Origin of the sequence: Inquilinus limosus (assembly GCF_002195995.1) — a bacterium.
Taxonomy (GTDB): Bacteria; Pseudomonadota; Alphaproteobacteria; order DSM-16000; family Inquilinaceae; genus Inquilinus; species Inquilinus limosus_C.
The window spans coordinates 1-94,568 of record NZ_NHON01000021.1 but is presented as its reverse complement, the minus strand read 5'-3'; the positions used below and the strand labels follow the sequence as shown (position 1 = coordinate 94,568).

Annotated in this window: 76 protein-coding genes, 1 tRNA gene and 1 pseudogene; 57 read left to right on the top strand and 21 right to left on the bottom strand. The window is 69.7% G+C overall.

Features of this window, described 5'->3' with window-relative positions:
- From BWR60_RS13645 to BWR60_RS13610, 9 genes are all read left to right on the top strand, one after another.
- The coding region (locus BWR60_RS13645; RefSeq protein ID WP_144445618.1) for a zinc-binding dehydrogenase at positions 1-751 on the top strand (751 nt) is incomplete at its 5' end.
- The gene (locus tag BWR60_RS13640) at positions 748-969 is read left to right on the top strand and encodes a zinc-binding dehydrogenase (protein WP_218823483.1); all 222 of its coding nucleotides are present in this window, start codon (positions 748-750) and stop codon (positions 967-969) included. The genes BWR60_RS13645 and BWR60_RS13640, both read left to right, overlap by 4 nt.
- A gap of 50 nt (positions 970-1,019) precedes the next feature.
- Positions 1,020-1,478 carry a nuclear transport factor 2 family protein gene (locus tag BWR60_RS13635; protein ID WP_179221757.1) on the top strand — a complete coding sequence of 153 codons (459 nt, stop codon included), beginning with the start codon at positions 1,020-1,022 and terminating at the stop codon, positions 1,476-1,478.
- A gap of 155 nt (positions 1,479-1,633) precedes the next feature.
- A complete protein-coding gene (locus tag BWR60_RS13630; protein WP_088151575.1) occupies positions 1,634-2,167 on the top strand; it encodes a cytochrome P460 family protein in 534 nt (177 codons plus the stop codon).
- 268 nt (positions 2,168-2,435) lie between these two features.
- Positions 2,436-3,710, top strand: coding sequence for an epoxide hydrolase family protein (locus BWR60_RS13625; protein WP_230983046.1), 1,275 nt, complete (start codon positions 2,436-2,438; stop codon positions 3,708-3,710).
- Between the two features lie 75 nt (positions 3,711-3,785).
- Entirely contained in the window at positions 3,786-4,568 is a 783-nt protein-coding gene (locus BWR60_RS13620; protein WP_088151573.1) for an alpha/beta fold hydrolase, read from the top strand.
- Positions 4,569-5,016: 448 nt separating this feature from the next.
- Positions 5,017-5,181, top strand: a complete 165-nt coding sequence (locus BWR60_RS37030; protein WP_179221756.1) for a hypothetical protein — start codon at positions 5,017-5,019, stop codon at positions 5,179-5,181.
- A gap of 108 nt (positions 5,182-5,289) precedes the next feature.
- Complete coding sequence (locus tag BWR60_RS13615; protein ID WP_088151572.1) at positions 5,290-8,208, top strand: ATP-binding protein; 2,919 nt, start codon at positions 5,290-5,292, stop codon at positions 8,206-8,208.
- A gap of 171 nt (positions 8,209-8,379) precedes the next feature.
- Positions 8,380-9,870, top strand: coding sequence for a catalase (locus BWR60_RS13610; RefSeq protein ID WP_088151579.1), 1,491 nt, complete (start codon positions 8,380-8,382; stop codon positions 9,868-9,870).
- 174 nt (positions 9,871-10,044) lie between these two features.
- Here the strand turns inward: BWR60_RS13610 and BWR60_RS13605 are convergent, their stop codons facing one another.
- Complete coding sequence (locus tag BWR60_RS13605; RefSeq protein ID WP_218823481.1) at positions 10,045-11,064, bottom strand: LacI family DNA-binding transcriptional regulator; 1,020 nt, start codon at positions 11,062-11,064, stop codon at positions 10,045-10,047.
- On the opposite strand from BWR60_RS13605, the gene BWR60_RS13600 reads away from it, so the two are divergent.
- From BWR60_RS13600 to BWR60_RS13580, 5 genes are read left to right on the top strand one after another with little or no spacing between them, the layout of a single operon-like run.
- On the top strand, positions 11,015-12,256 hold the full coding sequence (locus BWR60_RS13600) for a TRAP transporter substrate-binding protein (RefSeq protein WP_230983045.1): 1,242 nt from the start codon (positions 11,015-11,017) through the stop codon (positions 12,254-12,256). The genes BWR60_RS13605 and BWR60_RS13600 overlap by 50 nt on opposite strands.
- A gap of 43 nt (positions 12,257-12,299) precedes the next feature.
- Positions 12,300-14,192 carry a TRAP transporter large permease subunit gene (locus tag BWR60_RS13595; protein WP_088151569.1) on the top strand — a complete coding sequence of 631 codons (1,893 nt, stop codon included), beginning with the start codon at positions 12,300-12,302 and terminating at the stop codon, positions 14,190-14,192.
- 30 nt (positions 14,193-14,222) lie between these two features.
- Positions 14,223-14,762 carry a VOC family protein gene (locus BWR60_RS13590; RefSeq protein WP_088151568.1) on the top strand — a complete coding sequence of 180 codons (540 nt, stop codon included), beginning with the start codon at positions 14,223-14,225 and terminating at the stop codon, positions 14,760-14,762.
- Positions 14,763-14,771: 9 nt separating this feature from the next.
- On the top strand, positions 14,772-16,046 hold the full coding sequence (locus BWR60_RS13585; RefSeq protein WP_088151567.1) for a ribulose-bisphosphate carboxylase large subunit family protein: 1,275 nt from the start codon (positions 14,772-14,774) through the stop codon (positions 16,044-16,046).
- Positions 16,043-17,395 carry a four-carbon acid sugar kinase family protein gene (locus tag BWR60_RS13580; protein WP_088151566.1) on the top strand — a complete coding sequence of 451 codons (1,353 nt, stop codon included), beginning with the start codon at positions 16,043-16,045 and terminating at the stop codon, positions 17,393-17,395. The genes BWR60_RS13585 and BWR60_RS13580 overlap by 4 nt, the downstream gene beginning before the upstream one ends.
- Before the next feature lie 342 nt (positions 17,396-17,737).
- Here BWR60_RS13580 and acnA read toward each other — a convergent pair whose 3' ends face one another.
- The gene (acnA, locus tag BWR60_RS13575; RefSeq protein WP_088151565.1) at positions 17,738-20,347 is read right to left on the bottom strand and encodes an aconitate hydratase AcnA; all 2,610 of its coding nucleotides are present in this window, start codon (positions 20,345-20,347) and stop codon (positions 17,738-17,740) included.
- A 115-nt stretch (positions 20,348-20,462) separates the two neighbouring features.
- On the opposite strand from acnA, the gene BWR60_RS13570 reads away from it, so the two are divergent.
- The 13 genes from BWR60_RS13570 to BWR60_RS13510 all read left to right on the top strand — a co-directional run bounded on the left by BWR60_RS13570 (position 20,463) and on the right by BWR60_RS13510 (position 34,866).
- A complete protein-coding gene (locus BWR60_RS13570) occupies positions 20,463-21,350 on the top strand; it encodes a GntR family transcriptional regulator (protein ID WP_088151564.1) in 888 nt (295 codons plus the stop codon).
- 210 nt (positions 21,351-21,560) lie between these two features.
- The gene (locus BWR60_RS13565) at positions 21,561-22,634 is read left to right on the top strand and encodes an amidohydrolase family protein (RefSeq protein ID WP_088151563.1); all 1,074 of its coding nucleotides are present in this window, start codon (positions 21,561-21,563) and stop codon (positions 22,632-22,634) included.
- Positions 22,631-23,497, top strand: coding sequence for an alpha/beta hydrolase (locus BWR60_RS13560; RefSeq protein WP_088151562.1), 867 nt, complete (start codon positions 22,631-22,633; stop codon positions 23,495-23,497). The genes BWR60_RS13565 and BWR60_RS13560 overlap by 4 nt, the downstream gene beginning before the upstream one ends.
- A 61-nt stretch (positions 23,498-23,558) precedes the next feature.
- On the top strand, positions 23,559-25,097 hold the full coding sequence (locus tag BWR60_RS13555) for an ABC transporter substrate-binding protein (RefSeq protein WP_088151561.1): 1,539 nt from the start codon (positions 23,559-23,561) through the stop codon (positions 25,095-25,097).
- Positions 25,098-25,133: 36 nt separating this feature from the next.
- Entirely contained in the window at positions 25,134-26,078 is a 945-nt protein-coding gene (locus tag BWR60_RS13550; protein WP_088151560.1) for an ABC transporter permease, read from the top strand.
- Positions 26,075-26,893 (top strand): ABC transporter permease, encoded by an 819-nt coding sequence (locus BWR60_RS13545; RefSeq protein ID WP_088151559.1) that lies wholly within the window; start codon positions 26,075-26,077, stop codon positions 26,891-26,893. The genes BWR60_RS13550 and BWR60_RS13545 overlap by 4 nt, the downstream gene beginning before the upstream one ends.
- Entirely contained in the window at positions 26,893-28,584 is a 1,692-nt protein-coding gene (locus BWR60_RS13540; RefSeq protein WP_088151558.1) for an ABC transporter ATP-binding protein, read from the top strand. The genes BWR60_RS13545 and BWR60_RS13540 overlap by 1 nt, the downstream gene beginning before the upstream one ends.
- The gene (locus tag BWR60_RS13535; RefSeq protein ID WP_088151557.1) at positions 28,581-29,519 is read left to right on the top strand and encodes an ornithine cyclodeaminase family protein; all 939 of its coding nucleotides are present in this window, start codon (positions 28,581-28,583) and stop codon (positions 29,517-29,519) included. The genes BWR60_RS13540 and BWR60_RS13535 overlap by 4 nt, the downstream gene beginning before the upstream one ends.
- Before the next feature lie 14 nt (positions 29,520-29,533).
- On the top strand, positions 29,534-31,081 hold the full coding sequence (locus BWR60_RS13530) for an ABC transporter substrate-binding protein (RefSeq protein WP_088151556.1): 1,548 nt from the start codon (positions 29,534-29,536) through the stop codon (positions 31,079-31,081).
- A gap of 53 nt (positions 31,082-31,134) precedes the next feature.
- The gene (locus BWR60_RS13525) at positions 31,135-31,866 is read left to right on the top strand and encodes a helix-turn-helix transcriptional regulator (protein ID WP_088151555.1); all 732 of its coding nucleotides are present in this window, start codon (positions 31,135-31,137) and stop codon (positions 31,864-31,866) included.
- Between the two features lie 72 nt (positions 31,867-31,938).
- On the top strand, positions 31,939-32,901 hold the full coding sequence (locus BWR60_RS13520; RefSeq protein WP_088151554.1) for a threonine/serine dehydratase: 963 nt from the start codon (positions 31,939-31,941) through the stop codon (positions 32,899-32,901).
- Positions 32,902-32,941: 40 nt separating this feature from the next.
- Entirely contained in the window at positions 32,942-34,042 is a 1,101-nt protein-coding gene (locus BWR60_RS13515; protein WP_088151553.1) for a pyridoxal phosphate-dependent aminotransferase, read from the top strand.
- 185 nt (positions 34,043-34,227) lie between these two features.
- A complete protein-coding gene (locus tag BWR60_RS13510) occupies positions 34,228-34,866 on the top strand; it encodes a hypothetical protein (RefSeq protein ID WP_088151552.1) in 639 nt (212 codons plus the stop codon).
- A 100-nt stretch (positions 34,867-34,966) separates the two neighbouring features.
- Here BWR60_RS13510 and BWR60_RS13505 read toward each other — a convergent pair whose 3' ends face one another.
- Positions 34,967-35,383: a cupin domain-containing protein gene (locus tag BWR60_RS13505; protein WP_088151551.1), complete on the bottom strand. Its 417-nt coding sequence runs from the start codon at positions 35,381-35,383 to the stop codon at positions 34,967-34,969.
- 160 nt (positions 35,384-35,543) lie between these two features.
- Positions 35,544-36,605, bottom strand: coding sequence for an isocitrate/isopropylmalate dehydrogenase family protein (locus tag BWR60_RS13500; protein ID WP_088151550.1), 1,062 nt, complete (start codon positions 36,603-36,605; stop codon positions 35,544-35,546).
- 133 nt (positions 36,606-36,738) lie between these two features.
- Here BWR60_RS13500 and BWR60_RS13495 point away from each other — a divergent pair, with 133 nt between their 5' ends.
- Both BWR60_RS13495 and BWR60_RS13490 read left to right on the top strand, forming a co-directional pair.
- Positions 36,739-38,247, top strand: a complete 1,509-nt coding sequence (locus BWR60_RS13495; protein ID WP_218823480.1) for a serine hydrolase domain-containing protein — start codon at positions 36,739-36,741, stop codon at positions 38,245-38,247.
- 25 nt (positions 38,248-38,272) lie between these two features.
- A complete protein-coding gene (locus BWR60_RS13490) occupies positions 38,273-38,908 on the top strand; it encodes an SGNH/GDSL hydrolase family protein (RefSeq protein WP_088151578.1) in 636 nt (211 codons plus the stop codon).
- Between the two features lie 272 nt (positions 38,909-39,180).
- Here BWR60_RS13490 and BWR60_RS13485 read toward each other — a convergent pair whose 3' ends face one another.
- Genes BWR60_RS13485 through BWR60_RS13470 form a run of 4 tightly spaced genes read right to left on the bottom strand, consistent with a single transcriptional unit; the run spans position 39,181 to position 42,491 of the window.
- Complete coding sequence (locus BWR60_RS13485) at positions 39,181-40,227, bottom strand: agmatinase (protein WP_088151548.1); 1,047 nt, start codon at positions 40,225-40,227, stop codon at positions 39,181-39,183.
- Positions 40,228-40,283: 56 nt separating this feature from the next.
- Positions 40,284-41,012 (bottom strand): MBL fold metallo-hydrolase, encoded by a 729-nt coding sequence (locus tag BWR60_RS13480; RefSeq protein ID WP_088151547.1) that lies wholly within the window; start codon positions 41,010-41,012, stop codon positions 40,284-40,286.
- On the bottom strand, positions 41,009-41,692 hold the full coding sequence (locus tag BWR60_RS13475; protein WP_088151577.1) for an amino acid ABC transporter permease: 684 nt from the start codon (positions 41,690-41,692) through the stop codon (positions 41,009-41,011). Before BWR60_RS13475 ends, BWR60_RS13480 begins: the two co-directional genes overlap by 4 nt.
- 13 nt (positions 41,693-41,705) lie before the next feature.
- Positions 41,706-42,491, bottom strand: coding sequence for a transporter substrate-binding domain-containing protein (locus tag BWR60_RS13470; RefSeq protein WP_179221755.1), 786 nt, complete (start codon positions 42,489-42,491; stop codon positions 41,706-41,708).
- Between the two features lie 187 nt (positions 42,492-42,678).
- Here BWR60_RS13470 and BWR60_RS13465 point away from each other — a divergent pair, with 187 nt between their 5' ends.
- A complete protein-coding gene (locus tag BWR60_RS13465) occupies positions 42,679-43,620 on the top strand; it encodes a LysR substrate-binding domain-containing protein (protein ID WP_088151545.1) in 942 nt (313 codons plus the stop codon).
- 77 nt (positions 43,621-43,697) lie between these two features.
- On the opposite strand, the gene BWR60_RS13460 is transcribed toward BWR60_RS13465, so the two are convergent.
- The 4 genes from BWR60_RS13460 to BWR60_RS13445 all read right to left on the bottom strand — a co-directional run bounded on the left by BWR60_RS13460 (position 43,698) and on the right by BWR60_RS13445 (position 47,835).
- On the bottom strand, positions 43,698-44,096 hold the full coding sequence (locus BWR60_RS13460; protein ID WP_088151544.1) for a RidA family protein: 399 nt from the start codon (positions 44,094-44,096) through the stop codon (positions 43,698-43,700).
- 228 nt (positions 44,097-44,324) lie between these two features.
- Positions 44,325-44,885, bottom strand: a complete 561-nt coding sequence (locus tag BWR60_RS13455) for a cytochrome b (RefSeq protein ID WP_088151543.1) — start codon at positions 44,883-44,885, stop codon at positions 44,325-44,327.
- Positions 44,882-45,940 carry a catalase family peroxidase gene (locus BWR60_RS13450; protein WP_088151542.1) on the bottom strand — a complete coding sequence of 353 codons (1,059 nt, stop codon included), beginning with the start codon at positions 45,938-45,940 and terminating at the stop codon, positions 44,882-44,884. The genes BWR60_RS13455 and BWR60_RS13450 overlap by 4 nt, the downstream gene beginning before the upstream one ends.
- A gap of 263 nt (positions 45,941-46,203) precedes the next feature.
- A complete protein-coding gene (locus tag BWR60_RS13445; protein WP_088151541.1) occupies positions 46,204-47,835 on the bottom strand; it encodes a serine hydrolase domain-containing protein in 1,632 nt (543 codons plus the stop codon).
- 187 nt (positions 47,836-48,022) lie between these two features.
- Here BWR60_RS13445 and BWR60_RS13440 point away from each other — a divergent pair, with 187 nt between their 5' ends.
- On the top strand, positions 48,023-48,631 hold the full coding sequence (locus BWR60_RS13440) for a helix-turn-helix domain-containing protein (protein ID WP_088151540.1): 609 nt from the start codon (positions 48,023-48,025) through the stop codon (positions 48,629-48,631).
- 257 nt (positions 48,632-48,888) lie between these two features.
- On the top strand, positions 48,889-53,163 hold the full coding sequence (locus BWR60_RS13435) for an Ig-like domain-containing protein (protein ID WP_218823478.1): 4,275 nt from the start codon (positions 48,889-48,891) through the stop codon (positions 53,161-53,163).
- 206 nt (positions 53,164-53,369) lie between these two features.
- On the opposite strand, the gene BWR60_RS13430 is transcribed toward BWR60_RS13435, so the two are convergent.
- Entirely contained in the window at positions 53,370-54,257 is an 888-nt protein-coding gene (locus BWR60_RS13430) for a LysR family transcriptional regulator (RefSeq protein ID WP_088151538.1), read from the bottom strand.
- A gap of 93 nt (positions 54,258-54,350) precedes the next feature.
- Here BWR60_RS13430 and BWR60_RS13425 point away from each other — a divergent pair, with 93 nt between their 5' ends.
- Entirely contained in the window at positions 54,351-55,850 is a 1,500-nt protein-coding gene (locus tag BWR60_RS13425; RefSeq protein WP_088151537.1) for a CoA-acylating methylmalonate-semialdehyde dehydrogenase, read from the top strand.
- Between the two features lie 118 nt (positions 55,851-55,968).
- Here BWR60_RS13425 and BWR60_RS13420 read toward each other — a convergent pair whose 3' ends face one another.
- Positions 55,969-56,835, bottom strand: coding sequence for a hypothetical protein (locus BWR60_RS13420; protein ID WP_088151536.1), 867 nt, complete (start codon positions 56,833-56,835; stop codon positions 55,969-55,971).
- 447 nt (positions 56,836-57,282) lie between these two features.
- On the opposite strand from BWR60_RS13420, the gene BWR60_RS13415 reads away from it, so the two are divergent.
- The 8 genes from BWR60_RS13415 (at position 57,283) to BWR60_RS13380 (ending at position 67,183) form a co-directional block, all read left to right on the top strand.
- Positions 57,283-58,317, top strand: a complete 1,035-nt coding sequence (locus tag BWR60_RS13415; protein ID WP_218823477.1) for a substrate-binding domain-containing protein — start codon at positions 57,283-57,285, stop codon at positions 58,315-58,317.
- A gap of 66 nt (positions 58,318-58,383) precedes the next feature.
- A complete protein-coding gene (locus BWR60_RS13410; protein ID WP_088151534.1) occupies positions 58,384-59,943 on the top strand; it encodes a sugar ABC transporter ATP-binding protein in 1,560 nt (519 codons plus the stop codon).
- Positions 59,940-60,911: an ABC transporter permease gene (locus BWR60_RS13405; RefSeq protein WP_088151533.1), complete on the top strand. Its 972-nt coding sequence runs from the start codon at positions 59,940-59,942 to the stop codon at positions 60,909-60,911. Before BWR60_RS13410 ends, BWR60_RS13405 begins: the two co-directional genes overlap by 4 nt.
- 5 nt (positions 60,912-60,916) lie before the next feature.
- The gene (locus BWR60_RS13400; protein ID WP_088151532.1) at positions 60,917-61,897 is read left to right on the top strand and encodes a sugar-binding transcriptional regulator; all 981 of its coding nucleotides are present in this window, start codon (positions 60,917-60,919) and stop codon (positions 61,895-61,897) included.
- Positions 61,881-62,867: an aldo/keto reductase gene (locus tag BWR60_RS13395; protein ID WP_088151531.1), complete on the top strand. Its 987-nt coding sequence runs from the start codon at positions 61,881-61,883 to the stop codon at positions 62,865-62,867. Before BWR60_RS13400 ends, BWR60_RS13395 begins: the two co-directional genes overlap by 17 nt.
- Positions 62,868-63,135: 268 nt before the next feature.
- Positions 63,136-64,821, top strand: coding sequence for a glycerol-3-phosphate dehydrogenase/oxidase (locus tag BWR60_RS13390; protein WP_088151530.1), 1,686 nt, complete (start codon positions 63,136-63,138; stop codon positions 64,819-64,821).
- Positions 64,822-64,832: 11 nt separating this feature from the next.
- Positions 64,833-65,681, top strand: a complete 849-nt coding sequence (locus tag BWR60_RS13385) for a class I fructose-bisphosphate aldolase (protein WP_088151529.1) — start codon at positions 64,833-64,835, stop codon at positions 65,679-65,681.
- Positions 65,678-67,183: an FGGY-family carbohydrate kinase gene (locus tag BWR60_RS13380; protein ID WP_088151528.1), complete on the top strand. Its 1,506-nt coding sequence runs from the start codon at positions 65,678-65,680 to the stop codon at positions 67,181-67,183. Before BWR60_RS13385 ends, BWR60_RS13380 begins: the two co-directional genes overlap by 4 nt.
- 250 nt (positions 67,184-67,433) lie before the next feature.
- Here BWR60_RS13380 and BWR60_RS13375 read toward each other — a convergent pair whose 3' ends face one another.
- Positions 67,434-68,333 carry a helix-turn-helix domain-containing protein gene (locus BWR60_RS13375; RefSeq protein ID WP_088151527.1) on the bottom strand — a complete coding sequence of 300 codons (900 nt, stop codon included), beginning with the start codon at positions 68,331-68,333 and terminating at the stop codon, positions 67,434-67,436.
- Between the two features lie 265 nt (positions 68,334-68,598).
- Between BWR60_RS13375 and BWR60_RS13370 the strand changes: the two genes are divergently transcribed.
- From BWR60_RS13370 to BWR60_RS13345, 6 genes are all read left to right on the top strand, one after another.
- Positions 68,599-69,765, top strand: coding sequence for a porin (locus BWR60_RS13370; RefSeq protein ID WP_088151526.1), 1,167 nt, complete (start codon positions 68,599-68,601; stop codon positions 69,763-69,765).
- 123 nt (positions 69,766-69,888) lie between these two features.
- Entirely contained in the window at positions 69,889-71,160 is a 1,272-nt protein-coding gene (locus BWR60_RS13365; protein ID WP_179221754.1) for an ABC transporter substrate-binding protein, read from the top strand.
- A gap of 7 nt (positions 71,161-71,167) precedes the next feature.
- Positions 71,168-72,055 carry a carbohydrate ABC transporter permease gene (locus BWR60_RS13360; protein WP_179221753.1) on the top strand — a complete coding sequence of 296 codons (888 nt, stop codon included), beginning with the start codon at positions 71,168-71,170 and terminating at the stop codon, positions 72,053-72,055.
- Between the two features lie 11 nt (positions 72,056-72,066).
- Positions 72,067-72,921 (top strand): carbohydrate ABC transporter permease, encoded by an 855-nt coding sequence (locus BWR60_RS13355; protein ID WP_179221752.1) that lies wholly within the window; start codon positions 72,067-72,069, stop codon positions 72,919-72,921.
- A 27-nt stretch (positions 72,922-72,948) separates the two neighbouring features.
- Positions 72,949-74,268, top strand: coding sequence for an alpha-glucosidase/alpha-galactosidase (locus tag BWR60_RS13350; RefSeq protein ID WP_088151522.1), 1,320 nt, complete (start codon positions 72,949-72,951; stop codon positions 74,266-74,268).
- Between the two features lie 152 nt (positions 74,269-74,420).
- Positions 74,421-75,191, top strand: a complete 771-nt coding sequence (locus tag BWR60_RS13345; RefSeq protein ID WP_088151521.1) for an SDR family oxidoreductase — start codon at positions 74,421-74,423, stop codon at positions 75,189-75,191.
- A gap of 322 nt (positions 75,192-75,513) precedes the next feature.
- Here BWR60_RS13345 and BWR60_RS13340 read toward each other — a convergent pair whose 3' ends face one another.
- Positions 75,514-76,356, bottom strand: coding sequence for an endo alpha-1,4 polygalactosaminidase (locus BWR60_RS13340; protein ID WP_088151520.1), 843 nt, complete (start codon positions 76,354-76,356; stop codon positions 75,514-75,516).
- Between the two features lie 297 nt (positions 76,357-76,653).
- On the opposite strand from BWR60_RS13340, the gene pip reads away from it, so the two are divergent.
- From pip to BWR60_RS13290, 10 genes are all read left to right on the top strand, one after another.
- Positions 76,654-77,628: a prolyl aminopeptidase gene (pip, locus tag BWR60_RS13335; RefSeq protein WP_230983044.1), complete on the top strand. Its 975-nt coding sequence runs from the start codon at positions 76,654-76,656 to the stop codon at positions 77,626-77,628.
- An 11-nt stretch (positions 77,629-77,639) separates the two neighbouring features.
- Entirely contained in the window at positions 77,640-79,436 is a 1,797-nt protein-coding gene (locus BWR60_RS13330; protein ID WP_088151518.1) for a S9 family peptidase, read from the top strand.
- A gap of 15 nt (positions 79,437-79,451) precedes the next feature.
- Positions 79,452-80,879 (top strand): M20 family metallopeptidase, encoded by a 1,428-nt coding sequence (locus BWR60_RS13325; RefSeq protein ID WP_088151517.1) that lies wholly within the window; start codon positions 79,452-79,454, stop codon positions 80,877-80,879.
- Positions 80,880-81,612: 733 nt separating this feature from the next.
- Positions 81,613-83,115, top strand: coding sequence for an ABC transporter substrate-binding protein (locus BWR60_RS13320; RefSeq protein ID WP_230983043.1), 1,503 nt, complete (start codon positions 81,613-81,615; stop codon positions 83,113-83,115).
- Between the two features lie 12 nt (positions 83,116-83,127).
- Positions 83,128-84,201, top strand: coding sequence for an ABC transporter permease (locus tag BWR60_RS13315; RefSeq protein WP_088151515.1), 1,074 nt, complete (start codon positions 83,128-83,130; stop codon positions 84,199-84,201).
- 8 nt (positions 84,202-84,209) lie between these two features.
- Positions 84,210-85,130 (top strand): nickel transporter permease, encoded by a 921-nt coding sequence (gene nikC, locus BWR60_RS13310; protein WP_088151514.1) that lies wholly within the window; start codon positions 84,210-84,212, stop codon positions 85,128-85,130.
- A complete protein-coding gene (locus tag BWR60_RS13305) occupies positions 85,123-85,989 on the top strand; it encodes an ABC transporter ATP-binding protein (protein ID WP_088151513.1) in 867 nt (288 codons plus the stop codon). The genes nikC and BWR60_RS13305 overlap by 8 nt, the downstream gene beginning before the upstream one ends.
- On the top strand, positions 85,986-86,765 hold the full coding sequence (locus BWR60_RS13300) for an ABC transporter ATP-binding protein (protein WP_088151512.1): 780 nt from the start codon (positions 85,986-85,988) through the stop codon (positions 86,763-86,765). The genes BWR60_RS13305 and BWR60_RS13300 overlap by 4 nt, the downstream gene beginning before the upstream one ends.
- Positions 86,762-87,814 carry a serine hydrolase domain-containing protein gene (locus BWR60_RS13295; RefSeq protein WP_218823476.1) on the top strand — a complete coding sequence of 351 codons (1,053 nt, stop codon included), beginning with the start codon at positions 86,762-86,764 and terminating at the stop codon, positions 87,812-87,814. Before BWR60_RS13300 ends, BWR60_RS13295 begins: the two co-directional genes overlap by 4 nt.
- Positions 87,815-87,827: 13 nt before the next feature.
- Entirely contained in the window at positions 87,828-89,294 is a 1,467-nt protein-coding gene (locus BWR60_RS13290) for an MmgE/PrpD family protein (protein WP_088151510.1), read from the top strand.
- Here the strand turns inward: BWR60_RS13290 and BWR60_RS13285 are convergent.
- From BWR60_RS13285 to selA, 5 genes and pseudogenes are all read right to left on the bottom strand, one after another.
- The gene (locus tag BWR60_RS13285; RefSeq protein WP_088151509.1) at positions 89,189-90,124 is read right to left on the bottom strand and encodes a LysR family transcriptional regulator; all 936 of its coding nucleotides are present in this window, start codon (positions 90,122-90,124) and stop codon (positions 89,189-89,191) included. The two genes, BWR60_RS13290 and BWR60_RS13285, sit on opposite strands and share 106 nt — an antisense overlap.
- Positions 90,125-90,419: 295 nt before the next feature.
- Positions 90,420-90,515, bottom strand: a tRNA-Sec gene (locus BWR60_RS37025).
- A gap of 117 nt (positions 90,516-90,632) precedes the next feature.
- Positions 90,633-92,417, bottom strand: a pseudogene (selB, locus tag BWR60_RS13280) (selenocysteine-specific translation elongation factor); the annotation flags it as partial.
- A gap of 44 nt (positions 92,418-92,461) precedes the next feature.
- On the bottom strand, positions 92,462-93,202 hold the full coding sequence (locus tag BWR60_RS13275) for a tetratricopeptide repeat protein (protein ID WP_230983042.1): 741 nt from the start codon (positions 93,200-93,202) through the stop codon (positions 92,462-92,464).
- A 49-nt stretch (positions 93,203-93,251) separates the two neighbouring features.
- Positions 93,252-94,568: L-seryl-tRNA(Sec) selenium transferase (gene selA / locus BWR60_RS13270; protein ID WP_144445617.1), on the bottom strand; the 1,317-nt coding region annotated here is incomplete at its 5' end.

Genomic DNA, 94,568 nt, shown 5'->3' with positions numbered 1-94,568 from the left:
GCCCTGCATCATGACCGCGGCGGCGGTGCGGTCGTCGATCTCGTCCGGGATCGCGACGAGCGCCGGGGCCGGCCGGGTGCTGGCGCTGGGGGCGGGTGTCGATGGCGTCGAGGTCGGCCAACGGGTCGCCTGGGTCTATGTTCCCGGCAGCTACGCCGACCGCATCCTGGCGCCGGCCCCGGCGCTCGTCGCGATCCCGGACGAGATCGACGACCGCACCGCCGCCGCGGTCATGATGCAGGGCCTGACGGCCAGCCATTTCGCCACGGATTTCTACCCGGTCCAGCCGGGCGATGTGGCGCTGGTCCATGCCGCGGCAGGCGGCGTCGGCCAGATCCTGACCCAGATCATCAAGCTGCGCGGCGGCCATGTCATCGCGCGGGTGTCCAGCGCCGACAAGGTCGCCGCGGCCAGGGAAGCCGGCGCCGACCATGTCATCATCGACACGGAGGGGCAGTTCGCCGAGGAGGCGGTCCGCCTGACCGGGGGCGACGGCGTCCATGTCGTCTACGACGGCTCCGGTCCCAAGACCTTCCAGGCCTCCCTCGCATCGCTGCGGCGCTCGGGCACCTTCTGCTGGTACGGCCCGGTTCTCGGCGGACCCGAGCCGCTCGACATCATGAGCCTGCCGAAGAGCATCAAGATCGGCTACGCCACCTTCTCCGACCATATCTCGCATCGCTGCGGCGCTCGGGCACCTTCTGCTGGTACGGCCCGGTTCTCGGCGGACCCGAGCCGCTCGACATCATGAGCCTGCCGAAGAGCATCAAGATCGGCTACGCCACCTTCTCCGACCATATCCACACGCCGGAGCGGCTGCGGGCCCGGGCGCGGCAGCTGTTCGACTGGATCATCGGAGGCCAGCTGACGATCAGGATCGGCGGGACCTACGACCTGGCGGACGCCGCGAAGGCCCATTCCGACATGGAGAGCCGCGCCACCACCGGCAAGCTCCTGCTGATCCCATGATCCGTCCCGCCGTTTGGCCATCTCGCGCTTCTGGCGCTCGAGATCCGGCCATGGTCGACCTCGATCGCCTGGTCGCCATCGAGGCCATCCGCAGCCTCCAGTCGCGCTATGTCCGACTGGCCGACAGCAAGGACTGGGGCGCGCTCGCGCGCCTCTTCCTGCCGCATGGCACCTTCATGGTGCACGACCTGGAGGGGCGGCTGCAGTTGGTTCTGACTGGCCGCGAGCAGATCATCGAACGGCTGTCGCACACCATCGGCGGCGGCGCGACGATCCATCATCTCCTCTCTTACGAGATCGAGATCGAAGCTCCGGCACGGGCGCATGGCGTCTGGGCGATGGAGGACTGGGTCGACCTCTCCGGCGAGAACGGAAGCGGGGAAGGCGTGGCGCAGTTCAGGGCGCTGCATGGCTGCGGGCACTATCACGTCGACTATGAAATGATGGACGACGCCTGGCACATCGCGACCCAGAGGCTCTATCGCACTCGTCTCGATATCGTGCGTTGAGAATCGGCGACGATTTCGCCATGCCGGGTTACGACTCGATGTTGGTCCTGAGCTTGGATGGTTCTCCCTTGCCCCTCGGATCCAGGGAGGCTCTATGGCCAGACCCACTCTCAGGCCGCTCCAACAAATGCCGACCGGACATCCAGGAGAATGCGATGAAGAGAACGATCGCCTGTGCCATCGCAATCGTCACGATTTCGGTGGGCGTTGCGGCCCATGTCTCGGCCCAGGCTCCCGATGACCAGGGAGCGCCGATTTACGGTGTGACGCTTCCGGAAGGCTACCGGGACTGGAAGCTCATCAGCGTCGCCCAGGAGAACGGGCAGAACAATGATATCCGTGCCATTCTCGGCAACGAGATCGCCGTCAAGGCTTTTCGAGAGAATGTACGGCCCTTCCCGGATGGCACGATTATCGCCCGGCTGGCATGGCGGTACCAATCGTCGCCCCGCAACGACTCCGTCTTTCCGGCTCCGCAATCATTCGTGGCGGGTCCACCGACGAACGTGCAGATCAGCGTGAAGGATTCCAAGCGCTACGCCGAGACCGCCGGCTGGGGCTACGGCCAGTTTGAAAATGGCCTGCCGACGAAGAATCCTGCCGTCGTGCAGTCATGTTTCGCCTGCCATGTGAAGCTGCAGAAGCTGGAAGCCAACGCAGACTACGTCTTCACGGATTACTCCCATTGACCTCGGAAAGGGTGGCTTGAGGCCGCTCCCAGGGGAAGCCGCTGGACACTCCGGGCCAGGTCGCGAACCTCGTGGTCTGGCGTCACCGCCCGCCGGTTCGTGACAGTGCGAGCTGTCCGCCAGGCCGGTCATGAGTGCGCTTGCCGTGCCGGCCTCACCGGCTGCTTCGAGGCCGGCTAACGCTTCATCACAGAATCTAACGGGTGTCGCGCTGTCGCTTCCCTGTATCGAACCGATCGATTTGGGTTTCTAGTCGAGGAGACGACAAGTGCATGATGGTGTTCCGATATCGCGTCGCCAGTTCGTGGCGGGTGCCGCGCTTGCCGGGGCTGTGGCTGCCATGCCCGTGATCGCACGCGCCCAGGCTACCGCCGGCGCCCCGATCCGGCCATTCAAGGTCGCGGTTCCGGACACCGATATTGCGGCGATGAAGCGCCGCATCGCCGAGACCCGATGGGCCGATGCCGAGCCGGCGCCCGACGACGGCCAGGGCGTTCGTCGCCAGACCATCGAACCGCTGCTGCGGTATTGGGCAACCGACTACGACTGGCGCAAGGTCGAGGCGAAGCTCAATTCGCTGCCGATGTTCCTGACCGAGATCGACGGGCTCGACATCCACTTCATCCATGTGCGCTCGCGCCATGAGAATGCGTTGCCGATGATCCTGACGCATGGCTGGCCGGGGTCGGTGCTCGAATTCCTGAAGGCCGTCGACCCGCTCACCAATCCGACGGCGCATGGCGGCACCGCCGACGATGCATTCCACCTGGTCATCCCTTCGATCCCGGGCTTCGGCTTCTCGGCAAAGCCCACGGAACTGGGATGGGGATCGGACCATATCGGTCGCGCCTGGTCCACCCTGATGCGCCGGCTGGGCTACGACGCCTATGTCAGCCAGGGCGGCGACTGCGGTTCGGTGATCTCGCAGCGCATGGCACTGCAGCACGTGCCCGGACTGCTCGCCATTCATCTGAACATGCCCGCCGTGGTGCCCGCCGATATCGCCAGGACCCTGGCGGCGGGTGATCCGGCCCCTCCCAGCCTGTCAGCCAAGGAACGCGCGGCATTCGACCAGTTGGAGGCCTTCTACCGCGACAACTCCGCCTATGCCGCGATGATGAACACGCGGCCTCAGACGATCGGCTACTCGCTGGTCGACTCGCCTGTCGGCATGGCGGCCTGGATGTACGAGAAGATCGCCCAATGGACCTACAGCGGTGGCCAGCCTGAGCGCGTCCTGACCCGTGACGAGATCGTTGACGATCTCGCGCTCTATTGGCTGACGGGGACCGGGGCCTCCGCCGCCCGGATCTATTGGGAAGATCACACCAACAACTTCAATGCTCGCGGCCTCATCGATCTGCCGGTTGCGGTCAGCGTGTTCCCGGGCGAGATTTTCCGCGCCCCGAAGACCTGGGCTGAGCGCTGCTACAAGAACCTCTTCTACTTCAATGAGGCCAGCAACGGCGGCCATTTCGCTGCCTGGGAGCAGCCGCAGATCTTCGCGCAAGAGGTGCGTGCCGCGTTCCGTTCGTTCCGCTGATCATCGCGACCATCTGAAGGCAAAGGACGCTGTTCGCCCGCTGCGTTTGAGCGGCCCTTCCCAAAGGAAATCGATATGAACAAAGTCATCGTCGCCGGGCTGGCGCTCGCTGCCCAGCTTGGCGCCCTGATGGCGCCGGCGCAGGCGCAGCCGACCAGGCCGACGGTCGTGCTCGTCCACGGAGCTTTCGCGGACTCGTCGAGCTGGAGCGGCGTCATCGCCATCCTCGAGAAGGACGGTTACAAGGTCGTCGCGGCTGCGAACCCGCTTCGTGGTGTCCGTACCGATGCCGATGCCGTCGCGGACGTTGTGAAGAGCATCGAGGGCCCGGTCGTCCTCGTGGGCCACTCGTATGGCGGCTCGGTCATCAGCGAGGCGGCAGAGGGGCGTCCGAACGTGAAGGCGCTGGTCTACGTCGCCGCCTTCGCGCCCGAGGCCGGCGAGACCGCTCTTTCACTGACCGGAAAGTTCCCCGGGAGCACTCTCGGTGGGGCGCTCGCCCCGGCGGTCAAGCTGACGTCGGGCGGGAATGATCTCTATATCCAGCAACAGCGTTTTCCCGAGCAGTTCGCAGCGGACGTGCTGGAAGCGCAGGCACGTCTCATGGCCGCCGGCCAGCGACCGATCGCCGAGGCCGCGCTTTCGGAAGCGTCGACGGCGCCGGCCTGGAAAACCGTACCGTCCTGGTTCATCTACGGTTCCAAGGATAAGAACATTCCGCCCGCCGCATTGAGCTTCATGGCCGAGCGCGCCCGTTCGCGCCAGACGGTGGAGGTCAAGGGGGCGTCGCATGTGGTGATGGTATCGCATGCGCCCGCGGTGGCGACGCTGATCGAGCAGGCCGCGACCGCTCAGTGAGTTAGCCCTTCGCTGCGGCCCTCTCCCGGGAATAGCGAAAATCTGCGGCCGGCTACGCAGTCGTGCAGCCGGCCGCATATCCCGTCGCCAATCGACGAGTCCATCAGCCTGACCCGTTCCCTGCGGCAGGCCCGTCACGGTCCGCCACCTCTCAGCGTGTCTCGTCCACATCCCAGGGCTCTCGATGTCGGAGGTGCGCGGCCAGCTCCTGTTTTCATCCATCGGCCGCTCCGGACTCAAGCCGCTCCTATCCTGAGACAGGGGGAGCCGGCTTCCGGATTGCGAAGGGTGCCTTTGTCGACCAACTGCAGCTTAGTCAGCTGCGCTCGGTACAGCGCAATTTATATGCATTTTATCCATATTGACATGCATACTCAAATGTATGACGTTTAAAATCACATTGCCTCGTGGAATATGGGCATTCCAATTGCGCCGGATCGACCCGACGATGGCCGCAACGACCAGCATCCTGCCCATTTTCCCGATCGCCCGGGATCCGGAGAACGCGACGCGGAGCGACGCTACCGCCGCATTCGTGCTCGAGGGTGCTTCCGTCGGGACCCATGGCCGCGTGTCGGCCGCCAGCGGCAGGTTCTTCATCTTGCGGGAGTGAAGATTCCCGGGTCATGCTCGACATCCCAGTCTTCGCCGCCTCGCAGAGCATGGCCGGGCTGGGATCGCTCCAAAGCCGCGTGAGACATGCTGGTCCGAGAGAGACGTCATGGCGATTGAGGTGGGCAAAAATAGCGCGGTGCTTCTCTTCGGTCCGTTCAAGTTATCCGTTGGTGAAAGACTGCTGATTCGCGAGAGCCTGCCCGTTGAAATGGGAGGGCGAGCTCTGGACCTCCTGATCGCGCTCGTGACCCGGCCCAACCACACCATCAGCAAGAAGGAACTGATGGAGGAGGTCTGGCCGAATGTGCTTGTCGAGGATGTCACCTTGCGGTTTCACATGGCCAGCCTGCGAAAGGCGCTGGGGGATGGCCAGGATGGTGCGCGCTACATCAGCACTGTTGTAGGCCGCGGCTATTGCTTTGTCGCACCGGTGGCGAGAACTGTCGGCGATCATGGCAATGTGCCGGCTCGGACACTCCATTTCCCCGAGGCGAGCCTTCCTCCTCGCCTCGATCGCATGATCGGTCGGGACGAGGAAGTCCTGACGCTCTCGACGCAACTGACCGAATCCCGCTTCGTCACGATTGTCGGCCCGGGCGGTGTCGGGAAGACGACGATGGCGATCGCCGCCGCCCACCAGGTGGCCGAGGAATTCGCGGGACAGGTGCTGTTTGTTGATTTTGGCGTCATCAACGATCTGGGGCTGGCTGCGACGACGGTGGCATCTCTACTCGGCCTGTCGGTGCAGACGGAAGACGCCACGCCCGATCTTGCCCGATTTCTGAAGGATAAACGTCTTCTTCTGGTTCTCGATACCTGCGAGCACCTTATCGAAGCCATTGCCCGCATGGTGGCGGCCATTTTGAATGCAGCGCCACAGGTCCATGTTCTGGCAACCAGTCGAGAAGCACTTCGCATCGAGGGCGAGCACATCTACAGGCTGGAGCCTCTGGCGTGTCCGCCCGCAGCGCCTGCGGTCGCACTGAGTGCCATTCGGCAATTCCCCGCGACCCAGCTATTTATCGAACGAGCGGTCGCCGGCGGTGCTCGCCTCAACATCAGCGCTGCGGACGCTGCCATCGTCTGCGACATTTGCCGCAGGCTCGACGGCGTCGCACTCGCCATCGAACTTGCTGCCAGACGAGTCGAGACCTACGGTCTCGAGCAGACCGCCGCGCTGCTGGACCAGCGCCTGACGCTGTTGTGGCAGGGCCTGCGGACCGCTCCGCCTCGCCAACAGACATTGCAGGCGACGCTGGACTGGAGTTTCGGGCTGCTCACCGATCTCGAGCGCCTGGTGCTGCGCCGGCTGGCAATCTTTGTCGGCTACTTCACCTTGGATGCAGCATTGGAGGTGGTGACGAACGATAGGCTGGATACACCAGCGGTCTTCGCGGCGATCGACAGCCTCGTCGAGAAATCGATGGTCGCCGCGCGCCCCCTCGGCGCGATGATGCGCTACCGCCTGCTCGACACGACCCGTTCCTACGCAGTCGATCTCAGCTCGGATGAAGCGATGCGGACGGAACTGGCCACCCGCCATGCGCGCTATTTCCGGCGCTGGCTCGAGCAAAACGGCACCGAATGGTCTGCACTGACGACCGGCGCTGAGCGCGCGCCGCACTTCGCTGCCTTGAACAATGTACGCGCCGCTCTGGAGTGGTGCTTCGGCGCCACCGGGGATCCTCAGGTCGGGATCGGGCTTGCTGCCGCCGCTGCCCCGGTATTCCGCGCCATGGGGCTGGTTCCCGAATGCCACCGTTGGACCGAGCGAGCGCTGTGCACCCTCGACGCGACATCCCGTCGGGGAAAGGAGGAAATGCACCTTCAGGCTTCTCGTGGCGTCTCGCTGATGTTCACGCAAGGTCACTCCGAAGCGACATTTTCGGCGCTAAACAGAAGCCTGGAGATTGCCGAAGCTCGTGGCGACTATATCAATGCAGCACGCTTGCTTGGGCCGATATTCTTCTGCCACTTACGCAGCGGGCAATATCTGGAGTGCCTGCGTTGCGCTCAACGCTGCTCGGAGTTTGCTCAGACACTTGATGATCCGGTGGCCATCTCTCTTTCACATACCCTGCTTGGCGTTGCGTACCTCTCTCTGGGGCGGCTTTCTGACGCGCGATCGGAGCTGGAATCCGTGCTCGCTCCCGGCAATGCGGCGGCGAGCCGACAGGTTCACTTCGGATTTGACCATCACACCTGGGCTCGAATCAGTTGGATCACCACACTCTGGCTGCAAGGCTATCCGACGGAAGCACGGGCTGCGATTCAGACGGCATTCAGCGATGCAGAAGCGATTCGCCACCCCGTATCTCTCGCGGTCGTGCTGAGCTCGATCGCAACAATCCTTTGGATTGGCGATCTTGATTTCGCACAAGAACTTCTGGACTGGTTTATTTCGCGCGTGGAGAGGCAAGAATTCGCTCCATATCTGCACATGGGCAACGCCTTCAAGGCCGAGCTCGCAATCCGGCGAGGTGACGTCGAGGCGGGTGTGGCAGCACTGCGGCGGCATATCCAAGCTCTCCATATTGCCAGATTTGAGATTTATACCGTTCGTTTCCAAATGGTTCTCGCATCCGGTCTTGTTTCCGAGGGTCGATTTGCAGAAGCCTTTGATCTCATGAATGAAGCAGAGAGGGAGATTGAAGAGACAAGATTTCAGTACTACCTCCCCGAGCTTCTGCGCCTGAAAGGCAGCATTCTCGTTTCCGCGCCGGAACTGAACAGCGTGGACGCGGGGGCATACTTTGCCCAGTCTCTCGAGATAAGCCGATGCCAGGGCTCACGAGTGTGGGAGTTGCGGGCGGCAACCGACCTCGCTTCGCTTTGGGCCGGCCAAGGTCGTTCCGCCGAAGCCCATGCGCTCCTGCGACCGGTCGTCGAGCAATTTACGGAAGCCGGAGGCACTCCCGACCTCGAGGCGGCTTTGGATGTGCTCGCGAGAATCGGGGAGCCTGTCCAGCCCGGTGCGGCAGGACAAGGCGCGGATGTCCGCGCCAGGCGGGTGGGGGCCGAGTGACCATCCCCGGAGTGAGGGCCGGCATGCTCGCCGACAAGGATCCGCCTTTCTGCCGCGGCGACTTTTGCGGCGTCATCCGCCGCCCGCGTTGGCACGGCTGATCTGCCCGGCTATCAAGACCCTGTTCCATTTGCCGCGCCATGCGGGCGGCAGTATCCACGCAGTTGTATGGTGACCGACAAACCGAGATATCTGACCCAGGCGACGGGCGCGCCCGTCAGCGACAATCTCAACATTCTGACCGCCGGGCGGCGGGGACCGGCGTTGCTGCAGGACGTCTGGCTGATCGAGAAGCTCGCTCACTTCGATCGCGAGGTGATTCCGGAGCGACGGATGCACGCCAAGGGGTCCGGTGCGTTCGGCACCTTCACGGTCACGCACGACATCACGCGCTACACCAAGGCAAAGATCTTCTCCGAGGTGGGCAAGCAGACGCCGATGTTCGCTCGCTTCTCAACCGTGGCCGGTGAGCGCGGCGCGGCCGACGCCGAACGTGACATCCGCGGCTTCGCGTTGAAATTTTACACGGAGGAAGGCAATTGGGACATGGTGGGCAACAACACGCCCGTCTTCTTCTTCCGCGATCCGCTCCGCTTCCCTGATCTCAATCACGCCGTCAAGCGCGATCCGCGCACCGGCATGCGCAGCGCCGACAACAATTGGGACTTCTGGACGCTTCTGCCGGAGGCGTTGCACCAGGTCACGATCGTGATGAGCGAGCGTGGCATTCCGCGGAGCTATCGGCATATGCACGGCTTCGGCAGCCACACCTACAGCTTCATCAATGCTGCCAATGAGCGTGTCTGGGTCAAGTTCCACTTCCGCACCCAGCAGGGCATCGCGAACCTCAGCGACGAGGAAGCCGAAGTCCTGGTCGGCAAGGATCGTGAGACGCACCAGCGCGATCTCTTCCAGAGCATCGAGAACGGCGATTTCCCGCGCTGGACAATGTACTTGCAGGTCATGACGGACGACCAGGCAAAGGCCTTCCCGTTCAACCCGTTCGACCTCACCAAGGTCTGGCCGAAAGGCGACTTCCCGCTGATCGAGGTCGGTTGTTTCGAGCTCAACCGCAATCCGGAGAACGTGTTCGCCGAGGTGGAGCAGGCCTCGTTCTCGCCGGCCCATGTCGTGCCGGGGATCAGCTTCTCGCCCGACAAGATGCTGCAGGCCCGCCTGTTCTCTTATGGTGACGCCGCGCGCTACCGCCTGGGCGTCAACCATCACCTCATCCCGGTCAATGCGCCGAAATGCCCTTACCACAGCTATCATCGCGATGGCGCCATGCGCACCGACGGGAATCTTGGCCGGACGCCGACCTACTTTCCGAACAGCCTCGGCGAGTGGCCGGACCAGCCGGAGCTCAACGATCCACCGCTCATGATCGAGGGCGCGGCCGATCATTGGGATCACCGCGTCGACGACGATCACTACAAGCAGCCCGGCGATCTATTCCGCATGATGAACGCGGAGCAGCGCCAGCGCCTGTTCGACAACACAGCCCGTTCGGTGGGCGGTGCGGCCGTCCACATCCAGGAGCGCCACATTGCCAACTGCACCAAAGCCGACCCCGCCTACGGGGCGGGAGTTCGCGAGGCCTTGTCGCGGCTTGCGATCGTGCGGCCGCTCGAGCCGGAGGTCACCCCCGGGACGGCCGCGTAGGCGGGAAGCGGAAGAGGGCCCGGTGAATCCGGGCCCTCCGACAGGACAGCCCCTCGGCTGATCCGAAACCCGACCGGGAGGATCGGATCCATGGGGGAGCCTTCCAGCCGGGGCGGCTCTCGGGCTTCGCGATCGTCGAACGGCCCGTTCATCGCCCGGGAGAGCCGGACGAGGCTATCGCAGGTTCTCGCGGAAGACCACGTCGATCCGCGGCACCTCCACGCCTTCCCACGGATCCCGTCCGGCGCGCAGATTGGTGAAGATCGCGACGCAGCTCGTCAGCGCGGCTTGCGGATTCTGGGTGATCACCGCATCCATGGTGCCGTCGATCAGCAAGCCTCGGGTGTCGGGCGTCAGGCCGTGCCCGATGAAGACCACATCCGGCTCGCGGCGGGCCTCCTTCAGCGCCTTGCCGACGCCGCCCGCCCCACCGCCGATGTTGTAGATGCCGGCCAGGTCGGGGTGCTGGGCGAGCAGGGCGCGGGTCAGCCGGAAATTCCGGTCCTCCTCATCCTGACCTTCGCGCAGCCCGACCACCTCGATCGATGGGAACAACTCCTGAAAAATGTGGAGGAACCCCATCTCCCGTTCCTCATGGGCGCGGTAGCTGAGGCTGCCGGCGATCATCGCCACCTTTGCCGGACGCTGGCCGATGAAGCGGCCGATCAGATAGCCGGCGGTACGACCCGCTGACCGGTTGTCGAGCCCGACATAGGCGGCGCGTCGCGATCCGGCGATGTCGGAGATCAGGGTGACGGTCGGAATACCTCGCTCGGCCAGAGTGTTGACCGCCTCGCGGACGGCCGGGTGTTCCAGCGCCATGAACACGATGCCGTCGGCGTTGCGAGATTGCTGGATGAGGGCGCGGGCCAAGAGATCGGGATTGAAGCTCTTGATGTGCTCCACCCGACATCTGACATGAAGCGGCTCCAGTTGGGGGCCGGCGCCGGCGATCAACCGCCCCAGCATGTTCAGGAAGCGATTGGTCCCGGCTGGCAGCAGGAACGCCACGCGCATCGGCTTGGGCGCCAGGGCCGCCTGCAGGTCGGCTTCGGCGATGTAGTCCAGCTCGGCGGCCGCCTTCAGCACCCGTTGCACCGTGATCTCGCGCACCCCCGGCCGGCGATTGAGCACGCGGTCGACGGTGGCGGTCGAGACGCCGGCCAGCCGCGCTACATCGGCCAGCCTGGCCATCTTCCGTCTCGCCGGGCTGTCCTCGGACAACCGGCGATCGGGTACTGAAGCTCCATCGTTATGCATCAAATCGCATCATTTTCTGATGTTGACGCTTCATGAGAACGCTTTCTATGGTCTCGACGTCAAGGGGCTAAGACAGCAAAAAACATCAGCGACAGACGGGAGGAAGATCATGCAGCCGATCACGCGCCGTATCATGCTCGGGTCGATGATGGCGGCATCCGCAGCGAGCATCGCCGGGCTGCCGCGGCCGGCCCGGGCCGCCGAGTTCTCACTGAAATACGCCAACAACCTGCCGGTCACGCATCCCTTGAACCTGCGCGCCAAGGAGGCGGCCGACCGTGTCGCCGCCGAGACGGGCGGGCGGGTGGAGATCAGGATCTTCCCGAACAACCAGCTCGGCGGCGATACCGACATGCTCGCCCAGGTGCGCAGCGGCGGCATCACATTCTTCACGCCCTCGGCGCTGGTGATCGCGACGCTTGTCCCGGTCGCGGCGATCAACGCGGTCGGCTTCGCCTTCTCGGATTACGGGCAGGTCTGGGCGGCGATGGACGGCAAGCTGGGAGAGCATGTCCGTGCGGCCATCGCCCAGACCGGGCTCCATGCCTTCGAGAGGATGTGGGACAACGGCTTCCGGCAGATGACCAGCAGCGCGGGCCCGATCAACTCCGCCCAGGACATGGATGGCCTCAAGATCCGCGTTCCGGTCAGCCCGCTCAGCATCGCGATGTTCAAGGGGCTCTCGGCCTCTCCGGTCAGCCTGCAGTTCAGCGAGGTCTATTCCTCGCTCCAGACCAGGATCGTGGATGCGCAGGAGAATCCGCTGCCGATCATCCAGGTGGCGAAGCTGTATGAGGTGCAGAAATACTGCAGCCTCAGCAACCACGTCTGGGACGGCTTCTGGTTCATCGCCAACGGCCGTGCCTGGGACGCCCTGCCGGCCGACGTCCAGTCGGTCGTCGCGACCGCGATCAACGAGGCGGGCATGCGCCAGCGCGAGGATGTGAAGGCGCTCAACGAGACGGTCCAGGCCGATCTCCAGTCCAAGGGCCTGGCCTTCAATCACCCCGCGCCGGACAGCTTCCGAGAGAAGCTGCGTCAATCGGGCTTCTACGGCGAATGGAAGGAGCGGTTCGGGGACGAGGCCTGGGGCTTGCTCGAAGGGGCGGTCGGCAAGCTGGCCTGACGTGCGGCGCTCATCCGGAACCACGGCTCCAGCGGGGGAACGCATGGACATCTCCGGTATCTTGTCCGAGCCGCCGGCCGAGGCCCGCGGGCCGCGCTCGCCGGTCGCGCTGCTGGCGGCGGGCCTCGATCGCGGCCTGACGGCCGTCGTCGAGGCCGCGGCGGCGTTTCTCGTCCTGGCGGAAATCGCGATCCTGCTGTCCGGCGTGGTGGCGCGCTACCTGCTCCACGCCCCCCTGGTGTGGTCGGACGAGCTCGCCTCGATCCTGTTCCTCTGGTTGTCCATGCTCGGCGCCGTCGTCGCCTTGCGGCGCGGCGAGCACATGCGGATGACGGGGCTGGTCGGCCGTCTCGGGCCGCGGCCGCGTGCCGTGCTGGAGGTCCTGGCGGTGGTCGCGCCGCTGGCGTTCCTCGCACTGATCCTGCATCCGGCCGTGGACTATGCCGGGGAGGAGAGCTTCATCGTCACGCCGGCGCTGGAGCTCAGCAACGCCTGGCGGGCCGCCGCGATCCCCGTGGGCATGACGCTGATGATCGCGGCCGCGGGGATCCGGCTCCTGCGTATGAGGGCACCCGGACTGGTCGCCGCGGCCGCGGCGGGCACCGCGGCCGTGATCGGCCTCGCCTGGCTGGCGGCCCCGGTCCTGGAGCCGCTCGGCCAAGCCAATCTGCTGATCTTTTTCGTCGGCGTGGTGGCCGCGTGCGTCTTCGCGGGGATACCGATCGCCTTCTCCTTCGCCCTCGCCACCTTCGGCTATCTGTCGCTGACGACCTCGACGCCGCTGGTCGTCATGGTCGGGCGGCTGGACGAGGGAATGTCCCATCTCATCCTGCTGGCCGTGCCGCTGTTCATATTCCTCGGCGCGCTGATCGAGATGACCGGCATGGCGAAGGCCATGATCCAGTTCCTCGCCAGCCTCCTGGGCCATGTCCGCGGCGGCCTGTCCTATGTGCTGATCGGCGCGATGTATCTCGTCTCCGGCATCTCAGGCTCCAAGATCGCCGACATGGCGGCGATCGCCCCGGTGCTGTTCCCGGAGATGAAGAAGCGCGGGGCGAAGCCGGGCGATCTCGTCGCGCTGCTCTCCGCCACCGGGGCGCAGACCGAAACGATCCCGCCGAGCATCGTGCTGATCACCATCGGCTCGGTCACGGGGGTCTCGATCGCGGCATTGTTCGCCGGCGGGATGCTGCCCGCCGTGGTCCTGGGGGTGGGGTTGTGCGCCGTCGTCTGGTGGCGTTACCGACGGGAGGATCTCAGCCAGATGCCGCGCCCCGCGGCGCGCGAGATCCTCCGCCTCGCACTGGTGGCCCTGCCAGCGATCCTGCTGCCCTTCGTGATCCGGGCCGCGGTGGTCGAGGGTGTGGCCACGGCGACCGAGGTCTCGACGATCGGCATCGCCTATTCGGCCGTGATGGGGCTTCTGGTCTACCGCCGATTCGACTGGGCGCGCCTGCGGCCGATGCTGGTGGAAACGGCTTCCCTCACCGGTGCGATCATCTTCATCGTCGGCTGTGCCACGGCGATGGCCTGGGGGCTCACCCAGTCCGGCTTCTCGCAGGACCTGGCCGGCTGGATGGCCGGGATTCCCGGCGGCGCCTACGGCTTCCTCGCGATCTCCATCGTTGCCTTCATCCTGCTCGGCAGCGTGCTGGAAGGGATCCCCGCCATCGTGCTGTTCGGGCCGCTTCTGTTCCCGATCGCCCGTGATCTCGGCGTGCATGAGGTGCACTACGCGATGGTGGTCATCTTCGCCATGGGCATCGGCCTGTTCGCACCGCCCTTCGGGGTCGGCTACTACGGCGCTTGCGCCGTCGCCAAGGTCCCTCCGGACGAGGGGCTCCGGCACATCTGGGGCTATGTCGTGGCCCTGCTGGTCGGGCTCGCGGTCGTCGCCGCCGTGCCGTGGATCTCCACCGGCTTCCTCGCTTCCTGAAAATCCACTCCGACAAGACGGGAGTTCGTCATGAGCCGATTCTTCGGCGAGATCCGGCAGGCCGGCTACGTCGTGCGCGACATCGAGGCGGCGATGGACCATTGGAGCCGGGTCCTGGGCGTCGGCCCCTGGTTCTATAATCCGCGGGTTCCGGTCGAGAACTACAGCTATCGCGGGCACTCCTATGACGTGCACAACTCGGTCGCGCTGGCGAATGCCGGACCGCTGCAGATCGAGCTGATCCAGACCCGCGACGACACGCCGTCGATGTATCGAGACTTCCTGCAGGCGGGGCGCACCGGGCTGCAGCATGTCGCCTTCTGGACGGAGGCCTTCGACGAGGACCTGGCGCGGTTGCAGGCGCAGGGCTTCGTCGTGGCCATGGGCGGTGAGGTTGGGGCGCGCGGCCGCTTCGTCTATTTCGACACCGAATACCATCCCGGCACGGTGATCGAGCTCTCCGAGGTCGCGGGGCCGAAGGGCCGGATGTTCCAGCTGATCCGTGATGCCTCGGTGGGATGGGACGGTCGCGACGCCGTGCGGCCCTTTCCCGATCTCAGCCGGCTCTGAGGAACGGCGATGCGTCCCGAACCGATCCGTGCCACCTATCTGATCGAAACCCCGTTGGATCCGGCCGCGGTGGCGGAGGTCATCGCGGGCGAGCAGTCCTGCGGCACCTTCGCCCGCGTCCATGGCGAGACCGATGCCCTGCGCGCCCGGGCCCGGGCATTGGTGGAGCATATCGAGGAGCTTCCGCCAGCCGTGGAGCCCTCCCTGGCCAGCGCTTGGCTTGCCCGGCGAGGGCAGCAAGGGCCATGGCGGCGGGCACGCGTGACGGTGGCCTTCCCCGCCGAGAATGTCGGGCCCAACCTGCCGACCCTGGCTGCGACCGTGGCCGGCAATCTCTTCGATCTGGGTGAGGTCACCGGGCTGCGGCTGGAGAGGCTGGCTCTGCCGGCCGCCGAGCGGCAGCGCTTCGAGCTGCCCCGCCAGGGCATCGCGGGCACGAGACGAGCGACGGGCGTGGCGAACGGGCCGCTGATCGGCTCCATCATCAAGCCCAATGTCGGCCTGTCCGCCGAGGAGACGGCTGATCTGGCGGACCGCCTCTGCGCCGCGGGGCTGGACTTCATCAAGGACGACGAGGTCTGTGCGGATCCTGCCCACGCGCCGCTGGTCGAGCGGGTGACGGCGGTGATGCGGCGCGTGCGCCGGCACGAGGACCGCACCGGCCGGCGTGTGATGGTCGCTTTCAACATCACCGACGAGACCGACGCGATGCGCCGCCATGCCGAGTTGATCGAGCGCGAAGGCGGAAGCTGCGCCATGGTCAGCCTGAACTGGTGCGGCCTCTCCGCGGTGCAAAGCTTGCGGCGCAGCACCGGCTTGGCCCTGCATGGGCACCGCAACGGCTTCGGCGCGCTGTCGCGGCACCCCATGCTCGGGATCTCCTTCGCCGCCTATCAGTGCCTGTGGCGGCTGACCGGCATCGACCACCTGCATGTGCACGGGCTGCACGGCAAGTTCGCCCAGGCCGATGACGAGGTGGTCGACGCGGCGCGGGATTGCCTCGCGCCGCTGTCGGCGGGCATCGACGACCGGGTCATGCCCGCCTTCTCCTCGGGTCAATGGGCGGGGACCGTGCCGGCGACCCGGGATGCCGCCGGCAGCGACGACCTGCTGTTCATGGCGGGTGGGGGGATCCTCGCCCATCCGGACGGGCCGGCGGCCGGTGTCGCCAGCATCCGCCAGGCCTGGGAAGCCGTGGCGGTCGGCGAGACCCTGGAGGCGCACGCGCAGCGACGGCCGGAGCTCAACCGGGCTCTTGCCTTCTTCGGCGGCGTTTCCGGATGACCGGCACCGATCGCGGGTTGTCGGACGATCCTGGCGCCGCGTCCGCGCCGCGACTGGGCTGGTATGCCGACGATTTCACCGGCGCGACCGACACGCTGGCGACATTGTCCCGGGCCGGCCTGCGGACGCTGCTGTTCCTCGCGATTCCGACATCGGACCGGCTCGCTGCTGCCGGCAGGCTGGACGCCCTCGGGATTGCCGGCGCCTCGCGCACCCTGGCGCCCGGGGCGATGGCGGTCGAGCTCGATCCGGTCGGCCGCTTCTTCTCGGCGCTCGGCGTGCCCGTCCTGCACTACAAGTGCTGCTCCACCTTCGACAGCGCACCGGATATCGGCAGCATCGGCGCTGCCGTGCGGGCGCTGCGGCCGCATTTTTCGAATCCCTTCCTTCCCATCGTCGGCGGCCAGCCGAACATCGGGCGTTACTGCGTCTTCAGCACGCTGTTCGCCGCGGCCGGAACCGGTGGCGACGTCCATCGGCTGGACCGGCACCCGACGATGCCGGTGCACCCGGTGACGCCGATGCGCGAGGCGGATCTGCGCCGCCATCTCGAGGCGCAGGGAATGCCACTGGTCGCAGGGCTGCACGATCCTGCCTACGACCTCTCCCCGGCGGCCTTGGACCAGATCGTCGATCGGCTGATCGGGCAGGGATCATCGGCGGTTCTGCTGGATGTCGGTCATGAAGCGCATCTTGCTGCGGCCGGTCGGCTGATCTGGGCTCGGGCCCAGCGAGCGCCACTGATCGCGGTGGGCGCCAGCAGTGTTGCCCAGGCCCTGACGATGCATTGGTCGGCCGAGACCGGCTCGCCGGAACGAAGCCTCCCGGTCGAGCCGGTCGGGCACGCCGTCGGTCCCGTCTTCGTCATGGCCGGAAGCCTTTCTCCGGTGACTCGGCGGCAGATCGAGGCCTCGTCCTCGTTCGAGCGACTGCAGGTCGACGGCGGACGATTGGTCGGCGATCCAGCGTATATGCCGGCGCTCGTCGATACTGTGGCCGCGCGGTTGCGGGCGGGACGCCATGTGATGGCGTGGACCGCACCTCTCGACGCGAGCGCAGCTGAAATCGTCGGCCCCAGCAAGGTCGCCGGGGCCACGGCAGCCTTCGTCGCCTCGGTGCTGCGCGCGGTGGCGCTGCGCCGCCTGGGAATCGCCGGTGGCGATACGTCGAGCCGGGTGGTTCAGGCACTTGGCTTCTGGGGACTGTCTCACCGGGCGATCCTGGCGCCAGGTGTCGCTCTCTGCCGGGGGCATGCGAATGATCCGCGGCTCGATGGGATGCAGATCATGCTCAAGGGTGGCCAAATGGGGCAACCCGACATCTTTGAGCGATTGCTGCGAGGAATGTAGGGGCGTGATCGGTACCCGGCGGGAAGCGGCGGAGCTGCGCTCAGGGTCAATTGCAAGACTCATAGTTGCGCGTGCGAGGGCGAGCGCAGTTCCCTCGTTGGTCTCCTTGCTATACGGCGATAGCTAGCTTGTATGGGCATCGGTGGTATCCTGTCCCCGCAACCAACTTTGTTATAACTCCCTCGATATCGAGGTCTGATCCGAGGCCCGCCGGCAAAAAGCCGCAGGGCTTTCCGATTTTTCTTACAGCAAAGAAGCGGCTCTGTTTCCCCATTGTCGGGGGTGGTATTGCCCCGACAGTCCTGTCGATCGCTTCGAAAGCAGCGACTCAGCGGAAACCATTCAATGGTTTCCGTGCGCGCTTGCTTGCGCAACTATCAGCGGCATGATCCCCCCGGCGCGGAGGGTGTCGAGCTCGACCAAGGTCTCGATCGCGGCTACCGTCTCGAAAGTGTCGACCTGCCCCTGGGTGCGGCAGATCCTTACCGTCACAATGCTGTGCGGCCGCAGCGTTTCACCCAACGCGTCGATCTCGATCCAATCCTCCGGCGCCAGCGCCAGGGCGTCGGGATGGCGGTCCGCCGGCAGGCGCAGCGGCAGGACGCCCATGCCGGCCAGGTTGGCCCGGTGGATGCGCTCGAAGCTGGTGGCCAGCACCGCGCGCACGCCCAGCAAGGCGGCGCCCTTGGCCGCCCAGTCCCGCGACGATCCGGCGCCGTAGCGCTCGCCCGCCAGGATCACGGTCGGCACGTCCTCGGCGCCATAGCGCTCGGCCGCCCGCCACAGCGGCAGCGCCTCGCCGGAGGGCAGGTGGCGCGTGGTCCCGGGCGCCAGCGCCGGGTCCAGCAGGTTGCGCACGGTGCGGTTGGTATAGAGGCCGCGGCGCATCACCTCCCAATTGCCGCGCCGGGCGGCGAAGACGTTGAGGTCGCGCGGATCCTCGCCGCGGCCCGCCAGATGCAGGCCGGCGTCGCTGCCGGCGGGGATCGCGCCGGCCGGGGAGATGTGGTCGGTGGTGATGTCGTCGCCCAGCACCAGCAGCGGCCGGGCGCGATAGCGGCCCAGGCGGCTGTGCTGGCCGCCCGCGGCGAAGGGCGGCGGGCGCACATAGTTCGACGCCTCGTCCCAGGGGAACAGCGTCGTCGCCGGGGCGTCGAGGCCCTCCCAGGCGCCGTTGTCATGGGCGCTGGCGAAGGCGTCCGCGAAATCCCGCGGATCCGCGGCGCCGCGCAGGGCGGCGTCGATCTCGGCGCCGCCGGGCCACAGGTCGCGCAGCCGCACCGGCCGCCCGTCCGGGGCATGGCCCAGCGGGTCGGCCAGGATGTCGCGGGCCATGTCGCCGGCCAGGGCATAGGCGACCACCAGCGGCGGCGATGCCAGGAAGCCGGCCTCGACCAGCGGGTGGATCCGGCCCGGGAAGTTGCGGTTGCCGGACAGCACCGCGGCCGCGGCCGTGCCGCCGCGGATCGCCGCCTCCATCGCCGGCTCCAGCGGGCCGGACTGGCCGATGCAGGTGGTGCAGCCATAGCCGACGATGCCGAAGCCCAGCGCCTCCAGATCGGCGGCCAGCCCGGCGCGCTCGAGATAGCGCGCGGCGGCGGGCGATCCCGGCGCCAGCGAGGTCTTGACCCAGGGCGGCGGGCGCAGCCCCAGGCGCCGCGCCTTGCGGGCCAGCAGGCCGGCGGCCACCAGCAGCCGCGGGTCGGTGGTGTTGGTGCAGCTGGTGATCGCCGCGATCGCCACGGCGCCGTCGGGCGGCGCCGTGCCGCCGGCGGCGGGGCGCAGCAGGCGGCCCTGGGCCTGCGCCAGGGCCCGGGGCACCTCCGCCGGCGCCAGCCGGTCCTGCGGCCGCTTCGGGCCGGCCAGGCTGGTGGCGACGGCGTCGAGGTCGACCTCCACGACATCGGTGTAGAGCGGCGCGGCCGCGGGGTCGAACCACAGCCCCTGGCGCCGGGCCAGGGTGGCGACCCGGTCCAGCAGCGCCGGGGGGCGCCCGGTCTCGGCCAGGTAGCGCAGGGTGCGGTCGTCGATCGGGAAATAGCCGGTCGACGCGCCGTATTCCGGCGCCATGTTGGCGACGACCGCCCGGTCCCCGGCCGACAGGGCGGCGATGCCGGGACCGAAGAACTCGACGAACTCGCCGGACAGGCCGTGGCGGCGCAGCCGCTGCGTCACCGCCAGGGCGAGGTCGGTGGACAGCACGCCCTCGCGCAGCTTTCCGGTCAGCCTGACGCCGACGATGTCGGGCAGGCGCAGCATCAGCGGCATGCCGAACATCACGCTCTCGGCCTCGACGCCGCCGACGCCCCAGCCCAGCACGCCGATGCCGTTCACCATCGGCGTGTGGCTGTCGGTGCCGATCAGCGTGTCCGGCGCCGCCCAGGCCTCGCCCTGGTGCTGCGCCACCGCCACCACGGTCGCCAGCTGCTCCAGGTTCATGGTGTGCATGATGCCGGTGCCGGGCGGGTGCACGGTGACGCCGCGCAGCGCACCGGTGGCCCATTTCATCAGGCGGTAGCGCTCGGCGTTGCGCCCGATCTCCCGCGCCATGTTGTGGGCCAGCGCGTCGCCGGTGCCGGACCGGTCGACCGCGACGGAATGGTCGACCGAGACATCGACCGGCAGCACCGGGTTCAGCGCCGCCGGGTCGCCGCCCGCCGCGGCCACGGCGTCGCGCATCGCGGCGATGTCGACCAGCGCCGGCACGCAGGTGGTGTCGTGCATCATCAGCCGCGCCGGGCGGAAGGCGATCTCCGCCGTGCTGCGCCGGCTGGACAGCCAGGCCAGGAACGGCGCCAGGTCGCCGGCGGCCGGGGCCTCGGCGTGGCGGACCGCATTCTCGATCAGGATCCGCATCGACCACGGGAAGCGGGCGAGGTTCCCGCCCAGCAGCCGCGGCAGATCGACGAATCGAAGATGCTGACCACCCAGGTCGACAGTGCTAGACGTCATCGTGCAATCGCAGCGACCAGAACTGCAGGGCTTATTGCATGATGATGGTTCAAAGTGCAATCACCAACGTGCGGCCGGCCATTGTCGGGCCCGGCCGGCTTGCCGAGAGGGGCCGATGCCGCCATCGCCGCTGACGCCGCAGATCGCCGCGCGCATCATCGACTATGCCCGCGACCAGCCGCTGCGGCCGAACGACCACCTGCCGGCGCAGAAGCTGGCCGACCTGTTCCGGGTCTCGCGCTCGCCGGTCAATGACGCGCTGAAGCTGCTGGAGGCGCGAGGCATCGTCCGGCGCGAGGCGAATCGCGGCTTCTTCCTGGCGCAGGACCCGGCCGGGCTGGGGGCCGGCGCCACGGCGGGGGAAAGCCCGGAGGCGGGGGAGGAGGCCTATTTCCAGCTCGCCGACGACCGGCTGTCCGGCCGACTGCCGGACCGGGTCAGCGAGAACGAGATCATGCGGCGCTACGACCTGTCGCGCAGCGAGGCCATCCGCATCCTGACCCGGATGGCGCGCGAGGGCTGGGTCGAGCGGCTGCCCGGCAAGGGCTGGGGCTTCCTGCCGGTGCTGACCTCCGGCGAGGCCTACCGCATGGCCTATCAGTTCCGCATCGCGATCGAGCCCGCCGCCATCCTGCAGCCGGGCTACACCGTCGACGAGGAGGGGTTCCGCCGCGCCCGGGCGCAGCAGCAATCCCTGCTGGACGGCGACTACCGCACCCTGTCGCGCACCAAGCTGTTCGAGATCAACTCGCAGTTCCACGAGATGATCGTCGCCGGCTCCGGCAACATCTACTTCATCGAATCGATCAAGCGGGTGAACGCCAGCCGGCGCCTGGCGGAGTACCGCAAGACGGTCGACCGCAGCCGCCTGGTCGGCCAGTCGCTGGAGCATCTGCGGATCCTCGACCTGCTCGAGGCGGGGGACGTCACCAAGGCGTCCGAGTTTATGCGCTTCCACCTGGACTACGCGCTCAAGCTGAAATCCGACGGCACCCTGGGCTGAGCGAGGGCGTCATGGCCGGCGGAATCGCCGCCTGTGCAAAATTGGATTGACTTACGTCGCTATGTGATGCAATCCATCGGTCGGGCCGACGCCGGATCCACGGCGCGGCCGCCCCCAATGCAGCGATTCGGCGGGTCCGCAGCCGCGGCCGGCCGGTTCTCCCCTTGGCGACGACGCGGAGATGTCGGGGATGGCGGAGGAACTGTCGGCATGATCCCGGCCTACGACCCCCGGCGCAATGCGGTGCGGTCGCTTGCCGCGCTCGCGGCCTGGCAGGGCGGGGCCGCGGAGCCGGCGCTGGAGCCGGAGCTGCCGATCGTCGACAGCCACCACCATCTGTGGCGCCGCGACACCGGCGACTATCTGCCGGCGGATCTTGCGGCGGATGCCGGTGGCCACGCCGTGGTCGCGACGATCTGCATCGAATGCAATGCCAATTACCGCCCCGGCGGGCCGGAGGAATTGCGGTCCGTCGGCGAGACCGAGTTCATCGCGGCCGAGACGGCGGGCGCCCCCCGCGGCATCGGCGCCGCGATCGTCGGCCAGGCCGATCTGCGGCTCGGCGCGCGGGTGCGCGGGATCCTGGAAGCCCATATCGAGGCCGGGCGGGGCCGGTTCCGCGGCATCCGCCAGCAGCTGCGCTGGGACCCGGAGGGCATCGGCATGTTCGGCCGGCCGGGGCCGCGCGGCCTGGCGCTGGACCCGGCCTTCCGCGAGGGCTTCGCCGAGTTGGCGCCGCTGGGCCTGAGCTTCGACGCCTGGCTGTTCCACCATCAGCTGGACGAGCTGGTCGACCTGGCCCGCGCCTTCCCGGGCACGGCGATCATCCTGAACCATGTCGGCGGGCCGCTGGGCGTCGGCGCCCATGCCGGCCGCCGCGACGAGATGCTGGCGCTGTGGCGCCGCGGCATGGTCGAGCTGGCGCGCTGCCCGAATGTCCAGGTCAAGGTCGGCGGCCTGGGCATGCTCTATTACGGCTTCACCTTCCACGAACGCGCCGCGCCGCCGGAGTCGGCCGAGCTGGCGGCCGCGTGGCGCCCCTTCGCCGAGGAATGCTTCGACTGCTTCGGCGTCGAGCGCTGCCTGTTCGAGAGCAACTTCCCGGTCGACAAGCAGAGCTGCAGCTACAGCGCCCTGGCCAACGCCTTCAAGCGGCTGACCCGGGGCTTCTCGGAGGCCGAGCGGTCGGCCTTCTTCAGCCGCAACGCGGCGCGGACCTACCGCATCGAGATCGACCGGGCGCGGCACGACCCTGTGCCGGCCGGCGAGGAGGCAAGACCATGACCGAAGCCGCCACCGCCCGCAGCGCCGAGGAGGAGTTCGTCGAGCGCAACCGCGCCCAGTTCGACTTCGACCGCACCACGATCTTCGCCAGCCAGGCCGATCCGCGCTTCGCCTATTGCCTGTATGTGCCGCCGGCCCTGCCGGCCGGGCCGAAGCCCGAGCTGGTGGTGGTGATGCACGGCACCGGCCGCGACTTCGTCGGCTACCGCGACGCCTTCTCCGACTTCGGCCGCTGGAACAACTGCATCATCCTGGCGCCGCTGTTCCCGGTCGGCGTGCGGGGCGACGGCAACCGCGACGGCTTCAAATACATCCAGGAAGGCGACATCCGCTACGACCGGGCGCTGCTGGCCATCGTCGACGAGGCGGTGGCGCGCTATGCCCTGCCGTCCGGCCGCTTCGCCCTGTTCGGCTATTCCGGCGGCGGGCATTTCACCCATCGCTTCCTGATGCTGCACCCGGACCGGTTGTGGGCCGCCTGCATCGGCGCGCCGGGGTCGGTCACGCTGCTGGACCCGACGCGCGACTGGTGGGTCGGCACCCGCAACACCGAGGCGCTGTTCGGCATCGCCGTCGACCCCGCCGCCCTGGCCCGCGTGCCGGTGCAGATGGTGGTGGGCGCCGCCGACCTGGAGACCTGGGAGATCACCCACCAGCCCGGCAAGCGCCACTGGATGCCGGACGCCAACCATGCCGGCCACACCCGGCCGGAGCGGCTGGCCAGCCTGCGGCGGACCTTCGAGGCGGCGGGCGTCTCCGTGCGCTTCGACCTGGTGCCGAACATGGCCCATGACGGGATGGCGGCGGTGCCGGAGGTGCAGACCTTCCTCGCGGAGGTGCTGGGGCGGCGCCGCGCCGGCTGACCGGCGGCAACAATCAGGCGCCAGGCACAAGGCGCCGGTTCTGACAGACAGGAGGCACAGCATGAAACGATGGACGCTGATTTTCGCCGCTCTGGCGGCGATGGCCGGCCCGGCCGCCGCGCAGACCATCACCGCGGCGCTGAACCAGGACATCCGCAGCTCCGACCCCGGGGTGAACCGCGACGGCAACACCGACATGGTGATCCTGCACGTGGTCGAGGGGCTGGTCGGCAACTCCGAGGGCGGCGGGGTCGGGCCGCTGCTGGCGCAGAAGGTGGACGTCTCGCCGGACGGCAAGACCTACACCTTCACCCTGCGCCACGGAGTCAAGTTCCACAACGGCGCGCCGCTGACCTCGGCCGAGGTGCTGTGGAGCTGGAACCGCTACATGAATCCGAAGACGGAGTGGCGGTGCCTGCCGAATTTCGACGGCCGCAACGGCACCAAGGTGGTCTCGGCCACGGCGCCGGACCCCGCCACCTTCGTCATGGTGCTGGACAAGCCGAATGCGATGTTCCTGGACCAGCTGGCGCTGACCGATTGCGGCGGCACCGGCATCCTGCATCCGGATTCGGTCAAGGCCGATGGCAGCTGGGACAAGCCGATCGGCACCGGCCCGTTCAAGTTCGGCGAATGGAAGCGCGGCCAGTCGGTGTCGCTGATCGCCTTCGACGACTATGTCTCGCCGCCGGGCGACACGCGCGACGGCTTCCTGGGCCTGAAGAAGCCGCTGGTGAAGGAGGTGCGCTTCCTGGCCATCCCCGACGCCGCGACGGTCAAGGCGGGGCTGCAATCCGGCGCGATCGACGTCTCCTCGGTGCCGGAAAGCGAGGTGAAGGAGCTGCAGGCCGACCCGAACCTGACGGTCGAGCTGGGCACCAACCCGGTGCGCCACAGCATCATCCTGCAGACCCGCGACCCGGTGCTGAAGAACGTCAAGATCCGCCAGGCCATGGCCGCGGCGATCGACTACCAGGCGCTGGTCGACGCGGTGACCGAGGGCATCGGCAAGGTCAACAACTCGCCGGTCTACCGCACCTCGCAATATTACGGCCCGGTCGAGCAGCAGGGCTACACCTACGACCCCGAGCGGGCCAAGGCGCTGCTGGCGGAGGCCGGCTACAAGGGCGAGAAGATCGTCCTGATCGCCAACAAGCGGTCGACCGTGCCCAGCTTCAACACCGCGGTGATCGCGCAGCAGATGTGGCAGGCGGTCCGGCTGAACGTCGAGATCGAGGTGCTGGACTGGGCGACCCAGCTCGATAAGTACAACACCGGGGCCTACATGATGGAGGCCACGTCCTATTCGCCGCGCTTCGACGTCGCGCTCGGCTTCGAGCAGATCTCGGGCCCCAAGGACAAGCAGCCGCGCAAGGTCTGGGAGAACCCGGAGGCGCTGGCCCTGATCGACAAGGCGATGCAGACCACCGACCCGAAGGACCGGCAGCCGATCTTCGACCAGCTGCACAAGATGCTGCTGGAGGACGTGCCGGTGATCTTCACCCACAACGACAATGACTGCCTCGCCCACAACAAGCGCATCACCGGGCTGAAGCCGTGGGCGTCGAACCTGATCCTGTGGGGCGTCGCGAAAAGCTGACGCGGCCGCACCCCTAGCCCTGACACGAGAGAGGATATGCTGCGCTTCATCCTGACGCGCGTGGCCATGGCGATCCCGACGCTGCTGATCGTGGCAGTGTCGGTGTTCGCCCTGATCAGGCTGATTCCCGGCGACCCCGCCGCGCTGATGCTGGGCGACCTGGCCGACCCCGCCAGCCTCGCCGACCTGCGGCACCGGCTGGGGCTGGACCAGGGCCTGCTGGTCCAGTTCGGCATCTGGTTCGGGCATCTGCTGCAGGGGGATCTCGGCCAGTCGATCACCTCGCAGGAGGCGGTGCTGCCGCTGATCCTGGAGCGGTTCTGGGTCAGCGCCCAGGTGGTGCTGGCGGCGGTGCTGCTGGCCAGCCTGGCCGCGGTGCCGGCCGGGCTGATCGCCGCCTGGCGCCAGAACAGCCGCACCGACATGGCGCTGGTGGCGGTCGCCACGCTGTTCCTGTCGGTGCCGACCTTCTGGCTGGGCCTGCTGCTGCTGCTGTTCCTGGGCCTCAAGATGGAATGGCTGCCGGTCGTCGGCTACGTCTCGGTGGCCGAGGATCCGATGCGCGGCCTCCTGTACCTGGTCATGCCGATCCTGACGCTGTTCCTGCACGAGACCGGCGTGATCCTGCGCATGGCCCGCGCCTCGACGCTGGAGGTGCTGCGCCTCGACTACATCACCCATGCCCGCGCCAAGGGCCTGTCGGAGGCCGCGGTGCTGCGGCGGCACGCCTTCAAGAACGCCTTCGGCCCGACCTGGACCCTGATCGGCCTCGTGCTCGGCAACATGCTGGGCGGCATCGCCGTGACCGAGACGGTGTTCACCATTCCCGGCCTCGGGCGCCTGCTCGTCGACTCGATCTTCGCCCGCGACTACCCGGTCATCCAGGGATGCCTGCTGTTCGTCGCGATCACCTATGTCCTCGTCAACCTGATCGTCGATCTCTGCTACCCGATCTTCGATCCGCGGGTGGCCGTCCAATGAAGCGTCCTTCCCTCAACGCCGTCACCGGCGGGGTCATCATCGCGGTCCTGCTCGCCACCGCGGCCAGCGGGGCGCTGTGGACGCCCTACGACCCGCTGGCGATCAGCTTCCGCGCCAAGCTCGGCGCCCCCACCCCGGCCCATTGGCTCGGCACCGACGAATTCGGCCGCGACGTGCTCAGCCGCATCATGGCCGGGGCCGCGTCCAGCGTCTGGATCAGCATGCTCACCGTGTTCGTCGCGGTCACGCTGGGGACCGTGATCGGCGTCTTCTCCGGCTATGTCCGCGGCTGGGCCGACCGCATCATCATGGCCTTCAACGACGCCCTGCTCGCCTTTCCCGGCATCCTGCTCGCGCTCGGGCTGCTCGCGGTGCTGGGGGCCAACAAATACGGGATCATCGCCGCGCTCGGCCTCGCCTATGCGCCCTCGGTCGCCCGCATCGCCCGCGGCGCGGTGCTGTCGCTGCGGGAGCAGGAGTTCATCTCCGCCTCGCGCGTCATCGGCAATTCCGAGGCGTACACCATGGCGCGCCACATCCTGCCGAACTGCATCGCGCCCCTGACCGTGCTGGCGACCTCGATGTTCGGCTGGGCGCTGCTGGCCGAAAGCTCGCTGTCCTTCCTCGGCCTCGGCGTGCCGCCGCCGGCGCCGACCTGGGGCAACATGCTGGCCAGCAGCCGGCCCTATATCGGCCAGGCGATCTGGCTGGGCATCTTTCCCGGACTGTGCATCTCGATGACGCTGCTGGGCATCAACCTGCTGGGCGACGCGATCCGCGACCGGCTCGACCCGCGCATGAGGGGGGCGGCGTGATGGCGGGGCAGGATCCATTGCTCCAGGTCGGCGGCCTGACGCTGGAGATCGCGGGCTCGGGCACCGTCGTGGTCGACGGCATCGGCTTCTCGGTCAGCGCCGGCGAGATCGTCGGCATCGTCGGCGAATCCGGATCGGGCAAGACCCTGGCGGCGCGCGCCGTGCTGGGGCTGGTGCCGCCGGCGATCCGCCGCACCGCCGGGTCGGTCCGCTTCGAGGGCGAGGAGGTCACCACCATGCCGCCGAAGCGGCTGCGCCAGCTGCGCGGCGCCCGCATCGGCATGGTGTTCCAGGAGCCGATGACCTCGCTGAACCCGTCGATGCTGCTGGGCGAGCAGCTGGACGAGGGGCTGGCCCTGCACCGCAGGCTGAAGCCGGCGCAGCGGCGCGAGCTGATCGTCGACATGCTGCGGCGGGTCGGGCTCAGCGACCCGGAGCGGGCGCTGACCTCCTATCCGCACCAGTTCTCCGGCGGCATGCGCCAGCGCATCATGCTGGCCTCGGTGATGCTGCTGCGGCCGGCGCTGCTGGTGGCGGACGAGCCGACCACGGCGCTCGACGCCGTGGTCCAGCGCGACGTGCTGGAGCTGATGGTCGGGCTGACCCGCGAGCATCGCACCGCGGTGCTGATGATCAGCCACGACCTCGGCATGGTCGCGCGCTACTGCGACCGCATCATCGTCATGTGCAAGGGCGAGATCGTGGAGCAGGGGCGGGCGCAGGACCTGCTGGCCGGGCCGCGCCACCCCTATACCCGCAAGCTGCTGGCGGCGATGCCGCAGCGCGGGCCGTCGCGCAACTTCCCGGCCGGCGAGACGCCGGTGGTGGCGGTGCGCGACCTGGTGGTCGATTACCCCGGCCGCCGCGTGCTGTTCCGGCAGGAGGCGGGCAAGCGCGCGCTGCACGCCATCAGCCTGAAGGTGGCGCCGCGCCAGGTCGTGGCGGTGGTCGGCGGCTCGGGCTCGGGCAAGACCACTTTGGGCCAGGCTATCGCCGGGCTGGTGCGGCCGTCCGGCGGCGAGATCCTGTTCGGCGGCAAGCCGATCCACCGCAGCGAGGCCGGCTACTGGGACTACCGGTTGAACTGCCAGATGGTGTTCCAGGACCCGTACTCCTCGCTCGACCCGCGCATGACCATCGGCGGGCTGGTGGGCGAGCCGCTGCGCTTCGTCGAAGGCATGACCGGCGCGCAGCGGGCCGAGCGGGTGCGCGAGGTGTTGACTGAGGTCGGCCTGGGCGACAGCTTCGCCGGGCGCTATCCGCATGAGCTGTCGGGCGGCCAGCGCCAGCGCGTGGCGATCGCCCGGGCGCTGGTGCGCCGGCCGAAATTCGTCATCGCCGACGAGCCGGTCTCGGCGCTGGATGTCACCGTCCGCGCCCAGATACTGGAGCTGTTCGCCGAACTGCAGGCGCGGCACGGCTTCTCCTGCCTGTTCATCAGCCACGACCTCGGCGTGGTCGAGCAGGTGGCCGACCGTGTGGTGGTGATGAGCGAGGGCCGGATCGTCGAGCAGGGCACGCGCGACGAGATCTTTGACGCGCCGCAGCACGACTACACCCGCAAGCTGCTGTCGGCGGTGCCAGCGCTGGAGAGCGCGCCGAATGGCGGCGTGCGCCTGTTGTGGCGGCTGGACGGCGAGGCGGCGGAGCGGGGCCGTCGCGAGAGCATGACGGCGGGAGCTTCGGCATGAGGGTGGTGTCCTTGCCGGAGATCCTGGCGGCGCTGGACGAGGAAGCGGCCCTCGCCGCCGTGGCGTCGGGATTCCGGCGCTTCTCGGCCGGCCAGGTCCAGGTCGCCGCGGTCGGGCATCTCGCCTTCGCCGACGCGCCGGGCGACTGCCACATCAAGAGCGCTCATCTGGTGGGCGACGATGTGTTCGTGGTCAAGCTGGCCACCAGCTTCTACCGCAACCCCGAGCGCGGCCTGTCCTCCAGCAACGGCTTCATGGCCGTGATCAGCGCCGCGACCGGCGAGATCCTGGCCCTGCTGCACGACCAGGGGCAGCTGACCGACCGGCGCACGGCGATGGCCGGGGCGATCGCCGCCCGCGCCATCGCCCGGCCCGACTCCGCCACGCTCGGCGTGGTCGGGGCGGGAATCCAGGCGCGGCTGCAGGCCCGGCTGATCGCCCGGATCCTGGGGCTTTCCAGCATCCTGATCTGGGCGCGGACCAGCGATCGCGCCGCGGCGCTGGCCGCCGATCTCGGCGGCGAGGCCGTCGGCCTGCCGCAGCTGTGCGCCCGCGCGGACCTGATCGTCACGACCACCCCGTCGACGGCGCCGCTGCTGACCGCGGAGATGGTCCGGCCGGGGCACCGGATCGTCGCGGTTGGCGCCGACAGCCCAGGCAAGCAGGAGCTGGAGACGGCGATCCTGGGCAGGGCCCGTGTCGTCGTCGATTCCCGCGCGCAATGCCTCGATCACGGCGAGGCCGGATGGGCGGTGCGGGCCGGGCTGGTCGACCCGGCATCGCTGATCGAGCTCGGGGCTCTGCTCGAGTCCCCGATCGCCTTCGACGCCGACGAGATCGTCGTGGCCGACCTGACCGGCGTCGCGGTCCAGGATGCGGAGATCGCCAAGGTGGTGTGGCGGGGGCTGCAACGCGCCCCGTCACCAAGAGACTAAACAGGGAGGCTCGAATGAAGACGATCGCGACATCGATCCTGGCGGCATGCCTGCTGGCGACCCCGGCCTTCGCCGGCGGCGACACGCTGCTGATCCGGCTCAACGCCGATATCCGCTCGCTCGATCCCGGCACCAACCGGGACGGCAACACCGACATCGTGCAGACCCATCTGTACGAGGGTCTGGTCGCGTTCAAGGAAGACGCGACGATCGGGCCGCTGCTGGCCAAGTCGATCGAGGTGTCGCCGGACGGGCTGACCTACACCTTTCCGCTGCGCGAGGACGTCAAGTTCAGCAACGGCGCGCCGCTGACCAGCGACGATGTGCTGTTCGCCTGGAAGCGCTACACCGACCCCGCCACCGGCTGGCGCTGCCTGACCGAGGTCGACGGCCGCGGCGCGGTCAAGGTGACCGGCGTGACCGCGCCGGACGCCCACACGGTCGTGTTCACTCTGGAGACGCCGTCGGCGCTGTTCCTCGGCACCCTGGCCCGGCCTGATTGCGGCGGCACCGGCATCTATCACCGCAGCTCGCTCGGGCCCGACGGCCAGTGGCAGGAGCCGGTGGCGACCGGGCCGTTCAAGCTCGCCGAATGGAAGCGCGGCCAGTATATCGACCTGGCCCGCAACGACGCCTATGCGGCGCTGCCGGGCAAGCCCGACGGCCTGACCGGCAACAAGACGGCGGAGGTGCCGAAGCTCCGCTTCCTGATCATCCCGGACGAGGCGACGGCCAAGGCGGCGCTGCAGACCGGCGACATCGACCTGAACTACGACGTTGAGAGCGCCGATGTCGCGGACTACAAGTCCAACCCGGAGCTGGTGACCGACACGTCGCCGACCATGAACATCAGCGACTTCCTATTCCAGACCAAGGACCCGCTGCTGTCCGACGTGCGCATCCGCAAGGCGTTCCTGCTGTCGCTGGACATGGTGGAGCTGGTGGGCCAGGTCACCAATGGCCAGTCGGAGCCCAACAACTCGCCGATCCCGCCGGCCAGCGCCTACTACAAATCGGCCCAGGCCGTGGTCGTGCAGCGCGACGTCGAGCAGGCGAAGCGGCTGCTGGCCGAGGCCGGCTACAACGGGCAGCCGATCAAGATGATCACCAACAAGCGCTTCGCGCCGATGTTCGACCAGGCGATCCTGGCCCAGGCCATGGCGCAGGAGGCCGGGCTGAACATCGAGCTCGAGGTGATCGACTGGGCGACGCAGCAGGACCGGTACCTGGCCGGCACCTACCAGATCATGTCGCATGGCTTCTCCGCCCGGCTCGACCCGTCGCTGTCCTTCGAGATGTTCTCCGGCGACAAGACCAAGCAGCCGCGCAAGGTCTGGGACAATCCGGAAGCGGCGAAGCTGCTGGCCGCCAGCATGGCGACCTCCGACCCCGCCCAGCGCCAGGCGCTGCTGGACCAGCTCGAGGCGCTGTACCGCCAGGACGTGGCGATGATCACACTCTATTCCGGCGTGCGCACCGGCGCGGCCCGGGCGAATGTGGTCGGCTACAAGGGCTGGGCCCTCGGCTCGCCCCGCGCCTGGGGTGTATCGTTCAAGCCGTGACCCGGGGCGCCGGCGCGGCGCCTCCGGTCCGGCTTGAGACGGGAGGGCCGCGCATGTCGCCGCACCAGGCGCTGGCGGAGGTGATCGGGGCGATCGGCGAGGCCGGGTTTCCGGCAACTGCGGCAGGCGCCGTCGGCCGCCTGCTGGGCTTCGACCTCGCCGCCGTCATCGTCCATCCGGGCGGCCGGACGCCGGAGCTGCTGTTCGACAATTTCGACGCGGCGGGCGGAAGGCGTGGGATCGAGACCTATCTGCGCGTCACCCACGCCGTCAGCCCGATCCTGGCGCGCCGGCCGATGGGCCGGGCGTTCCGGGCGCGCGACTTTGCCGTCCGGCGCCTGCCGCGGCGGGAGGCGCCGGGCCATCTGCTGCCGGCGCCGGAGGAGGAGCTCGGCTTCCGCACCGTCGGCTGGCCCGAGGGGCTGGAGGAGATCGGGCTGCATCTCGGCACACGCGTCGGCCTGGTCGAGTTCGGGCTGTACCGCCAACGGTCGCGGCGCCGGGCGACGGACCGGGACCTCCACCATCTCGATGCGCTGGGCGCCCCGATCGCCGCGGCCTTCGACAAGCACCTGTCGCTGTCGCGTCCCGGCCCGGCCGGTGCCGCCGGCCTGACCGGGCGGGAGCGGGAGGTGCTGGACCTGCTGCTGGCGGGCTGCTCGTCCGAGGCGGTGGCGCTGCGGCTGGGCATCGGCCGCTTCACCGTGAAGGACCACCGCAAGCGCATCTTCCGCAAGCTCGGAATCGGCTCGCTGGCCGAGCTGTTCGCCCGCTGCCGGTCCTGACCCCCTCCCTGGAGGGATGGCGCGGCGCCGCGCGGCCCGGCACCATCGGCGACATCGCGCGGGAGGATCGAGATGACAGAGCTGTTCGACCGGATCATGGCGGCGCATGCGGCGATCCGGCCGCAGGTCCCGGTGACGCCGCTGGAGCGCAGCGCCGTCCTGTCGGCCGCGCTGGGCTGCGAGGTGCTGCTGAAGGCGGAGCATCTGCAGCCGAGCGGGGCCTTCAAGCTGCGCGGCGCGACCAACAGGATCAGCACGCTGTCGGAGGCGGAGCGGCGCCGCGGCGTGACCACGGCGTCGACCGGCAACCACGGCATGGCCGTGGCGCGGGCCGGCGCGCTGGCGGGCACCGCCGTGCGGGTGCATGTCGCCGCCGGCACCGCCCGGACCAAGACCGACGCGATCTTGGCCCTGGGGGCGGAACTTGTCGTCATCGACGGCCCGCCGATTGAGGCGGAGGCCAGCGCGCGGCGGGACGCGGCGGCGTCGGGGCGGACCTACATCCCGCCCTATAACGACCCCGACGTGATGGCCGGGCAGGGCACGGTCGGGGTCGAGCTGATGCAGCAGGCCCCGGATCTCGACGCCGTCTTCATCGCCGTCGGCGGCGGGGGTCTGATCGGCGGCACCGGCACGGCGATCAAGCGGATCCGGCCGCAGACCCGCGTGGTCGGCGTCTGGGCGGAGAATTCGCCGGTGATGCTGCGGGCGCTGGAGGTGGGCGCGATCGTCGATGTCGAGGAGAGCGAGACCCTGTCCGACGGCACTGCGGGCGCCGTGGAGGCCGGGTCGGTCACCTTCCCGGTCTGCCAGTCGGTGATCGACGAGCGGGTGCTGGTCAGCGAGGCGGAGATCGCCCGGGCCATGCGCCAGGTCGCCGAGGCCGAGCATTGGATCGTGGAGGGATCCGCCGGGGTCGCGCTGGCCGGGCTGGTCCGGCAGGCCGAGGCGTGGCGCGGCCGCACCGTGGCCGTGGTGCTGTGCGGCCGCAACATCGCGCTCGACACCTTCCTCCAGGCCATCTCTGCCGCCTAGGCGCAAGACGCCTCATCCCTTCCGAACACGAGGGTTTCCGATGCGCTACGCACGCATGCCGATCGAGGTCGAGTCCCCCGAGGAGTACGGCTACGGGCTGATCCGCTTCAACCTGTCCGAAAGCTCGGTGGCCGACCGCAGCCTGTCGCAGCTCGGGCTGCAGATCCCGGACCTGACTTTGCTGTACGGCAGCCATCGCGGCAGCGAGGCGCTGCGGGCGCTGATCGCGGCGCAGGGCGAGGGGCTGCAGCCGGACGACGTGCTGATCACCGGCGGCGCGGCCGGGGCGCTGTTCATCGTCGCCACCGCGCTGCTGGGCCGCGACAACCATCTGGTGGTGGTGCGCCCCAACTACGCCACCAACCTGGAAACGCCGCGGGCGATCGGCTGCGCCATCACCACGGTCGATCTGCGCTTCGAGGACGGGTTCCGCATCGACCCGGAGGCGGTCGCCGCCGCGGTGACGCCGCGCACGAAGCTGATCAGCGTCACCGCCCCGCACAACCCGACCGGGACGATGGCCAGCGCCGCCGAGTTGCGGGCGCTGGCCGACCTCGCCGCCCGCACCGGCTGCCCGCTGCTGGTCGATGAGACCTATCGCGACCTGTCGCTGGACGTACCCCTGCCGCTGGCGGCGACGCTGGGGCCGCGTGTCATCGGCGTGTCGTCGCTGTCCAAGGCCTATGGCGTGCCCGGCATCCGCATCGGCTGGATCGTCACCCGCGACCCGGCGCTGCAGGAGCTGTTCCTGGCGGCGAAGGAGCAGATCAGCATCTGCGGCAGCGTCGTCGACGAGTGGATCGCCGAGCGGATCCTGGAGAACCGGTCGGCGATCCTGGACCCGATCCTGGCGGAGATGCGCCGCCGCCGTGCCCTGGTGGCGGGCTGGATCGCCGGCGAGGAGCTGCTCGACTGGGTGGCGCCGTCGGGCGGCGTGGTCTGCTTCCCGCGGATGCGGGCGGAGCCGCCGGGCGGCACCGACGCCTTCTACCGCCGGCTGCTCGACGTCCATGGCTGCTATGTCGGGCCGGGCCACTGGTTCGAGATGCCCGACACCTGCTTCCGCCTGGGCTATGGCTGGCCGACGGCGGCGGAGCTGGACTCCGGTCTGGCCGCGATCTCGGCGGCGCTGCGGGGGTGAGCCGTGTCGCCTCTCTCCCGCAAGAGGGGCCTTTTAGAACACAGCCGTTCAACTCGACTTGTGCCTTTAATCCTCCCCCTCCCCTTGCGGGAGGGGGGCAGGGGGAGGGGTTCTCTCAGCCCGACGCATTTTCCCAGCACGATCGCGTGTAGCCTTTCCCGCGACTCTTGTTCATTCTTTGTTCCATGGATGATGAGCCGCAGTTCGAGCCGATCCGGCCGACCGATCCCGACATGCATTGGACGGGATGGGCGCTGCACCTGGTGCGCCAGGCGGCGGAGATGGACATGCGCGTCAAGCGCATGACCGAGCGGCAGCAGGAGCGGGCATCTGCGGACTCGCCGATCGATTGCGGCCTGATCCACTCGCGCCTCTCCCGCTCGATCCGGCTGTCGGTGGCGCTGACCGAGCGGATCCGGGCGGAATACCTGATGCGCCGGGGCGAGCGCGTGGCCACGGGCGAGGAGCAGCAGCGCCGGCAGAAGCGGGAGCAGGTCACGGACACCGTGACCAAGGCGCTGGCGACGCCGGCGGATGGCGAGGGTGCGGAGTATCTGCGGGCGGCGGTGTGGGAAACGCTGGTCGAGGACGAGACGCTCGACGCGCAGATGGACACGCTGTCGTCGGAGGAGTTCCTGCAGGCGGTGTGCCGCAAGCTCGGCCGCCCGCCGCCGCAACCGCAGGGCTGCGACACCGAGGCCGCCATCGAGCCGGCGGAGACCGATCCTGCCGACCGCGACGCCGCGGAGCCCTGGCCCGAGAGCCCGGCCGAGTCCGCCGCCGGCCGGCCTCTGCCGCGCCCGCCGAAGCCGGACAGCAGCTGAGCGCCGGCTTGGCGCGACCGCGTAGCAACCATCGCCGACCTACCCGGCCTTCCTCTCTCCCCTGCGGAGGCGGGAGAGGCCTGCGCGCGTCCGCGCAGGCTCACCGCCGCTCGGCGTCGATCCGCCTGGTGTCGCCGGTGGCGACCAGGGTGCGGGTGGCGTCGACCGAGGCGTAGGTCCAGAAGATCCGCAGCCGCCCCGGGCCGGCATTGACGAAGCGGTGCGGCACATCGGCCGGCACCCAGGTGGTGTCGTGCACGCCCATGCGGTGGGTGGCGCCGGCGATCTCCACCAGCGCCTCGCCCTCCAGCACCATCACGCTCTCCTCGCAATTGTGCGTGTGCAGCGGGATGGCGCCGCCGGGCGCGAATTCGGTGATGCCGTTGAGCAGGCCGGTGGAGCCGATGCCGCTGGTCACCAGAGGCACGGTCCGGGCGCCGCCGCCGCGCTCATGCGCGACGATCTCCGCCGGGCGCAGGATCGCGGCCTGCGGGCGTGTCTGGGTCTTGTCGGTCATCCAGGTCTCCCTTGGAACGGGATGAATTGAGGTTTGGTCACACCAGAAGCTGACAAGATGTCGAGCGTCTTCTCGCATTGCCTCTCCTGCAAGCGGGAGAGACAAAACGTTACCGCCTCGATACGCTCGGATGAGCGGCCAGTCCCGAACTCATCCCGGTCTAGCCAGCGACCGCGGCGACGACGGCCGCGGTGAATTCGGTGGTGCCGCGGCTGCCGCCCAGGTCGCGGGTGCGCGAGGCCGGGTCGGCCAGGACCGCCTCGACCGCCTCCTCGATCAGCCGGGCCGCCTCGGCCAGCCGGTCATTGCCGTCGCGGCGGGCGCGCCAGTCCAGCAGCATCGCCGCCGACAGGATCAGCGAGGTCGGGTTGGCCAGGTCGCGGCCCTGGATGTCGGGGGCCGAGCCGTGCTGCGCCTGGGCGACGCAGACCGTGTCGCCGGCGTTGATCGACCCGCCCAGCCCCAGGCTGCCGCACAGCTCCGACGCCTCGTCGGACAGGATGTCGCCGAACATGTTGGTGGTGACGATGACGTCGAACCGATCCGGGCTGCGGATCAGATGGGCGGCGGCGGCGTCGACGATCAGCTCGTCCAGCTGGACCTCCGGGAAGTCCTGCGCCACCCGGCGCACCTCGCGCAGGAACAGGCCGTCGGTCAGCTTCAGCACATTGGCCTTGTGCACGGCGGTGACCTTGCGGCGCCGGCCGCGGGCGATCTCGAAGGCGGTGCGGGCGACGCGGGCGCTGGCCCGCGCGGTGATCTTGCGCACCGCCAGGGCCATGTCGGCATCGGGCATGAACTCGCCGCAGCCGGCGACCATGTTGCGGTCGGCGTAGAAGCCCTCGGTGTTCTCGCGCACGATCACCAGCTCCATCGGCTTGCGCAGGACGCTGAGGTCGGGGCGCGAGCGGCAGGGGCGGATGTTGGCGGTCAGGTCGAACCGCACCCGCAGCTCGCCCGACGGGTTCAACCCGCCCTGGTCGCGGGCCGGGTACTCGTAATGCGACACGGGCCCGAGGATCACGCCGTCGGCCTTGGGGATCGCCACCAGCACCTCTTCCGGCAGGGTGGTGCCCTGCGCCGCCAGCGATGCCAGGCCGATGTCGTGGCGGGTGAAGGCGAGGCCGAGCGCCAGGCGCCGGTCGGCCGCCTGCAGCACCGCCAGGGTGGCCTCGGTGATCTCGGGGCCGATGCCGTCGCCGGGAAGGACCAGGATGTTCATGCCGCCTCACGGATTGGGTCAGTGTCGCCTTGTGTGATTTTGCATTTTGCGCGACAAAATGCATTACCCAAATCGAATCATGGTGCCGCAGCGACGCGCCGCCGCAGGATTCCCGATCCCGAGGAGACATTCCGTGACCACCAGCATCAGGCTTCCGCGCGCGACCCCGGCCGAGAAGGGCGTGGACCCGGCCGGCATCCTGGCCTTCCTCGACGAGGTGGCGGCCGGCGGGCTGGAGCTGCACAGCTTCATGCTGTTCCGCGGCGGCGCGGTGGTGGCGGAGGGCTTCTGGAAGCCCTATGGCGCCGACCGGGTGCACATGCAGCATTCGGCGACCAAGAGCTGGACCGCCGCGGCCGTCGGCCTGGCGATCGGCGAGGGCCGGTTCGCCCTGGACGATAAGGTGATCGGCTTCTTCCCGGACCAGCTGCCGGCGCAGGTCAGCGACAACCTGGCGGCGATGACGGTGCGCGACCTGCTGACCATGCGCAGCGGCCACACCACCGGCATCTCCGGCGGCGAATGGCGCCGCATGGGCGGCAGCTGGGTCGAGGCCTTCCTGCGCGAGCCGGTGGACGAGGCGCCGGGCCGCACCTTCATCTACAGCAGCGCCTCCAGCTACATGCTGTCCGCCATCGTCACCAAGGTGACCGGCCAGACCGTGCGCGACTATCTGGAGCCGCGGTTGTTCCGGCCGCTCGGCATGGGGACGATCCTGTGGGATGTCTCGCCGGAGGGCGTCAGCAGCGGCGGCAACGGCCTGTGCTGCGTCACCGAGGACGTGGTCAAGTTCGGCGCGCTGCACCTGCAGAACGGCGTGTGGGACGGCCGGCAGGTGCTGCCGGCGGAGTGGGTGCGGGAGGCGACGCGCAACCAGGTCGACGAGGTCTGGATGGCCGATCTCGACGGCAAGCGCTTCCGCCCGCGCGACCCGTCGCAGCGGTCGCCCGCCGACCGGCGCGAGGGCTATGGCTACCAGTGGTGGATGACGCCGCATGACGGCTACCGCGCCTCCGGCGTCTACGGCCAGCAATGCGTGGTGCTGCCGGCCCAGGATGCGGTGATCGCGGTCACTGCGGCGATGCGCAACGGCGACCGCCGCCTGATGACCGCGCTCTGGTCGAAGCTGTATCCGGCCCTGGCCGGCGCTGGCCCCGACGCCGCCCGACTGCAGCCGGTGCTGGAGGCGCGCCTGGCCGCCCTGGCGCTGCCCGAGGCCGAAGGCGCGGCGCAATCGCCCATGGCGGCGGCGGTCGACAGCCGGCGCTTCGTGTTCGACGCCAACGAGGACGGGGTCGCCGCGATCGCGTTGGACTTCGCCGCGGACCGCGTCGTCTTCAGCCTCTCCGACCATCGCGGCACGCACCGGATCGAATCCGGGCTCGGCCACGCGGTGGAGGGCGACACCACCATGACCGGCAACCTGCTGCACCACGAGTACCAGCCGGACTCGCTGCGGGTGATCGCCCGCGGCGTCTGGCGCGATGAGCGCCGGCTGGAGATGATGTGGCGCTTCGTCGAAACCGCGTTCTGTGACACCGTGACCCTGACCTTCGGCGACGGCGACGTCCGGCTGGATCGCCGGGTCAACACCAATGCCGGGCCGCTGGAGCGGCCGACATTGCTGGGGCGGGCGGCGTGACATCGGAGTGACGGCCTTGATCGACGTGAAGACCATCCTCGCCTTCGGCGACAGCCTGACCTGGGGTGCCGATCCTGTGAGCGGTAGCCGTCACCGCTTCGAGGATCGCTGGCCTAGCGTGCTTGAGGCCGGGCTGGAGGGAGCCGCCCGGGTGATCGCCGAAGGTCTGGGCGGACGGACCACAATGTTCGACGATCATGGGGCGGCCGCCGACCGGAACGGCGTGCGCATCCTGCCGACGCTGCTGGGCAGCCACTATCCCCTTGATCTCGTGATCATCATGCTCGGCACCAACGACCTGAAGCCGTATGTCTGCGGCACCGCCTTGGGTGCCGGCGCCGGGGTCGAGCGTCTGGTCGAGATCGCCAGGACCTATCCCTATGGCCGTGGCGCCGCCTCCCCGCGGGTGCTGATCGTGGCGCCGCCGCTGTTCGGTGAGACCGTAGGCGGCGACTGGCAGCCGGCCGGCGGCCGCAGCATCGTCGAATCGCGGAAGCTGGCGCCGCGTTACCAGGAGGCTGCGATCCACTGCGGCTGTGCCTTCTTCGATGCGGCAGGCGTGGCGACCGCGTCGCCGATCGACGGGGTGCATCTCGATGCTGCGAACACGCGGGCGATCGGAGTCGCACTAGCCCCCGTCGTTCGGCAACTGCTGGCATGACGCTGATACAAGCATTCGTCCGAACTTGGCGTGTGTGAGCATAGTTAGTTGCGAGTCCCCGCAACCAACGATCCCCTGAAGGCCGTCCCATCCGGGACGGCCTTCTTGCTTTCCAACTGCAGCATCGATGAAGCAACCTCTCGGAGCCGCCTCGCCCCGAGCGGCCTTCGACCAAAGCACAACGGACGCCACTCTCACCTCGGCCCCTTTACCGACGGCGGGACGTCCATCCCGCCAAGGGGCCCATGACGCAAGAAGCGTCATGACGGCGCTCAACGGCGACCTGACCTCGTCTTGACCGCCAGGCACAGCAGCTCGAACAGTACCTGGGCCCCGCACTGGGCGGTGTTGGTGGTCGCGTCGTATTGCGGCGCCACCTCGACCACGTCGCCGCCGACGAAATCGATGCCGGCCAGGCCGCGCAGCAGCTCCAGCACCTCGCGCGGCTGCAGGCCGCCGACCTCGGGCGTGCCGGTGCCGGGCGCGAAGCCGGGATCCAGGCTGTCGACGTCGAAGGACACATAGGTCGGGCCGTCGCCGACCACCTCCCGCGCCCGGGAGATCACCGCGGGCAGGCCGAGCTTCGGCACCTCCTCGGCATGGATCACGGCCATGCCGGACGCGTAGGAGAACTCCCAGAGATACTCGGCGCCGCCGCGGATGCCGATCTGGATCGTCCGCTCCGGGTCCAGCGTGCCCTCGAGGACGGCGTGCCGGAACGGGCCGCCATGGTGGAACTTGGCGCCTTCGAAGCTGCCGCCGGTGTCGCAATGGGCATCGATGTGGATCATGCCGACCGGCCGGTCCCGGCCAATGGCGGCCAGGATCGAACGGCTGATCGAATGGTCGCCGCCCACGGCCAGCGGAATCACGCCCGCCGCCACGACCTTGGTGAAGAAGGCCTCGATGTCGGCGTGGCATTGCTCCAGGCTGAAGCGGCTGGCGAACGGCACGTCGCCGATATCGGCGACGCTGCAATCGGCCATCGGCGTCATGCGCAGCACATGCTCGTAGGGGCCGATGCGCTCGATGCCGCGCACCGCCCGCGGGCCGAGGCGCGCGCCGGCCCGGTTGGTGACGCCGAGATCCATCGGCACGCCGATCAGGGCGATGTCGATCCCGCCGAAATCGGCCTTCGCCGCGGCGTCCGGCCGGAAGGGCGCGTCGAGCAGGGTCGACGGGTCGGCGAAGGGCAGCCTGCGCCGGTCGCCATCGCCGAATTGCAGCGACGCCGCCTTGCGGAAATCCGGGTCGTCCAGGTCCGCGCCGCCGGCGGAACCGTAGCGGGCGCGCAGGACGTCGAGCTTCCGTGTGTCCATCCTGTCCTCCTTGTCGGCACTGCGGGTCGATGATCGCATGTCCGGCGCCGACAGCCTCATGGAACGCGATCGAGATAGTCGCGGGCAATGGCCCGCATGCTGTCGCGGTCCAGGCTGTCGCCATGGCCGCCATGGACCGCGCGGATATCGAGTTCGAGCAGCCGGGCCATCGTCCGGCGATAGGCCGCGCGGTCGGAACCGGGCAGATCGTCGACCAGCCGGCCGGTGTAGAGCGCGTCGCCGCTGAACAGCAGCCCGTCCCGCTCGTCGAGCAGTCCGATCGAGCCCGGGGAATGACCGGGCAGATGGAGCACGGTCAGGCGCCGGTCGCCGAGATCGATCGTGTCGCCTTCCTCCACGATCCGGGTCAGCGGTGCCGGCGGCACCCGGTATTCGTCGGCATTCCAGGTGTCGGAGGGTGGTCGGGCGACCGCATCCGCCAGGGTGCGGAACAGCGGGGCCAGCGTGTCGCGGTCATCCATCCCGGCGAAGCCCTCCGCTTCCGCCCGATGGCCGATCCGGTGCTCGAATTCGTGCAGCGACCCGACATGGTCGACATGGATGTGGGTGGCCACCGCCAGCGCCGGCTTGCCGCCGGCCAGGCCAAGGGTCGGACGCAGCGGCCGCAACCCCATGCCGGCATCGACGACGAGGTCGGCGTCGCGGCCGGCGACGTGCCAGATATTGGCCCGGAAGAAGCCGTGGACATGCGGTTCCCACAGCCGCCGGATGCCGGGGGCCGCCACCCGCTGTTCGAACCAGGCGGAGCGAAGCGGCCCGGTCATCGCCGGACGTATCCGGCCGAAAGCCGGCGCTCGATCCGGATCTGGGCCACGGTCAGCACCGAGACCATGAGCAGGTAGTACACGAGGGCGGCGCCGTACCACTCCAGGAAGCGGAAGCTGGTCGCGATGGCGAAGGAGGTCACGGTCATCAGCTCCTTCAACGAGATGACGGTGGCGAGGGAGGTGGTCTTGAGCAGCGAGATGAACTCGTTGACGAGGGCCGGCAGGGCGATGCGCATCGCCTGCGGCAGGACCACCAGGAGGAAGACCTGCCAGCGGTGCAGGCCGAGCGCCGCCGCGGCCTCGCGCTGGCCGGCCGGGATCGCGGCGTAGGCGCTGCGCAGGATCTCGGTCAGATAGGCGACCTGGATCAGGGTCAGCGCCAGGAAGGCCGCCAGGAAGGGCGAGAACCAGCCGGCCCGAAGCTGCGGGATCATCTGCGGCAGGCCGTTCCAGACGAACAGCAGCACCAGTAGCGCGGGCGAGGCGCGGAACAGCCAGACATAGACGGCCATGCCCCAGCGCGACGCGGGGCGCCGGGACGCCGCCAGGGACGCGGCGCCCATGCCCAGCAGGAACGACACCGCCTGGACGGCGATCGACAGCGCCAGTGTGACCAGCGCCCCTTGCGCCAGCGGCCACCCGAACAGGGCCGACAGGAACAGAGCTGGATCGAACATCGACCGGCGGCGCCTATTGCGGGCCGGCTGCGGCATCGAGGGCCGTCTCGGCGATGCCCCACCTGGCCGCGATCGCCGCCAGTTCGCCGCTCTGCCTGAGCGTTGCGAAGGCCTGCCGCAGCGACTGCAGGTCATCGCCGCTTCGGCGGAGATAGAGGCCGTAGGTGTTGTGGTCCGGATAGGTATAGGCGATGCGCAGCGCGTCCGGCATCTGGTTGCGGCGGAAGATGGCGGTCGTGTCCTGCGTGAAGGTCGCGGCGGCACGGCCGACCAGGATCTGCTGGATCACGGCCGCGGCCGAGGGGTAGGTCTGCACCGTCACCTCGGGCTGCGCGCCGGCGCGGAGCGTGCTGTTGAGGTCGGCCGCCCGCGCCTCGTAGGTGGTGCCGGCCTCGATCGCGATGACCTTGCCCGACAGGTCTTCCGGCCGGGCCGTCGCCGTGTCGGAGGCGGGCGTGAGAACGACCACCGCGGTGGTGAAATAGGGCAGGGCGTCATAGGTCTTCAGCCGTTCGGGGGTGACCGAGATGCCGCTGGCGACCAGGTCGCAGCGCCGCGCCTCGAGCGAGGACAGCAGGCCCGTGAAGGGCGCGATCACAAAATCCGGCTTGGCGTTCCAGATCCGGGCCAGCGCCGACACGACATCGATCTCGACCCCGACCATCTGGGTGTCGCCAGGATGCTCATAGTATTCCATCGGCGGGAAATCGCCGGCCGTGCAGACCTTCAGCGTGCCGTTCTGGACGAAGGATGGAACAGTGCCGCCCGCCATGGCGGCCGTGGAGCAGAGCGCCGACAATCCGAAGATGATCGTCGATGAAAACCGCGATGGAATCGCGCCCATTGTTTGGTCTCCCCGTTGATTGATTGTGCCGGAGCAAGCCGTCTGCGGGCTCGCTGCGACAAACCATCAGCGGGGCTCAAGATTTTGACAAGCTAAATGATTTTCTTCAAAATTTGCTAATCAAACTAAACGATATAGTCCCATGCCCTTACCGCCGCTGCATGCCCTGCGCGTCTTCGAGAGCGTCGCCCGATTGGGTCACGTCGGCGCCGCGGCCGCCGAGTTGCATGTGACGCCGGGGGCGATCAGCCAGCAGCTGCGATCGCTGCAGTCCACGCTGAAGCTGGCCTTGTTCCGCCGTGTCGGGCGGCGGTTGGTCCTGACCGACGACGGCCTGGCCCTGCAGCGGTCGGTGGCGCAGGCCCTGGCGGAGATCGCGTCCGGTGTCGACGACCTCACGCGGCGGGTTTCGGCGGAGCGGCCGGAGACCCTTCTGACCGTCGGCATGCCGCCGGTGCTCGGCGCCACCTGGTTCGTCGCCCATGTCTTCGGCTTCCTGGCCGACCACCGCCACATCCGCCTGCGGGTTGCCACGGTGATCGAGTTCGAGCAGGTCGACTGGCGGCGGATCGATGTGGCCGTGGTGTACGGCAATCCTCCCTGGCCCGGCTTCTGGTGGCGGCTCCTGCACGGGGTGCAACTGACGCCGGTCTGCAGCCCGGTGCTGCTGCGCGGGCCGAAGGGCATCCGCCATCCGTCCGACCTGTCCGGCCACCGGCTGCTGCATGAGGATGACGGCAGCGAATGGCGGCGCTGGCTGGCCCTGGCGCGGGTCCCGTATCCCGGCGCCGCCGATGTGTATTTCGACGATTTCGGCCTGGTTCTCCAGGCTGCCCGCGACGGGCAAGGCGTTGCGCTGATCGATGACGTGATCTCGTCTCGCGACCTCGACGAGGGGCGGCTGGTGCAGCCGCTTTCGCTCAGCGTCCCCGCAGCCAAGAACTATCACTGCGTCTGCAGCGAGGAGACGCTCGGCAACCCGGAGATCGGCGCTTTCGTCGACTGGCTCATTGCCAGAGCCGAGGAAACACAGAGGCGTTCGGGCGCCAAGATCCAGGCTGCGACACCGAACAGCCCGCTGTGATCGGTGATCCGCGGATCGAGGATTATCCGATCGGTTCCATGGGCTGGCGATGGCTTCATGCCGGCGGCAGGTTGCTGCTAGGCATCGACAACCGCAACCGCATCAACCTCGATCAGATATCCAGGGGACAGGGTCGCGACCCCGACAACGACATCGGCCGGCTTGTGGTCCCCGAACAGAGCCACCCGGGCCGCTTCGATGATCGGCAGGTGGTCATCGCGCCGGTAATCGACGACATAGATCGTGATCCTGGCGACGTGCCTGGGAAGGGCGCCCGCGGCGGCGAGGGCTCGACCAAGATTGGCAAACACCTGCCGTGCCTGGACCGTGAGATCGCCCCGGCCGACAAGCTTGCCGTGTATGTCTTCAGGCTCCTGGCCGGCGACGAATATCAGCCTGGTCCCCGTCGCGACAACGACCTGCGAATAGGTGGCAGGCGCGGGCAGATCCTGGGGATTGATGCATTCAAGCGTCATTTGCGTCCGTCCTCCTTCTCTGGATGTCCTGGCGTAACCTTCGTGCGCGGTTCTTCCAGACCCCCGGGCTTTGATGGCAGTGACAGAAGGCAAAACAGGCCCGCGGCGTCGATAGCGCCGCGGGCCTGGGCCGGATCAGGCGTCCGGGGAGAACCATGGGGCTAACGCCCGGCATGCCAGGCGCGCGTCATTCCCGCCGCCGGCATGCCCCTTCCGGCGGATCCCCGTCTACGACCGGGCGTCGGTCTCCCGCGCCGGCACCGGCGCCATCGCCTCGAACACGCCGTCGCGCCGCACCAGGGCGTGATACAGCGCCGCCGCGACATGCAGCAGGATCAGCGCGAAGAAGGCGAAGGCCAGATACACATGCGCGGTCCACAGCAGCGCATGCAGCCCGGCATCCTGCGGCAGGATCGGCGGCAGGGTCATGCCCGGGAACAGCACCACCGGATAGGCCGCGGCGGACAGCATGCCCCAGCCGATCAGCGGCATGGCGATCATCAGCAGGTAGAAGGCGAGATGCGACAGATGCGCGGCCAGCTTCATCGGCTCCGGCAGGTCGGCCGGCAGCGCCGGCGCCCCGTAGCGCAGCCGCAGCACCACGCGGATCAGCACCAGGACGAGGATGGCGATGCCGAGCGGCTTGTGGATCGCCACCAGCGTCAGATACTTCGGCGCGACGGTGGACACCATGCCGACGCCGATGAACAGCATGGCCAGGATGCAGAGGGCCAGCAGCCAGTGCAGCAGGCGCTGGGAGGCGGTGAAGTGCCGGCGGCCCGCGGTCATGGCTTGGCTCCCGTCGAGGATCCCGGATAGGCGTCATGCTCCGCCGTGCGGAGGTTGTAGGACCGGGAATAGGCGGCCGACCGCGCGGCCGGGAACGGATCGTCCGACGGGCTGATGCCCGCGGGCAGGACGGTCGGGTCGAAGTTGATGTCGCGGCAGGGGCCGTCCTGCTCGGCCTCGATCTTCTGCACCACCAGGGTCCCGACCTCGACGGTGCGGCGGTCGGCCGGCCAGGCCTTGCTCGGGTCCGCGGTCGGGTCGCCCGGATTGGCGACGGTCACCGTCATGGTCCAGCGCTGCGGCCCGGCGGCGACGCGCTGGGTGATGTCCTGTTCGAGGAAATCGGGGCCGAGCTTCTCCAGCTGGTCATGCGGCACGGCCACCGGCGCCGCCGCCGGCAGCAGCGACCAGCGCACCGTGTGCGCGGCGCCGGAGCCGTCGGTGAACACGAAGCTGTTGAGGCTGTTGAACCGCTCCTCGGCATAGCTGCCGGTCCAGGGCGCGCTCTGCGCCCAGGCGCCGAAGGCGGCGATTTCCGGATGCGCCGCGACCACGGCCTTCATCGCCTCCGGGTCCTTGCTGCCGGAGGCGGTCAGCAGCTCGTAGAAGGCCTGCGGCGTCGCCACCGGGAAGAAGGGCGGGTCGATCATGGCGCTGCGCCACTCCTGCCCGTCCGGCGTCGAGATCTGCAGCCCCAGCCCGCGCACCCGGACCGTGGCGTCCACGGCCTTGAACTCCGGGGTGGCGAGGTTGAAGCGCCCGAGGGCCGGATACTCGCCCTTGGCGAAGACCTGGGCCTTGGACAGCTCCGCCCCGGCGCCGTTGGACTCGAACACGCCGGTGAAGCAGATGCCCTTGGCGTGGTTGCGGCGATGGCCGGGGGCCGGCCCGCCGGGCGGGGCCAGGGCCGACACCAGCTTCTCCGGCGTCAGGCGTTGCGGCGACAGCCACCCGGCGGTGTAGGCGAAGGCGGCGCCTCCGACGCCGACGACGGCTGCGATCAGGACCAGGGAGCCGAGAGCGGAGCGCCCGGGCGATCGTTGCGGCTGGGGCATTCATCCTCGCTGTGCAGGGACTTGGAACCTGGCTGCGAAACTATGGCCTCGCAGCCGAGCGCGTACGCAAGACCGATATTCGACCGGACGCCGGATTTGGTTTCGGAAGGGAGCGCCCGCCACCATCCGAGGGGGGGCGGATGGTGGCGGGCTGCAGGCATCAGCGGTGATGGGGGGATGCCGCTGTGCAAGGACAAGCTAGCGCAGCGGCCCCGCCCGGCTAATCGCACATGCGATCAGGGCGGATCATACCTAGGGATAGGTCAGGCCGTCCGGGCCAGATGCAGATGCTTGGTGCGGTCGTCGTTCAGCACGATGCCGCCGGGCACGAGGCGGACCGTGAACAGCCAGCCGCCGGCCTCGACCGCCGGGGGCGGGACGTCCTCGAAAACCCGCCGCGGCAGCGCCAGATGCAGGTCCGGCGCGCGCGCCTCCAAGGTCGCCTCCCACGCGCCATGGGGCGTGCGCAGGCGCAGCACGGTCTCGCCGTCCTCCGCGCCGATCTCCGCGGCGAAGCCGGTGGCGTCGTCGGCGTAGCGGCCGGCCAGGCCGGGCGCCGTCGGCAGGGCGGCATCGGACAGGCGGCGGAAGCGCCGCGCCCGGCCAAACCAGCGCGTGTCGATGTCGCCGTCGGCGCGCGGCGTGAACTCCAGCGGCACGATGCCCCGCTCCGGCATGAAGCTGTCCTCGCCGGCCTGCTCGATCGGCAGGCCGCCGCCCATGTTGCTGACCACCACCGGCTCGCCATCCTTCACGGCGATGCCGAACACGTCGTCGCCGTCCTCGGCCCGGTACAGCCCGGCGGCGCGGGCCAGCCGGTCCGCGGCGCCCTCGGCGCGCGGCGGGCCGGGCTCATGGCCCAGCACCAGGTCCAGGATGCGGCGGGCCAGGGAGAACGGGCCCATGTCGTCGGTGTTGCCGAGGATGACGATGCCGATCCCGGCCTCCGGGAACCGCACCGATTCCGACCGGCCGCCGGCGACGCCGCCGCCATGGCCGATGCTGGACAGGCCGCGATAGCGGCAGGTGACGAGGCCGAGGCCATAGGGCGAGGGGGTGCCGTCGATCACGGCGCCGGGCGCCGACATCCGGGCCAGCATCTCCGGCGTGCCGACCTTCGGCGCGTCGAGATTGGCCAGCCAGGCCTTCATGTCCTCGAGCGTCGAGACCATGCCGCCCTCGCCGCCCAGCACCACGCCCCATTGCGCCTTGTGCCAGCCGCCGTCGGGGCTGCGGCTGTGATGGTCGGCCAGCCGCGGCAGGATCTCGGAATCCCAGCGCATCAGCCGGGTGTCGCGCATGCCCAGCGGGCCGGTGATGCGCTCCTCCAGCAGCTGGTTGAAGCTCTGGCCCGAGACCTGCTCGACGATCTCGGACAGGAGGAAGAAGCCGGTGTTGCAGTAGATCAGGTCGGTGCCGGGCCGGAAGTTCACGCCGCCATGCCGGCCGATGATGCGGCGCGCCCCGGCGCGGGTCGACGGCGCGCCCAGCGGCAGCCCGCCCAGCATCATGATCTCCAGGAAGTCGCGCAAGCCCCCGACATTCGCCGCCAGGTGGCGCAGCGTCACCGTCTGCGGATACGCCGGCAGCCAGGGCAGGTGGCGGCGGACATCGTCCTCCATCGACAGCTTGCCCTCGGCCTCCAGCATCAGCGCCAGCAGCACGGTGAACTGCTTGGTCTGCGACCCGATGCGGATGACGGTGCGCGCGTCGATCGGCACGGCATGGGCCAGGTCGGCCATGCCGTAGCAGCCGCGATGGATCTCCCGGCCATGGCGGGTGACGCTGACCGCGGCGCCCGGCGAATCCGGCCGGGCCCAGCGCGCGAACAGCCCGTCGATCCGGGCGTTCAGGTCCCGGGGCAGGTCCTGGGGCAGGGGGCTGTCATGGCTCATCGCGTCCTCCCGGCGGGTTCGGGGCCCGGTCGCAGCCGCGGGCGACGGCGCGCAGCCTCCTGGATTCGAAGAGTGCGGGGCTATAGCGTTTGTGTCAAATCCATAGTCGTATCGGAAAATTTCTGGTCCTTGCGATCAGACCGGCGCCCGACTTAGGGTGGTCGACCATCCATCGGCAGGTCCGCGCATGCCCACTCAGCCCAAGCTCGGGGAATGCCTGAAGGCGCTGCGGCGCCGGCATGGCTGGACGCTGCAGGAGGTCAACCAGCGGACCGGGGTGGCGGTCTCGACGCTGTCGAAGGTCGAGAACGACCAGATGTCGCTGACCTATGACAAGCTGCTGCAGATCAGCGAGGGGCTGGGCATCAACCTGGCCGAGCTGCTGTCGGCGCCGGCGGAGACGGGGGCGGCGCTGGCCCGGCGGTCGGTCAGCCGGCCGGGCGAGGGGCTGCTGCAGGTCACACCGAACTACGACTACCTGTATCTGTGCACCGAGCTGCAGCGGAAGCGGATGGTGCCGGTGCTCACCACGGTCAAGATCCGCGACATCGCGGAGTTCGGCCCCCTGGTGCGCCATTCGGGGGAGGAGCTCATCTACGTGCTGGAAGGTGCGATCGAGGTGCACACCGACCACTACGCCCCGGTACGGCTGGAGAAGGGCGGCGCCGTCTATATCGACAGCACCATGGGCCATGGCTATGTCTCGGTGGGGGAGGGCGACGCGACCATCCTCGGTGTCTGCTCCAGCCCCGAGCCCGACCTCGAAGGGACGCTGCGCTCGCTGTTCACGGCCTGACCGGCGGCCTTCACTTGCACGGCATTCGATATTGTTTATGAAATATATTTCAATGATTGAGATTTATTGACACTCCCTTCGGGAGACTTCACCATCCCCTGCAATCAGGTCCCGTCCACGGGGCCGCCAGCCGATTTCCAGACCTGAGAGGACCGGCGGACAGGGCAAGGCCCAACATGCGCCGCCGCTGCTCTCCCGGGCCGGGATCGGACAATGGAGGGGGAGCGATGAACGCCTGTCGATCGGCCTTGCTGGCCGTGAGCCTGATATCCCTGTCTCTGGCCACGGGCCACACGGCCTCCGCCCAGACCCTTCCGCTGCACGGGCCGGGCCTCGGCAACCTGACCTACACCGATGCCGAGCTGTTCCGCGAGATCTCGACGATCGACTGGAACACCGCGACCTACACCAACGGCATCCCGGTCATCCAGTACACCATCCCCGGCAACACCAGCCCGCAGAAGCCCTACGGCACCAATGTCGGGGTGATGCACAACGGCTATTTCGTGACCCTGTTCGCGCCGGACAGCGGCGAGGCGACCGGCGGCTTCCTGATCTACGACGTCAGCAACCCGCGCGACATCAAGCTGGTCAAGACCATCTACGAGCCGGAGGGGCGGACCAAGGAATTCCGCGAGCCGCACGCCTTCGGCCAGGCCACCATCGGCGGCAAGGACTACATCGCCCTGCCCAGCATCTACGGCGTCGAGTTCTGGGACTTCACCGACATCAACGACATCAAGCAGGTCAAGAAGCTGGTCCTGCCGGGGGTCAATGCCGGCGACTACGAGAACGTCAACTGGCAGATGTGGTGGCAGGCGCCCTATCTCTACGTCGCCTCGGCCAGCCGCGGCATGTTCATCGTCGATGCGCGGGACCCGGCCAACGCCAGGCTGGTGGATCGCGGCAACGGCCGGCCCAATCCGGTGCCGGTGGGCGAGCTGGGTGGCTTCAGGCTCGGTCCGATCTTCGCCATGGGCAACGAGATGGTGCTGACCTCGATGGAGACCACGTCGGGCTTCGCCAGCCTCGACATCTCCGACCCGCTGAACCCGACCGTGATCGGCGGCAAGACCACCTTCCCGAACTACTACGCCACCTGCTTCAACGGCCGGAAGCTCTACACCTCCGGCCGCAACGGTGACGGCAAGATGGCGGGCTACGACGTCTCGAACCCGCGCCAGGTCGTGATCGAGAACGAGAATACCGCGATCGAGGAGGGCCTCTACTGCGCCGCGCAGGACGACCATCTGATCGTCGGGGCGCAGCGCTACATCTTCAAGCTCGACATCACCGACCCGGCCTCCTACCCGGAGATCGGCCGGTCCGAGCGGGTGCCGGACAATGTGACGGTTCCGCCGCGCGGCAACCGCGACCCGGATCTGGGGCAGGTCGCGCTGTTCGGCAACCTGGTCTTCGTCGGCAGCGACCACGGCACCAACACCGCCTTCCGGCCGCACCAGAAGGCCCCGGACACGACGCCGCCTGCGGTGCTGACGGTCTCGCCCGCCGCGGGCGTGCTGCACCAGGCCCAGACCTCGCGCATCGGCCTGGCCCTGTCCGATACCATCCTGCCGGAGACGGTGACCGCCGACACCTTCATCGTCCGGCCCAAGGGCGGCACGGCGCTGGCCGGCACCTACAGCGTGCAGCTCGGCATCATCAACTTCTCCCCGGCCGAGCCGCTGCAGCTGAACACCGAATACGAGGTCGTGCTGACCGCCGGCGGCGTGAAGGACTATGCCGGCAACGGCCTGGCGCAGGAGTTTACCTCCAGCTTCACCACCGGCAGCCAGTCGGTCCCGACCTCCTATGTCAATCGCTGGCCGCTGGCCAGCACGCTGACCGACGTGGCCGGCAGCAATGACGGCAAGGCGGGCAGCCAGGACAGCTTCGCCGAGGGCGGGCTGGATTTCACGCCGCGCACCACCGGCGTGGAGCTGGAGAGCGACGGCATCGCCTACACCCTCGGCGGCACCGCCACCGTCAGCTTCCGGATGAAGACCAGCCAGATCGGCAACAGCAATCCGTGGCAGGCCCCCGGCATCTTCGGCCGCGACCAGGTCGGCGGCGCCAACGACGTGTTCTGGGGCTGGATCGACAATGCCGGCTACCTGAACCTGTCGGTCGGCGATCGCAGCACCAGCAACCCGGTCACCCGGTCGACCGCGCCGGTCAATGACGGGCAGTGGCACCAGGTCGCCATGACCCGCGATTCCGCCACCGGCGCGCAGTCGATGGTGATCGACGGCGTCAAGGTCACGTCGACCGGCACCGCCGGCGTCATGGGCATCTTCGACAAGCTGCAGATGCTGGGGCAGATCCAGGGCAACCCGGTCGCCTTCAAGGGCATCCTGTCCGACGTCCGGGTCTACAAGCGGGTGCTGACCGACGCCGAGATCGACGGCATCTTCAACCCGCGCCCGAGCGTGCTGCCGCAGCAGCAGGTGGCCAAGGCGGTCGCGCTGGACCCGGCCGCGCTGGGGCTCAGCGGCGCCAGGTACATCTGGAACTTCGGCGATGGCAGCGCGCCGGTGACCACCACCGCGGCCAGCCCGATCGCGCGCTACACCTATCCCACGCCGGGCAACTACACCGTGTCGGTGACGGTGGTGACCGAGGACGGGACGGAGACCTCCTTCTCCTTCCTGCAGAGCGTGATCTACCCGGTGACGGCATCGGCCCCGGCCCACACCAGCAACATCGTCGGCAACGCCACGGCGGTCTACGCCCTCGACCCCGATGCCGGGACCATCGCCGCGATCGACGCCGCTACTTTGGCCAAGTCCTGGCAGCTCTCGGTGGGCAAGGAGCCGAAGACCCTGGCGCTCGGCCCCGGCGGCAAGCTGTGGGTCGCGGTGCAGGGCGACGACAAGCTGCTGCGCATCGATCCGCTGACCAAGGCGGTCAGCAGCTTCGCCCTCGACTACGGCAGCGCGCCCTATGGCGTGGCGTTCACGCCGGACGGCACGAAGGGCCTGCTGACCCTGGCCGGCAAGTCGACCCTGGCGGTGTTCAACCCGTCGACCGGCGCCATCACCCGCCGGGTGACGCTGCCGGGGGGTGGCGACGTGCGCGGCATCGCCGTCAGCGCCGACTCGAAGACCGCCTATGTCACCCGCTTCCGCTCGAAGATGACGCAGGGCGAGGTCTATAGGGTGAACCTCGCCGCCACGACGGCGCCGACGGTGATCGCGCTGCCGGTGGACACCACCACGCCGGCCACCGAGGCCGCGGCGCCGGGCGTCGCCAACTACATGAACCAGGTCGTGATCTCGCCGGACGGCCGCCGCGCCATCCTGCCGTCGAAGAAGGACAACATCGTCCAGGGCCGCTACCGCAAGCAGATCGACCTCAAGGCCGACACCACCGTGCGCTCGATCCTGTCCCAGCTCGACCTGGCGCAGGGCAAGGAGGTGTTCGCCGAGCAGATCGACTTCAACAACCGGGCGCCGGCCCGCGCCGCGCTGTTCGCCCCGACCGGCAACTACATCTTCGTCGCCGAGATGGAGTCGAACAGCGTCGAGATCGTCGACCCCTATCGCCGCGCGGTGGTGGGATCGATCGCCGGCATCGGCCGCACGCCGCACGGCCTCTATCTCGACGCCGCGCGGAAGCGGCTGTTCGTCAACGCCTTCCTCGACCGCGGCGTCACCGTCCACGACATCGGCAAGGTGCTGACCGGCGAGGATTTCGTCACCCCCGCCCCGACCGCGATCCCGACCGTGGCGACCGAGCCGCTGCCGGTCGCGGTGCTGGCCGGCAAGCGCGTCTTCTACAACGCCGCCGACCCGCGGATGAGCAGCGAGAGCTACATCTCCTGCGCCAGCTGCCATGTCGACGGCGACAGCGACGGCATGGTCTGGGACTTCACCCAACGCGGCGAGGGCCTGCGCCGCACCATCTCGCTGCAGGGGCGGCAGGGCGTCGGGCCGGCCATGGGCAAGCTGCACTGGACCGCCAATTTCGACGAGCTGCAGGATTTCGAGAAGGACGTCCGCGACGAGTTCGAGGGCGCCGGCTTCATGACCGACGCCGACTACGCCGCCACCATCAACCCGCTGGGCCCGAAGAAGGCGGGCAAGAGCGCCGAGCTGGACAATCTCGCGGCCTATGTCACGTCGCTCAGCACCTTCCAGCGCAGCCCGTTCCGGACGGCGCAGGGCTGCCTGACGGCGGAGGCGCAGCGGGGCCAGCAGCTGGTCCAGGCCGCCAGCTGCACCACCTGCCACGGCACCGCGGTCAGCCAGGACAACCAGCGGCATGATGTCGGCACGGTGCAGCCCTCCTCCGGCACCGGGTCGGGCCAGCCGCTGGCCGGGGTCGGCTTCGACACGCCGACGCTGACCGGCCTGTGGCAGTCCTCGTCCTACTTCCACAATGGGCAGGCGGCGACGCTGGCGGATGTGTTCCGCCCCAACCTCAGCGCGGTGCATGGCGGCAAGGTCGGTGTCGGCAATATCGCGGCCGTCACCGCCTATCTGCGCTCGCTGGACGGGCAGAACGCCTGCGCCGGGGTGGCCAGCCGGTAAGACGGCGCCACCCGGGTCTCCGGGCAGGCTGCGGTGGGGCAGCCTGCCCGGCTTTGTTTCAGGCCAGGGGCTTTTGAAGACGGGCTCTCTGGCTTCTTCGTCATTGCGAGGAGGCGAAGCCGACGAAGCAATCCAGGGGCCGGTGCGCACCGGCCCCTGGATTGCTTCGCTGCGCTCGCAATGACGGTTCTGGGAATGCGGATCCATCACCCCGGCAGGAAGCGCCGGCGCTCCTCCTCGAAGCGGCGGGCGATGAACTGGCGGCACAGCGCCACCCGCCGCAGCCCGGCCGTGTCCGGATGCGACAGGATGAAATAGCTGCGGCGGAACCCGACCTCCGGCAGGATCCGCACCAGCCCCGGGACATCGGCGGCGGCGAAGTCGTGCAGCACGCCGATGCCGATCCCGGCCCGCACCGCCTCCAGCTGCCCGGTGGCGCTGGCGCAGCGGAAGCGCCGGGGCGACCGGTCCTCCAGCGCCCAGGCATAGTCCAGCCCCGGGGCGTAGGCGTAGTCCTCCACCCCTGTCACCACGACATGGCCGGCCAGCTCGTCGGCATCCCTCGGCGTGCCCGCCACGGCGAGATAGTCGGCCGCGGCATAGATCCCGAGGCTGTAATCGGTCAGCCGCGACACGATCAGTCGGCCCTCCACCGGCCGGTCCAGCCCGATCGCGAGATCCGCCTCGCGGCGGGACAGGGAGAAGCTGCGGGGCAGGGGCACCAGCTCGACCGTCAGGCTCGGATACTGCCGGGCGAAGCGCCCGAGCTCCCGCGCCAGGAAATGGTTGCCGAGGCCGTCCGGCGCGCCGATGCGCACCGTGCCCGACACCTCCGCCTCGTCCTCCCGCAGCCCCTCCGCCGCGCCGAGCAGCGCCGTCTCGATGCCCTCGGCCACCGGCAGCAGCCGCTCCCCGGCCTGGGTCAGCACCGACCCGGCCGGCCGGCGGTCGAACAGCACCGTGCCCAGATCGGCCTCCAGCGCATCCAGCCGGCGCGCCACGGTGGCGTGGTTCAGGGCGAGCTTGCGCGACGCGGCCAGCAGCTGGCCGTGCCGGGCGACCGCCAGGAAGACGCGCAGATGATCCCAGTCCATGGCTACAAAACCTGCACAACGGTTGCTCGATCCTGTGCGTTGATGCGCATCGGGTAAAGCGGGAAGGTGCCGGCAGCAGAGGAGGAAACGACCATGCCCACCGAGATCCAGCATTTCATCGGCGGCCGCCGGGTTCCCGGCGCCAGCGGGCGCAGCGCCCCGGTCTTCAACCCGGCCACCGGCCAGCAGAGCGGCAGCGTCGCCCTGGCCTCGGCCGACGATGTCCGCGCCGCCGTCGCCGCCGCGCGCGAGGCGTTCCCTGGCTGGGCCGGCACCACGCCGCTGCGCCGCGCCCGCATCCTCAACCGCTTCCTGCGCATCCTCGAGGAGCGGACGGACGAGCTGGCCGCCGCCATCACCGCCGAGCACGGCAAGGTGCTGAGCGACGCCCGCGGCGAGGTCCAGCGCGGCATGGAGGTGGTCGAGTTCGCGACCGCCGCGCCGCAGCTCCTGAAGGGCGAGATCACGGAGAATGTCGGCACCCGGGTCGACAGCCACTCGCTGCGCCAGCCGCTCGGCATCGTCGCCGGCATCACCCCGTTCAACTTCCCGGCCATGGTGCCGATGTGGATGTTCCCGGTGGCGCTGGCCTGCGGCAACTGCTTCATCCTGAAGCCGTCGGAGCGCGACCCCTCGGCCTCGCTGCTGCTGGCCGAATGGCTGAAGGAGGCCGGGCTGCCGGACGGCGTGTTCAACGTCGTGCATGGCGACAAGCAGGCGGTCGACGCGCTGCTGTTCGACCCCGACATCGCGGCGATCAGCTTCGTCGGCTCCACCCCGATCGCGCGCTACATCTACGAGACCGCGGCGCGCACCGGCAAGCGTTGCCAGGCGCTGGGCGGCGCCAAGAACCACATGATCGTGATGCCGGACGCCGATCTCGACCAGGCGGTCGACGCGCTGATGGGCGCCGCCTATGGCTCGGCCGGCGAGCGCTGCATGGCGATCTCGGTCGCCGTGCCGGTCGGCGAGAAGACCGCCGAGGCGCTGCTGGCGCGGCTGGAGCCGCGGGTCCGCGCTTTGGCCATCGGCCCCGGCACCGACCCGGAGGCCGAGATGGGGCCGCTGGTCACCCGCCAGCATCTCGACAAGGTGCGCGGCTACATCGACTCCGGCGTGGCCGAGGGCGCGAAGCTGGTGGTCGACGGCCGCGACTTCCGCCGCCAGGGCTATGAGGACGGCTACTTCATCGGCGGCACGCTGTTCGACCATGTCACCACCGACATGAAGATCTACCGCGAGGAGATCTTCGGGCCGGTGCTGTCGATCGCCCGCGCGCCGGACTACGAGACCGCGGCCGGCTGGATCAACCGCCATGAATTCGCCAACGGCACGGCGATCTTCACCCGCGACGGCGACGCCGCGCGCGAATTCGCCAGCCAGATCCAGGTCGGCATGATCGGCATCAACGTGCCGATCCCGGTGCCGATGGCGTTCCACTCCTTCGGCGGCTGGAAGTCGTCGCTGTTCGGCGACCACCACATGCACGGGCCGGAGGGGGTGCGCTTCTACACCCGGATGAAGACCATCACCACCCGCTGGCCCACCGGCATCCGCGCCGGCGCCGAATTCGTCATGCCGACGATGAAGTAGGGGGGGGTGGACGCCGTATTTTGCCTCTCCCGCTGGCGGGAGAGGTAACGCGCTCGCGACGGCGATCCGTTCTTGGGCTGCCGAAGAGGGGCGTGTCGCCCGGCGCCGGCGCCGGCGTTCAGCTGCTGTCGGGCGGGGCCTCGGCACCATCATCATTCTCGAGCGGAATGTCGAGGTCGTTCTCGATGTCGAAGCCGAGGGAGCGGCAGAGGCGGACCACGGCGGTGCCGAAGCTTTCGGTGTCGAGCAGCGTTTCGACATCGGGCTCCCGCATCCGGACCGCCAGGCCGGCCCGGATGTCGGCGGCCACGGCAGGTTCGGCGAGGTCGTCGACGGCCTGTTCGATCCAGGCGGCGACCGCGGCGCGGCGGCGGGCGCGCTCGGCCCGGATCTCCTCCGGGCTGCCGTCCGGCCGGCCCGGACGCGGCCGGCTGACGCGGTGCGGCGCCAGGCGGTTCCATTTCCCGGCCAGCCCGAGGCCGCAGACCAGCCCGGCCACGACCGAGCCGACCGGGCGGTCCTCGACCGGATCCTCCTGGTCGCGATAGAGGCCGGCGAAGGCCTGGGCGACCTGCAGGTCGAGGGCGGCGGCGCGGCCGCGGTTCTCGACATCGCCCCAGACCAGCCTGTCGATCTGGGTCTCGACCTGTTCGCGGTGGCGGGCGCGGCGGTCGTCACGGCCGCCGTCGCGGGCGCACAGGTCCTGCACGGCGCGGGCGCGCTGGGCCAGGGTCTGGCGCACCAGATGGGCGTAGCGGGCGAAGGCGAGACCGGGGTCCCCGGCCACAGCCGGGGGCTGAGCCTCCGCGGCCTCGGCCGGCATCGAAGCCTGAGCCGCCGGGTCCTGGGCAGCGAGGGCGCGGGCGCCGGCCGTCTCGGCCAGCTGCATGCCGATCTCGGCCAGGCGCGTCAGCATCTCGCATTGCTGCAGCGCGCAGCCGCGGCCATAGGCCTGAGGGTCGAAATCGGCAGGGATCTCCTTCATGGAACGTATCATGAACGAGAACGGACCGCTTGCGCAATGAACATTGCGTTAACGGGCCGCGCGCCATCCCATTTGCCTCTCCCGACTGCGGGACTTTTTTCAGAATTCCCAGCACCGTCATTGCGAGCGCAGCGAAGCAATCCAGGGCCACTCGCACCGGCCCCTGGATTGCTTCGTCGGCTTCGCCTCCTCGCAATGACGGCGAGGGATGGGATGTTCTGAAAAGGTCCCCTCGCGGGAGAGGCAGCGGTGCCCGCGATGACGGTCTGTCATGGACCACCGACCAGGGGCGGGCCATCCGGCGCGCCCCTTTTTCGTTGTCCGCCGACAAACCGCTTGACGCCGTCCGCGAACCCCGCTTCATTGAACGGAAGAAATTTCAGTCATTGAAATATACATCAACAACCGGCCGCGGATGCCGCCGCCGGGATCAGGGGAGGATGAATGATGACGACACTTCGTGCACGATTCCTGGCGGGCGCCGCCCTGGCGATGGCCCTGTCCGGCGCTGCGGTGGCCCCGGCGAATGCCGCGGAGCCGTTCCGCTGCGCCCCGGGCGAGCTCTACGCCATGAATGTGATGGTCTCGGGCGTCGAGTACTGGTTCCCGGTCTATGAGATGTTCAAGCAGGCCGGCAAGCAGATGGGCTGCGAGACCATCTACACCGGCACGCCCGACTACGACGTCACCAAGCAGATCGCCAGCTTCGACCAGATCCTGGCCCGCCAGCCCAAGGGCATCCTGGTGCATCCGATGAATTCCGACCCGTTCATCGAGCCGATCAACCGCGCCATCGAGCAGGGCACCGCGATCGTCACCTTCGCCGCGGACTCGCCGAACTCGAACCGCACCGCCTTCATCACCTCGAACAACGACCTCGAGGGCAGGGGCGCCGCCGACGCGGTGGCCGAGGCGATGGGCGGCAAGGGCGAATACGGCGTGCTGGAGAATCCCGGCCAGGACAACCATGACCGCCGCGTCGCCGCCTTCATCAAGCGGATGGAGGAGAAGTGGCCGGACATGAAGCTGGTCGCCCGCGCCGCCTCGAACCAGGACCCGAACAAGGCCTACCAGGCCGTGCTGTCGATGGCCCAGGCCAACCCCAATCTCGGCGCGCTGTTCATGCCGGAGGCGAACTCCGCCCTCGGCGCCGCCCAGGCCAGCGTCGAGCTCGGCGGCAAGATCAAGGTCATGACCGCCGACGTGAACGCCAAGATTCTCGACATGATCAAGGCCGGCCAGGTCTTCGGCTCGGTCAACCCGAACCAGGGCATGCAGGGCTATATGGGCTTCATGGCGCTGTACTTGGCCGCCCATCCCGACCTGATCGACCCGATGAACGACGCCAAGAGCGCCGGCAAGAACCCGATGGTGATCCCGTTCATCGACAATGGCTATGCCGTGGTCACGGCTTCCAATGCCGACGACTTCTACTGGGACAAGTACCTGAAGCGCCGCGGCACCAAGGGCATCGACGAGTAAGCGCCGATCCGACCGCCGGCCGGGACCGTCCCGGCCGGCCTCCGCGACCCCAGGAAGGCCGTCGACGTGACCGCTCCGCCGCTCCTCACCGTCCATGACATCGCCAAGAGCTTCGGCCCGGTCCGCGCGCTGTCCGGCGTGCGGTTCGAGCTGCAGGCCGGCGAGGTGCACGCCCTGATGGGCGAGAACGGCGCCGGCAAGTCGACGCTGATGAACGTGCTGGGCGGCGTGCACCAGCCGGACCGGGGCACGGTCAGCCTGGACGGCAGGCCGGTGCGGATCCCCAGCCCGGCCGCGGCCCAGGCGCTGGGCATCGGGCTGGTGCATCAGGAGATCGCGCTGTGCCCCGACGCCACGGTGGCCGAGAACATCTTCATGGCCGAGACCAACCGCCGCCGCGGCCTCCGGCGCGGCCTGTGGATGGACACGCGCGACCTGAAGCGCCGGGCCGAGGCGGTGCTGGCCAGCCTGCATCCGGTGCCGGTCGACGTGCGGGCCGGCGAGCTGCCGATCGCCAGCCAGCAGATCGTCGAGATCGCCAAGGCCCTGACCCTGAACTGCCGGGTGCTGATCCTGGACGAGCCGACGGCGGCGCTGACCGAGGCGGAGGCCGAGGCGCTGTTCGCCATCATCCGCGGCCTCCAGGCGCGCGGCATCGGCATCATCTATATCAGCCACCGGATGGCGGAGATCTTCGCCATCGCCGACCGCATCACCGTGTTCCGCGACGGCGCCTATGTCGAGACGCTGCCGGCCGCGGCGACGACGCCGGAGCAGGTGGCGGCGAAGATGGTCGGCCGGCCGCTCCTGGACCTGTACCCACCGCGCCGCGGCCCGGCCGCCGCGGCCCCGCTGCTGCAGGTCGAGGGCCTGTCGAACGGCGGCATCGTCCGCGATATCGGCTTCGAGGTCCGGCCCGGCGAGATCGTCGGCCTCGGCGGGCTGATCGGCTCCGGCCGCACCGAGACGGTGCAGGCGATCTGCGGCCTGGTCCGGCGCGCGTCCGGCCGGGTCATGTGCGACGGGGCCGAGGTGCCGGCGGACGACTACCCCGCCGCGGTGCGCCAGGGGCTGGCCTATCTCAGCGAGGACCGCAAGGGCAACGGCGTCTTCCTCGATCTGCCGATCGCCCAGACCATCTCGTCGCTCGACCTGCGGCAGGTGTCGGGCCGGGTCATGGTCAGCCGCCGGCGCGAGGCGGCGCTGGCCGAGGATATGCGCCAGCGCCTGGGCATCCGCTGCGCCAATGTCCAGCAGCCGGTGGCGACGCTCAGCGGCGGCAACCAGCAGAAGGTGGCGCTGGCCCGGCTGCTGGCGGTCAACCCCCGCGTGCTGTTCGTCGACGAGCCGACGCGCGGCGTCGACATCGGCGCCAAGGCGCAGATCTACGCCATCCTGCGCGAGCTCGCCGACCAGGGCGCCGGCATCGTCGCCATCTCGTCCGAGCTGCCGGAGCTGATCGGCATCAGCGACCGCATCCTGGTCCTGCATGAGGGCCGCCTGGCCGGCGAGCTCGGGCCTGGCGAGATGACCGAGGAGGCGATCATGCACCTCGCCTCGGGCCTCGGGGCCCAGGACCACCAGCAGGGCGCGCCGCGCCGTGCCGCCATGGGAGACATCAGATGAGCATGGCCGCCGTGACGCCGATGATGCGCGTCGTCCGGGTCCGCGAATTCGGCCTGCTGGCCATCATCGCCCTGCTGTTCGTGGCGATGAGCTTCGCCTCGCCCTATTTCCTGACCCTCGCCAACATGCGGGCGATCCTCTTGTCCTTCTCGATCGAGGGGATCGTGGTCATCGGCATGACCATCCTCCTGATCGTCGGCGGCATCGACCTGTCGGTCGGGTCGGTGGTCTGCCTGTCGATGGTGATCGGCGGCACGCTGTTCCTGGCCGGGTTGGACCCCTGGTCGGCCAGCCTGATCGCGGTCGCGTGCTGCGGCGCCATCGGCTTCCTGATGGGGCTGTGCGTCACCCGCATCGGGCTGCACTTCTTCATCGTGTCGCTGGCCTTCATGGTGATCACCCGCGGCCTCAGCCTGCTCCTGACCCAGGGCACGCCGCAGTCGCTGTTCTCGCTGCCGAAGGAATTCAAATTCGTCGGCCAGGGCAGTCTCGGCGGCCTGCCTTTCGTGATCCTGATCTTCCTGGCGCTGATCGCCGTGTTCGACGTGCTGCTGCGCAAATCAGTGCTGTTCCGGCGGGTCTACTACACCGGCAGCAACGAGAAGGCGGCCCGCTTCTCCGGCATCGACACCAAGCGCACCAAGATCATCTGCGCCACCTTGTGCAGCACGCTGGCCGGCGTCGCGGGCGTGATCTACATGGCCCGGTTCGGCGCGGCCACCCCGCAATTCGGCGTGGGCATGGAGCTCAGCGTCATCGCCGCCGCGGTGATCGGCGGGGCCAGCCTGAACGGCGGGTCCGGCACCATCGCCGGCGCGGTGCTGGGGGCGGCCCTGCTGTCGCTGGTCACGTCGTCGCTGATCCTGCTCAACGTGCCGGTGTACTGGCAGGACATCATCCGCGGCGCCATCCTGCTGGTGGCGGTGACGATCGATCACCTGCTCAACACGCACAAGGCCCGAGGCTGAGACCGATGCCGCGCCCGCTCTACAGCGAATCCGAGAGACTGCGAAACATCCATCGCGTCCTCGTCATGTTCTACCAGGAGCACCGCTCCCAGGCCGAGATCGCGGCCGAGATCGGCATCTCCCCCGCCACCGTCAACCGCATGATCCGCGAGGGGCATGAGCGCGGGCTGGTCGATATCCGCATCCGCTCGCCCTTCGATGCGGAGGAGGGGCTGTCGGCGGCGCTGAAGCGCCTCGGCGGCCTGGACTCGGCCGTAGCGGTGCCCGCGGTCTCGACCGACCCGGCGATCGTGCTGAAGGCGGCGGCCGAGGCGGCGGCGACCACGCTGCTGGAAGGCCTGGCCGACGGCATGACCATCGCCGTCTCCGGCGGCGTCGCCCTCTGCGCCATGATCGAGGCGCTGGCCCCGCCGCGGGCCTATGACGTCCGCGTGGTGCCGGCCACCGGCGGGGTCCAGGGCAAGTTCCGCACCGACGTCAACCATGTCGCCGTCGCCCTGGCGGAGAAGCTGGGCGGCAAGGCCTACCAGCTGCATGCCCCGATCTTCGCGGCGAACGAGGCGGAGCGGGCGGCGCTGCTGTCGGTGTCGACCATCCGCGGCGTGCTCGACATGGCGCGCGCCGCCGATGTCGCCCTGTTCGGCATCGGCTCGGTGCGCGACGAGCACGCCACCTACCTGACCCTGTCCGACACCGCCGACCGCGGCGCCATCGAGCGCGTCGGGGCGGAGGCGGAGCTGCTGGCCCATCTGCTCGACCATGGCGGCAGGCCCTGCGACCACCCGTCGAACCGCCGGCTGGTGGCGCTGACGCTGGACGAGCTGGCCGGGATCCCGCGGCGCATCGCGGTCGCCTCGGGCGCCCGCAAGGTCGAGGCCATCGCCGCGGTGCTGCGCGGCGGCGTGCCGGGCCATCTGATCACGGACGACCGGACGGCCCGCGGGGTCGTCGAAAGGCTGGAGGGCAAGGATGCAGATGCAGCGTGAGATCGGGGGGATCCCCGCCAGCGCGGTGGGGCTCGGCACCTGGGCCATGGGCGGCTGGCTGTGGGGCGGCGGCGACGACGACGCCTCGGTGGCGGCGATCCGCGCCGCGCTGGACGCCGGCGTCACCCTGGTCGACACCGCCCCGGCCTATGGCCTCGGCCGGGCCGAGCAGCTGGTCGGCCGGGCGATCGAGGGCCGGCGCGACGAGGTGGTGCTGGTGACCAAATGCGGCCTGGTCTGGGACACCGACAAGGGCCGGCCCTTCGTCGGCCAGGATGACAAGACCATCCACCGCTATCTCGGCGCGGAGTCGGTGCGGGCGGAGCTGGAGGCCAGCCTGCGCCGCCTGCGCACCGACCATGTCGACGTGCTGATCACCCATTGGCAGGACCCGACCACCCCGATCGCCGAGACCATGGAGGCGCTGCTGGCGCTGAAGGCCGAGGGCAAGGCGCGCGCGATCGGCATCAGCAACGCCAGCGTCGAGGATCTCGCCGCCTACCGCGCCGCCGGCCCGGTCGATTGCGTGCAGGAGGCCTACAACATGCTCGACCGCGGGCTGGAGCAGACGCTGATCCCGCCCTGCCGCGACGCCGGCATCGCCGTGATCAGCTATTCCAGCCTGGCGCTGGGCCTCCTGACCGGCCGGATCGGGCCGGAGCGGAGCTTCGATGGTGACGACCTGCGCCGCACCAATCCGCGCTTCTCGGTCGAGAACCGGCGGCTGGTGGCCGCCTTCGCCGCCGATCTCGGCGGCATCGCCCGCGACCATGGGGTGGAGGTCGCCGATGTGGTGATCGCCTGGACCCTGGCGCAGCCCGGCATCACCTTCGCGCTCTGCGGCGCCCGCAACGCCGACCAGGCCCGGGCGAATGCGCGGGCGGGCGAACTGCGGCTGGCGGCGGACGAGCTGGCGGCGATCGACCGCGCCATCGCCGCCCATCTCGGCCCGGTCGCGGCGGCGGCGTAGGTCTGGGTTCGGGAATGTCGTCCGACTCACATATCGCCCCTTCTAAGTCCCCCCTCCCCTTGCGGGAGGGGGGCAGGGGGAGGGGTCTGCGCGCGTCCGCGCGCGAATGGGCAGGGCACCCGATTCGGCGTCGGCGCCGATTTGCGACAGTCCGGGCCGGCTCTGACGTCGAAAACCCCCTCCCCCTAGCCCCCTCCCGCGAGGGGAGGGGGGACTCACTTTATTGTCGGCCGATGCCGTTGCTCGCCTTCCCGCAGGACACGACACGATGACCGGCAATGGCTCGTCCATCCCCGAGCGGGCCGAGGTCCTGGTGATCGGCGGCGGCATCAACGGCATCAGCACCTTTCGCGAGCTGGCGCTGCAAGGCATCGACGTGGTGCTGGTCGAGCGCGATGATTTCTGCTCCGGCGCCAGCGCCGCCCTGTCCCGCATGGTGCATGGCGGCCTGCGCTATCTCGAGAACGGCGAGTTCCGGCTGGTCCGCCAGTCGCTGCAGGAGCGCGACCGGCTGCTGCGCAACGCGCCGCATTACGTCTCGCCGCTGCCGACCCTGGTGCCGGTGACGGCGCGGGTCCGCGGCACGCTGGCGACGATCGGCGCCTTCCTCGGCATCGCCGAGCGGCCGCAGGCGCGGCCCGGGCTGATGATCCGCACCGGCCTCGCGCTCTACGATCTCCTGTCCTGGCGCAGCCGCACCATGCCGCGCCACCGCGGCATCGGCCGGGCGAAGCTGCAGCGCCTGGCGAAGGGGATCACCCGGCGGGCGGTGGCCGGCGTGCTGTACTACGACGCCCGCGTCACCCAGCCGGAGCGGCTGGGCATCGAGCTGGTGCTGGACACCGAGGCCGAGACCGGCGGCCGCGCCTTCTCCTACACCGAGATCACCGGCCGCGACGGCGACGGCTTGGCCTGGCGCGATCGGATCACCGGCGCCAGCGGGCGGATCGCGCCGCGGGTGGTGGTCAACGCCACCGGCGCCTGGGTCGACGTCGTCGGCGGTGCCATCGGTCCGGCCAGCAACCGGCGCCGGGTCCAGGGCACCAAGGGATCGCATCTGATGATCCGCAACCCGGCGCTGCAGGAGGCGCTGGGCGACCGGATGATCTATTTCGAGAATGGCGACGGCCGCATCTGCATCGCCTTCAACCATGCCGGCGCCGCCATGGTCGGCTCCACCGACATCCGGGTCGACGACCCCGACGACGCGGTCTGCCTGGACGACGAGAAGCGCTACATGCTGGCCGCCCTCGGCGGCATCTTCCCGGATCTCGCGGTGCGCGAGGACGAGATCGTCCACGTCTTCACCGGCGTCCGGCCGCTGCCGGTCAGCGACGACGAGGCCACCGGGCGGATCAGCCGCGACCATGCCGTCGAGGTCGAGGCGGCGGGCGCGCTGCCCTTCGCCGTGCTGACCCTGATCGGCGGCAAATGGACCACCTTCCGCGCCTTCGGCGAGGAGGTCGCCGACCTGGCCCTGGCCGAGCTCGGCCGGCCGCGCCGGGTCGGCACCCACGATTTGGCGATCGGCGGCGGCCGCGGCTTTCCGCGCGACGCCGAGGCCCGGTCGCGCTGGCAGCGGGACCAGGCCGCCGCCACGGGCCTGCCGCTGGCGCGCTTCCGGGCGTTGAGCGAGCGCTACGGCAGCCGCGCCGTCGCCGTCGCCCGCTTCCTGGGCCAGGGGCCGGATTCGCCGGTCGCCGCCGCCCCCGACTATTCGCGGCGCGAGCTGCAATGGCTGATCGAGACCGAAAAGGTGCGCGACATCGGCGACCTGCTGCTGCGCCGCACCCTGCTGGGCATGGAAGGCCGGGTCACGCCGGCCCTGGTGGCGGAGGCCGGGGGGCTGGTCGCGTCCACCCTCGGCTGGACCGAAACAGAGACCGCCGCCGCCGCCGTCCGCCTCGATGACATCATGGCCCGCCGCCATCGCGTGCAGGCCGCGCAACACTGATGGGGTTTCCGATGTATCTGACCAAGAAGGTCCGCCTGAACCGGCTGATGCGGGACGGCCGCTGCCTGGACGTCGCCATCGATCACGGCGTCTGCAATGAGCCGTCCTTCATGGCCGGGCTGGAGGACATGGCAGGCGTGGTCCGCATGCTGGCCGCGGCCGGGCCGGACGCGATCCAGATGAATTACGGCCAGGCCGATTTGCTGCAGGAGATGCCGGGGCAGGGGCGGCCGGCGCTGGTGATGCGCGTCGACATGGGCAACCCCTACAACCGCCAGCGCCATCGCGAGATGTGGGCGCTGCTGCAGAACGAGGCCGACCCGATCCTGCCGGCGCTGCGGCTTGACGCGGCCTGCGTCGTGGTCAACCTGTTCATGCTGCCGGACGAGCCGGGGCTGTTCCGGCAATGCGTGCAGAACATCAGCCGCCTCGGCAATGACTGCGAGAAATACGGCATGCCGCTGATGATCGAGCCGCTGGTGATGCAGCCGAATGAGCGCGGCGGCTATCTGGTCGATGGCGACACCGAGAAGATCGTCACCCTGGTGCGGCTGGCGCGCGAGCTGGGCGCGGACATCGTCAAGGCCGACCCGACCGACGACCCGGCCGATTTCCGCCATGTGGTCCAGGCGGCGCGCTGCCCGGTGCTGGTGCGCGGCGGCGGCAAGGCCGACCTCCGGCGCGTCTTCGACACCTCCGCCGCGCTGATGGCCCAGGGCGCGCATGGCATGGTCTATGGCCGCAACATCTATCAGCACGACAACCCCGGCGCCGTCGTCGCGGCGCTGATGGCGATGATCCATGACGGCGCCGATGCCGACGCCGCCTGGGCGATCTACCGCAACGGGGGCGGCCGATGAGCGCCTGGCTGGGCATCGACGCCGGCAACACCGGCGTCAAGGCGCTGCTGTTCGACGATGCGGGGCGCGAGCTCGCCTCCGCCCATCGCGACACCGGCGGTCACAGCCCGGAGCCGGGGATGGTCGAGCGCGACATCGGCCGCCTGCGCGCCGACCTCGCCGGCCTCGTCCGCGAGCTGCTGGACAAGAGCGGGCTGCACGGCCGCGACATCGCCGGCATCGGCACTTCGGGCCACGGCAACGGCCTCTACCTGCTCGACGCCGAGGGCGGGCCGCTGGCGGCGATCCAGTCGCTCGACAGCCGCACCGCCGGGCTGGTCGAGGAGTGGACGGCCGCCGGGGTGGCGGAGGAAGCGGCCGCGATCTGCCTGCAGCGGCCCTGGCCGTCGCAGACCCCGGCGCTGCTGGCCTGGATGGCGCGGCACCGGCCGCAGGTCCTGGACCGCGCCGCCCATGTGCTGATGTGCAAGGATCTGGTGGTCCACGCTTTGACCGGGCGGGTGGCGACCGACATCACCGACATGGGCGGCGCCGGGCTGCTGCGCCTGCCCGAGAACCGCTACGATGACGGGCTGCTGCAGGTCTACGGCCTTGGCGGCGTCGCCGCCAAGCTGCCGCCGCTGCACTGGCCCACCGACCGGGTCGGCACGGTGTCGGCGGAGGCCGCTTCGCGCACCGGCCTGGCCGAGGGCACGCCGGTGGTGGCCGGCTTCTTCGACGTGGTGGCCAGCGCCGTCGGCGCCGGCGTCACCCGGCCGGGCCAGGCCTCGATCATCCTCGGCACCTGGAGCATCAACCAGGTGGTGGTCGACGCGCCGCTGGACGGGGTGTTCATGTCGGCCGGCATCGCCCCCGGCCGCTTCCTGTCGATGGAGAATTCGGCGACCTCGGCGGCCAATCTCGAATGGCTGGCCCATCACCTGCTGGCGCAGGATGCGCGGCGGGCGGGCGGCAGCGCCTTCGCTTTGGCCGACGCCCTGGCCGCGGCCGCGCCGCCCAAGGCCGACGGGCCGATGTACCACCCCTATCTCTACGGCGCCGCCGGCGATCCGTCTGCCCGCGCGGGGTTCTTCGGCCTGGCCGGCTGGCACGATGGCGGCGACATGGTGCGGGCGGTGTTCGAGGGCGTCGCCTTCGCCCATCTCGCCCATGTCGACAAGCTGCTGGCCGCCGGCGCCCGGCTGCGCGGCATCACCATCTCCGGCGGCGGCGCCCGCAGCCCGGTCTGGCCGCAGATGATCGCCGATGTGCTGCGCATGCCGGTCAGGGTCGCGGCGCAGGCCGAGACCGGGGCGCTCGGCGCCGCCATGGCCGCGGCGGTCGGCGCCGGCCGCTTCGCCGACCTCGACGAGGCCGCTTCCGCGATGGTGGCGCCGCCGCGCGAGGTGGTGCCCGACCCGTGCCTCGCCGGCTTCTACCGCCGCCGCTTCGCTTTGTGGCAGGCGGTCGGCCGCAGCCTGGCGCCGCATTGGGCGGCCCTGCGGGATATCGGCCAGGCATGACCGCGCTGCAGGAGATGCTGAACTGATCCAGGCTGAGGGGGATGTCGAGCGTCGTCGCGGATTGCCTCTCCCGCCTGGCGGGAGAGGTCGGACGTCCGCAGGACGGCCGGGTGAGGGCTGGTCCCGGCCTCGACGAACTCCCCTCACCCGGAGCCGCTTCGCGTCTCCGACCTCTCCCGCAAGCGGGAGAGGCAACGCCTTCTGGTCTTGATGGGGCCGGATGACCTGATCCGGCCTGGCTCATTCTCCTCTACCGCCGGAACTTCAGCCGGTACTGCCGCGGCGTGCTGCGGCAGTGGCGCTGGAACTCCTCGTAGAACTGGCTCAGCGAGCCGTAGCCGCAGCCGAAGGCGATCTCGGCGATCGACAGGTCGGTGTCGACCAGCATCATCATCGCCCGGCTCAGCCGCTGCCGGCGGATGTATTGGGCGATGGTCATGCCCAGCACCCGCTTGAACACCGCCATGGCGTTGGTCGGATGCAGCCCGCCGGCCGCGGCCACCGCCTCGACCGTCACCGGCTCGCCGAAATGCGCGTTGATGTGGTCGGTCATGGCCTGGACCCGGGCGATGGCGCGGCGGCCGGCATTGGCCAGCCGCGGCGCCTCCTCGGCCGTCTCGACCTCGCAGGGCGTCGCGTCGGCCGGGGCGTCGGGCGCCACCGCATCGAGCGACAGGCGCTTGACTCTTAAGCCGACCTCCTCGCGCAGGATCTGCTGCCGCAGCGCCGACCCCTCCGGCCATTCCGCGGCCCAGCGCTGGAACAGCAGCGGGTCGATCGGGTCGGGCGCCGCCATCGTGGCGAAGCGGCCGTCCATCACGCCCGACTTGAAGGCGTCGGCCACCGGCAGGGCCAGGAAATCGGCGAAAGGCAGATAGACGCAGATCAGGTCGGCCGTCGGCTCCACCGCGATCACCTGGTGCGGCACCGCGGCCCAGAACAGGTGCACCCGGTTCGCGCCGATCGAGATCCGCGTGCCGTTGAACAGATAGGTCATGCCGCCGGCCAGCAGCAGGTTCAGCTCGACATGGTCGTGCCAATGGGCCTGGCCCATCGGCTCCGGCACATGCCGCTCGGCGTAGAAATCGCCGCTGTCGATATAGGTCTCGATGTCGATCGGCGCGGCCGGCGATGCCTGGATGTCGCTCATTCCTGGGACCTTTTCACCGCGTCCACCCTCCCGCCGTCATTGCGAGGAGGCGAAGCCGACGAAGCAATCCAGGGGCCGGTTCACAGTGGCCCCTGGATTGCTTCGCTGCGCTCGCAATGACGGTGGCGGGAATTCTGAAAGGATCTCATTCCAGCGAGAATGAGGCTGGCTTTCCGGAAAACACAAGCGGCCGGGTGGAAGAAATCCGGAATCCGACCCTCCACAGTGCCGGGCACGGGGCGAACCCGGCAACAGGGGGCAAGCGATGGCAAGGGCGCGAATCAGCGCCGCCGCGGCGATCTGCGCGGCGACGGGCATCATCTCCATGAGCACAGCGACGGCAGCGGCGGAAGCGCCGGTCACCTCGGGGCTGCAGCTGAAGATCTCCGGCTTCCTCGGCTTCGAGGCCGCGGCGGTGCTGGACCAGTCCGGCGACAACACGTTCGACCGGGACTACGATTTCCGCTCCGGCGCCCGGCTGCAATTCGACGTCAAGAACACGACCGACAGCGGCCTCGAATATGGCGGCCGCATCCGCTTCGACAGCGTCAACCGCCAGGACAACGTCACGGTCGACCATGCCTACATCTACCTGCAGGGCGATTTCGGCACCGTCACCCTGGGCGATGTCGACGCCGTGGCCGGCGATTACGGCTACATCTTCGCCCATGATGCCGTGGTGTCGGAGATGGGGATGGGCGCCAATTGGGGCGACAACCTCGACCACGACTACAAGTACGGCGGCGGCCATTTCTTCTCGCTGGACCCGACCTACATCTCGGGCATCGGCGACCCGGACACCCGGATCAAGTACAGCTCGCCCGATCTCGGCGGCTTCTCCTTCGGCGTCGATTTCACGCCGGTGGTCGGCGGCGACGCCCATGCCGGCAACAGCGGCCGCGCCGACCTGACCAATGACGGTGAAACGCTGTATGAGAACGTCGTCACCGCCGGCGCCAACTACACCGCCGATCTCGGCGGCGTGTCGGTGCTGGTCTCCGGCACCGCGTCCACCGGCAACGGCGTCAGCGGCCATCGCGACCTCGCGGCGTACAGCCTGGGCACGCAGATCGCGGCCGGCGACGTCACCGGCAGCCTGAACTGGGTCCACTACGACAGCATCGCCGACAGCGGCAAGGCGATCGACACGCTCGCCGCCAGCCTGGCCTGGCGCTTCGGCGATTTCGAGGCCGGGCTCGGCTATGCCTGGACCACCGGCCGCAAGGGCAACGGCCTGGCGGGCGATGCGGAGACCGGCGACGCCGGCCGCTCCGACCTTCGCAACAACCACATCGCCGCCGGCACGCTGGTCTACACCCTGGCCCCCGGCCTGAACGCCTATGCCGAGCTCACCTGGGAGACGGCATCGTTCCGCCAGGGGCCGGATTACGACAACACCGTGCTGGTCAGCGGCCTGGTGCTCGGCTTCTGATGGGCTGGTTTTCCGGAAAATGAACGTCACGCGGCGGAAGAAATCCGGAATCCGCAGTGTCACAGTGGCGACATGGGGACAACCCGATCGGGGGCCGAGTGCGGGCCCGGAGGGAGGCGAAAGATGAAACTGCAGGCAACCGCGGCCCTGGTCTGCGCGGCGCTGGCCATGGCGGCACCGGCCGTCACGGCCCCGGCCCGGGCGGCGACCGAGCTGACCTACATGATCTGGGGCACGCCGTCGGAGGGCGAGGTCTGGAACAGCGTCGCCCGCGCCTTCGAGGCGAAGCACCCCGGCATCACCGTGAAGGTCGAGGTCAATGACTGGGATTCCTACTGGCAGAAGCTGCGCGTGCTGGTCGCCGGCGGCACCCCGCCCGACGTCTTCGCCATGGACGCGCCGCTGTATCCGGACTGGCAGTCGCGCGGCGCGCTCCTGAACCTGCAGCCCTATCTCGACGCCGACCCGAAGGCGCTGGACGGCATCTACCCGATCACGCTCGAGGCCTACCGCCTGCCGGACGGGATGTACGGCCTGCCGCGCGACTTCCAGACCATCGTCCTCTACTACAACAAGGACATGTTCGACGCCGCCAAGCTGCCCTATCCGACGGCGGATTGGACCTGGGACGACCTGCGCCGCACCGCCAAGGCGCTGACGGTCGACAAGAACGGCGACGGCAGCACCGACCAGTGGGGCTTCTGGTCCGAGATCCTGGACCCGGAACCATGGTGGGCGGCCGTGGTCTGGAGCTATGGCGGCGAGATCGTCAGCGCCGACCACAGCCATTCCCTGTTCGCCGAGGGGCCGGCGCTCGACGCCTGGCACCTGATCGCCGGCATGGCCCAGGACGACAAATCGATGCCGACGCCGGAGCAGCTGAAGCAGTACGGCACCGACGGCTTCTCCGCCGGCATCGCCGCCATGACCGTGTCCGGCCATTGGGTGGTGCCGGAATACACCGAGCGCAGCTTCCACTGGGGCGTGGCGCCGCTGCCGTCCGGGCCGAAGGGGCGGGCGACCAGCGTCAACAGCGCCGGCTTCGTCATCGCCAAGGCCTCGCCGCACCCGCAGGAGGCGTGGGAGTTCGTGAAGTTCGCGGCCGGGCCGGATGGGCAGTCGGCCTTGGCCCGGCTGGGCTTCGCCGTGCCGATCCTGAAGCCGGTGGCGGAAAGCCCGGCCTATCTCGACCAGCCCGGCGCCAGGATCGATCAGCGCGTGTTCCTCGACGCCCTGAGCTACGCCCGGCTGAAGCCGTCCTTCCGCGGCTATGAGGAATGGGGTGCCGCGATCAGCGAGGCACTGGAGCCGGTGTGGAACGGCGACGCCACGATCGACGAGGCGCTGGAGGAGCTGGTGCCGGCGGCGGACGACGCCCTCAAGGCGAAGCACTGAGCCGGCGATGATCCCCACCGGCCTCCGCCCCCGCGGCGCGGATCGCGTCTGGACCGTGGCGCTGCTCTCGCCGACCCTGCTGGGCCTCGTCCTCGGCGCGCTCGGATCCGTCGTCGCCACCGCCGGCCTCAGCCTGCTGCACTGGGACCTGCTGACGCCGCCAAGCTGGGCCGGCCTCGACAACTATGCAGGGCTGGCCAGCGACCGCGGCTTCATGCGGTCGCTCGGCAACACGCTCGCCTTCTCGGCGCTCTACGTGCCGCTGACCTTGGCGATCTCGCTGGCCGTCGCGCTGCTCTTGAACCGCAAGATGGCCGGGGTCGGGCTGTTCCGGGCGCTCTATTTCCTGCCGGTGATCACCTCGCCGACCGCGGTCGGGCTGATCTGGAGCTGGATCTTCGCCCAGGACCAGGGGCTGCTGAACGGCCTCGTCACCGCTTTGGGCGGCGACCCGGTGCGCTGGCTCGGGCCGCGCATGGTGCTGGTGTCGGTGGTGATCGTGAATGTCTGGGGCGCCATCGGCGAGGGCATGATCGTGTTCCTGGCCGGGCTGCAGGCGGTACCGCGCGACTATTACGAAGCGGCGCGGATCGACGGTGCCCGGCCGCGGCACCAGCTTTTCTTCATCACCCTGCCGCTCCTGGTGCCCAGCCTGTTCTTCCAGGCGGTGCTGTCGACCATCCACGCCTTCCAGGCCTTCGACTACATCTACATCCTGACCCGCACCGCCAATGGCGGGTCGACCCTGCCGACGGTGATCTACTCGGTCTACCGCACCGGCTTCGGCTTCTTCCGCATGGGCGAGGCCGCGGCCCAGAGCCTGGCGCTCGCCGCCATGATCCTGGTGCTGACGCTCGCCTATTTCCGGCTGCAGAAACGATGGGGGGCGCAGTGATGGACGCCTCGATGCCCGCGCTTCTCCGCCCGCGGCCCCGCGCCCGCACCCTCCGCCTCGGCGTCGACGCGTTGGCCTATGCGCTGCTGATCGCCGGCGCGGTGGTCATGGTCGCGCCCTTCGCCTGGATGCTGGCGACCTCGCTGAAGCTGCCGGCCGACCAGTTCGGCCGCGACCTGATCCCGTCGGCCCCGACCCTGCAGAACTACGCGACGATCTGGCGGATCCTGCCCTTCGGCGGCCTGTTGTGGAACAGCCTGACGGTGGCCGCGATCTCCACCATCGGGCAGCTGCTGACCTGCTCGATGGGCGCCTTCGTCTTCGCGGTTGTGCGTTTCCCCGGCCGGCAGGTGCTGTTCGTGGCCCTCCTGGTGACGCTGATGATCCCGGCGCAGATGGCGGCGATCCCGCAATTCGTGATCTTCAAGGCCCTCGGCCTGTACGGCACCCAGGCGCCCCTGTACCTGCCCAGCTTCCTGGGCGGCGCCTTCGGCTGCTTCCTGCTGCGCCAGTACTTCCTGACCATCCCGATCGAGCTGGCGGAGGCGGCGCGGATGGACGGCGCGTCGCTGCTGACCATCTGGTGGCGGATCTACCTGCCGCTGGCCCGGCCGGCTTTGGCGGCGCTCGCGATCTTCGCCTTCCTCAGCTCCTGGAACGACCTGTTCAGCGCCCTGATCTACCTGCCCAGCGACCTGGAGAAGACGACGCTGCCGGTGGGGCTGGCGCTGATGCAGCAGCAATACGCCGCGCAATGGACCGTGATGATGGCCGCCGTGCTGGTCAGCATCGCGCCGATCCTGATCGCCTTCAGCCTGGCCCAGCGGCACTTCATCGAAGGCATGGCGCTGTCCGGCCTGAAATAACCCGACCGTTTCCAAGAAAGACCTGTCATGGCCAAGATCTGCCTCATCGGTGCCGGCAGCACCGTCTTCGCCCAGTCGATCATCGGCGACATCCTCAGCCAGCCCGACCTGGCCGACAGCGTCGTCGCCCTGCACGACATCGACGGCGAGCGGCTGAACACCTCCGCCATCGTCGCCCGCCGCATCGGCGCGTCGCTCGGGCTCGACAACCTCAAGGTCGAGGCGTCGCTGGACCGGCGCCAGGCCATGGCGGGGGCCGATTTCGTCATCCTGATGATGCAGGTCGGCGGCTACCGCCCGGCGACGGTGGCGGATTTCGAGATCCCGAAGCGCTACGGCCTGCGCCAGACCATCGGCGACACGCTGGGCATCGGCGGCATCTTCCGCGGCCTGCGCACCATCCCGGTGCTGCTGGAGATCTGCGAGGACATGCGCGCGGTGTGCCCCAACGCGCTGCTGATGAACTACGTCAACCCGATGGCGATGAACTGCTGGGCGATCGCCGAGGCGGCGCCGGACATCCGCTCGGTCGGGCTGTGCCACAGCGTGCAGGAGACCTCGGGCGACATGGCGCGCTGGCTGGGCGAGGCGCCGGAAAACCTCGACTATCTTTGCGCCGGCATCAACCACGTCGCCTATTTCCTGAAATTCGAGAAGCGGCTGCCGGATGGCGGGCGCGAAGACCTGTATCCGCGGCTGAAGGCGCTGGCCGAGGCGGGCGCGGTGCCGGCGGGCGAGGCAGTGCGCTTCGACATGCTGCGCCGGACCGGGCATTTCGTCACCGAATCCAGCATCCATTTCGCCGAGTACAACCCCTGGTTCATCAAGGCCGGCCGCGACGACCTGCTGGACCGGTACGAGGTGCCGCTGGACGAGTATCCGCGGCGCTGCGAGGAACTGATCCGGGAGTGGCACGCGCTGCGCGCCGGGCTGGAGGCGGATGACAGTCCGATCCCGGTCCACCGCAGCAACGAATACGCGGCCGGCATCGTCCACGCCGTGGTCACCGGCCGGCACAACCTGATCTACGGCAATGTCCGCAATGACGGGCTGATCGCCGACCTGCCGGATGCGGCGGTGGTCGAGGTGCCGTGCCATGTCGACCGCAACGGCGTGCAGCCGATCCGCATCGGCCGCATCCCGAACCATCTGGCCGGCATCATGCGCCTGTCGATCAACGTCCAGCAGATGGTGGTCGAGGCGGCGCTGACCCGGCGCAAGGATGCCATCCGCCACGCCGCGATGCTGGACCCGCATACGGCGGCCGAGCTGTCGCTCGACGAGATCTGGCGCCTGGTCGACGATCTGATCGAGGCGCATGGCGATCTGCTGCCGCGCTATCATTGAGGCTGGCCTCCGATATTGGCTCTAGGCAGCCCCGTGGCCATCCAGGGCCGCTCGCACCGGCCCCTGGATGGCCACGGCGCTGCGCGCCTCGCCATGACGGGTCAATGTTTCGTGCCGTTGGTACAGTCGAATCATAGGCGAAGGAACCGGACATGCCGGGAAGACTGGAAGGGCGCGTCGCCGTCGTGATCGGCGCGGCGCGGGGCATCGGCGCCGCCATCGCCGAGCGGCTGGCGGCCGACGGCGCGCGGCTGGTGATCGGCGACACCGAGGCCGTGGCGGGCCTGGCGACGGCGGAGCGGCTGGGCGGCCGCTTCGTCGCCACCGACATCAGCCGCAAGGACCATGCCGAGGCGATCGTGGCGGCGGCGGTCGACGGCTTCGGCCGGCTCGACATCCTGGTGCAGAACGCCGCGATCTACCCCTGGACGCTGATCGAGGACATCGAGCCGGAGGAGTGGGACCGGGTGATGGCGGTCAACCTGCGCGGCACCTATCTCGCCGCGCGGGCGGCGCTGCCGGCGATGCGGTCGGGGGGCGGGGGGCGGATGATCTTCACCTCCTCGATCACCGGGCCGCGCGTCACCAGCCCGGGCCACGGCCACTACGCCGCGACCAAGGCCGGCATCAACGGCTTCCTCAAATCCGCGGCGTTGGAGTTCTCGGGCTATGGCATCACCGTCAACGGGGTCGAGCCGGGCAACATCCTGACCGAGGGCATGCAGCAGCACCGCAGCGCCGAGTTCATCGCGATGATGGAGCGGGCGGTGCCGCTGGGCCGGCTCGGCACGCCGCAGGACGTGGCGGCGGCGGTGGCCTTCCTGGCCTCGGACGACGCCGCCTACATCACCGGCACCACCATCGTCGTCGATGGCGGCCAGACCCTGCCGGAAGGCCACGATTTCCGCCTGCGGCCGGGCTGAGGCGGGACCGACGCTGCCTTGGCCGGTCGAAGCCGGACAGCAGCTAGCCGCACATCCCACCTCGTCATTGCGAGGAGGCGAAGCCGACGAAGCAATCCATCGTCCCGCACGAGCGGCTGCATGGATTGCTTCGCTGCGCTCGCAATGACGGCGTGGCCTGAAGAGCCGGACGCCAGGACCGGACCGTTTTGCCTCTCCTCCCCGGACGTGATCCGGGATTGCGGGAGAGGTCGGAGGCGCTTGAGCCTCCGGGTGAGGGGGATGCCTGAGCTGCCTCGCGGAGCCCCTCCCGCGAGGGGAGGGGCTCACAGCCGTCAGCCGCTCAGCACCATTTATAGACGTAGGCGGAGTTGCCGGCCGGGACCACGTCCCGGTCGCGGTAGAGGATCGAAATCTTGTTCCCCCGCGCGGCGCAGGCGGCGTTGAAGAAGCTGATCGGGTCGACCGGGTTGCCGTCGGCGTCCCGATTGTTGTCGCTGTACTCGATCTCGTAGACCTGGTTGCCGTAGACGTCGGTGAAGTCGTCGCACTCCGTCCACACCTGGCATTCCTCGACGATCGCGAAGTCGAAGCCGATCTGCGAGATGCCGATCGGCGCCAGCTCGCCGGCGTTCTTCTGCGCGATCGCCAGGTTGGCGGCATGGGCGCGCTGCACCAGCAGCTTGGCGAAGGCGGTGTTGTGGGCCTTGGTCAGCACGCTCTTCGACCGGGTCCAGGAATCGAGGTTGTCCGGCTCCACCGCCTTGAAGCCGTCGGCGGCGCATTTGTCGATCCACGGCCCGATGATCGCCATCAGCGCGGTGCGCTTGGCCGCGGTCGAGGTGTCGAGGATGTATTCGTCCGGCCAGTCCGGATCGATCACGTATTTGCCGTTCTTCTTGACCAGCAGGTCGGAATGGTTGGTGGTCCACCACACCGCGTCGTCGGGCTGGGTCTGGAAGGTGTTGACGTAGCAGATGGTGTATTTGCCGGCGGCGGGCGCCGCCAGCCGGTCGCGGTCGACGATGCCGACGCCGGCCGCCGGCGCGTAGACGCCGCCGATCTGGTAGTCGAACTGCGCGTTGGCGGGCGGCTTGGTGAAGGCGAGGGCGTTCGTCGCGGTGGCCGCAAGGATGCTCGCCGCGGCGACGGCGATGGCCGTCGTCCGGAACCACAGTGCATGCATTGGGGTCGTGACCTCTCGGGCCTGCCGTCCCCGCCTCGAGCCCGCTCGCTCTGGCGTGGTTGGGGCCGGGCTGGGTACCGGCTGGGGGCAGGCTGTCGGTAGGATGTCTATCCTCCCGCGCCGGGTCAAGAGCCCGCGCGGGCCGCAACCTTATGCCGATCCGGAATAGAAGCTGGACAATTATGAATTGGCCGCCCCTCCGGCCGGTCGACATCATGACCGGAATTCAGGCCTGCCCATTCGCTGGGCGGGCCGCCGGCCGCGACAGACGGCCGGGAAACGGCAGGGGGCAGTCACGTGTCCGACGGCGGAGCCATCCAGGCGGATCCGGCGGCATCGCGGACTCATCGGCTGAAGGTCGATGATCTCCACGAGCTGCATGTGGAGGAGAGCGGCACGCCGCGCGGCCTTCCGGTCGTGGTGCTGCATGGCGGCCCGGGCGCCGGCCTGCGGCCCGGCAGCACCCGCAGCTTCGATCCCGCCGCCTTCCGCATCGTCGCCTTCGACCAGCGCGGCGCCGGGCGGTCGACGCCGCATGCCGAGCTGGCGGGCAACACCACCCAGGCGCTGGTCGCCGATATCGAGCGGGTGCGCCAGGCGCTGGGCATCGATCGCTGGCTGGTGGCCGGCGGCTCCTGGGGCAGCTGCCTGGCCCTGGCCTATGGCCAGGCGCACCCCGAGCGTTGCCTGGGCTTCCGGCTGCACGGCATCTTCCTGGCCAGCCGGGCCGAGATCGACTGGTGGTTCCAGGGCTGCCGCGTGCTGTTCCCCGACCGCTGGGAGGACTTCGCCGGCTTCGTGCCGGAGGAGGAGCGGGGCGATCTGCTGACCGCCTATCACCGCCGGCTGATCGGCGAAGACCCGAAGCTGCGGCTGGCGGCGGCGATCCGGCTGCGCACCTTCTCCGCCTGGACCCAGACCTTCCTGCCGGACCCGGAGCATGTCGCCAGCCTGACCGAGCCGAAGGCCGCGCTGGCGGTGGCCCGGATCTTCACCCATTACTGTGTCAACGGCGCCTTCCTCGCGCCCGGCCAGCTGCTGCGGGGGCTGGACCGCATCCGCCACCTGCCGGCGGAGATCGTGCAGGGCCGCTACGACACCGTGACCCCGATGGAAACGGCCTGGGCGCTGCACCGGGCCTGGCCCGAGGCGCGCTTCACCATCGTCGACGAGGCCAACCACGCGGCGACCGACCGCGCCCCGGCCCTGACCCAGGCGCTGCGCGCCGCGACCGACCGGCTGCGCGACGCCCTGGCGTCCGCGGCCGCGTGACGGAGACCCCGATGACGCCCGACGCCGCGATCCGCCCCTATCTCGACATCCCCGGCGCCAAGAGCCCGGCGCTGTCGCCCGACGGCGGGCTGCTGGCCTTCCTCGACGACCGCACCGGCTTTCATCAGATCTGGCTGCAGCCGGCCGCCGGCGGCGCGGCCTGGCGGGCGACGGAGACGCCGGAGCCGGTCGGCGCCCTGGCCTTCAGCCCGAAGAGCCGGGACCTCATCTTCACCATGGATCGCGGCGGCGACGAGCGGCACCAGATCTGGCTGATCCCGGGCGCCGACGGCGCGCCGGTGGCGCTGACCGACGACCCGACCGTGGTCCATGTCTGGGGCGCCTGGTCGCCGGACGGCACCCGCATCGCCTACGCCTCGAACGCCCGCGACCGCTTCCACATGGACATCCATGTGATGGAGGTCGCGACGCGGCAGGCGCGCTGCGTCTATCAAGGCGAGCTGTTCCGCGAGGTCGTGGCCTTCTTCCCGGACGGGCAGGCGCTGCTGGTGCGCGATTCCGCCCGGGCGACGATGGACCAGGATCTGTTCCGGCTGGACCTCGCGACCGGCGCCTATGAGCCGTTCCTGCCGCATGACGGCCGCGCGCGCTACGTCGCCGCCAAGACCCGGAAGGACGGCAGCGGCCTCTATCTGCTCACCGACCAGGGGCGGGACTTCGTCGGCATCGCCTTCCTGTCCTTCGCCGACCGCAGCCTGGACTGGGTGGTGGCGCCCGAGGGGCAGGACATCGAGGCGATGGCGCTGTCGCCCGACCAGGGCCGGCTGGCGTATGTGATCAACGAGGAGGGCTGGACCCACCTCCTGGTCCGCGATCTCGGCAGCGGCGTGGAGACCACGGTGGTGGGATTGCCGCCCGGCGTGATCGCCTCCGTCTCCTGGCGGCCGGACGGCAGCGGGCTGCTCTTCCCGCTGGAAGGGGCGGCGACGCCGCCCGGTATCTGGCAGTACGACGTCGCCGCCGGCGCTGCCAGCCGCGTCACCGACGCCCCCGTGAGCGAGCTGATCGAAGGCTTTGTCGAGCCGGAGGTGCAGCGCATCGCCAGCTTCGACGGGCTGCAGGTGCCGTTCCTGCTGTACCGGCCGCAGGGCGAGGCGCCGGCCGGCGGCTTCCCGGCGATGATCATCGTCCATGGCGGGCCGGAGGCGCAGTGGACTCCGACCTTCCGCGCCGACATCCAGTACATGCTGGCGCGCGGCATCATGGTCGCGGCGCCGAATGTCCGCGGCAGCACCGGCTATGGCCGGCCCTACCACCAGGCGGACGATGTCGGGCGGCGGATGGACAGCGTCGCCGACCTCAAGGCCGTGAGGCTGGCGCTGGGGGCGCGGGACGATGTCGATGACGGCCGGATCGGCGTCTTCGGCCGGTCCTATGGCGGCTTCATGGTGCTGGCGGCGCTGACCGAATATCCGGAGCTGTGGCGCCTGGGCATCGAGTTCTACGGCATCGCCAATTTCCACACCCTGCTGCAGACCACCGGCCCCTGGCGCCGGCGGCTGCGGGCGGCGGAATACGGCGACCCGGTCGCGGACAAGGATCTGCTGGAGCGCATCTCGCCGATCCGCAGGCTGGACCGCATCCGTGTGCCGCTGCTGGTCGCCCAGGGGCTGGACGACCCGCGCGTGCCGCCGGGCGAGAGCGAGATGATCTTCTCCGGCCTGCGCGGCCTCGGTCGCCCGGTCGACTACATCCGCGTGCCGCATGAAGGGCACGGCTTCGCGCGGCGCGAGAACCGGCACGGCGTCTTCGGCGCCGTCGCCGCCTTCCTCGACCGCCATCTCTGATCGAAAGCGAGAACGATGCAGAATTCCGACAAGATCTGGCAGCTGGTCGACGCCAAGCGCCCGGAGTTCGAGGGGCTGGCCGACCGGATCTGGGGCATGCCCGAGATCGCCTACACCGAGTACCGCTCGGTCGCCGAGCACACGGCGATGCTGCAGGCCCAGGGCTTCCGCGTGACCGAGAGCCTGGCCGGCATCCCGACCGCGGTGATGGGCGAGGCAGGCGAGGGCGGCCCGGTGATCGCCATCCTCGGCGAGTACGACGCCCTGCCGGGGCTGAGCCAGGAGGCGAACATCGCCGAGCCCCGGCCGATCCCCGGCAACGGCTACGGCCATGGCTGCGGCCACAACCTGCTCGGCTCCGCCGCCCTGCTGGCCGCCACCGCGGTGAAGGACTTCCTGGCCGCGACCAGCCGGCCGGGCCGGGTGCGCTACTATGGCTGCCCGGCGGAGGAGGGCGGGGCGGCCAAGGCCTTCATGGTGCGCGCCGGCGCCTTCGCGGATGTCGACATCGCCATCACCTGGCACCCGGCGTCGCTGACCCGGGTGGACGAGGCGCTGTCGCTGGCCAACACGCGGATGGACTTCCACTTCACCGGCCGCGCCTCGCACGCCGCCGCGGCGCCGCATCTCGGCCGCAGCGCGCTGGACGCGGTCGAGCTGATGAATGTCGGCGTCAACTACATGCGCGAGCACATGCCGTCCGACGCCCGCATCCACTACGCCATGCTCGATTCCGGCGGCATCGCGCCGAACGTGGTCCAGGCCTCGGCCAAGGTGCGCTACGCCATCCGCGCCCGCGACCTGGCCGGCATGCTGGCGCTGAACGAGCGGGTGCGGAAGATCGCCCAGGGCGCCGCGCTGATGACCGAGACCTCGGTCGCGATCTCGATCATGAGCGCCGTCTCCAACATGCTCGGCAACACGCCGCTGGAAGAGGCGATGCACCAGCACCTGCTGCGCCTCGGCCCGGTGCCGTTCGACGCGGCGGACCGGGACTATGCGGCGCAGATCCAGGCGACGCTGAGTGAGGAGGACATCCTCACCGACTATCGCCGCGTCGGCGTGCCGCCGCGCAAGGACCTGCCGCTGTGCGACTTCATCGTGCCGCGCGACTCCCAGGGCGAGCCGATGATCGGGTCGACCGACGTCGCCGATGTCAGCTGGGTGGTGCCGACGGTACAGGCGCGGGTCGCCACCCACGCCATCGGCACGCCCGGCCATTCCTGGCAGATCACCGCCCAGGGCATGGCGCCGGCGGCGCACAAGGGCATGGTCCATGCCGCCAAGGTCATGGCCGGCACGGCGCTCGACGTGATCGGCGACGAGCTGCTGATGGCCCGGGCCAAGCAGGACCATCAGGAGCGGGTTGCGGCCACGCCCTATGTCTGCCCGATCCCGCCGGAGGTGCAGCCGCCGCTGCAGCCGCGGCCGAAGGCGGCCTGATACCAGGTCGAACAGTCGGTGCCGAGGCAAGTGGATAGGCCGGAGCCACCCCCTCACCCGAAATCGCTGCGCGATTTCGACCTCTCCCCAAGGAGAGGTGACCACCCCTCTCCTTGGGGAGAGGGAGGGGCCCGACGCCGAAGGCGGCGGGAGGGTGAGGGGGCCGCGCCGCTAGCGGGCCTGTTCCTCGATAGACGTCCACGGAGCAAGCGGGAATAGGGCATCGGCAGCCCGAGAAGACGTCCAGGAAGGGCGCCGGACACCACCAACAGAACACAGCACGGAGGCTCGATCCATGTTCGCCCGTCCGACCGGACTGCCTGATCTCCGAAAGATTTCTCCGGTCTTTTCAACGTCGTCATTGCGAGCGCAGCGAAGCAGGAGGAAGATCCGTGACCCAGACCCTCAACGGCACCGCCGATTCGATGCAGGCGGCCGGCTTCAAATGCGCCCGGTTGGCCCAGGCAGGATTGCAATAGGTGGGATTTATCACAGACTCTGCATATCATTGCAATAGGTGGGATTTATCACAGACTCTGCATATCCAGATAGGAAGATCGGTCAAGCCGCTGCCGCCCCGGNCGAGGAGGAATCGTGCTCGCCAAGCCCAGCCTCAGCATCCGGCGCCGCCTCGCCGCCCCTCCCGCCCGGGTCTACGGGGCCGTTCAAGCCGCGGTCGCGCCGCACCCGGATGTTCGTCGCCGGGGCGGCCACGCCCGGGAACGCGCTGGTCATGGCCTGGAACATCGACGCGATCAGCACCTTCGACCCGGCCCAGATCGGCGAGGTGGTGACCAACGAGATCGTGCAGAACACCTGCGATTCCCTGGTCGATTTCAACCCGGCGGACGAGACCAAGGTGATCCCGCTCTTCGCCGAGAGCTGGGACGTCTCCGACGACCGGATGCAGATCACCTTCCATCTGCGCAAGGGTGCGGTGTTCCCGTCCGGCAACCCGGCCACCGCGGCCGACACGGCCTGGTCGATGCAGCGCGTGGTCAAGCTCGGCTTCGGCAACGCGGCGACGCTGACCGAATACGGCTTCACCAAGGACAAGGTCGACAGCCAGATCACCGCGCCCGACGACGCCACGCTGGTGATGAAGCTGGACAAGCCGTACCCGACCAACCTGGTGCTGCAGGCGATCGCGGCGAACCGCGTTTCCGCCACCATGGACAAGCAGGCCATCCTGGCGAACGAGGTGAACGGCGACCTCGGCAACAAGTACCTGGCCACCCACACCGAATGCGTCGGCCCCTACCGGCTGGCGCAGTGGAACGCCGGAGAGGCCGTGGTGCTGCAGGCGAACGACAAGTACTGGGGCGAGCCGCCGGCGCTGAAGCGCGTGCTGATCCGCCATGTGGCAGAGGCGGGGACGCAACGGCTGCTGCTGACCCAGGGCGATGTCGACGTCGCCCGCGACCTGACGCCGGAGGACATGAAGGACCTGGAGAGCTCGCCGGACGTGTCGATCGTCCGGGTGCTGAAGCCGCAGCTGTTCTTCTGGACCTTCAACAACGCCGACCCGATCTTCTCGAACGAGAAGGTACGCCTGGCGATGCGCTACCTGATCGACTATGACGGCCTGGCCAAGACGGTGATGACCTATACCGGCGTGCCGCGGGCCAGCTTCGTCCAGCTCGGCGCGGTCGGCGCGCTGGACGAGAAGGAGGGGCAGCCCTTCTCGCTCGACCTCGACAAGGCCAAGGCGCTGCTGGCCGAGGCCGGCTATCCCAACGGCTTCAAGGCCACCGTCTTCATCGGCACGCTGCCGCATTCCGCCCCGATCGCGCAGAGCGTGCAGCAGAACGCCGCCAAGGTCGGCGTCGAGCTGACGCTGGAGCGGATGGCCAACGCCCAGCTGTTCAGCCGGGTCCGCGGCCGCGAGTTCCAGACCGCGATGCAGGCCTGGCAGACCGGCGTGCCCGACGCCCATGGCAACGCCTCCCGCCTGGTCTACAACCCGGACAACCGGCCGGAGGCCAAGCAGACCCAGTATCCGAGCTGGCGGGCCGCCTACTATTCCGAGGACGCGAACAAGCAGGTCGACGCGGCGCTGCTGGAGCCGGATCCGGAGAAGCGGAACGCGATGTATCGCGACCTGCAGCTGCAGATCATGCAGCAGGGGCCGATGGCCTTCATGTTCCAGATGTACAACCCCGCCGCCATCCGCAAGTCGCTGAAGAACTGGACCTGGAACGGCTTCCGGACCTACTACGAGTCGGTCAGCAAGTAGCGGCGCCGGGCCATGGTCGACGCCGCACCCATCGCCATCCCACGCCGGCCCGCGGCCCCAGGACGGAAGGCGCTGTCGTCCTGGGCGCTGGCGGTCGGCCGGACCGTCCTGTCCGTCGCGGTCACGCTGCTCGGTCTCGCGGCGCTGACCTTCTTCATCGGGCGGCTGCTGCCGCTCGACCCGGTCACCGCCATCCTCGGCGACAACGCCACCCAGGCCGCCTATGACGCGATGTACCGCCAGCTCGGCCTGGACCAGCCGCTGTGGGTCCAGTTCCTGCGCTACCTGCGCGACATCGCCAGCCTCGACCTCGGCACCGCCCTGACCACCGGCAAGCCGGTGGTCGAGGACATCGCCCGGGTGTTCCCGGCGACGCTGGAGCTGGCGACCGTCGCCATCGTCATCGGCACCGGCCTCGGCATCCCGATGGGCGTGCTGGCGGCGATGTACCGCAACAGCGCGGTCGACCACATCGTCCGCGTCGTCGGCCTGCTCGGCTATTCGGCGCCGACCTTCTGGCTGGGACTGATGGGGCTGGTGCTGTTCTACGCCACGCTCGGCTGGGTCGGCGGCCCGGGGCGCATCGACTTCATGTACGAGTTCGACCTCGAGCCGATGACCGGGTTCCTGCTGCTCGACACCGCGCTGCAGGGCCAGTGGGAGGTGTTCGGCAACGTCTTCAGCCACATCATCCTGCCGGCCTCGATCCTGGCCTTCGGCGCCATGGCCTATATCAGCCGCATGACCCGCAGCTTCATGATCGAGCAGCTGGGCCAGGAATACGTGGTGGCGGCGCGGGTCAAGGGACTGTCCTGGGCCCGCACCGTCTGGGTCCACGCCTTCCGCAACATCGCGGTGCAGGTGGTGACGGTGGTGGCCCTGTCCTATGCCTTCCTGCTGGAGGGGGCGGTGCTGACCGAGACGGTCTTCGCCTGGCCCGGCTTCGGCCGCTACCTGACCAACACGCTGCTGGCCGGCGACATGAACGCGGTGGTGGGCTGCACGCTGCTGATCGGCGTCATCTTCGTGACGCTGAACCTGGTGTGCGACCTGCTGTACCGCATCTTCGACCCTCGCACCCGATGAGCGCGGACATGCCCAGCGACACCGCCCTCCGCACCGGCTCGATCAGGGCCTGGCTGCACGCCCCGGTTCCGGCCTCGCCGATGCAGGCCCGCGCCCAGCAGCTCTGGCTCAAGCTGCTGCGCCTCGTGGCCAACCCCCCGGCGCTGCTGGGGCTGATCATCCTGCTGGTCATCCTGGTCATGGCGGTGTTCGCGCCGCTGATCGCGACCCAGGACATCTACGCCCAGGATCTCACGATCCGGCTGCAGCCGCCCTCGGCCGCGCATATCCTCGGCACCGACGAACTCGGCCGCGACGTGTTCAGCCGCATCGTCTACGGCGCCCGCATCACGCTCTATATCACCCTGCTGACCGCGGTGATCGTGGCGCCGGTCGGCCTGCTGATCGGCACCACCGCCGGCTATCTCGGCGGCTGGGTCGACATCGTGCTGATGCGCGTGGTCGACATCTTCCTGGCCTTCCCCAGCCTGGTGCTGGCGCTGGCCTTCGTCGCCGCGCTCGGGCCCGGCATCGAGAACGCGATCATCGCCATCTCGCTGGCCGCCTGGCCGCCGATCGCGCGGCTGGCGCGGGCCGAGACGCTGTCGATCCGCTCCTCCGACTACATCGCCGCGGTGCGGCTGCAGGGCGCGTCGTCGCTGCGGATCATCCTGTCGCATGTGGTGCCGATGTGCCTGCCCTCGGTGGTGGTGCGGATCACGCTCAACATGGCGGCGATCATCCTGACCGCCGCGGGGCTCGGCTTCCTCGGCCTCGGCGCGCAGCCGCCCAGCCCGGAATGGGGGGCAATGCTGTCCAGCGGCCGCGAATTCGTGCTGACCAGCTGGTGGATCGCGGCGGTCCCCGGCTGCGCCATCCTCCTCACCAGCCTGGCCTTCAACCTGTTCGGCGACGGGCTGCGCGACATCCTGGATCCCCGCCATGGCTGAACAACTGCTCCAGGTCGAGGACCTGCGCATCGACTTCCCCGGCGGCCGCGGCACCATCCAGGCGGTGCGCGGCATCTCCTTCGCCGTCGGGCGCGAGAAGGTCGGCATCGTCGGCGAATCCGGCTCCGGCAAGTCGCTGACCGGCCGGTCGGTGCTGAAGCTGACGCCGAAGGCGGCGCGGGTGACGGCGAAGCGTCTGGCCTTCGACGGCATCGACCTGCTCGGCGCGTCGGAGCGGCGGATGCGGGCGATCCGCGGCAACCGCATCTCGATGATCCTGCAGGATCCCAAATTCTCGCTGAACCCGCTGATGCGGGTGGGCCGGCAGATCATGGAGGCCTACCGGCTGCACCACCGCGTCGGCGCGCGCGAGGCGCAGGCAAGGGCGCTGGAGATGCTGGACGCGGTCCGCATCCGTGACCCCGAGCGCGTGTTCCGCCTGTACCCGCACGAGGTCTCGGGCGGCATGGGGCAGCGGATCATGATCGCGATGATGCTGATCCCGGAGCCGGACCTGATCATCGCCGACGAGCCGACCTCGGCGCTGGACGTCACGGTGCGGCGGCAGGTGCTGACCATCCTCGACGATCTCGTCACCCGGCGCGGCACCGGGCTGATGTTCATCAGCCATGACCTCAACCTGGTGGCCGATTTCTGCGACCGGGTGCTGGTGATGTATGCCGGCCGGATCATGGAGGACCTGCGGGCGCGCGAGCTGCACCGGGCGCAGCACCCCTACACCCGGGCGCTGCTCGACAGCCTGCCGCAGCTCGACCGGCCGGTCGACACGCTGCAGGTGCCCAGCCGCGATCCCGCCTGGCTCGACGGCCCGACCTTCCAGGCAGGAGCCGCGGCATGACCGACACGATCCTCGAGGCGATCGGCCTGCGCGTCACCTTCGGCTCCGGCACCGCGGCGATGACAGCGGTCGATGACGTGTCCTTCGTCCTGCGCCAGGGCGAATCCTTCGGGCTGATCGGCGAATCCGGCTGCGGCAAGTCGACCGTGCTGCGCGCCTTGGCCGGGCTGAACACCGGCTATGAGGGATCGGTCCTGTTCCGCGACCAGGAGGTGCCGCGCCGGCGCGACAAGGCGTTCTTCCGCCGGGTGCAGATGGTGTTCCAGGATCCCTACGCCTCGCTGCATCCGCGCAAGATGGTGCGGGCGGTGCTGGCCGAGCCGCTGCGGATCCACGGCTTCGATCGGGCCGAGCAGCGGATCGACGCGGCGCTGGATGCGGTCGGGCTCGGCCGCGGCTTCCGCTACCGCTATCCGCATGAGCTGTCGGGCGGCCAGCGCCAGCGCGTCGCCATTGCCCGCAGCCTGATCATCGAGCCCGAGATCCTGCTGCTGGACGAGCCGACCTCGGCCCTCGACGTCTCGGTCCAGGCGGAGATCCTGAACCTGCTCAAGGCGCTGCGGCGCGAGCGCGGCCTGACCTATCTGATGGTGACCCACGACCTGGCCGTGATCGCCCATCTCTGCGACCGCATCGCCATGATGAATGGCGGCCGCATCGTCGAGGAGATGACGGCCCAGGGCGTCCGCGCCCGCCAGGCGCAGGACGCCTACACGCGCAGCTTCCTGGAGGCGAGCGCGGGGTATCGGCCGGCACCGGAGGGGGCGGCGGCATGATGTGGGACGCGAGCGTGGCCGCGGCCGACGACGTCGATCCCTGGCCCGGCACCGACTGGGAGATGGTGGAGGATATCCGCCCCGCCGGCTGGTCGCTGGAGCATCTGGACCGGGTCTGGGCCCATGCCGACCGGATCGGCACCGCGGCGCTGATGCTGGTGCAGGGCGGGCGGGTGATCGCCAGCCGCGGCGACGTCACCCGGCGCTACCTCTGCCATTCGATGCGCAAGAGCTTCCTCAGCGCCCTGATCGGCACCCATCTCGACGACGGCGCCATCGACCTGTCGCTGACCCTGGACATGCTCGGCATCGACGATCGCGAGGGGCTCAGCGAGCGCGAGAAGCAGGCGACGGTCTACGACCTGCTGACCGCCCGGTCCGGCATCTTCCACCCGGCGGGCTACGAGACGCCGTGGATGAAATCGCTGAAGCCGCCGCGCCACGCCCATGCGCCCGGCACGGTCTGGTGCTACAGCAACTGGGACTTCAACGCGCTCGGCACCATCTACACGCAGCGCACCGGCCTCGGCATCCACGCCGCCTTCCGCGACCGGATCGCCGGGCCGCTCGGCATGCAGGATTTCCGCTTCGACGCGGAGCGGGAGGATGGCTGGCTGCAGCCCGACCCGTGCTCGGTCCACCCGGCCTATCCGTTCCGGATGTCGAGCCGCGACCTCGCCCGCTTCGGCCTGCTGTTCCTGCGCGACGGCCGCTGGGGCGGGCGCGAGGTGGTGCCGCAGAGCTGGGTGGCGGCGAGCGTGCTGCCCTATTCCGATGCCGGGACGCGGGGCGCCTATGGCTATATGTGGTGGGTGGCGCGGCAGGGCATCGCCTTTCCGGGCGCGATCATGCCCGAGGGCAGCTACAGCGCCCAGGGCGCCGGCGGCCACTTCTGCGTCGTCATCCCGCCGCTCGACCTCGTGATCGTCCACCGCGCCGACACCGAGTGGGTCGACGGCAAGATGGCGGGGCCGGAGATCAACCAGTTCCAGTTCGGCCGGCTGCTCGCCCTCATCCTCGACGCCCGCAGGGCCGGCATGGCCGCCTGAGAAGGAGTGCACCATGGCCGGCATCATCGAGGCGATCGCGCGCTGGAGCCGCTCCGGGGTCGAATTCGGCGTCCTCGCCCGTCTCCGCGCCCGCCACGCCATCGCCGACACCATTGGCTGCATGCTGGCCGGGGCCGGCGACCCGGCGGTGCGGGCGGTGCGCGCCGCCTTCGCCGGCTCGATCGCCGACGGGCCGCGCTGCACCCTGGCCGGCGGCGGGCAGGGGGCGGAGGGGCTGTCCGCCCTGGTCAACGGCACGGCGGCGCATGCGCTGGACTATGACGACAACTTCCGGCCGGGGGCCAGCCATGCCTCGGCGGTGCTGGTGCCGGCGCTGCTGGGGCCGGCGCTGGCCCGCGGCACGTCGGGGCGGTCGCTGGTCGACGCCTATCTGGTCGGGCTGGAGGCGCAGGCCGCGGTCGGGCGCGGGGTCAACCCGTCGCACTACACCGCCGGCTGGCACGCCACCTCGACCGTCGGCTGCATCGGCACCGCGGCGGGCGTCGCCTGGCTGTGTGGCCTGGACGAGGCCGGCATCGCCCGGGCGATGAGCCTGGCCGTCAGCATGGCGGCCGGGGTGAAGGGGCAGTTCGGCACGCCGGCCAAGCCGCTGCATGCCGGGCTGGCCGCGCGCAACGCGGTCGAGGCGGCGGCGCTGGCGGAGCACGGCATGACCGGCCGGCCCGACATCCTGGAGGCGCCGCAGGGCTTCCGCGAGCTGTTCGGCGGGCCGGATGCCGCGGGCTGGGACGAGGTCGCCATCGGCGCGCCGCATGTGATCGAAAGCGAGGGGCTGATGCCGAAGCGCCACCCCTGCTGCGGCTCGACCCACAACGCCGTCGACATCGTCCTCGACCTGCGGGCGCGGCACGGCTTCGCGGCGGAGGAGGTGGCGGCGGTGGAGACGCTGGTCGGCATCGCCAATCGCCGCAACCTGGCCTATCCGGATCCGGTGGACGAGATGCAGGCGCGCTTCTCGATGCAGTACTGCGTCGCCCTGGCGCTGCTGAAGGACCGCCTGGATCTGTCGGACTTCACCGCCGACGCGGTGAAGAATGAAGCGGTGCGGTCGCTTCTGCCGCGCGTCACCATGGCCTCATACTCGGAGCAAGAGGAGCGGGCGGCGGCCGGGCGGCCGCTGCCGCACCGGGTCGCCATCCGCCTCGCCGACGGCCGGGTGCTGGCGGGCGAGCGGGCCGCGGCCAAGGGCACCATCGCCGATCCCTTCGACGACGCCGACCGCCGGGCGAAATTCGCCGATTGCTGCCGCGGCGTGCTGGACGCGTCCGCCGCCGGCCGGCTCCATGACCGCCTCGACCGGCTGGACGCGGAACCCGACCTGTCCTTCCTCGAGCCGGCGCTGGCGCGGGCCGGTCAGCCGACCGAGACCCTGCGCGGCGCCGGCATCGCCTCCCGCCAGTCGGGCACGGCCGACCAGAACCGCCCGGCGCAGGGGCGGCTGGCGGCGGAGGTGCGGTAGAGGCGGATCTCGACGTCCAGGGTCCAGGCCGGGCTGCCGGCTCGGACCAGCGCACCGGAGCGCAGCTCCTCCGCGATCAGGCTTTCCGGGATCCAGGCCAGGCCGCGCCCCGCCAGCGCCATGGCCTTGAGGCCGGCGGACATCGCGTTCTCATAGACCACCGCCAGCGGCAGCGGCCGCTCGGCGAACAGCTTGACCAGGCCGTGGCCGAAGAAGGAGCCGCTGCCGTAGCTGAGATACTGGATCGGCCCGCCGCCGGTCCCGACCGCATGCCGCGGCCGGCCGCGCGCATCGGGGGCGGAAACCGGGATCACCCGCTCCTCGCCCAGGCAGCGATGCTCGCAATAGGCCAGCTCGCTCATCAGCGGCACGGAGTCATGGGCGTAGGTCAGCAGGAAGTCGCTGTGCCCGTCGATCAGCGTGGCGATGATGCCGGCGAAGGTCGACCGGGTCTCGCAGAAGCGGGTCCGCGTCGGGCCCACCCGCTCCTCCATCCGCCGGATCCAGTCCGGGAAGAAGGTCAGGGACAGGGTGTTCAGCGTGGCGAAGGACAGCACATCCTCCGCCGCCGCGTGCCGGTCGCGCAGATCGGCGCGGGTCTGCAGCACCAGGTCCAGGATCTTTCGCGCCCGCGGCAGGAAGTCCTGGCCCTCCGCGGTCAGCCGGACCGGATAGCTGGTGCGGTCGAACAGCGGCACGCCGATCCAGCTCTCCAGCTGCCGGATGCGGCGGCTCAGGGCCGATTGGGTGACGTGCCGCTCATCCGCGGAACGGGAGAAGCTCGATGTCGCGGACAGACTGAGAAAATCCTCCAGCCATTTGACTTCCATCACGGGCCTCCGCTCGGGGTTCGGGGCAGCTCCGACACGCGATCTCGACAGGATGGGCCGGGGCCTGGCGGACAAGCGGCCGCAGGATCCCGCTGCGTGATACTGCGTCATCCGCGGCGGCTGTGGAACCGGAGCGCATGCAGGCGGCGTACCAGCCGTCTTTCGCCGGCCTTCGGACGTCATTCCCGGTGCGGGGGTGGGCAGCAGGTGGGCAGAAGCCGGCGAACTGGCCAAGACTTGGGCACGCCGCGGCCGCCGCGATCCGTCCGCTGCCTCAGGAGCGGTCCGGATGGATTGGCGGAAGAGAGTGGGAGTCGAACCCACCAAGGACCGGCTCGCGGCCCCTCCCGGATTTGAAGTCCGGACGCCCCACCGGGGACGATTCTCCTCCATGCCCCTCGGCCGGCGGCTCGCCGATCGAGGGACGAAACAGGTCCAGGCGGTGCCGGTTCAGCCGGCGCAGGTCGCCCCGCCGCAGCGTCACGCCGTGACGGTCGAAGAACTCCAGGATCTGAATAGCAACCTTGCGGCCGCTGTCCACCTGATCCCGGAACTGCGCCGCGCTGAATCCGGTTTCATGCGCCTCGCCCAGCTGTACCAGGATGCCGACGATCTCGGCCACGGTCGGGCGCAGGAAGAAATGGTCATGCGCCACCTCATCCACCCGGCCCATGCGGCCGGTGCGCTTCAGCAGCCGGCGGATCTCCGCCTCGTCGATGCCCAGCTCGCCGGCGAGGTCGCGCACCCGCGGCGGCCGGAACCGCGTAGCACCGCCCAGGCGCGGGCCGATCTCGGCCCACAGCGCCTCATCGGCCTCGGTCAGATGCGCCTCATGGCCGGTCAGCCGCACCCAGGCGCCGTCCAGCGCCACCTGCTCCGCCCGCGCCATCACCCGCAGCAGGGCGGCGAAGGCCGGGGCCGGCAGGCGCGGCCGCGACTGCAGGCGCAGCCGCTCGAAGCCGATGCCCGGCAGGTCCGGGTTGTCGCGGTGGAAGCCGTCCAGCGTCTCCAGCAGCCCTTCGGTCAGCCGCGTCCAGTCCTCCGCGGTCAGGGCCAGCAGCTGCTCGCCCGCCGCGATCCGGACCAGGCCGAGCCGGTCGGCGATCTCTTCGATCCGGCCGGCGCCCAGCGCCCGGTCGCGGGCGAAGGCGGCCAGATCGGCCAGAAGCGGCGGTGCCGCCAGCAGCGCCGTCAGCGCTGCCTCGGGGTCGTCCAGCGCCAGCGCCGCCAGCTGGGCCATGCGCTCCGGCCCGCGCCGCTTGCGCGCCGGCGCCCGCAGATCGACCAGCCGGCCGCCGCCGATGGTGCGCTGGGCCGAGGTGTCGCGGACGACGTAGCGGTCCCCGGAAGCGGCGGCGACCGGCGTGTCCAGCACCAGCTGCACGAAGGCCTCGCCGCCCGGCGGGATCGGGTCGTCGCCCAGCAGCACGATCCGCGCCCCGGTCTCGGCCGCGGCGGTGTGGAAGCGCACCGGGAACCACTGGCCGATCGGCTTGCGCTCGCCCGGCAGCACCCGCAGCGTCGCGTCGATGCGGTCGGTCGGGGCATGCAGGGCAGGGTCGAGGATCACGTCGCCGCGGGAAAAAGCCTCGCGCGTCACCCGGTCGCCGGTCAGGTTCAGGGCGCAGCGCTCGCCGGCGCGGCCGCGCTCGGCCGGGCGGTTCTGGGCGTGGATCGACCGCACCCGCACCGGCAGGCCGGACGGGCTGGCCAGCAGGTGGTCGCCGACCGCCGCCGATCCGGACAGCACGGTGCCGGTGACCACGGTGCCGGCGCCGCGCAGGGTGAAGGACCGGTCGACCGCCAGCCGGAACCGGCCCGCCGCCTCGCGCCCGGCGAAGTCCATCGCCTCCAGCGCCAACCGGTCGCCGAGCTCGGCCACGCCTTCGCCGCTGACGGAGGAGACCGGCAGGATGTCGGCCCCGGCCAGGGCGGTGCCGGCCAGGGTGGCGCGGATCTCCGCCATCACCGTCGCGCGCCGCTCGGGCGGCGCCAGATCGGCCTTGGTCAGGGCGACGACGCCGCGGGTGATGCCGAGCAGGTCGATGATCGCCAGATGCTCGCGGGTCTGCGGCATCACCCCGTCATCGGCGGCCACCACCAGCAGCACGAAATCGATGCCGGAGGCGCCGGCCAGCATGGTGTGCACCAGCCGCTCATGGCCCGGCACGTCGATGAAGCCCAGCACCTCGCCATCGGGAATCGCCTGGTAGGCGAAGCCGAGGTCGATGGTGATGCCGCGGGCCTTCTCCTCCTTCAGCCGGTCGGTGTCGACGCCGGTCAGCGCCCGCACCAGCGCGGTCTTGCCATGGTCGATATGGCCGGCGGTGCCGATGATCACGGCGTCGCCTCCGGCAGGGGGCGGCGGGCCAGCGCCTCGGCCTCGGCGATCCCGGCGGGGTCGAGCGCGGCCCGGGCTGGTCCAAGGAAGCGGCCGGCCAGCAAACTGCCGCCGGCCTGGCCGCGCTGCAACCAGGCCAGGGCCTGCACCGGATCCTTCGGCACACCTGATCCCAGATGATACGCCGCGCCGAGCATGGCCTGCGCGTCGGCGTCGCCGCGCTCGGCCGCCATCCGCCACCAGCGCGCGGCCTCGGCCGGGTCGCGGGCCACGCCGACGGCGTTGTGGTGCAGCATGCCCAGCCGGGCCATGGCCGTGGCGACGCCCTGGCCGGCAGCCCGCTCGGCCCACAGCCGTCCCTCGGCCGGGTCGAACAGAGCGCTGTCCTCGAGCAGCATCCAGCTCAGCATGTCCTGCGCCGCGGCGTCGCCCTGCTTGGCGGCGGCGCGGTACAGGGCGGCGGCCCTGCCGTCGTCGCGCGCCATGCCCTCGCCGCGGAAATAGAGGGTCGCCAGGTTGCGCTGGCCGACCGGGTCGCCGGCCTCCGCCGCCAGGGTCAGCCAGCGCACCGCCAGGGCGAGGTCGCGCTCGACCCCCAGCCCCTCGGCGAAGCAGGCGCCGACATTGCTCTGGGCCCGGGGCACGCCGTCATGGGCGAGCGGCCCCCAGATCGCCAGCGCCGCAGCATGGTCGCCCGCGCGCGACGCGGCCGAGGCGGCGGCGAGCTGCTCGGTCACGCCGGGGGAGGGAGGCGGAGGCTCGGGCGCACGGCCGCCCTTGAGACGGTCAAGCCAGCCCATGGTCGCCCGTGTCGAGCGCGGTGAGGGAGGCCAGGAACCCGGCCTCGTCCTCCAGGCAGCGGAGATCCAGCAGCAGGGCGCCGTCGGCGATGCGCCCGATCACCGGCACCGGCAGCTCGCGCAGCGCGGCGGCCAGGGCGTTCAAGGCCCGGCCGCTGTCCTCCGGCACGGTCAGGGCCAGGGCGGCGCTCGGCAGCGTCTCCAGCGGCAGGGCGCCGGAGCCGATCTGGCTGGTGCAGGCCCGGATCTCGGCCGCGGCCAGGCCGCCCAGGGCCGTCTGCACCGCCGGCAGGAGGCGGCGGGCCTGGGCCTCGATCTCCCCGGCCTTGCGCGCCAGCAGCCGCAGGGTCGGCAGGCGCTCGGCCAGCCGGGCGGGGTCGCGGTAGAGGCGCAGCGTCGCCTCCAGCGCCGCCAGCCGGATCTTGTCGACTCTGAGCGCCCGCTTCATCGGATTGCGGTTGATCGCCGCGACCAGCTCGGCGCGGCCGACGATGAAGCCCGCCTGCGGCCCGCCCAGCAGCTTGTCGCCGGAGAAGGTGACGAGGTCGGCGCCCTCGGCCACCGCCTCGCGCACCGTCGGCTCATGCGCCAGGCCGATGGTTGTGAGATCCGCGAGGGTGCCGGAGCCGAGATCATGCACCAGCGGCACGCCGTGCTTGCGGGCGAGTGGTGCCAATTCCCGCGCGGTGACCTCGGCGGTGAAGCCGGCGATGCGGTAGTTCGAGGTGTGGACCTTCAGCACCAGCCCGGCCTCCGGCCCCAACGCCGCGGCGTAGTCCTTCGGATGGGTGCGGTTGGTGGTGCCGATCTCGTGCAGCGTGGTGCCGGCCCGCGCCATGATGTCGGGCATGCGGAAGGCGCCGCCGATCTCGATCAGCTCGCCGCGCGAGATGATCGACCGGCGCCCCTGGCCCAGCGTGTTCAGCACCAGCAGCACCGCCGCGGCATTGTTGTTGACCACCGTGGCATCCTCGGCGCCGGTCAGCTCGCGCAGCAGGCCGCGCAGATGGTCGTCGCGCTCGCCGCGCTGGCCGGTTTCCAGGTCGAATTCCAGCGACACCGGGCTGCGCATCGCCTCGACCGCCGCCTCCACCGCCGCCTCGGCCAGCAGGGCGCGGCCCAGATTGGTGTGCAGCACCGTGCCGGTCAGGTTGAACACCGGCCGCTGGGTCGACCGGGCGCCGGCCGCCAGCGTCGCCGCCGCGGTGGCCGCGACGCCCTCGGCATCGGGGGCGGGGGCGCCGGCGCGCACCGCCTCGCGCGCCCGGGGGCGGGGGCGCCGGCGCGCACCGCCTCGCGCGCC

Bases quoted from the DNA above. Each gene is read 5' to 3' on its own strand.
- BWR60_RS13290 (WP_088151510.1), top strand. From the start codon at position 87,828: ATGGCCGGCATCATCGAGGCGATCGCGCGCTGGAGCCGCTCCGGGGTC.
- BWR60_RS13320 (WP_230983043.1), top strand. From the start codon at position 81,613: ATGGCCTGGAACATCGACGCGATCAGCACCTTCGACCCGGCCCAGATC.
- BWR60_RS13615 (WP_088151572.1), top strand. From the start codon at position 5,290: ATGGCGATTGAGGTGGGCAAAAATAGCGCGGTGCTTCTCTTCGGTCCG.
- BWR60_RS13295 (WP_218823476.1), top strand. From the start codon at position 86,762: ATGATGTGGGACGCGAGCGTGGCCGCGGCCGACGACGTCGATCCCTGG.
- BWR60_RS13365 (WP_179221754.1), top strand. From the start codon at position 69,889: ATGAAACTGCAGGCAACCGCGGCCCTGGTCTGCGCGGCGCTGGCCATG.
- BWR60_RS13580 (WP_088151566.1), top strand. From the start codon at position 16,043: ATGACCGGCACCGATCGCGGGTTGTCGGACGATCCTGGCGCCGCGTCC.
- BWR60_RS13465 (WP_088151545.1), top strand. From the start codon at position 42,679: ATGCCCTTACCGCCGCTGCATGCCCTGCGCGTCTTCGAGAGCGTCGCC.
- BWR60_RS13565 (WP_088151563.1), top strand. From the start codon at position 21,561: ATGATCCCGGCCTACGACCCCCGGCGCAATGCGGTGCGGTCGCTTGCC.
- BWR60_RS13455 (WP_088151543.1), bottom strand. From the start codon at position 44,885: ATGACCGCGGGCCGCCGGCACTTCACCGCCTCCCAGCGCCTGCTGCAC.
- BWR60_RS13285 (WP_088151509.1), bottom strand. From the start codon at position 90,124: ATGGAAGTCAAATGGCTGGAGGATTTTCTCAGTCTGTCCGCGACATCG.
- BWR60_RS13530 (WP_088151556.1), top strand. From the start codon at position 29,534: ATGAAGACGATCGCGACATCGATCCTGGCGGCATGCCTGCTGGCGACC.
- acnA (WP_088151565.1), bottom strand. From the start codon at position 20,347: ATGACGTCTAGCACTGTCGACCTGGGTGGTCAGCATCTTCGATTCGTC.
- BWR60_RS13425 (WP_088151537.1), top strand. From the start codon at position 54,351: ATGCCCACCGAGATCCAGCATTTCATCGGCGGCCGCCGGGTTCCCGGC.
- BWR60_RS13390 (WP_088151530.1), top strand. From the start codon at position 63,136: ATGACCGGCAATGGCTCGTCCATCCCCGAGCGGGCCGAGGTCCTGGTG.
- BWR60_RS13405 (WP_088151533.1), top strand. From the start codon at position 59,940: ATGAGCATGGCCGCCGTGACGCCGATGATGCGCGTCGTCCGGGTCCGC.
- BWR60_RS13485 (WP_088151548.1), bottom strand. From the start codon at position 40,227: ATGGACACACGGAAGCTCGACGTCCTGCGCGCCCGCTACGGTTCCGCC.
- BWR60_RS13395 (WP_088151531.1), top strand. From the start codon at position 61,881: ATGCAGATGCAGCGTGAGATCGGGGGGATCCCCGCCAGCGCGGTGGGG.
- BWR60_RS13420 (WP_088151536.1), bottom strand. From the start codon at position 56,835: ATGAAGGAGATCCCTGCCGATTTCGACCCTCAGGCCTATGGCCGCGGC.
- BWR60_RS13330 (WP_088151518.1), top strand. From the start codon at position 77,640: ATGACGCCCGACGCCGCGATCCGCCCCTATCTCGACATCCCCGGCGCC.
- BWR60_RS13605 (WP_218823481.1), bottom strand. From the start codon at position 11,064: ATGGCCAGGCTGGCCGATGTAGCGCGGCTGGCCGGCGTCTCGACCGCC.
- BWR60_RS13460 (WP_088151544.1), bottom strand. From the start codon at position 44,096: ATGACGCTTGAATGCATCAATCCCCAGGATCTGCCCGCGCCTGCCACC.
- BWR60_RS13445 (WP_088151541.1), bottom strand. From the start codon at position 47,835: ATGAGCCATGACAGCCCCCTGCCCCAGGACCTGCCCCGGGACCTGAAC.
- BWR60_RS13595 (WP_088151569.1), top strand. From the start codon at position 12,300: ATGGACATCTCCGGTATCTTGTCCGAGCCGCCGGCCGAGGCCCGCGGG.
- BWR60_RS13635 (WP_179221757.1), top strand. From the start codon at position 1,020: ATGGTCGACCTCGATCGCCTGGTCGCCATCGAGGCCATCCGCAGCCTC.
- nikC (WP_088151514.1), top strand. From the start codon at position 84,210: ATGCCCAGCGACACCGCCCTCCGCACCGGCTCGATCAGGGCCTGGCTG.
- BWR60_RS13345 (WP_088151521.1), top strand. From the start codon at position 74,421: ATGCCGGGAAGACTGGAAGGGCGCGTCGCCGTCGTGATCGGCGCGGCG.
- BWR60_RS13545 (WP_088151559.1), top strand. From the start codon at position 26,075: ATGAAGCGTCCTTCCCTCAACGCCGTCACCGGCGGGGTCATCATCGCG.
- BWR60_RS13360 (WP_179221753.1), top strand. From the start codon at position 71,168: ATGATCCCCACCGGCCTCCGCCCCCGCGGCGCGGATCGCGTCTGGACC.
- BWR60_RS13520 (WP_088151554.1), top strand. From the start codon at position 31,939: ATGACAGAGCTGTTCGACCGGATCATGGCGGCGCATGCGGCGATCCGG.
- BWR60_RS13380 (WP_088151528.1), top strand. From the start codon at position 65,678: ATGAGCGCCTGGCTGGGCATCGACGCCGGCAACACCGGCGTCAAGGCG.
- BWR60_RS13585 (WP_088151567.1), top strand. From the start codon at position 14,772: ATGCGTCCCGAACCGATCCGTGCCACCTATCTGATCGAAACCCCGTTG.
- BWR60_RS13400 (WP_088151532.1), top strand. From the start codon at position 60,917: ATGCCGCGCCCGCTCTACAGCGAATCCGAGAGACTGCGAAACATCCAT.
- BWR60_RS13370 (WP_088151526.1), top strand. From the start codon at position 68,599: ATGGCAAGGGCGCGAATCAGCGCCGCCGCGGCGATCTGCGCGGCGACG.
- BWR60_RS13515 (WP_088151553.1), top strand. From the start codon at position 32,942: ATGCGCTACGCACGCATGCCGATCGAGGTCGAGTCCCCCGAGGAGTAC.
- BWR60_RS13415 (WP_218823477.1), top strand. From the start codon at position 57,283: ATGACGACACTTCGTGCACGATTCCTGGCGGGCGCCGCCCTGGCGATG.
- BWR60_RS13510 (WP_088151552.1), top strand. From the start codon at position 34,228: ATGGATGATGAGCCGCAGTTCGAGCCGATCCGGCCGACCGATCCCGAC.
- BWR60_RS13480 (WP_088151547.1), bottom strand. From the start codon at position 41,012: ATGACCGGGCCGCTTCGCTCCGCCTGGTTCGAACAGCGGGTGGCGGCC.
- BWR60_RS13340 (WP_088151520.1), bottom strand. From the start codon at position 76,356: ATGCATGCACTGTGGTTCCGGACGACGGCCATCGCCGTCGCCGCGGCG.
- BWR60_RS13500 (WP_088151550.1), bottom strand. From the start codon at position 36,605: ATGAACATCCTGGTCCTTCCCGGCGACGGCATCGGCCCCGAGATCACC.
- BWR60_RS13570 (WP_088151564.1), top strand. From the start codon at position 20,463: ATGCCGCCATCGCCGCTGACGCCGCAGATCGCCGCGCGCATCATCGAC.
- BWR60_RS13555 (WP_088151561.1), top strand. From the start codon at position 23,559: ATGAAACGATGGACGCTGATTTTCGCCGCTCTGGCGGCGATGGCCGGC.
- BWR60_RS13315 (WP_088151515.1), top strand. From the start codon at position 83,128: ATGGTCGACGCCGCACCCATCGCCATCCCACGCCGGCCCGCGGCCCCA.
- BWR60_RS13475 (WP_088151577.1), bottom strand. From the start codon at position 41,692: ATGTTCGATCCAGCTCTGTTCCTGTCGGCCCTGTTCGGGTGGCCGCTG.
- BWR60_RS13560 (WP_088151562.1), top strand. From the start codon at position 22,631: ATGACCGAAGCCGCCACCGCCCGCAGCGCCGAGGAGGAGTTCGTCGAG.
- BWR60_RS13640 (WP_218823483.1), top strand. From the start codon at position 748: ATGAGCCTGCCGAAGAGCATCAAGATCGGCTACGCCACCTTCTCCGAC.
- BWR60_RS13355 (WP_179221752.1), top strand. From the start codon at position 72,067: ATGCCCGCGCTTCTCCGCCCGCGGCCCCGCGCCCGCACCCTCCGCCTC.
- BWR60_RS13540 (WP_088151558.1), top strand. From the start codon at position 26,893: ATGGCGGGGCAGGATCCATTGCTCCAGGTCGGCGGCCTGACGCTGGAG.
- BWR60_RS13385 (WP_088151529.1), top strand. From the start codon at position 64,833: ATGTATCTGACCAAGAAGGTCCGCCTGAACCGGCTGATGCGGGACGGC.
- BWR60_RS13550 (WP_088151560.1), top strand. From the start codon at position 25,134: ATGCTGCGCTTCATCCTGACGCGCGTGGCCATGGCGATCCCGACGCTG.
- BWR60_RS13630 (WP_088151575.1), top strand. From the start codon at position 1,634: ATGAAGAGAACGATCGCCTGTGCCATCGCAATCGTCACGATTTCGGTG.
- BWR60_RS13505 (WP_088151551.1), bottom strand. From the start codon at position 35,383: ATGACCGACAAGACCCAGACACGCCCGCAGGCCGCGATCCTGCGCCCG.
- BWR60_RS13430 (WP_088151538.1), bottom strand. From the start codon at position 54,257: ATGGACTGGGATCATCTGCGCGTCTTCCTGGCGGTCGCCCGGCACGGC.
- BWR60_RS13450 (WP_088151542.1), bottom strand. From the start codon at position 45,940: ATGCCCCAGCCGCAACGATCGCCCGGGCGCTCCGCTCTCGGCTCCCTG.
- BWR60_RS13535 (WP_088151557.1), top strand. From the start codon at position 28,581: ATGAGGGTGGTGTCCTTGCCGGAGATCCTGGCGGCGCTGGACGAGGAA.
- BWR60_RS37030 (WP_179221756.1), top strand. From the start codon at position 5,017: ATGGCCGCAACGACCAGCATCCTGCCCATTTTCCCGATCGCCCGGGAT.
- BWR60_RS13325 (WP_088151517.1), top strand. From the start codon at position 79,452: ATGCAGAATTCCGACAAGATCTGGCAGCTGGTCGACGCCAAGCGCCCG.
- BWR60_RS13590 (WP_088151568.1), top strand. From the start codon at position 14,223: ATGAGCCGATTCTTCGGCGAGATCCGGCAGGCCGGCTACGTCGTGCGC.
- BWR60_RS13300 (WP_088151512.1), top strand. From the start codon at position 85,986: ATGACCGACACGATCCTCGAGGCGATCGGCCTGCGCGTCACCTTCGGC.
- BWR60_RS13525 (WP_088151555.1), top strand. From the start codon at position 31,135: ATGTCGCCGCACCAGGCGCTGGCGGAGGTGATCGGGGCGATCGGCGAG.
- BWR60_RS13375 (WP_088151527.1), bottom strand. From the start codon at position 68,333: ATGAGCGACATCCAGGCATCGCCGGCCGCGCCGATCGACATCGAGACC.
- BWR60_RS13350 (WP_088151522.1), top strand. From the start codon at position 72,949: ATGGCCAAGATCTGCCTCATCGGTGCCGGCAGCACCGTCTTCGCCCAG.
- BWR60_RS13440 (WP_088151540.1), top strand. From the start codon at position 48,023: ATGCCCACTCAGCCCAAGCTCGGGGAATGCCTGAAGGCGCTGCGGCGC.
- BWR60_RS13620 (WP_088151573.1), top strand. From the start codon at position 3,786: ATGAACAAAGTCATCGTCGCCGGGCTGGCGCTCGCTGCCCAGCTTGGC.
- BWR60_RS13305 (WP_088151513.1), top strand. From the start codon at position 85,123: ATGGCTGAACAACTGCTCCAGGTCGAGGACCTGCGCATCGACTTCCCC.